The 110,790-nt window shown below is 70.3% G+C and carries 100 protein-coding genes, 2 tRNA genes, 1 pseudogene and 1 riboswitch (2 of these 104 running past the window's edge); of the genes and pseudogenes, 49 read left to right on the top strand and 54 right to left on the bottom strand.

What is annotated here, in order from left to right; all coding sequences use genetic code 11:
- Together ETP66_RS04685 and pdxT are read left to right on the top strand one after the other, a co-directional pair.
- Positions 1 to 75: the 3' portion of a heavy metal translocating P-type ATPase gene (locus ETP66_RS04685; protein WP_130841095.1), read on the top strand. The gene continues 1,980 nt to the left of window position 1, outside the view; the window shows 75 of its 2,055 coding nt (coding positions 1,981-2,055); the start codon falls outside the window, past its left edge; it ends in the stop codon at positions 73 to 75.
- Positions 76 to 144: 69 nt separating this feature from the next.
- Positions 145 to 711: a pyridoxal 5'-phosphate synthase glutaminase subunit PdxT gene (gene pdxT, locus ETP66_RS04680; protein ID WP_130841093.1), complete on the top strand. Its 567-nt coding sequence runs from the start codon at positions 145 to 147 to the stop codon at positions 709 to 711.
- Positions 712 to 843: 132 nt separating this feature from the next.
- On the opposite strand, the pseudogene ETP66_RS12380 reads toward pdxT, so the two are convergent.
- Positions 844 to 1,218, bottom strand: a pseudogene (locus tag ETP66_RS12380) (DUF418 domain-containing protein); the annotation flags it as partial.
- A 636-nt stretch (positions 1,219 to 1,854) separates the two neighbouring features.
- Positions 1,855 to 3,171 (bottom strand): asparagine--tRNA ligase, encoded by a 1,317-nt coding sequence (gene asnS, locus ETP66_RS04665; protein WP_130841089.1) that lies wholly within the window; start codon positions 3,169 to 3,171, stop codon positions 1,855 to 1,857.
- Between the two features lie 83 nt (positions 3,172 to 3,254).
- Here asnS and ETP66_RS04660 point away from each other — a divergent pair, with 83 nt between their 5' ends.
- From ETP66_RS04660 to ETP66_RS04645, 4 genes are all read left to right on the top strand, one after another.
- Complete coding sequence (locus ETP66_RS04660) at positions 3,255 to 3,887, top strand: hypothetical protein (RefSeq protein WP_130841087.1); 633 nt, start codon at positions 3,255 to 3,257, stop codon at positions 3,885 to 3,887.
- Positions 3,888 to 3,960: 73 nt separating this feature from the next.
- Positions 3,961 to 4,623 carry a response regulator transcription factor gene (locus tag ETP66_RS04655; protein WP_130841085.1) on the top strand — a complete coding sequence of 221 codons (663 nt, stop codon included), beginning with the start codon at positions 3,961 to 3,963 and terminating at the stop codon, positions 4,621 to 4,623.
- The gene (locus tag ETP66_RS04650; RefSeq protein ID WP_130841083.1) at positions 4,601 to 5,818 is read left to right on the top strand and encodes a sensor histidine kinase; all 1,218 of its coding nucleotides are present in this window, start codon (positions 4,601 to 4,603) and stop codon (positions 5,816 to 5,818) included. The genes ETP66_RS04655 and ETP66_RS04650 overlap by 23 nt, the downstream gene beginning before the upstream one ends.
- Positions 5,815 to 6,429, top strand: a complete 615-nt coding sequence (locus tag ETP66_RS04645) for a hypothetical protein (RefSeq protein WP_130841081.1) — start codon at positions 5,815 to 5,817, stop codon at positions 6,427 to 6,429. The genes ETP66_RS04650 and ETP66_RS04645 overlap by 4 nt, the downstream gene beginning before the upstream one ends.
- On the opposite strand, the gene ETP66_RS04640 is transcribed toward ETP66_RS04645, so the two are convergent.
- Genes ETP66_RS04640 through hisS form a run of 4 tightly spaced genes read right to left on the bottom strand, consistent with a single transcriptional unit; the run spans position 6,426 to position 11,138 of the window.
- A complete protein-coding gene (locus ETP66_RS04640) occupies positions 6,426 to 7,229 on the bottom strand; it encodes an HAD family hydrolase (protein ID WP_130841079.1) in 804 nt (267 codons plus the stop codon). The genes ETP66_RS04645 and ETP66_RS04640 overlap by 4 nt on opposite strands.
- On the bottom strand, positions 7,229 to 8,122 hold the full coding sequence (locus ETP66_RS04635; RefSeq protein ID WP_130841077.1) for a PhzF family phenazine biosynthesis protein: 894 nt from the start codon (positions 8,120 to 8,122) through the stop codon (positions 7,229 to 7,231). Before ETP66_RS04635 ends, ETP66_RS04640 begins: the two co-directional genes overlap by 1 nt.
- On the bottom strand, positions 8,115 to 9,860 hold the full coding sequence (gene aspS / locus ETP66_RS04630) for an aspartate--tRNA ligase (RefSeq protein WP_130841075.1): 1,746 nt from the start codon (positions 9,858 to 9,860) through the stop codon (positions 8,115 to 8,117). Before aspS ends, ETP66_RS04635 begins: the two co-directional genes overlap by 8 nt.
- A gap of 3 nt (positions 9,861 to 9,863) precedes the next feature.
- Complete coding sequence (gene hisS, locus ETP66_RS04625) at positions 9,864 to 11,138, bottom strand: histidine--tRNA ligase (RefSeq protein WP_130841073.1); 1,275 nt, start codon at positions 11,136 to 11,138, stop codon at positions 9,864 to 9,866.
- A 31-nt stretch (positions 11,139 to 11,169) separates the two neighbouring features.
- Between hisS and ETP66_RS04620 the strand changes: the two genes are divergently transcribed.
- Positions 11,170 to 11,496: a hypothetical protein gene (locus ETP66_RS04620; RefSeq protein ID WP_130841071.1), complete on the top strand. Its 327-nt coding sequence runs from the start codon at positions 11,170 to 11,172 to the stop codon at positions 11,494 to 11,496.
- 424 nt (positions 11,497 to 11,920) lie between these two features.
- Here the strand turns inward: ETP66_RS04620 and ETP66_RS04615 are convergent, their stop codons facing one another.
- The 5 genes from ETP66_RS04615 to ETP66_RS04595 all read right to left on the bottom strand — a co-directional run bounded on the left by ETP66_RS04615 (position 11,921) and on the right by ETP66_RS04595 (position 15,716).
- Positions 11,921 to 12,964 (bottom strand): ABC transporter ATP-binding protein, encoded by a 1,044-nt coding sequence (locus ETP66_RS04615; RefSeq protein ID WP_130841069.1) that lies wholly within the window; start codon positions 12,962 to 12,964, stop codon positions 11,921 to 11,923.
- Entirely contained in the window at positions 12,934 to 13,611 is a 678-nt protein-coding gene (gene modB / locus ETP66_RS04610; RefSeq protein ID WP_130841067.1) for a molybdate ABC transporter permease subunit, read from the bottom strand. The genes ETP66_RS04615 and modB overlap by 31 nt, the downstream gene beginning before the upstream one ends.
- Entirely contained in the window at positions 13,612 to 14,493 is an 882-nt protein-coding gene (modA, locus tag ETP66_RS04605; protein ID WP_130841065.1) for a molybdate ABC transporter substrate-binding protein, read from the bottom strand.
- A riboswitch (molybdenum cofactor riboswitch) is annotated at positions 14,486 to 14,609 on the bottom strand. It overlaps the preceding gene by 8 nt.
- Positions 14,610 to 14,733: 124 nt before the next feature.
- Positions 14,734 to 15,351 carry a uracil-DNA glycosylase gene (locus tag ETP66_RS04600; RefSeq protein ID WP_130841063.1) on the bottom strand — a complete coding sequence of 206 codons (618 nt, stop codon included), beginning with the start codon at positions 15,349 to 15,351 and terminating at the stop codon, positions 14,734 to 14,736.
- Positions 15,348 to 15,716: a hypothetical protein gene (locus tag ETP66_RS04595; protein WP_014515903.1), complete on the bottom strand. Its 369-nt coding sequence runs from the start codon at positions 15,714 to 15,716 to the stop codon at positions 15,348 to 15,350. The genes ETP66_RS04600 and ETP66_RS04595 overlap by 4 nt, the downstream gene beginning before the upstream one ends.
- Positions 15,717 to 15,797: 81 nt before the next feature.
- Here ETP66_RS04595 and ETP66_RS04590 point away from each other — a divergent pair, with 81 nt between their 5' ends.
- The 9 genes from ETP66_RS04590 to murJ all read left to right on the top strand — a co-directional run bounded on the left by ETP66_RS04590 (position 15,798) and on the right by murJ (position 24,762).
- Entirely contained in the window at positions 15,798 to 16,880 is a 1,083-nt protein-coding gene (locus ETP66_RS04590; protein WP_130841062.1) for a hypothetical protein, read from the top strand.
- A gap of 4 nt (positions 16,881 to 16,884) precedes the next feature.
- A complete protein-coding gene (locus ETP66_RS04585) occupies positions 16,885 to 17,478 on the top strand; it encodes a hypothetical protein (RefSeq protein WP_130841060.1) in 594 nt (197 codons plus the stop codon).
- Positions 17,479 to 17,485: 7 nt separating this feature from the next.
- Entirely contained in the window at positions 17,486 to 18,724 is a 1,239-nt protein-coding gene (gene hisD / locus ETP66_RS04580) for a histidinol dehydrogenase (protein WP_130841058.1), read from the top strand.
- On the top strand, positions 18,721 to 19,518 hold the full coding sequence (locus tag ETP66_RS04575; protein ID WP_130841056.1) for an ABC transporter substrate-binding protein: 798 nt from the start codon (positions 18,721 to 18,723) through the stop codon (positions 19,516 to 19,518). Before hisD ends, ETP66_RS04575 begins: the two co-directional genes overlap by 4 nt.
- A 35-nt stretch (positions 19,519 to 19,553) precedes the next feature.
- On the top strand, positions 19,554 to 20,870 hold the full coding sequence (locus ETP66_RS04570) for a S8 family peptidase (protein WP_130841054.1): 1,317 nt from the start codon (positions 19,554 to 19,556) through the stop codon (positions 20,868 to 20,870).
- Between the two features lie 35 nt (positions 20,871 to 20,905).
- Positions 20,906 to 22,060: an LCP family protein gene (locus tag ETP66_RS04565; RefSeq protein ID WP_130841052.1), complete on the top strand. Its 1,155-nt coding sequence runs from the start codon at positions 20,906 to 20,908 to the stop codon at positions 22,058 to 22,060.
- Positions 22,061 to 22,074: 14 nt separating this feature from the next.
- Positions 22,075 to 22,162, top strand: a tRNA-Leu gene (locus ETP66_RS04560).
- 34 nt (positions 22,163 to 22,196) lie between these two features.
- On the top strand, positions 22,197 to 23,285 hold the full coding sequence (locus ETP66_RS04555; RefSeq protein ID WP_201738469.1) for a hypothetical protein: 1,089 nt from the start codon (positions 22,197 to 22,199) through the stop codon (positions 23,283 to 23,285).
- Positions 23,275 to 24,762, top strand: coding sequence for a murein biosynthesis integral membrane protein MurJ (murJ, locus tag ETP66_RS04550; protein WP_130841051.1), 1,488 nt, complete (start codon positions 23,275 to 23,277; stop codon positions 24,760 to 24,762). Before ETP66_RS04555 ends, murJ begins: the two co-directional genes overlap by 11 nt.
- On the opposite strand, the gene ETP66_RS12375 is transcribed toward murJ, so the two are convergent.
- The 7 genes from ETP66_RS12375 to ETP66_RS04515 all read right to left on the bottom strand — a co-directional run bounded on the left by ETP66_RS12375 (position 24,713) and on the right by ETP66_RS04515 (position 32,704).
- Positions 24,713 to 27,085: a tetratricopeptide repeat protein gene (locus ETP66_RS12375; protein WP_130841049.1), complete on the bottom strand. Its 2,373-nt coding sequence runs from the start codon at positions 27,083 to 27,085 to the stop codon at positions 24,713 to 24,715. The genes murJ and ETP66_RS12375 overlap by 50 nt on opposite strands.
- A gap of 4 nt (positions 27,086 to 27,089) precedes the next feature.
- A complete protein-coding gene (locus ETP66_RS04540) occupies positions 27,090 to 28,985 on the bottom strand; it encodes an AMP-binding protein (RefSeq protein WP_130841047.1) in 1,896 nt (631 codons plus the stop codon).
- A complete protein-coding gene (locus ETP66_RS04535; RefSeq protein WP_430731874.1) occupies positions 28,985 to 29,818 on the bottom strand; it encodes a serine/threonine-protein kinase in 834 nt (277 codons plus the stop codon). The genes ETP66_RS04540 and ETP66_RS04535 overlap by 1 nt, the downstream gene beginning before the upstream one ends.
- A 131-nt stretch (positions 29,819 to 29,949) precedes the next feature.
- Positions 29,950 to 30,621 carry a metal-dependent hydrolase gene (locus ETP66_RS04530; protein WP_130841045.1) on the bottom strand — a complete coding sequence of 224 codons (672 nt, stop codon included), beginning with the start codon at positions 30,619 to 30,621 and terminating at the stop codon, positions 29,950 to 29,952.
- Between the two features lie 21 nt (positions 30,622 to 30,642).
- Positions 30,643 to 31,011 carry a DUF3809 family protein gene (locus ETP66_RS04525; RefSeq protein WP_130841044.1) on the bottom strand — a complete coding sequence of 123 codons (369 nt, stop codon included), beginning with the start codon at positions 31,009 to 31,011 and terminating at the stop codon, positions 30,643 to 30,645.
- Complete coding sequence (locus ETP66_RS04520; RefSeq protein WP_130841043.1) at positions 31,008 to 31,217, bottom strand: DUF3248 domain-containing protein; 210 nt, start codon at positions 31,215 to 31,217, stop codon at positions 31,008 to 31,010. Before ETP66_RS04520 ends, ETP66_RS04525 begins: the two co-directional genes overlap by 4 nt.
- A gap of 341 nt (positions 31,218 to 31,558) precedes the next feature.
- Positions 31,559 to 32,704 carry a 23S rRNA (cytosine(1962)-C(5))-methyltransferase gene (locus tag ETP66_RS04515; RefSeq protein ID WP_130841041.1) on the bottom strand — a complete coding sequence of 382 codons (1,146 nt, stop codon included), beginning with the start codon at positions 32,702 to 32,704 and terminating at the stop codon, positions 31,559 to 31,561.
- Positions 32,705 to 32,806: 102 nt separating this feature from the next.
- Between ETP66_RS04515 and ETP66_RS04510 the strand changes: the two genes are divergently transcribed.
- Genes ETP66_RS04510 through atpD form a run of 9 tightly spaced genes read left to right on the top strand, consistent with a single transcriptional unit; the run spans position 32,807 to position 41,197 of the window.
- Complete coding sequence (locus tag ETP66_RS04510; protein WP_130841039.1) at positions 32,807 to 33,121, top strand: V-type ATPase subunit subunit G family protein; 315 nt, start codon at positions 32,807 to 32,809, stop codon at positions 33,119 to 33,121.
- The gene (locus ETP66_RS04505; RefSeq protein WP_130841037.1) at positions 33,118 to 35,076 is read left to right on the top strand and encodes a V-type ATP synthase subunit I; all 1,959 of its coding nucleotides are present in this window, start codon (positions 33,118 to 33,120) and stop codon (positions 35,074 to 35,076) included. Before ETP66_RS04510 ends, ETP66_RS04505 begins: the two co-directional genes overlap by 4 nt.
- Positions 35,077 to 35,094: 18 nt before the next feature.
- Entirely contained in the window at positions 35,095 to 35,376 is a 282-nt protein-coding gene (locus tag ETP66_RS04500) for an ATP synthase subunit K (RefSeq protein WP_038043633.1), read from the top strand.
- Positions 35,377 to 35,434: 58 nt separating this feature from the next.
- Entirely contained in the window at positions 35,435 to 36,001 is a 567-nt protein-coding gene (locus tag ETP66_RS04495; RefSeq protein ID WP_130841036.1) for a V-type ATP synthase subunit E, read from the top strand.
- Positions 36,002 to 36,004: 3 nt separating this feature from the next.
- On the top strand, positions 36,005 to 36,976 hold the full coding sequence (locus ETP66_RS04490) for a V-type ATPase subunit (RefSeq protein WP_130841034.1): 972 nt from the start codon (positions 36,005 to 36,007) through the stop codon (positions 36,974 to 36,976).
- A 2-nt stretch (positions 36,977 to 36,978) separates the two neighbouring features.
- Positions 36,979 to 37,293 carry a V-type ATP synthase subunit F gene (gene atpF / locus ETP66_RS04485; protein WP_130841126.1) on the top strand — a complete coding sequence of 105 codons (315 nt, stop codon included), beginning with the start codon at positions 36,979 to 36,981 and terminating at the stop codon, positions 37,291 to 37,293.
- 12 nt (positions 37,294 to 37,305) lie between these two features.
- Positions 37,306 to 39,042, top strand: coding sequence for a V-type ATP synthase subunit A (locus tag ETP66_RS04480; protein WP_130841032.1), 1,737 nt, complete (start codon positions 37,306 to 37,308; stop codon positions 39,040 to 39,042).
- Positions 39,043 to 39,051: 9 nt separating this feature from the next.
- A complete protein-coding gene (locus ETP66_RS04475) occupies positions 39,052 to 40,482 on the top strand; it encodes a V-type ATP synthase subunit B (RefSeq protein WP_130841030.1) in 1,431 nt (476 codons plus the stop codon).
- Positions 40,483 to 40,525: 43 nt separating this feature from the next.
- Positions 40,526 to 41,197: a V-type ATP synthase subunit D gene (atpD, locus tag ETP66_RS04470; RefSeq protein WP_130841028.1), complete on the top strand. Its 672-nt coding sequence runs from the start codon at positions 40,526 to 40,528 to the stop codon at positions 41,195 to 41,197.
- Positions 41,198 to 41,262: 65 nt separating this feature from the next.
- On the opposite strand, the gene acnA is transcribed toward atpD, so the two are convergent.
- From acnA to ETP66_RS04405, 13 genes are all read right to left on the bottom strand, one after another.
- Positions 41,263 to 43,968: an aconitate hydratase AcnA gene (acnA, locus tag ETP66_RS04465; RefSeq protein WP_130841026.1), complete on the bottom strand. Its 2,706-nt coding sequence runs from the start codon at positions 43,966 to 43,968 to the stop codon at positions 41,263 to 41,265.
- A 112-nt stretch (positions 43,969 to 44,080) separates the two neighbouring features.
- A complete protein-coding gene (locus tag ETP66_RS04460; RefSeq protein WP_130841024.1) occupies positions 44,081 to 44,836 on the bottom strand; it encodes a formate dehydrogenase accessory sulfurtransferase FdhD in 756 nt (251 codons plus the stop codon).
- Complete coding sequence (locus ETP66_RS04455; RefSeq protein WP_130841022.1) at positions 44,814 to 45,500, bottom strand: formate dehydrogenase accessory protein FdhE domain-containing protein; 687 nt, start codon at positions 45,498 to 45,500, stop codon at positions 44,814 to 44,816. The genes ETP66_RS04460 and ETP66_RS04455 overlap by 23 nt, the downstream gene beginning before the upstream one ends.
- Before the next feature lie 3 nt (positions 45,501 to 45,503).
- Positions 45,504 to 46,349, bottom strand: a complete 846-nt coding sequence (gene nrfD, locus ETP66_RS04450; protein ID WP_130841020.1) for an NrfD/PsrC family molybdoenzyme membrane anchor subunit — start codon at positions 46,347 to 46,349, stop codon at positions 45,504 to 45,506.
- Positions 46,349 to 47,170 (bottom strand): 4Fe-4S dicluster domain-containing protein, encoded by an 822-nt coding sequence (locus ETP66_RS04445; RefSeq protein WP_130841018.1) that lies wholly within the window; start codon positions 47,168 to 47,170, stop codon positions 46,349 to 46,351. Before ETP66_RS04445 ends, nrfD (ETP66_RS04450) begins: the two co-directional genes overlap by 1 nt.
- Positions 47,171 to 47,172: 2 nt before the next feature.
- Positions 47,173 to 50,217, bottom strand: coding sequence for a formate dehydrogenase-N subunit alpha (gene fdnG, locus ETP66_RS04440; protein ID WP_130841017.1), 3,045 nt, complete (start codon positions 50,215 to 50,217; stop codon positions 47,173 to 47,175).
- Between the two features lie 152 nt (positions 50,218 to 50,369).
- The gene (nrfD, locus tag ETP66_RS04435; protein WP_161569065.1) at positions 50,370 to 51,182 is read right to left on the bottom strand and encodes an NrfD/PsrC family molybdoenzyme membrane anchor subunit; all 813 of its coding nucleotides are present in this window, start codon (positions 51,180 to 51,182) and stop codon (positions 50,370 to 50,372) included.
- A gap of 14 nt (positions 51,183 to 51,196) precedes the next feature.
- Positions 51,197 to 51,967 carry an alpha/beta hydrolase gene (locus tag ETP66_RS04430; protein WP_130841013.1) on the bottom strand — a complete coding sequence of 257 codons (771 nt, stop codon included), beginning with the start codon at positions 51,965 to 51,967 and terminating at the stop codon, positions 51,197 to 51,199.
- A 3-nt stretch (positions 51,968 to 51,970) separates the two neighbouring features.
- The gene (locus ETP66_RS04425) at positions 51,971 to 55,282 is read right to left on the bottom strand and encodes an efflux RND transporter permease subunit (RefSeq protein WP_130841012.1); all 3,312 of its coding nucleotides are present in this window, start codon (positions 55,280 to 55,282) and stop codon (positions 51,971 to 51,973) included.
- Entirely contained in the window at positions 55,279 to 56,469 is a 1,191-nt protein-coding gene (locus ETP66_RS04420; protein WP_130841010.1) for an efflux RND transporter periplasmic adaptor subunit, read from the bottom strand. Before ETP66_RS04420 ends, ETP66_RS04425 begins: the two co-directional genes overlap by 4 nt.
- Before the next feature lie 2 nt (positions 56,470 to 56,471).
- The gene (locus tag ETP66_RS04415) at positions 56,472 to 57,437 is read right to left on the bottom strand and encodes a TolC family protein (RefSeq protein WP_130841008.1); all 966 of its coding nucleotides are present in this window, start codon (positions 57,435 to 57,437) and stop codon (positions 56,472 to 56,474) included.
- Positions 57,434 to 58,699 (bottom strand): TolC family protein, encoded by a 1,266-nt coding sequence (locus tag ETP66_RS04410; RefSeq protein WP_130841006.1) that lies wholly within the window; start codon positions 58,697 to 58,699, stop codon positions 57,434 to 57,436. The genes ETP66_RS04415 and ETP66_RS04410 overlap by 4 nt, the downstream gene beginning before the upstream one ends.
- Complete coding sequence (locus ETP66_RS04405) at positions 58,692 to 59,126, bottom strand: MarR family winged helix-turn-helix transcriptional regulator (RefSeq protein WP_130841004.1); 435 nt, start codon at positions 59,124 to 59,126, stop codon at positions 58,692 to 58,694. Before ETP66_RS04405 ends, ETP66_RS04410 begins: the two co-directional genes overlap by 8 nt.
- A gap of 78 nt (positions 59,127 to 59,204) precedes the next feature.
- Here ETP66_RS04405 and ETP66_RS04400 point away from each other — a divergent pair, with 78 nt between their 5' ends.
- Complete coding sequence (locus ETP66_RS04400; protein ID WP_130841003.1) at positions 59,205 to 60,530, top strand: hemolysin family protein; 1,326 nt, start codon at positions 59,205 to 59,207, stop codon at positions 60,528 to 60,530.
- A complete protein-coding gene (cdd, locus tag ETP66_RS04395) occupies positions 60,517 to 60,900 on the top strand; it encodes a cytidine deaminase (protein WP_130841001.1) in 384 nt (127 codons plus the stop codon). The genes ETP66_RS04400 and cdd overlap by 14 nt, the downstream gene beginning before the upstream one ends.
- Here the strand turns inward: cdd and ETP66_RS04390 are convergent.
- The gene (locus ETP66_RS04390; RefSeq protein ID WP_130841000.1) at positions 60,897 to 62,162 is read right to left on the bottom strand and encodes a S41 family peptidase; all 1,266 of its coding nucleotides are present in this window, start codon (positions 62,160 to 62,162) and stop codon (positions 60,897 to 60,899) included. The genes cdd and ETP66_RS04390 overlap by 4 nt on opposite strands.
- Positions 62,163 to 62,419: 257 nt before the next feature.
- Between ETP66_RS04390 and ETP66_RS04385 the strand changes: the two genes are divergently transcribed.
- The 5 genes from ETP66_RS04385 to ETP66_RS12490 are packed head-to-tail and all read left to right on the top strand — an operon-like array spanning position 62,420 to position 71,460.
- The gene (locus tag ETP66_RS04385; RefSeq protein WP_130840998.1) at positions 62,420 to 64,606 is read left to right on the top strand and encodes a sialidase family protein; all 2,187 of its coding nucleotides are present in this window, start codon (positions 62,420 to 62,422) and stop codon (positions 64,604 to 64,606) included.
- Between the two features lie 10 nt (positions 64,607 to 64,616).
- Positions 64,617 to 66,986 carry an ABC transporter substrate-binding protein gene (locus tag ETP66_RS04380; protein ID WP_130840997.1) on the top strand — a complete coding sequence of 790 codons (2,370 nt, stop codon included), beginning with the start codon at positions 64,617 to 64,619 and terminating at the stop codon, positions 66,984 to 66,986.
- A 5-nt stretch (positions 66,987 to 66,991) separates the two neighbouring features.
- Complete coding sequence (locus tag ETP66_RS04375) at positions 66,992 to 68,050, top strand: ABC transporter permease (RefSeq protein WP_130840995.1); 1,059 nt, start codon at positions 66,992 to 66,994, stop codon at positions 68,048 to 68,050.
- Positions 68,043 to 69,428, top strand: coding sequence for an ABC transporter permease (locus ETP66_RS04370; protein ID WP_130840993.1), 1,386 nt, complete (start codon positions 68,043 to 68,045; stop codon positions 69,426 to 69,428). Before ETP66_RS04375 ends, ETP66_RS04370 begins: the two co-directional genes overlap by 8 nt.
- Position 69,429: 1 nt before the next feature.
- On the top strand, positions 69,430 to 71,460 hold the full coding sequence (locus ETP66_RS12490; protein ID WP_130840991.1) for a dipeptide ABC transporter ATP-binding protein: 2,031 nt from the start codon (positions 69,430 to 69,432) through the stop codon (positions 71,458 to 71,460).
- Here ETP66_RS12490 and ETP66_RS04360 read toward each other — a convergent pair.
- Genes ETP66_RS04360 through ETP66_RS04350 form a run of 3 tightly spaced genes read right to left on the bottom strand, consistent with a single transcriptional unit; the run spans position 71,408 to position 74,864 of the window.
- Positions 71,408 to 72,082 carry a hypothetical protein gene (locus ETP66_RS04360; RefSeq protein WP_130840989.1) on the bottom strand — a complete coding sequence of 225 codons (675 nt, stop codon included), beginning with the start codon at positions 72,080 to 72,082 and terminating at the stop codon, positions 71,408 to 71,410. The two genes, ETP66_RS12490 and ETP66_RS04360, sit on opposite strands and share 53 nt — an antisense overlap.
- The gene (locus tag ETP66_RS04355; protein WP_130840987.1) at positions 72,079 to 72,930 is read right to left on the bottom strand and encodes a dihydrodipicolinate synthase family protein; all 852 of its coding nucleotides are present in this window, start codon (positions 72,928 to 72,930) and stop codon (positions 72,079 to 72,081) included. Before ETP66_RS04355 ends, ETP66_RS04360 begins: the two co-directional genes overlap by 4 nt.
- On the bottom strand, positions 72,927 to 74,864 hold the full coding sequence (locus ETP66_RS04350; protein ID WP_130840985.1) for a hypothetical protein: 1,938 nt from the start codon (positions 74,862 to 74,864) through the stop codon (positions 72,927 to 72,929). Before ETP66_RS04350 ends, ETP66_RS04355 begins: the two co-directional genes overlap by 4 nt.
- Before the next feature lie 17 nt (positions 74,865 to 74,881).
- On the opposite strand from ETP66_RS04350, the gene sdaAB reads away from it, so the two are divergent.
- On the top strand, positions 74,882 to 75,544 hold the full coding sequence (gene sdaAB / locus ETP66_RS04345) for an L-serine ammonia-lyase, iron-sulfur-dependent subunit beta (RefSeq protein WP_130840983.1): 663 nt from the start codon (positions 74,882 to 74,884) through the stop codon (positions 75,542 to 75,544).
- Positions 75,545 to 75,603: 59 nt separating this feature from the next.
- On the opposite strand, the gene ETP66_RS04340 is transcribed toward sdaAB, so the two are convergent.
- Both ETP66_RS04340 and lepA read right to left on the bottom strand, forming a co-directional pair.
- Positions 75,604 to 76,587, bottom strand: a complete 984-nt coding sequence (locus tag ETP66_RS04340; protein WP_130840981.1) for a sensor histidine kinase — start codon at positions 76,585 to 76,587, stop codon at positions 75,604 to 75,606.
- On the bottom strand, positions 76,577 to 78,403 hold the full coding sequence (lepA, locus tag ETP66_RS04335) for a translation elongation factor 4 (protein WP_130840979.1): 1,827 nt from the start codon (positions 78,401 to 78,403) through the stop codon (positions 76,577 to 76,579). Before lepA ends, ETP66_RS04340 begins: the two co-directional genes overlap by 11 nt.
- A gap of 68 nt (positions 78,404 to 78,471) precedes the next feature.
- On the opposite strand from lepA, the gene ETP66_RS04330 reads away from it, so the two are divergent.
- The 9 genes from ETP66_RS04330 to coaD all read left to right on the top strand — a co-directional run bounded on the left by ETP66_RS04330 (position 78,472) and on the right by coaD (position 85,936).
- Positions 78,472 to 79,401, top strand: coding sequence for a GGDEF domain-containing protein (locus ETP66_RS04330; protein ID WP_130840978.1), 930 nt, complete (start codon positions 78,472 to 78,474; stop codon positions 79,399 to 79,401).
- A 73-nt stretch (positions 79,402 to 79,474) separates the two neighbouring features.
- Entirely contained in the window at positions 79,475 to 80,575 is a 1,101-nt protein-coding gene (locus ETP66_RS04325) for an acyl-CoA dehydrogenase family protein (RefSeq protein ID WP_130841124.1), read from the top strand.
- A complete protein-coding gene (locus ETP66_RS04320) occupies positions 80,560 to 81,714 on the top strand; it encodes a thiolase family protein (RefSeq protein WP_130840976.1) in 1,155 nt (384 codons plus the stop codon). The genes ETP66_RS04325 and ETP66_RS04320 overlap by 16 nt, the downstream gene beginning before the upstream one ends.
- An 8-nt stretch (positions 81,715 to 81,722) precedes the next feature.
- On the top strand, positions 81,723 to 82,454 hold the full coding sequence (locus ETP66_RS04315) for a 3-hydroxyacyl-CoA dehydrogenase (RefSeq protein ID WP_130840974.1): 732 nt from the start codon (positions 81,723 to 81,725) through the stop codon (positions 82,452 to 82,454).
- Positions 82,426 to 83,259 carry a CoA transferase gene (locus tag ETP66_RS04310; protein WP_130840972.1) on the top strand — a complete coding sequence of 278 codons (834 nt, stop codon included), beginning with the start codon at positions 82,426 to 82,428 and terminating at the stop codon, positions 83,257 to 83,259. The genes ETP66_RS04315 and ETP66_RS04310 overlap by 29 nt, the downstream gene beginning before the upstream one ends.
- Positions 83,260 to 83,328: 69 nt before the next feature.
- Positions 83,329 to 83,405: transfer RNA gene (locus tag ETP66_RS04305), tRNA-Pro, on the top strand.
- 40 nt (positions 83,406 to 83,445) lie between these two features.
- The gene (locus ETP66_RS04300; RefSeq protein ID WP_130840970.1) at positions 83,446 to 84,930 is read left to right on the top strand and encodes a Na/Pi cotransporter family protein; all 1,485 of its coding nucleotides are present in this window, start codon (positions 83,446 to 83,448) and stop codon (positions 84,928 to 84,930) included.
- 10 nt (positions 84,931 to 84,940) lie between these two features.
- Complete coding sequence (locus tag ETP66_RS04295; RefSeq protein WP_130840968.1) at positions 84,941 to 85,456, top strand: RsmD family RNA methyltransferase; 516 nt, start codon at positions 84,941 to 84,943, stop codon at positions 85,454 to 85,456.
- Positions 85,457 to 85,936 (top strand): pantetheine-phosphate adenylyltransferase, encoded by a 480-nt coding sequence (coaD, locus tag ETP66_RS04290; RefSeq protein ID WP_130840967.1) that lies wholly within the window; start codon positions 85,457 to 85,459, stop codon positions 85,934 to 85,936.
- Here coaD and ETP66_RS04285 read toward each other — a convergent pair.
- Positions 85,933 to 86,775: a DMT family transporter gene (locus ETP66_RS04285; protein WP_130840965.1), complete on the bottom strand. Its 843-nt coding sequence runs from the start codon at positions 86,773 to 86,775 to the stop codon at positions 85,933 to 85,935. The genes coaD and ETP66_RS04285 overlap by 4 nt on opposite strands.
- A 40-nt stretch (positions 86,776 to 86,815) precedes the next feature.
- On the opposite strand from ETP66_RS04285, the gene ETP66_RS04280 reads away from it, so the two are divergent.
- Positions 86,816 to 88,423, top strand: a complete 1,608-nt coding sequence (locus ETP66_RS04280; protein ID WP_130840963.1) for an aldehyde dehydrogenase family protein — start codon at positions 86,816 to 86,818, stop codon at positions 88,421 to 88,423.
- An 84-nt stretch (positions 88,424 to 88,507) separates the two neighbouring features.
- On the opposite strand, the gene aroH is transcribed toward ETP66_RS04280, so the two are convergent.
- Together aroH and ETP66_RS04270 are read right to left on the bottom strand one after the other, a co-directional pair.
- A complete protein-coding gene (aroH, locus tag ETP66_RS04275; protein WP_130840962.1) occupies positions 88,508 to 88,876 on the bottom strand; it encodes a chorismate mutase in 369 nt (122 codons plus the stop codon).
- Positions 88,877 to 89,067: 191 nt separating this feature from the next.
- Complete coding sequence (locus tag ETP66_RS04270) at positions 89,068 to 90,411, bottom strand: SLC13 family permease (protein WP_130840960.1); 1,344 nt, start codon at positions 90,409 to 90,411, stop codon at positions 89,068 to 89,070.
- A 44-nt stretch (positions 90,412 to 90,455) separates the two neighbouring features.
- On the opposite strand from ETP66_RS04270, the gene ETP66_RS04265 reads away from it, so the two are divergent.
- A complete protein-coding gene (locus ETP66_RS04265; protein ID WP_130841122.1) occupies positions 90,456 to 91,109 on the top strand; it encodes a PIG-L deacetylase family protein in 654 nt (217 codons plus the stop codon).
- Here the strand turns inward: ETP66_RS04265 and ETP66_RS04260 are convergent.
- The 7 genes from ETP66_RS04260 to ETP66_RS04230 all read right to left on the bottom strand — a co-directional run bounded on the left by ETP66_RS04260 (position 90,997) and on the right by ETP66_RS04230 (position 97,671).
- Positions 90,997 to 92,373 (bottom strand): chloride channel protein, encoded by a 1,377-nt coding sequence (locus ETP66_RS04260; protein ID WP_130840958.1) that lies wholly within the window; start codon positions 92,371 to 92,373, stop codon positions 90,997 to 90,999. The two genes, ETP66_RS04265 and ETP66_RS04260, sit on opposite strands and share 113 nt — an antisense overlap.
- A complete protein-coding gene (locus tag ETP66_RS04255) occupies positions 92,373 to 93,482 on the bottom strand; it encodes an amidohydrolase family protein (RefSeq protein ID WP_130840956.1) in 1,110 nt (369 codons plus the stop codon). Before ETP66_RS04255 ends, ETP66_RS04260 begins: the two co-directional genes overlap by 1 nt.
- A complete protein-coding gene (locus ETP66_RS04250; RefSeq protein WP_130840954.1) occupies positions 93,463 to 94,245 on the bottom strand; it encodes a GNAT family N-acetyltransferase in 783 nt (260 codons plus the stop codon). The genes ETP66_RS04255 and ETP66_RS04250 overlap by 20 nt, the downstream gene beginning before the upstream one ends.
- Positions 94,218 to 95,327 (bottom strand): o-succinylbenzoate synthase, encoded by a 1,110-nt coding sequence (gene menC, locus ETP66_RS04245; protein ID WP_130840952.1) that lies wholly within the window; start codon positions 95,325 to 95,327, stop codon positions 94,218 to 94,220. Before menC ends, ETP66_RS04250 begins: the two co-directional genes overlap by 28 nt.
- Positions 95,318 to 96,586, bottom strand: a complete 1,269-nt coding sequence (gene serS / locus ETP66_RS04240; protein WP_130840950.1) for a serine--tRNA ligase — start codon at positions 96,584 to 96,586, stop codon at positions 95,318 to 95,320. The genes menC and serS overlap by 10 nt, the downstream gene beginning before the upstream one ends.
- Positions 96,587 to 96,588: 2 nt before the next feature.
- Positions 96,589 to 96,858 (bottom strand): Asp-tRNA(Asn)/Glu-tRNA(Gln) amidotransferase subunit GatC, encoded by a 270-nt coding sequence (gene gatC / locus ETP66_RS04235; RefSeq protein WP_201738467.1) that lies wholly within the window; start codon positions 96,856 to 96,858, stop codon positions 96,589 to 96,591.
- A gap of 69 nt (positions 96,859 to 96,927) precedes the next feature.
- Positions 96,928 to 97,671: a DUF554 domain-containing protein gene (locus ETP66_RS04230; RefSeq protein WP_130840946.1), complete on the bottom strand. Its 744-nt coding sequence runs from the start codon at positions 97,669 to 97,671 to the stop codon at positions 96,928 to 96,930.
- Between the two features lie 20 nt (positions 97,672 to 97,691).
- On the opposite strand from ETP66_RS04230, the gene mnmC2 reads away from it, so the two are divergent.
- Positions 97,692 to 98,345 (top strand): tRNA (5-methylaminomethyl-2-thiouridine)(34)-methyltransferase MnmC2, encoded by a 654-nt coding sequence (mnmC2, locus tag ETP66_RS04225; RefSeq protein WP_130840944.1) that lies wholly within the window; start codon positions 97,692 to 97,694, stop codon positions 98,343 to 98,345.
- On the opposite strand, the gene ETP66_RS04220 is transcribed toward mnmC2, so the two are convergent.
- Together ETP66_RS04220 and ETP66_RS04215 are read right to left on the bottom strand one after the other, a co-directional pair.
- The gene (locus tag ETP66_RS04220) at positions 98,254 to 99,435 is read right to left on the bottom strand and encodes a polysaccharide deacetylase family protein (protein WP_130840943.1); all 1,182 of its coding nucleotides are present in this window, start codon (positions 99,433 to 99,435) and stop codon (positions 98,254 to 98,256) included. The two genes, mnmC2 and ETP66_RS04220, sit on opposite strands and share 92 nt — an antisense overlap.
- Positions 99,426 to 100,592, bottom strand: a complete 1,167-nt coding sequence (locus ETP66_RS04215) for an MFS transporter (RefSeq protein WP_130840941.1) — start codon at positions 100,590 to 100,592, stop codon at positions 99,426 to 99,428. The genes ETP66_RS04220 and ETP66_RS04215 overlap by 10 nt, the downstream gene beginning before the upstream one ends.
- Positions 100,593 to 100,606: 14 nt before the next feature.
- Here ETP66_RS04215 and ETP66_RS04210 point away from each other — a divergent pair, with 14 nt between their 5' ends.
- Positions 100,607 to 101,290 carry a glycosyltransferase family 2 protein gene (locus ETP66_RS04210; protein WP_130840939.1) on the top strand — a complete coding sequence of 228 codons (684 nt, stop codon included), beginning with the start codon at positions 100,607 to 100,609 and terminating at the stop codon, positions 101,288 to 101,290.
- Here ETP66_RS04210 and ETP66_RS04205 read toward each other — a convergent pair.
- Genes ETP66_RS04205 through ETP66_RS04185 form a run of 5 tightly spaced genes read right to left on the bottom strand, consistent with a single transcriptional unit; the run spans position 101,229 to position 106,043 of the window.
- Positions 101,229 to 102,440, bottom strand: coding sequence for a glycosyltransferase family 4 protein (locus tag ETP66_RS04205; RefSeq protein WP_130840937.1), 1,212 nt, complete (start codon positions 102,438 to 102,440; stop codon positions 101,229 to 101,231). The two genes, ETP66_RS04210 and ETP66_RS04205, sit on opposite strands and share 62 nt — an antisense overlap.
- A 10-nt stretch (positions 102,441 to 102,450) precedes the next feature.
- Positions 102,451 to 103,320, bottom strand: coding sequence for a glycosyltransferase family 2 protein (locus tag ETP66_RS04200; protein ID WP_130840935.1), 870 nt, complete (start codon positions 103,318 to 103,320; stop codon positions 102,451 to 102,453).
- Entirely contained in the window at positions 103,313 to 104,434 is a 1,122-nt protein-coding gene (gene glf / locus ETP66_RS04195; protein ID WP_130840933.1) for a UDP-galactopyranose mutase, read from the bottom strand. The genes ETP66_RS04200 and glf overlap by 8 nt, the downstream gene beginning before the upstream one ends.
- Complete coding sequence (locus tag ETP66_RS04190) at positions 104,431 to 105,468, bottom strand: glycosyltransferase family 4 protein (RefSeq protein ID WP_130840931.1); 1,038 nt, start codon at positions 105,466 to 105,468, stop codon at positions 104,431 to 104,433. Before ETP66_RS04190 ends, glf begins: the two co-directional genes overlap by 4 nt.
- A complete protein-coding gene (locus tag ETP66_RS04185; RefSeq protein ID WP_130840929.1) occupies positions 105,465 to 106,043 on the bottom strand; it encodes a pyroglutamyl-peptidase I in 579 nt (192 codons plus the stop codon). The genes ETP66_RS04190 and ETP66_RS04185 overlap by 4 nt, the downstream gene beginning before the upstream one ends.
- 62 nt (positions 106,044 to 106,105) lie before the next feature.
- On the opposite strand from ETP66_RS04185, the gene ETP66_RS04180 reads away from it, so the two are divergent.
- The 3 genes in view from ETP66_RS04180 to ETP66_RS04170 are tightly spaced (at most 60 nt apart) and all read left to right on the top strand, a layout consistent with a single transcriptional unit that may run on beyond the window.
- Complete coding sequence (locus ETP66_RS04180) at positions 106,106 to 106,942, top strand: DegV family protein (protein ID WP_130840927.1); 837 nt, start codon at positions 106,106 to 106,108, stop codon at positions 106,940 to 106,942.
- 25 nt (positions 106,943 to 106,967) lie between these two features.
- Complete coding sequence (gene mfd, locus ETP66_RS04175; protein ID WP_130840925.1) at positions 106,968 to 109,904, top strand: transcription-repair coupling factor; 2,937 nt, start codon at positions 106,968 to 106,970, stop codon at positions 109,902 to 109,904.
- Between the two features lie 60 nt (positions 109,905 to 109,964).
- A protein-coding gene (locus tag ETP66_RS04170; protein ID WP_130840923.1) for a 3-hydroxyacyl-CoA dehydrogenase/enoyl-CoA hydratase family protein crosses the window boundary here: on the top strand, positions 109,965 to 110,790 show its 5' end (the start). Its footprint extends 1,466 nt past the window's final position; 826 of the gene's 2,292 nt are visible here — the first part of the coding sequence; its start codon is at positions 109,965 to 109,967; its stop codon lies off the right edge, out of view.

Below are 110,790 nucleotides of genomic sequence, written 5' to 3'. Positions count from 1 at the left end.
GCGGTCCTGGCCGACAACGGGGCCCTGGTCCTGGTGACCCTGAACAGCCTGCGCCTCCTCTGGGCTAGGGTCTGATACCCTGTTCCCTGAACCCTTCCGGGCCTCGCCCTTGACAGGCCCCCCGGCCCATCCCAGGATGAGGGGGTGGTCGGCGTGCTGGCCCTGCAAGGGGATTTTCGCGAGCACAAGGAGGCCCTGAGGCGCCTGGGGGTGGAGGCCAGGGAGGTGCGGAAGAAGGAGCACCTTCAGGGCCTACAGGCCCTCGTTGTGCCCGGGGGGGAGTCCACCACCATCGGCAAGCTGGCGCGGGAGTACGGCATCGAGGAGGAGGTGCGGAAGCGGGTGGCGGAGGGCTCCCTGGCCCTCTTCGGCACCTGCGCCGGGGCCATATGGCTTGCCCGGGAGATCCTGGGCTACCCGGAGCAGCCCCGCCTGGGGGTGCTGGACGCGGCCGTGGAGCGCAACGCCTTCGGCCGCCAGGTGGAGAGCTTCGAGGAGGACCTCGAGGTCCGGGGCCTCGGGCCCTTCCACGGGGTCTTCATCCGCGCCCCCGCCTTCCGCCGCCTGGGGCCGGGGGTGGAGGTCCTGGCGGAGCTGGGGGACCTGCCCGTCCTGGTGCGCCAGGGGAAGGTGCTGGCCAGCGCCTTCCACCCCGAGCTCACCCCCGACACCCGCCTCCACCGCTTCTTCCTGGACCTGGCGGGGCTTTAGCCCCCGTAGGCCAGGCGGCGCCAGAGCCACTCCAGGGGCCCTTGGGGGAAGCGGAGGAGCCAGAGGTGGGCCAGGGCCACCTGCAAGCCCCAAAGCCCCAGGGCCAAAAGGGGCAGCAAGCAGGGCGTAGCCCACCTCCCCGTGGAGCCCGAGGCCGAAGCCGTAGAAGAGGCCCGTGCCCAGGACCGACTGGAGGAGGTAAAGGCTGAGGCTCATCCGCCCCGCCCGGGCCACGGGGCGGAGGGCCTGCCGCAAGGGGGGAAGGCGGAGCCAGAGGAGGGCCAGGAGGGCGGCGTACCCCAGGCTGAGGAAGGGCCCGGCCGCGAGGAGGAGCCCCTGCCCGAAGTAGGCCTCCCCCAGCCTCCCCGCCGCCAGGGCCTCCGCCGTCCGCCAGGCCAGGAGGCCGTGGGCGAGGAGGGCCGAGGGGAGGAGGAAAAGGGCTAGGGGACGCAAAACCCCCTGCAGGCGGGGCAGGGCCCCGGGGAGCCCGGCCCCTACCGCCGCCATCCCCAGGAGGAGGCCCAGGACCATGGGGAAGGCCAGGAGGTTTCCCAAAAGGGCCAGGGTCCACTCCTCCAGGCGCAGGGGCCAGGGGACAGGCCCCGCGGCGTGGGCCTCCCGGAACCCCTGGGCCAGGGCCCGCACCTCCCGCGCCCCCTCCTCCCCCACGGGCAGAGCCACCAGGAGGCCCGCCAGGAGGAGGGCGCCTGCCCCCCACGCCGCCAGGACCCCGGGGGGGCGCCCCAGGAGGAGGAGGCCCATCCCCCCGGCCAGGGCGTAGGGCAGGAGGACATCCCCTGGCCAGAGGAGAAGGCCGTGGAGGAGGCCCATGAGCCCCAGGAGGAAGAGCCGCCTGCGGAGGGCGGGTCTGGGGGAAAGGCCGCAGGCGGTCAGCCTGCGGGCCATGAGGGCGAGCCCCATCCCGAAGAGGAAGGCGAAGAGGGGGTAGAACTTGCCCGTGGCCAGGGCCAGGGTGAGGGCGTAGCCCGCCCGCTCCCGGGGATCGGCCAGGGCCGCGGGGTCCGGGGTGGGGTCCAGGACGTTTAGGGCCCGGAAGAAGAGCAGGTTGGCCCAGAGGATCCCCAAGAGGGCGAAGCCCCGGAGGGTGTCCAGGAAGGGGTCGCGCTCGGCCGGGGGCATGGCCTAGGGGCGCATCCTGGTGTACATCCGCGGGAAGGGGATGGCCTCCCGCACGTGGGCGAGGCCACCGATCCAGGCCACGGTGCGCTCCAGGCCCAGGCCGAAGCCCGCGTGGGGCACGCTGCCATAGCGGCGGAGGTCCAGGTACCACTCGTAGACCTCCTCCGGCAGGCCGAACTCCCGGATTTTCCCTCGCAGGAGCTCCAGGTCGTGGATTCTTTGGCTGCCCCCGATGATCTCCCCGTACCCCTCCGGGGCCAGGAGGTCGTCGTTTAGGACCAGTTCGGGGTCTTCTGGGTCGGGCTCCATGTAGAAGGCCTTGATCCGGGCGGGGTAGCGCTCGATGAAGACGGGGCGGTCGAACCGCCGGCTGAGGGCGGCCTCCTGGGGGGCGCCGAAGTCCTCCCCGTAGGGGAGGGGGGGCACCTCAGGGTCCTCCTGGCTCAGGCGGTTCACCAGGGCCACGGCCTCCTTGTAGGTGAGCCGGGGGTAGCGCCCCTCCGCGGCGGGCTCGAGGGCCCTGGGGTCCCGCCCCAGGAGCTCCAGCTCCTTAGCCCGCCGCTCCAGGACCCGGCCCACCAGGTAGCTCACCAGGGCCTCCTGGAGGGCCATGTTCTCCTCGTGGGTCATGAAGGCCACCTCGGGTTCCACCATCCAGAACTCCAGGAGGTGGCGCCTCGTCTTGCTCCTTTCCGCGCGGAAGGTGGGGCCGAAGGTGTAGACCTTGCCGTAGGCCAAAGCCCCCGCCTCCGCGTAGAGCTGGCCCGACTGGGAGAGGTAGGCCTTTTCCCCGTCGAAGAGGTCGACCTCAAAGAGGTCGGTGGTGCCCTCCACCGCGCTCGGGGTGAGGATGGGGGCGTCGAAGCGGAGGAAGCCCCGGGCAGCGAAGAAGTCGTGGATGGCCCGCTCGATCTCGTCCCGGATGCGCATCACCGCGAAGGGGCGGCGGTGGCGCAGCCACAGGTGGCGGTGGTCCATGAGGAAGTCGATGCCGTGCTCCTTGGGGCCGATGGGGTACTCCCCCTGGGGCAGGCTCACCACCTCCAGGTGCCGCACCGCAAGCTCAAACCCCCCGGGGGCCCGCTCGTCCCGGCGCACCACCCCCCACACCCGCAAGGCGGTCTCCTGGGGCAGGTGGTCCGCCCGGGCGAACACCTCCTCTGGCACCTCCCCCTTGAACACCGTGGCCTGCAGGAAGCCGGTGCCGTCCCGGAGGATGAGGAAGTGGATTTTGCCCTTGGAGCGCCTCCCATAAAGCCAGCCCCGGAGCTCCACCTCCTGGCCCTGGTGCTCGGCGACCTCATCGATAAAGACCCGCATACCCTTCTATCCTAAAGGGGGCCTGAAGCATTAACCCCTTGTTTACCGCGGTTGCCTACCCTGGCCCTGGGAGGTGATTGGGTATGGTCAAGCGGATCGGCGCGTGGATTTTAGGGGTTGTTCTCGGCGTTGGGGCCCTGGCTCAGGGTGGGGACCAGGCCTGGGTGCAGGTGTACGCCGAGGGCCAGCTGGTGGCCCAAGGGGGTTTGCACCAGATCCTTCCCCCTCGGCCGCTGGGCCAGGCGGAGGCCAGGCTTTGGCTGGAGGGGGAGGTCTACACCTTCGCCCTGGCCCAGGCGGGGAAGACCTTGGGGGAAACCCGGGTCTGGCTCAACGGCAGGACCGAGGCCTTGGCCAAGGTGGCGGCGGAAATCTGGGCCGCCCTACGGGGAGAGAAGGACCTGGCGGTCTTCTGGGCGGGCCAGCGGGTGGTGGGCTTGGTGGAGGTTAACCCCCAGGCCCGGGTCCACGCTACCGGGGCCACCCACGTCACTTTGATCCTAGGAGGCCAGGAGCGCACCCTGGAGGTCCACCACGCCGGAGCGGTCTTGGTGGAGGTGGCCGTAAAGGTGGACGGCCGGGTGCGGAGCCTGGTGGAGGTGGCCCTGGCCGCCTCGAGCTCCCAGGCTGGGGCCGGTGACCAGACGGGGGGCGCCGGAGAGGTTCGCGGCAGGGGTGGCGTGAGCATCGGGATCGGCCTCGGCCTCGGAAGGTAGGCGCTTCCTCCTTCGGCCCGGCTCCTTGGACCCTTGGGGGAGCCGGGCCTTGGGATGGGAGAATGGAAAGGCCATGCGCATCTTGGTGGTGGAGGACGAGCCCGACATCGCCGAGCCCCTGCTGCTTCTTTTGCGGCGAGAGGGGTACGAGGCTGTCTGGGCCGGTAGCCTGGAGTCGGCCTGGGAGGTTTTTCTGGAGGGCGAGCCGCTTCTGGTGGTCCTGGATGTCATGCTCCCCGAGGGGGAGGAGGCGGGCTTTGCCTTTGCCCGCCAGCTGCGCGAGGGCGGCTACGAAGGGGCCATCCTCTTCCTCACCGCCCGGGATGCCTTGGACGACCGGGTGGCCGGGCTGAACCTGGGGGGGGACGACTACCTGGTGAAGCCCTTCGCCTTGGAGGAGTTTTTGGCCCGGGTGAGGGCCCTTCTCCGCCGGGGGGCCCATTACAAGGGCACGCGCTTCCTCAAGGGGGAACTGGAGGTGGACCTGGTGGGACGCAGGGCCTACTGGAAGGGGGAAGCGGTTGCCCTTTCCCCCAGGGAGTTCGCCCTGTTGGAGCTTCTGTGCCGCTACCCCGAGCGCCTTTTCCCTCCGGAGGAGTTGGCGGACCGCCTGTTTCCTGGCCGCGAGTCCGGGGTGAGGATGGCCCGGGTGTACATCCACCGCCTGCGGCGGAAGCTGGCTCCGGAGGTGGTGCGGACGGGGGCTGGGGGGTATGGCCTTGGGCTTTCGCAGTAGGCTGCTCCTGGGGGTGGGGCTGGTGGTGGCCCTTTCCGCCTTGGCCCAGCTGGGTCTGGGGTACCTGGCCTTGCTGAGGGCCTCGGAGACCGTGGCCCGGAGGGAGCTCCTCCTCTTCGCCCAGACCCTTTACCAAGCCTTGGAGTTCAACGGTCCCCTGCCTACCCTTCATCCCGAGCGGTCCGCCCCCCTTTTGGCCTTCGTAGGGGGAAGGGCCCGGCTTTCCCGGGAAGGGAGGGCTTACCTCCACTACGGAGGGCCTTTCCCCGAGGGCGGGGGTTGGATCCGGGCGGCCTGGGCCTTGCCCCAAGGGTATGCCCTCGAGGTGGCTCTGCCTGCCCCAAGCCTGGGGTATGCCCTCACCGCCAGCTTCCTGGCCCTGCCCCTGGCCCTGGGCCTGGCCCTGGGGATAACTTTTCTCCTCCTGCAAGGCCTCCTCCGCCCCCTCAGGGACCTGGCCCGGGCGGCAGAAGCCCTTTCTCAGGAACGCTTTCCCGAGCCCGTTCCCATCCCCTTGGGCAGGGATGAGCTTTCCAGCTTGGCCGTGAGCTTTAACCGCATGGTGCGGGCGGTGCAGGGTTTCCTGGAGCGGGAGCGGGCCTTCACCCGTCATGCCGCCCACGAGCTCAGGACCCCGGTGGCCGCCTTGCGCAGCCAGGTGGAGGCCCTGGAGCAGGGCCTCTTGCCGCCGAAGCAGGTTCTACCACGCCTAAAGGCCCAGATCGGGCGCTTGGAAGCCTTGCTGGAGGGGCTCTTGGCCTTAGCCCGGGGGGAGTTGGTGCGGGAGCGGGTGGATCTTAAGGCCCACCTCCTGGAGCTGGCCCGCCAGTGGCCGGGGGTCCTCTTGCGGCTGGAGGGTGAGGGGAAGGTGTGGGGAGCTGCCGAGCTCCTGCGCCGGGTCCTGTTTAACCTGTTGGAGAACGCCTTCCGCCACGGGCGCCCTCCGGTGGAGGTGCGCCTCTGGGAAGAGGGGCCCTGGGTGGCCCTCTCGGTGCGGGACCACGGGGCTGGGGTGCCCGAGGACCTGGAGGCGGAGCTGGGTACGCCCTTCCGTAAGGGGGCTTCCTCTTCAGGCTCGGGCCTGGGGCTGGCCCTGGTGCGGCGTTCGGTGGAGCGGATGGGGGGGACGGTAGAGTGGGGCAACGCCCAGCCCGGCTGGCGGGTAGTGTTGCGGTTGCCCAAGGAGGTTCCGTGAGGTTTTGGGCCCTTCTGCCCTTCCTCCTGTCGGCGGCCTGGGCTTTGGACCTGCCCCCCCTGCCCCTCCCCCCTTTGCCCCTTCCCAAGCCTCCTCCGGCCGAGGGCCAGCCCCCGCCTCCGCCCGAAGAGGCTCGAGATCTGGAGCGCTTCTACGGGGCCGTGACGCTGAACGACGGCCGCACCCTGCTCGTTGGGGGTGTGCCCTTGTTGGGCGCCTCCCCCTGGACTGGGGTTCTGGCTCCGGGAATGGTGGTGGAAGCCGAGGGGAACTGGGCGGCGGGAGGGTTCAGGGCAGAGCGGCTCCAGGTGCTTTCCCCAAACCGTTTTGCCTACTACCGGGGTCCGGGGGCAGCGGTGGGGCAGGGAGGGTATGCCGGGGTGGAGCTCTGGACGGTGGAGGGAGGGGGGAGGGTGCAGACCTTCGCCCTGAGGGCCGCTCCTGGGGGCGCTGAGGTGCGGCTGGTGGCCTACTGGGACGGGCGGCGCTTCCTGGCCCTGCCCCCAGGCCTGCGGCCTCCCCCTCCCGGTCTGCCCCCAGGCTGGGTGGAGGGGGTAGGGGTCTACCGGGAGGGCCGGATCGCCTGGGGCCGTTTCCGCCCCTTTCCCTAGGCTTCCAAAAGGGTGCGCAGGGCCTCGGCCAGGCCGCAGGCCTCCACCGGGGCCACCACCCGCCGGGCGGCCCGCTTCACCCTTGGGGGGGCGTTCCCCATGGCGATGCCCAGGCCTACCGCCTGGAGGAGCTCCAGGTCGTTCTCCCCGTCCCCCACCATGGCGCAGGCCTCGAGGGGGAGGCCGTAGGCCTCCGCCACGCGGCGGGCCGCGGAGAGCTTGCTCACCCCCCGCCGGGTGAGGGAGACGAAGCGCACCCCGGGCATCTTGGGGCTTTCGGCCACGTGGGCCTCCAGCTCCGGGGGCAGGGTCTCTAGGAAGGCCCCCAGGGGGGCCTCAGGCTCGGCCAGGACCTGCAGGCGTACGAGGGGACTCTGGTCCAGGAGGTCCGCCACCTCCGCCTCCATGCCCAGAAGGGCCTGGTGGGCCCGGAAGAGGGGGCTATCCCCCTCCACGTAGAACCCCCCTTCCGCGGTGTAGCCCTCCAGGGGGAGCCCGAGCTGCCTGGCCCGGCGCACCGCCTCCGCCGCGGCCCCCTCGGGCAGGGCCTCCACCAGGAAGGGCCTGGGGGGCTCTTGGGATAGGTCCAGGACCACCGCCCCCGACTCGAAGGTGTGGAGGCCCCCGGGCTGGAGCTTTCCCGCGAGGGACAGGGCCTCCCCCCGGCCGGGGCGGCCGGTGACCAGGGCCAGGCGCATCCCCTGCGCCCGCAGGGCCTGGGCCGCTGGCCAGACGCAGGGGGGTACCCCCTCCCGGCCCACCAGGGTGCCGTCCACGTCCACGAAGACCAAGCCCACCATCAGAGCTCCCCGGTCTTAAGGATAGCGGCCTCGCCGCCGATCTGCACCGCGTAGGGCACGCCCGTGGGGCTGTAGTCCACCACCACCTCCACCACCCCCGGGTTCCCCAGGCGGTGGCCCTGATAGACGGTGAGGGCCACCCGGCCCTCCCGCCGGGGCACCACCCCCGCCCGGGCCAGGAGGGCCCCTAAGGCGGCGTTGGCCGAGCCGGTCACCGGGTCCTCGGGGATGCCCAGGAGGGGGGCGAAGTCCCGGGCGTAGAAGCTCCTCGGGCCCATGGGGGCGTAGGCGTGCACCGTGGCCACCTCCAGCCTGCGGGAAAGCTCCGCCAGGAGGGGCATCTCCGGCTCCAGGGCGTCCACCACCCCCGGGGCGATGAGGGGGACGAAGAGGCTCCAGAGCCCGGTGTAGGCGATGCCGTAGGGGAGGCCCCGGTGGAGGTAGCGCTCGTCGCCCCCCAGGGCCTCCAGGACCTCCTTCAGGGCCCGGTAGGGGGGGAGGTCGCGGAAGCGGGGGGCGGGCCCCCGCACCCAAGCCTTCTTGGGTTCCCCTTCCCCGTACTCCACCTCCACCGGCAGGGCCTCGGTGGGGGTGTGGAGGAAGAGGCGGGTGGCGCCCTCGGGGGCCAGGCCCAGGCGCACCAGGGCCAGGCCCAGGGCCACCGCCGCGTGCCCGGAGAACTCCACCTCGCCCATGGGGGTGAAAAAGCGCACGGCGAAGATGTTCTCCCGCCCTTCGGTGACGAAGGCCGTTTCGGGCTCAGCGAGCCGCTGGGCCACCCTTTGCATTTCCTCTAGGGTCATCCCCCGGGCGTCCAGGACCAGGGCTACCCGGTTGCCCGCCCCGGGGGTGGGGGCGAAGGCGTCCACGATCACGTAGGGGATCCTAGCCATCCCGGACCACCTGGAGGCCGAGCTCCCTTAGCTGCTCCTCCCCTACGGGGCTCGGGGCCCCGGTGAGGGGGTCCTTGCCCTCCTTGTTCTTGGGGAAGGCGATGACCTCGCGGATGGAGGGGCTTCCCGTCAAAAGGGCCAGGAGCCGGTCCAGGCCCCAGGCGATGCCCCCGTGGGGGGGGGCCCCGTAGGCGAGGGCCTCGAGGAAGAAGCCAAACTTTTCCCGCTGCTCCTCCTCGCCGATCCCCAGCACCCGGAACATCCGGGCCTGAAGCCCCGGGTCGTGGATGCGGATGGACCCGCCTCCCACCTCCACCCCGTTCAGCACCAGGTCGTAGGCCAGGGCCCGCACCCTCCCGGGGTCCGTGTCCAGGAGGGGCAGGTCCTGGGGGTGGGGGCTGGTGAAGGGGTGGTGCATGTAGGTCCATCCCTGCCGCCCTTCGTCCCACTCCAGGAGGGGAAAGTCCACCACCCAGAGGAAACGGAAGCCCTCCCGGGGCAGGGCGAGGAGGTCGGCCAGCCGGAGGCGCACCTGGCCCAGGGCCTCCGCCGCCGCCTTAGGGGTTCCGGCCACGAAGAGGAGGGTGTCCCCTGGCCTGGCCCCCGTGGCCTTCAGAAGGGCCTCCCCCACGGGCTCCAGGAACCTGCCCACCCCGCCGGAGAAGCCCGCCTCCTCCACCCGGGCCCAGGCCAGGCCCCCTGCCCCGTGGCGCTTGGCGAGCTCCTCCAGCTCGGCAAGCTCCTTGCGGCTAAGGGCCTTGGGCGCCGCCAGGGCCTTCACCCTTTCCGCCTGGCGGAAGACCCCGAACCCGCTTTCCCGGAACAGAGGCCCCACCTCCACGAGCTCCAGGCCGAAGCGGAGGTCGGGCTTGTCGGAGCCGTACCGCTCCAGGGCCTCGGCGTAGGGGAGGCGGGGGAAGGGGAGGGGAAGCTCCACCCCCAGGGCTTCCCGAAACACGTGGGCCATGAGCCTTTCGTTGAGGGCGAGGACGTCCTCCACCTCCACGAAGCTCATCTCCAGGTCCAGCTGGGTGAACTCGGGCTGCCGGTCGGCCCGTAGGTCCTCGTCCCGCAGGCAGCGGGCGATCTGGAAGTAGCGGTCCAGGCCTGCCACCATGAGCATCTGCTTGAAGAGCTGCGGGGACTGGGGCAGGGCGTAGAAGAGGCCCGGGGCCTGGCGGTAGGGCACCAGGAAGTCCCGGGCCCCTTCCGGGGTGCTCTTGGTGAGGAAGGGGGTCTCCACCTGGACGAAGCCCTCCCGGTCCAGGAAGTCCCAGATGGCCTTGACCACCCGGTGGCGCAGGCGCAGGTTTTCCTGCATCCGCCGCCGCCTCAGGTCCAGGTAGCGGTACCGGAGGCGGAGCTCCTCGGAGACCTCCTTTTCCTCCTCCCCCCGCCAGCCCGCGTCCACGGGGAAGGGGGGGGTCTTGGCCTCGGCGAGGACCTCCAGGGCAGAGAGCTCCACCTCCACCCCCCCGGTGGCCAGGCGGGGGTTGGGCTCCGGGCGGGGGCGGACCAGGCCCCGGGCCCGCACCACCCACTCCGGGCGCACCCGCTCCGCCTCCCGGTAGGCGGGGCTATGGGGGTGGGCCACCAGCTGCACCAGCCCCTCCCGGTCCCTTAGGTCCAGGAAGATGAGCCCCCCCAGGTCCCGCCTGCGGTTCACCCAGCCCTCGAGGACCACCTCCTCGCCCACATGCCCTTCCCTGAGGCTGCCCGCGTAGTGGGTGCGGCGCATGGTCTAAAGCTTAACGGATTCCCGCCCCAAGGCGGAGAGGAGGAAGCCCAAGGCTTTGGCCCGGGAAAGGCGCACCTGCTCCCCCGTGGCCAGGCGCTTCAGGGTGACCTCCCCCGCCCTAAGCTCCTCCTCCCCCAAAAGGCCCACGAAGGAGGCCCCCCGCTTCAGGGCCTCCTCCACCCCTTTGCCCGGCCTTTTGGGGCCGAGGGCGTACTCCACCCGGAGCCGGGGCCTCAGGGCCTCCGCCAGGTAGAAGGCCTCCGCCACCGCCTCCTCCGCGAGGGGCACCAGGTAGAGGTCGGGGCCCCCCGCCTCGGGGAGGGCGAAGCCCTCGGCCTCCAGGGCCAGGGCTACCCGCTCCACCCCGAAGGCGAAGCCCACCCCCGGCACCCTAGGCCCCCCCAGGAGCTCGGAAAGCCCGTCGTACCGCCCCCCGCCCCCGAGGGCCGACTGGGCCCCGATCTCCGGGTGGTGTACCTCGAAGGCGGTGCGCACGTAGTAGTCCAGGCCTCGCACCAGGGAGGGCTCCAGCTCGTAGGGAATGGAAAGCCGCTCCAGGTGGCGCTCCACCGCCCTCAGGTGGGCCCGGGCCGCCTCCCCCAGGAAGTCCAGCATGGGCCTCACCCCGAGCTCCTTTAGGAGGGCCTGGTCCTTTTCGCTCTTGGAGTCCAGGATGCGCAAGGGGTTGACCTCCAGCCGCTCCTGGGAATCCTCGGAGAACGCCTCCCGGTGAGGGGAGAGGGTTGCCCGCAGGTAGGCGTTGTAGCGGGCCCGGTCCTCAGGGTCCCCTACGGAGGACAGCTTCAGGGAAAGCCGCTTGAGGCCCAGCTCCCTCAGGCTCCGGTAGAGGAGGGCGATGGCCTCTGCGTCCAGGAGGGGGTTCTCCGAACCCAGGGCCTCGTAGTTCACCTGGTGGAACTGGCGGTAGCGCCCCTTCTGGGGGCGCTCGGCGCGGAACATGGGTCCCGCCATCCAAAGCCGCACCGGCTGGGGCCAGACCTTCATCCCGTGCTCCAGGTAGGCCCGCACCATGGCCGCGGTGCCCTCGGGGCGCAGGGTGAGGGAGCGCCCCCCCCGGTCCTGGAAGGTGAACATCTCCTTGCGGACGATGTCCGTGGAAGCCCCCACCCCCCTTTCGAAGACCTGGGTTTCCTCGAAGATGGGGGTGAGGAGCTCCAAAGCCCCCGCCCCCTCCAGGACCCGGCGGGCGGTGGCCACGATGTGCTGGTGGAGCCTGAGCTCCTCCCCGAAGAGGTCTTTGGCGCCGCGGACGGCCATACCCCACCACTTTACCCTGTATACTCGGGGTATGACCCGCAGGGGTGCGGGGAGGCTGGTCCCCCTCTTCCTGTACCTCCTCCTTACCCTCACCGCCTCCACCGGGGTGGCCCTGCAGCTTTACCTCATGCAGGCGCAAAACCCGGGGCTCCGCCTGGACGTGTGCCAAAACGGGGAGAGGGAGGTGGGGCACTCCCTCCTCTGCGGCCTGCAGGTGGCCCCGGGCCTGCCGGTGGTGGAGGAACCGGCGGCCCCCACCCCGCTTCCGGCCTTCGGGGGGCGCCCCGCCTCCCGGCCGGGCCACCCCGCCCCCACCCCCTCCACCACGGCTCCCAGAGCCCCTCCTTTCGCCGCCTAGACCGGTTGGGCTTCGGCGTTGCGGCGCAAGGAGGTGGAGGATGCAGGCGGTGATCCTGACGCAGGACTTGGAGCTTTACGCCCTGGTGGCCAGGGCGCTTGGCAAAAACGGCTGGACGGTTCACTGGCGGGAGGGCAGGGGCCTGGTCCTGGCGGACCTGGCCCATCTGGAGGCCGGGCAGGTCCTCCTCTGGCGCACCCCCTGGGGCCTCAGGGCCTACGACCCCGTGCGCCAGGCCTTCCTCACCCGGCGGGACGACCCCAAGACCCTGGCGGAGGGGCTTGGAGGACGGCTCGGCTTGGGCCTCTCCCCGGGGGAGGCTGAGGCCCTCCGGGCCCTCGGCCTGGCCGCCTCCGGGAGGGCCGGGGCCCTGGCCGGGGTCTTAGGCCTCTCTCCGGCCCAGGCCCGCTTTCTCCTCCGGAGGCTAAGGAACAAGTTTGGGCTTCCCCTCGAGGTCCTCCTTCGCCTCGCCCGGCATCAGGTGCAGGTAGCGGGGCTTGAGGACCACCCGCACCCGCTGCCCCGGCAGGAGGCGGAGCCTTTCTTGCACGTGCCGGGGGAGGAGCAGGTTAAGGGGTATGGGCCCCGCAAGCCGGCCCCGGTAGGCAAGCCCCTCGGGGTGCAGGCCCTCTAGCACCCCCTCCAGGAGGTTTTCCCGGGGCAGGGGGCGGTCCTCCCGCACCACCAAAACCTCCTCCGCCCGCACCCCCAGCCAGGCCGCCTCCCCCGGTCGGGCCCAGGGGGGCAGGGGGAGGCGGAGGAACACCCCCTGCACCTCCACCCCTCCCTCCCGCAGGCGGACGGGGAAGAGGTTCTCGTAGCCCAGAAGCCGGGCCACCTCCACCTCCTTGGGGGCGGCCAGCACCTCCTCGGGGGGACCTTCCTGCAGGATCCTCCCCCGCCCCATCACCAGGAGCCAGTCGGCCATGCGGGCCAGGTCGGGGTCGTGGCTCACCGCCAGGGCGGGCACCCCTTCCCGGCGGATGAGCTCGACGAGCTCCCCCAGAACCCGGCCCTTGGTCAGGGGGTCCAGGGAGCTGGTGGGCTCGTCCAGGAGGAGGAGCTCCGGCTCCCGGGCCAGGGCCCGCGCCAGGGCCACCCGCTGTTTCTGCCCTCCGGAGAGCTGGGCCGGGCGCTTCCCCGCGTGCTCCCGTAGGCCCACCCGCTCCAGGAGGGCCAGGGCCCGCTCCTGGCGGTCCGGCCCCGCGAGGGGGAAGGCCACGTTCTCCCAGGCGGTCATGTGGGGGAAAAGGGCCAGGTCCTGGGGCAGGTAGCCCACAGGGCGCCTTTCTGGGGGAAGCCCCGCAAAAGGGCGGCCCTCCGCGGGGATCAGGCCTGCCAGGGCCTTGAGGAGGGTGGTCTTGCCCACCCCGCTTTCCCCCAGGAGGGCGGTGAAGCCCCGCACCTGGAAGCGGGCCTCCAGGAGGATGGGCCGCCTTATCCGGTAGTGGACTTCCACGCCCGCCACCTCCCCTCCAGGACCCGCACCACCACCAGGATGGCCAGGCTGAGGAAGAGGAGCACCAAAGCCGCCCGGGCCGCGTCCTGGAACCTTAGGGCCTGCACCAGGTCGTAGAGGTAGATGCTCACCATCTGGGTCTTACCGGGGATGGACCCCCCCACCATGAGCACCACCCCGAACTCTCCCAGGGTGTGGGCGAAGGCCAGGAGGGTGCCGGAGAGGAGCCCCGGCCAGACCAGGGGGAAGATCACCTTGAGCCACACCTTCCACCAGGGGGCCCCCAGGGTGCGGGCCACCTCCAGGAGGTTGCGGTCCAGGGAGAGGAAGGCCTCCCGGTAGGCGGTGAGGGCGAAGGGCAGGCTGAAGAGGACGCTGGCGAAGACCAGGCCTTCGAAGCGGAAGGCCCAGGAAAGGCCCGTGAGGCGGAGCCAGGGCCCGTCGGGTCCCAGGAAGAGGAGGACGTAAAACCCCAGGACCGTGGGGGGAAGGACCAGGGGCAGGAGGAAAACCGCCTCCACCACGGGTTTCCCAGGGAAGCGCTTGAAGGCCAGGGTCCAGCCCAGGGGCAGGCCCAGGAGGACCAGGAGGAAGGAGGTGACCAGGGCCACCCGCAAGGAGAGCTCCAGGGCTACCCAGAAGGCTTCCTCGGGCATCTACTCCCCCGGCAGGATGAAGCCGTAGCGGCGCAGGATGCCCCTCCCCTCCGCCGACTGGACGAAGCGGTGGAGGGCCACCACCTCCGGGCGGGCCCGGCCCCTTAGGATCACGAAGCTCTGCTCCAGGCGCAGATGGCTCTCCAGGGGAGCTACCCAGTAGACCCCGGGACGGGAGAGGCTTTCGTGGACCACCAGGGGCAGGGCCAGGATGCCCGCTTGGGTGGTGGTGAGGGCCATTTGGGCGGCCTGGGAGATGTTCTCCCCGTAGACGAACTCGAAGCGGGGCTTGCCCTGGCGCAAGGGTCCCAGGTCCCAGTAGGCCTCCACTCCGCGGGTGAGGCTTTCCCAGGGGATCTCCTCCCAGGCCAGTTCGGGGAAGGGCCGGGGCAGGCCGGAAAGGGGCGGGTTGGGGAGGCGGCGGAGGAGGCCGTGGTGTTCCAGAAGGGTGAGGCCTGCCCGGCCGTAGGGGGCGTGCACCGGGTTGGCGATGGCCAGCCGGGTGATCCGGGGGTCCCTTAGGGCTTCCGGCCCAGGGCGCAGGCCCAGCCTGCGGTCCAGCCAGATGGCCATGCGGCCGATGGCGTAAAGGGCCCGGGTCCCCGGCTCGGTCAGGCCCCTTTCCTCCAGGAGCCGGGGGTAGATGTCCTCCGCGGAGAAGAAGAGGTCCGCCTCGAGGCCCTGGGTGAGCTGGGTGTAGAACTTGCCCGAGGAGCCGAAGGAGAGCACCACCCGCACGCCTGGGTTCCTGGCCTCGAAGGCCTGGGCCAGCTCGGCCAGGGCATACTGCAGGTCGGCGGCGGCCACCACCCGTACCTGGCTTTGCGCCAGGGCCGTTCCCAGGCTTAGGGCGAGGACTAGGCTCCAGCAAACGCGTACCACGCTTCACCTCCTTTGCGACCGCGGCAGGCGGCGGGGTTGCCCCCGTCACCCCGGGGCCCATCGGCCCGGCCCGGAAGGCCCTGGGGGTCTTTCCGGGCTCGGAGGCAAGGGCATTTTATACCCCCGGTCCCCCTGCCGGAAGCCCTTGCCCGTTGGGCCCTTCGCCTGCCTTTTCCACCCGGGGCTTTGCCCGCCCGTTCCCCGGGGCCCCTGCGCGGGCGGGGTCCGCGTGGGGGGGTCTTAGAAGAGGGGCTCCTGGCTCACCGCCCGCACCTGGCGGCGCTCCTTGGGGGGCAGGCTGTCCAGGGCCCGCTTCACCTCCTGGATGTCCAGCCAGGTGAGGTGCTTGGGGCTTCCCGGGGCGCGGCTCGGGTTCCTCAGGAGGTAGGCGGGGTGGAACATGGGGAAGACCCGGATCCCGTGCCACTCGTGCCACCTTCCCCGCACCTTGGTGATGGGGGCTTTTTCCCCCAGGAAGAACTCCGCCGCCACCCCCCCCAGGGGGACGATGATCTGAGGGGCGACCAGCTCGATCTGCTTGCGGAGCCACCTGTCCGTGCAGACCCTGGCCTCGTCGGGCAGGGGGGCGCGGTTGCCCGGGGGGCGGCACTTCACGATGTTGGCGATGTAGACCGAGGCCCGGGGGATGCCGGCGGCTTCCAGGATGCGGTCCAGAAGCTGCCCCGCCTTGCCCACGAAGGGGCGGCCCGTGCGGTCTTCCTCCTCCCCCGGTCCCTCCCCCACGAACATGAGGCGGGCGTCCGGGTCCCCCTCTCCAAAGACCACCCGGGTTCTGCCCTCCGCCAAGCGGCAGGCGGTGCAGGCCTGGGCCTGGGCTTGCAGGAGCTCCAGGGTCATTGCAGGGGCTTCCTCGCCTTCCTGGCCTCCCGCCGGGTCTTGGGGTCCAGGCCGATCATGAGGAAGAAGTTCTCCAGGGCGTTCTCCTGGCCCTTGATCTCCGGGTGCTGGTCCTCCGGGGTGCCGGTGACGAAGGGCAGGGATTTGTAAAGCTCCAGGGCGTACTGCACCACGGCCTCCGGGCCTTCAGCCTCCGCCACCTCCGCCAGCTTGGCGTAGACCTCGCGCCGGGCCTCCGCATGGCGGCGGAAGACCTCCGGGTTGGGCGTCTCCGGCGCCCGGAGGACGTCCTGCTTGGCGATGCGGCGGTAGTGCTTGAGGCCGCGAACGATCTCCTCCGTGGTCAGGGTGATCTTGAACTCCATCCCCGCTCCTTTCCGGCCCATGGGCCCTTACCTTTGGCAGATTATAAGCCTCCTCACGGGGGGCTGCGTATACTTGGAGGGATGGAGGTTCTGGGCAACTATTGGCTGCGTCGCGTGCTCGCCCGAATGCCCGGCCTTGCCGTATACGAGGGGCAGGACACCCGCACAGGTATGCCCGTCATGGTCTTGAAGGGGGCTAAGGGCGTGCCCCTGGAGGGGGAGGGCCTTCTGCCCCTTCTGGAACGGACCCCGGAGGCCTGGGTGCTGGAGTGGCCCCTGGGGGCGGTCCCCTTAAGCCACTACCTGGGGGTGGCGGACCCGGAGCGCCTCGGGCAATGGGTCCGGGAGCTGGCCGCCTCCCTCCTGGCCCTGCGGGCGCAGGGGGTGCGGTACGCCCCCCGGGCGGAGCTCTGCCTGGTGAAGGGCAAGCGCCTGTGGCTGGCCGGGGCGGGCCTGGCGGCCCTGGAAGGGGAGGCCGAGGAGGCCCTGGCGGCCCTGGCCCGGGCCCTGGCGGGGGAGGGGTGGGGAGGGTTTCCCCTGCGGGAGGCCCTGGAGGCCCTCGAGGCCGGGGAGGCCTCCCTGGAGAGCCTCCTGGCCGGCCCTGCGCCCCCCCCTCCCCCCGCCCAGGAGGCGCCCGCCCCCGAGCCTCCCCCTCCCCAGGGGCTCGAGGCCCTCCCCTCCCCTGGGGAGGGGCGGAAGGCCCTGCCGGTGGAGCCTGTCCCCGAGGCGGAAGGGCCGCGGGAGCCCCCCTCCGAGGGCCAGCCCAGCCGCCCCCGGGTGATCCGCATCGAGGAGCGGGAGGACCCCCCTTTCCCGGTGGTGGAGCCCAGGAGGAGGACACCCGGGCGCAGGGCCCTTCTGGCCCTGTTTCTAGGGGCCCTCTTCTTGGGGGCGGCCCTCCTTCTGCGCCCCTCCCCCGAGCCCGCGCAGGGGTATGTGATGGAGTTCCGCACCGACCCCCCCACGGAGCAGGCGGAGGTGATCCTCCTGGAGGTGCCGGAGGGCTCGGCCATGGTCCCCGGGCAGGTGCTCCTCACCGCCCCGGGGCGGGCGGAGTTCGACCGCCAGGGGGTCTATCGCCTGCGCATCCGGGTGGCGGGGCGGGAGCCCGTGGACTACCTCCTGGAGGTCCCCGGCCCCCCCCTCACCATCCGGGTACGCTGAGGGCATGGAGAGCCCCGTCCTCTACCTCTACCGCTACCGCTTCGCGGGGGAGCCCGCGGGGGAGGGGCGGCTGGAGGTGCGTCCCCAGACCGGAGGGGTGAAGGCCATCCTCACCGCCGAGGTGGGCCTTTCCCTGGTCAGAATCCGCCAACGCTGGCAGACGGAAACCGACCCCGAAGGGTACTCCCGCTACTTCGCCGAGCGGGTGGAGGGGCGGGAGGCCCGGGTCTTCACCGTGGAGAGGCTGGAGGAGGAGGGCGTGGTCCTGGTGACCCAGGGGAAGGAGAGCCTGGCCCTGCCCGACCTCGCCCCCTACCACGACCCCCTTTCCCTCCTCCTGGCCCTGCCCCGGCTGGGGCTCCTGCCCGGGGAGGTGGCCCGCTTCCCCATGCCCGGAGGACGGGTCTACGTAGAGCGGTTTTCCGACGTGGCGGTGGAGGGACGGGTGCGGCAGCAGTTTCGCCTCCGGCCCGGCCTGACCCTGGTCCAGCTGGAAGAGGGGCTTCCCGTGCGCCTGGCCCAGCAGGTGGGGGACCACGTCTTCGAGGCCCACCTGGAGGGGGTGGAGGGGGTGAGGAGGCGCCGCCGCTGGGTATAGTGGGGGCATGATCTACCTTGCGGCGGAGGTGAGGGAGCGCTTCGCCCGCCGGGGCCTGGCCCTCGACCCGGAGGTGGAAGAGAGGGTGCGGGCCATCCTCCAGGCGGTGCGGGAGGAGGGGGATGCCGCTTTGGACCGGCTCAGCCTGGAGCTGGACGGCCACCCGGTGGAGGAGATCCCCAAAAGGGCCTGGCGGGAGGCCTACGAGGACCTGGACGAGGGGTTCAGGGACGCCCTGGAGACGGCCAAGGAGCGCATAGAGGCCTTTTATCGGGAAGAGGCCAAAGGGGGTTTCTTGAAGGCGGACGAAAGCGGCCTCCTGGGCCAGCTGGTCCGCCCCCTCGCCCGGGTGGGGGTGTACGTCCCCGGGGGCAGCGCCCCCCTCCTCTCCAGCCTCCTCATGACCGTGGTCCCCGCCAAGGTGGCCGGGGTGGGGGAGGTGATCGTGGCCAGCCCCCCCAGGGTCCACCCCGGGGTCCTGGCCGCGGCCTGGGTGGCGGGGGCGGACCGGCTTTTCGCCATGGGCGGGGCCCAGGCCATCGCCGCCCTGGCCTACGGGACGGGGCGGGTGCCCCGGGTGGACAAGATCGTGGGCCCGGGCAACGCCTACGTGGTGGCGGCCAAGCGCCAGGTGTATGGCGCCGTGGGGATCGACGGTCTGGCGGGGCCCACGGAGACCCTGATCGTGGCCGACGGCTCCGCCTCCCCAAAGCTCCTCGCCGCCGACCTCCTGGCCCAGGCGGAGCACGGCCCCGACTCCGAGCCCTGGCTCCTCTCCCCCGACCGGGCCCTCCTGGAGCGGGTGGAGGCGGAGCTCGCCCGGCAGCTTCAGGACCTTCCCCGGGCCCCCGTCGCCCGCCGGGCCCTGGAGCGGGGGGGGCTGGTCCTCACGGAGGACCTCGAGGAGGCCTTGGAGCTGGCCAACCTCTACGCCCCCGAGCACCTCTGCCTGGCCCTGGCGGACCCCCTGCCCTGGCTGGGGAGGGTGCAGAACGCTGGGGGGGTCTTCCTGGGGGAGGGGAGCCCCGAGGCCCTGGGGGACTACATCGCCGGGCCCAGCCACGTGATGCCCACCTCGGGCACTGCCCGCTTCCAGGGGGGGCTTTCGGTGCGGGACTTCCTCAAGGTCATTCCGGTGATGGGCCTGAGCGAGGGCGCGGTGAAGGTGTTGGCCCAGAAGGGGGCCCTCCTGGCCCGGGCGGAGGGCCTCGAGGGCCACGCCCGCTCCTTGGACCTAAGGCAATGAAAATCTTCCACGAGCTTCTCGGCCCCCTAGACCTCCCCGACCGCTTCGGGCGCATCGTGAGCCTGGCCCCCAACCTGACGGACGCCCTTTTCGCCCTGGGGGTGGGGGATAGGCTGGTGGGCCGGAGCGCCTTCTGCCACCGCCCGGCGGAGGTGCTTTCCCTGCCGGTCCTGGCCTCCTACACCAAGACCCGCACCGACCTCCTCCGGAGCCTGAAGCCCGATTTGGTCCTCCTCTCCACCGGGGTGCAGCGGGAGCAGGCCCTCAGGCTCAAGGAGGAGGGCTTTCCCGCCTACGCGGTGCCCTTGCCCACGAGCCCCTACGGCATCCTGGAAAACCTCTCCACCCTGGGCCACCTTCTGGACCTGGAGGAGCGGGCCGCGGAGCTGGCCCACGGGCTGGCCGAGCGCTACGGCCGCCTCAAGGGGCGGTTTGACCTGAAGGTCTACTTTGAAATGGACCTGGGCGGGCCCATCACCGTGGGCCGGGGGAGCTACATCGCCCAGGCCCTCCTCCACCTGGGCCTTAAGCCCATCTTCCTGGACCTGCCCCAGGCCTACTTCCCCCCGGACCTGGAGGAGGTCAAGCGCCGCAGGCCCGACCTCTTCCTCTACGAGCCCAAACCCTGGGGCAAGAACCCCCTGGCGAAGGCGAGGGCCCTGGCGGAGGAGCGGGGGTGGGACTTTCCCGTGGCCGCCACCGATGGGGACGAGCTGGCCCACTACGGGCCCATGTTCTTCGCCTTCCTGGAGAAGCTGGCGGACCGGGTGGCGGAAACCTTAGGCCAGGCTTAAGGTCCCACCGGCCGCCTGGCCGTATAGTGGGACCCATGAGGCATCTGGCCTTCGCTGTCCTGCTCGCCGGCCTCGCCCTCCTCCTCGCCGCCTGCCCCCAGACGCCCCCGCCTCCCGTAAACCCTGCCGACTGCCCCGTGGGCCCCTTGGGGGCGCAGGGCGCGGAGGAGCCCCTCCGCCTCCAAGGCTTGGGCCGCTTTGCCGGGGAATACGTGCCCGGGGAGCTCCTGGTGCTTCCCCAGCCGGGGCTTTCCCTCCAGGCCCTGCGGGCTGAGGGAGTGGAGCCCCAGGAGGCCCTTTCCCAAGGCCTCTTGCGGGTGAAGGTGCCCAAAGGGCAGGAGGAGGCCAAGGCCCGGGCCCTCCTCCGGGCGGGGGCGCAGTACGTGCAGCCCAACTATCTCTACCGCCCCCTGCGGACGCCCAACGACCCCTTCTATGCCACCCACCAGAGGGCATACCTCGACGGCCTGGTGGGGTTGGAGGCGGCCTGGAACCAGAGCACGGGCCGGGGGTGCCCGCCCCTCATCGCGGTGCTGGACACAGGCATCCTGGACCATGAGGACTTTCAGACCAGCAAGTACCTCCCCGCAGGCGTCAACCTGGATGTGGCCGATGGGGACGCCGACCCCACCGACCGGAGCGCCGACCGGGGCCACGGCCTCGCCGTGGCCAGCGTCCTGGGGGCGGACACCCAAAATGGCCGGGGCATGGCCGGGGTGACCTGGGGGGGCTACATCGTGCCCATCAAGGTGTTCCCTGACGGAGGCAGGGGCACCACCGCCACCCTCCTGGAGGGAGTGCGGCTCGCCCGAAGCCTGGGGGTGCGGGTCGCCAACATCTCTCTGGGCGCCAATGTGTACGACCCCCCATTGGATGAGGAGCTGACCCGAGCTCGAGCCCAGGGGATGGTGATCGTGGCGGCGGCGGGGAATTATGAGAGCCCGTACCCAGGGTACTCTTCGGGAGGTCCGGTCCTGTTCCCCGCCAGCAGCCCCAGCACCCTGGCCGTGGGGGCGGTGGACCAGGACCGAAGGCGGGCCTCCTTCTCCGCCCTTGGCCCGGAGCTGGACCTGGTGGCCCCCGGGGTGGGGGTTTTGGTGGCCGCCCCTTCCGGAGGGTACGCCAGGTCTAGCGGCACCTCCTTCGCCAGCCCCATTGTGGCTGGGGTGGCGGCCCTTTATATGAGCCGGTACGCCAGCGAGCGCAAGGAATGGCCCACGCCGGACCAGGTGTACACCTGCTTGACCCAGACCGCCGAGGACCTGGGCCCCGCGGGGAAGGACGACGAGTACGGCTTCGGCCTGGTGCGGGCCGACCGGGTGCTGACCGACACCACCTACTGCTTCCCCTAATCCCCCTCACCCAAGGGGGTGTAGACTGGGCCCCCGTGCGGCGGCTTCCCCTCCTCGCCTCCATGGTGCTTCTGGGGGCTTTGGCCCTTTGGGCCTACCCCCTTCTGGGGCCTCTGCTGCGCCACGGGGCCTTCCCCAGTCCCTGGGGCCTGCGGGAGCCCTTCACCCTCCTGGTCTACGGCTCGAGCCCCGAGTACCTGGGTCCCCGCCAGCGGGCCCCGGAGCGCTTCCGCGGTCTGGCGGACGCCATCTTGCTGGTGCGGCTGGACCCGGGGGCAGGCCGGGCGGTGGTTCTCTCCATCCCCCGGGACACCTGGGTCCGCCTCCCGGGCTACGGGGTGCGCCGGGTGAACGCGGCGAGCCCCTTGGGGGGGCCGGAACTCATGAAGGAGGCGGTGGCCCAGATCACGGGGGTGCGGGCGGACCGTTACGTGGTGGTGAGCACGGAGGCCCTCCGCCGGGGGGTGGACGCTTTAGGGGGGGTTAGGGTCTGCGTGGAGCGGCCCATGCGCTACCGGGACACCGCCGCGGGCCTGGACATCGATCTGCAGCCAGGGTGCCAGGTGCTAAATGGCGAACAGGCGGAGGGCTACCTGCGCTTCCGCAAGGACGCCCTGGGGGATATCGGCCGGGTGCAGCGGCAGCAGGCCTTCCTCCACGCCCTGAAGGAGCAGCTCCTCTCCCCCTCGGGGCTTTTCCGCCTGCCCCAGGCGGTGGCGGCGGTGGAGCCCCACCTGCGGACCGACCTCATCCGGCGGGAGAAGGGGGCCCTTTTGGGCTTCGCCCTGAGGCGGCCCGAGCTGGTGAGCCTCCTCCTGCCGGGGCGCTTCAGCGGGGGAGGCTGGAGCGTGGACGAGGGGGCTCTTCGGGAGCTGGTGGGCCTCTACTTCCAGGGGGAGGGCACCGCGGAGGAGGCGGCGCTTTCCGGGAGGCGGGTGGCCCTGGTCTACGGCCCAGGGCAAGAGTCCCAGGCGGAGCGGGCCAGGGAGCGGCTGCAGGCCCTGGGCCTAGGGGTGGTCCTCCATCCGGTGGACCTGGCCCCGGGCCGCACCGAGGCGCTGGAAAACGGCCCCGGCCTCCTGGCCCGGGCCTTGGGGGAGGCCCTAGGGGTCCCTTACCGCGTGTCGGGGGAGGCGGTTTTGGGGGCGGACCTCACCTTGCGCCTTGGCGGGGACTTTCCCCTTTGGTAGCATGGAAGGCGCCCGCCGGGGTGGCGGAACGGTAGACGCTGCGGACTTAAAATCCGCTGGGGGGATGCCCCCGTACGGGTTCGAGTCCCGTCCCCGGCACCAGGAGGCCCCGGGGTTTTCCGGGGCCCTTCTTGTTATGCTTAGGCCCGTGGGCGTCCTCACCCGCTACCTGGAAAGGACCATGGCCCAGGCCCGCTACGACCTCCTGGGGCCGGGGCGCTTCGCCGCGGAGCTTCCCGAGCTGGGCCTAAAGGTGGAGGCAGAACACCTGGAGGCCGCCCGCCAGGCCCTTAGGGAGGCCCTCGAGGCCTGGCTCCTGGAGGCCTTGCGGGCGGGCCTCACCCCCCCTGGGCTGGACGGGGAGGCCGACCCGGTGCGGGCCCGCTTCCTCGCCCTGGCGGGGGAGATGTGGCGGCTTCTGCGGGAGGCCCCCCTCCCGGGGCTCGAGGCCCGGCCGCCCTTACCCGAGCCCGCCAAGGCCCCGGAGGTCCCGAGGCCCAAAAGGGTTCCCTCCCTGGAGGCGTGGCTTAAGGGGCTGGGCCTCCAGGTGGCCAAAAGGCCCCAGGAAGAGGAGGAGAAGGAGAAGGTCCTCACCCGCCTGGCCCTCTTCCTGGGGGACCGCTACCCCAGTCTGGAAAGGCTCTACGAGCGCCTGAAGCAGAGCCTCTCCACCAAGCGCCAGTTCGAGCTTTCCCTTTCCGAGGCCTCCCAGGAGGAGATCGCCAACTCCACCCAGTTCTGCACCCTCCTCAAGCAGTACGCCCTCCTCACCTCCTACCACTACAAGAGCGAGGAAAGGCGTCTACGGGCCAAGGCCAGCACCGAGGGCTGGGTGCAGAACTTCCTCACCGGGGGGTGGCTAGAGCGGTACGTGGCCGAAAGGGTGCGCAAGCTCCTCCGCTCCAAGAACCTGCCCCACGAGGTGGCGGTGGGCTACCAGGTGACCCTCCCCGGCGGGGAGGCCGCGGAGCTGGACGTCCTGGTGCGGGTGGGGGAGCGGGTCTACTGGTTCGAGGCCAAGACCGGAGAGTTCCAGGCCCACATCGCCAAGTACGCGGGGCTCAGGAAGGTCCTGGGCCTTTCCCCAAAGGAGAGCTTCCTGGTCCTCTTGGGGGTGGACCGGACCCGGGCCAAGGAGCTCTCCGCCCTCTACGGCCTCACGGTGGTGGGGCAGGCGGGCTTCCTCGAGGCCTTCCAGGAGGCGTTGGAGGGGAATGCTCCCTAAGGTCCTCCTGGTCATGGGGGGGACCCTGGCCTCGAGGGTCCTGGGCCTCCTGCGCCAGGCGGTCTTCAACGCCCTTTTCCCCGACTCCCTCAAGGACGCCTTCAACGTGGCCTACCGGGTGCCCAACCTCCTGCGGGAGCTTTTGGCCGAGGGGGCGGTGCAAAACGCCCTCATCCCCCTCCTCAAAAACCTCCCCGAGGCCGAGGCCCGGGCCTTCGCCCGGCGCTTCGCCGCCTTCCTCCTGGGGGTGAACCTCCTGGTCCTGGGCCTGGGCTACCTCCTGGCCCCCTTCGTGGCGGCCCTTCTGGTGGCCCCGGGAAGCCACCTCCGGGAGGAGGAGGCCTTCGCCCAGGTGGTCTACCTCACCCGCCTCCTCCTCCCCTTTCTCCTGGGCATCTCCCTGGCCGCCCTCCTCTCCGCCCTCCTGCAGGCGGAGGAACGCTTCCTGCCCTACGCCCTGGGCCCCATCGCCTTCAACCTGGCGGCCATCGGCCTCATGGCCCTTTTCCCCGGGGACCCCACCGCCCTGGGGCTTTCCGTGGCCCTGGGGGGGCTTTTGCAGGCCCTGGTGCAGCTCCCCTTTCTCCGGGGCTTCCGCCTGGAGTGGCGCTGGCACCGGGCGTTTCTCCCCGCCCTGGGCCGCATGGGGCCCTTCGCCTTCACCACCTCCTTGCGCCAGTTTCTGAACCTGCTCCTGACCAACCTCCTCACCCGCTACCCCCCGGCGGCGGTCACCGGCTTCTACAACGCGGAGGTGGTCTTCCAGATGGTCCTGGGCCTTTTCGCCACCTCCCCGGCCATCGCCCTCTTTCCCCGGATGAGCGCCCTGAAGGGGGGAGAGCTGGCCCGCTTCCTCCGCGGGCCTCTTTGGCGCCTCTCCCTGGTCCTGGCCCTTTCGGGGGGGCTCCTTTTGGGGGCGAGTCCCTTCCTGGTCCTCTTCCTCTTCGGCCTCTTCGGCCCCCTCACCCCTGAGAACCGCACCTACAGCGCCTTGGCCCTGGCCGCCCTGGCCCTGGCGGTGCTGCCCTGGGGGGTGAACACCCTGCTCCTGCGGGGGCTTTACGCCCTGGGCCGGGTGCGCGAGGCGGTCTTCGCCAGCGCCCAGGTCTTCCTCCTCAACGCCCTGGGCTACTGGCTCCTGAGGGAGGCGGGGCTTTTCCTCCTCAACCTGGCCACCGCCCTTGCGGGGTGGCTGGGCCTTTTCCTCTACCTGCGCCTCCTCCTGCGGGAGGGGGTGGCCTTCCCCGGCCTCTTGAGCCTCCTCCTTCGGGCCTACCTGGCGGGGCTTCTGGCGGCAGTGCCCGGGCTGCTCCTCCAGGGGCAGGTGGGGCCGGAGACCTCCTGGGAGGGGCTTTTGCCCCTCCTCCTCGCCGGGGCTCTGGGGACGGGGCTTTTCCTCCTGGGGGGCTGGGCCCTGCGCCTGCCCCTCAGGGTCCTCCTCCCCAGAGCCTCTGCAGGCGGAAGTAGAGGGGCTTGAGCCGGAGGGCGAAGGGGGGCTCCTCCCAGGGGCTCCAGGTGAAGCGGAGGGGAGGAGCCCCTTCCAGGAGGAGGCCGATGCCCCCGATGGGGACCGGTTCGGGGGCGTACCAGGCGAGGCGGCTGCTGGGGTCGGCCACCAGGAGCAGGCCCCAGGGGAGCCTTAGCTCCAAAAGCCCCCCCTCCCCGAGGGCGTAGTCCGCGGTGGGGTCCCGGGCCCCCGGAGGGTCCTGCCCCTCCCGCAGCCTCCCCAGCTCGTAGACCGCCCGGGGGTAGTCGGTCCCGTCCCTTCCCGTGCGGCGGCGGTTGGGCTCCAGGAAGAAGGGGACGAAGGGGCCCTCCCCCGGCCGGCTGGGCCCGCGGAAGACCAGGTGCTCCGTCCCCGGCAGGCCGTGGTCCAGCTCCCGGAAGGGGTAGTAGCCCGCCTCGATGAGGAGCCTTCCCCCCTCGGGGCCGACCTCCAGGTAGAACTCTGCCCCGAAGCCCTCCGCCACCGGTACCCCCCCGGGGACGGTGTCCAGGTGGAGGCGCAAGGGGAGGGGCCCCCGGTAGAGGAGCCAGAGGTACTCGGGGTCGGCGTGGGTCTTGAGGAAGCGCCCCTCCTCCCGGAGGAGGAAGGGCACCCCCTCCCACTCCTCCGCCTTCCCGTCCAGCCGGAAGGCTCCCCTGGCGGTGGCCGCCAGGAGGCCGTAGTTCTCCTCGGGGTCCAGGAGGTTGTGCCAGAAGGGGTTCCGTTCCCCCGCCTCAAAAGGGGCGAAGAGCCAGTTCTTCTTGAACCACTCGTCCAAAAGGGCGAAGACCACGCCCCCTGCCAGGTCCAGCTCGGAGATGTCCTGCCAAAGGGCGATGACCCTTTCTGCCTGGGCCTCCTCCGAGTGGCCCCCGTGGTGGAGGCCCTCGGGGTGGAAGTGGGCGATGCCGCGGCTCGTGGGCAGGCCGAACTCGGCGATGAGGAGGGGCATGGGGTGGTGGTGGGCCTCGAGGCGTTCCAGGTAGCGGCGGTAGCGGTCTGGGGCCAGGCCAGGCTCGTTCACCAGAAAGTCGGGGTAGTAAGGGTAGACGTGGTAGGCGGCGAAGAGGGTAAGGGGGCTTCCCGGGGTGGGCCTCAGGTGGGTTGGGTCCAGGGAGACGGTGTCCTCCTCGTGCAGGGGCCCAGCCCGGGGCGGTTCTACCCTCTCCCCGCGGGCACGGCGGAGGAGGTACTCCTCCTGGAAGCTGGCCTCGCTTTCCCAGCGCAAGGGGTCCAGGGTGGGCCAGTTCACGAAGCCCATGGGCCTAAAGGTGCCGTAGGCCTCCCACTCGTACCCGGCCAGGCGGTCCAGGACCTCGGCCAGGTAGGCGGCGAAGGGGCTGGCCTCCGGGGCGGCCTCGAGGAACCTGCCCCGGTAGGTGCGCCCCGGGTGGCGCCCGTCGTAGGCCTCCACGGAGTAGGGCTCAAACTCCCGCCCCACCAGGAGGCCCAGGGTCCAGGGGGAGACGTCCGCGGTGTAGTTCCCGTGGGCGTGCCCCGGGCGGGGAGGGCGGCGGAGGTTGCCGTGGAGGGCGTCCAGGACCTCCCGCCCCTCCAGGAGGAACTTCTCCAGGAAGGGGCCTTCCCAATCGGGGTACCCCTCGTCCTCGGGAAGCTCCGTCCAGACTCCCTGGAAGAGGTAGAGGGGCCGGTCCTTGTGCAAGAGGTTGTGGTGGAGGAGGGCCCGGTAAAAGGCGGGGGGCAGGAGGGTGTAGGTGCGCACGCTGTTGGCCCCCATGGCCCTTAGGAGCTCCAGCCAGGCCCGGTAGAGGGCCTCCTCCTCGGGGAACTCCGCGGGGAAGCGGCCCGGGAGGGCCACCCCCAGGTTCACCCCCCGCACCGGGAAGGGCTTCCCCTCCACCCAGAAGCGCCCCTCCCGGGCGGCGAAGGGGGGTGGGGTTTTTCGGGTCTTGGGGGCGGGGGGTGGGGGAGGGGGGAGGGTTTTGAGAACCGCCTCCGCCTCCCGGTACCCCTCCCGCAGGGCCCAGCCCAGGGCGCTCCGGGCCCCTTCCGGGTCCCCCAGGGCCCTAAGGGTGAGGCCGAAGCCGTAGAGGGCCTCCGGACCCCCCTTCAGGGTGCCCACCAAGCGGCTGAAGAGGTCCAGGGCCTGGGGAAACTGGCCCAGCCGGTAATGGGCAAAGCCTGCCAGGAGCAGGGCCTCCTCCGGGGGGTCGTACCCCTGGAGGAGAGGGGTGAGCGCCCTCAGGACGGCCTCCATCCGCCCTGCCCCGTAGTGCCCGCGGGCTTCCTCGAGGGGCTCCAGGGGGGTAGCCAGGGCCAGCCCCAGGGCCAGAAACGCCCCCAGAAAGCGCACGGGTTCAGCCCTCCGCCGCCTGGCGGATGGCCTCCACCGCCTCGGGGTTTTCCAGGGCGGAGAGGTCCCCCGGGTCCTGGCCCAGGAAGGCCGCCCGCACCACCCGGCGCATGACCTTGGCGTTGCGGGTCTTGGGCAGGTCGGGCACGAAGAGGACCCGCTCCGGCCTCAGGGGCTTACCCAGCGCCTCGGCCACCCTTTCCGCCACCTCCTCGGCGAGGGCCAAAGAGGGGGCGAAGCCCGGCTTGGGCACCGCGAAGAGGACGATGGCCTCCCCCTTCACCGGGTGGGGTACCCCGATGGCGGCGCACTCCTTGAGGGCGGGGTGGGAGATGGCTGCGGTCTCCACTTCCGCCGGGCCCACGCGCTTGCCCGCCACCTTCAGGGTGTCGTCGGAGCGGCCCAGGATGAAGTAGTGGCCTTCCTCGTCCAAAAGGGCGAAGTCCCCGTGGACCCAGACCCCAGGGATCTTGGCAAAGTAAGCGTCCAGGTAGCGGGCCTCGTCCCCAAAGAAGCCCTTGGTCATCCCCGGCCAAGGCTTGAGCACCGCCAGCTCCCCCACCTGGCCCACCACGGGCCTTCCCGCTTCGTCCAGGACCGCCGCCGCCATCCCGGGGACGGCGGTGTTGAAGCCCATGGGCTTGATGGGCCTGAGGAGGACGTTCCCCAGGATGCCCCCGGAGATCTCCGTCCCCCCGGAGTAGTTCACGATGGGCCGCCTTTCCTCCCCCACCACCCGGAAGAACCAGAGGTAGGGTTCCAGGTTCCAGGGCTCCCCGGTGGAGCCCAAGACCCTCAGGGAGGAGAGGTCATGGGCCCGGACGGGCTCTTCCCCAAAGGGGATGAGGGCCCGCACCAGGGTGGGGGAGAGCCCCAGGTGGGTGATCCGGTGGGCCTCCACCATGCGCCAGAGCCGCTCGGGGCCGGGGTGGTCCGGGGCCCCGTCGTAGAGGAAGACCGTCCCCCCCAGGAGGAGCCCCCCCAGGATGGCCCAGGGGCCCATCATCCAGCCCAGGTCGGTGAACCAGAAGAGGCGGTCCTCCTCCCGGAGGTCGAAGAGGAGGGCCAGGTCAAGGGCGGCCTTCAGGGGGAAGCCCGCGTGGTAGTGGACCGTGCCCTTGGGGCGGCCCGTGGTGCCCGAGGTGTAGATGAGCATGAAGGGGTCCATGCTCTCCATCTCCTCCGGGGGGAAGGCCTCCCCTGCGAGGGCCCCGTAGTCCTCCTCCCCCGCCTCCAGGGGCAGCCCCAGGCGGCGCACCGCCAGGAGAGCAGGGGTGCCCGAGAGGGCCAGGGCCCTCCGGGCCTCGGGGAGGAGCTCCACCCGTCGGCCCCGCCTCAGGAAGCCGTCTTGCACCGCAAGGAGCCTGGCCCCGGCGTCCTTGAGGCGCACGCTGGCGGCCTCCGCGGCGTAGCCGGAGAAGATGGGGATGGCGATGGCCCCAAGCCAAGCCGTGGCCAGGAGGAGAACGGCGGCCTCGAGGCCCATGGGGAGCCAAAGCCCCACCCGGTCGCCCCGCCCTACCCCCAGGGCCCTTAGCCCCGCGGCCACCCGGGCCACCTCGGCCCGGAGCTCCCCGTAGCTCAGGGTCCGCACCTGGCCGTCCTCGGTCTCGTGGAGGAGGGCCAAGCGGGTGGGTTCGTGGAGGAGGGCGGCCTCCACCAGGTTGAGCCGCCCGCCTGTGAAGAAGCGGGGGAAGGGGAAATCCCCTTCCACCAGCCTTTCGTAGGGCTTCCGCCAAGGAAGGCCCAGGTGGCCGAAGAACTGGCGGTAGAAGTCCTCGGCCTTCTCCACGCTGTAGCGGTAGAAGGTCTCGTAATCCTCAAAGCCCAGGGCCTCCATGAAGCGGAAAAGCCAGGTGGCCCGGGCCTCCTCCGGGTTTGGGTACCAAATGGGCTCCATCATTTCCTCCAAAAACCGAGGCGCCGCGGCCTGGGCTTGGGGGTTGTCCCCGGGGCGGGGGGGGCCTCGGGGCGCTGCAAGACCTCCAGGAAGGCCTTCAGGTCCAGGCGTTCCCCAGGGTTCCTGCTCAGGAGGCGCCGCAGGGCCTTATCCAGCCGGATGGGCAGCCCTGTGGGGGGAGGGGGAAGGAAGAGGTGGGCGTTCCGCAGTTCCTCCAGGGTTTCTCCCCGGAAGGGGCGCCGCCCCGTGAGGAGCTCGTAGGCCATGATGCCGAAGGCATAGGTTTCGCTCTGGGGGCTCGGCAGGGCTCCCAGGAAGAGCTCCGGGGCCAGGTAGTGGGGGCTGCCCGCGTACTCGGCCGTCCGGTCCCCCAGGGGGCGGGCCGTGCCCAGATCCCCCAGCTTATAGACCCCTTCTCCCACGAAGACGTTGGAGGGTTTCACGTCCTGGTGGATAAATCCCTTGTCGTGAAGGAAAAGGAGGGCCTCGCCCACCTGGAGGAGGGCCTTGACCGCCTCCTCCCGGGGGAGGGGACCGCGGAGAAGCCTTTCCTCCAGAGGGCCGCCCTCCATGTACTCCAGGGCCAAGAAGGCTTCCTCGCCAAAGGGAACCCCGGCCAGACCCCGGACCAGGTAGGGGTGGTGGAGGGAAAGGGAGAGGGACACCTCCCGGGCAAACCGCTCGGCCAGCCCAGGGTTCTGGCGCACCTCCTTGCGGGGCAGCTTCAGGGCCACCTTCTGCCCGGAAGGGGCCTCGGCCAGGTAGACCTGGGCGGTCTGCCCTAGCCCCAGGAGCATGAGCAGGCGAAAGTCCTTGCGCTTAAGCCTTTGCAATCCCACCTGGGCCTCCTGGGGTCCTAGGGCCTGTCCACCTTTGGCCTCAAGAGCCTGTCCATGCCCCTATCCTGCGGGGTGCGCGCCCTCAAGGCCAGCGGCACCCCTAGAGGGTTTGGGCCGGCCCCTTCTCAAAGGACCAGCGCCTCCCCCGGCTTCAGAACCCGGCCCTCTACCCCCATCTCCCCGGCCCTTTGCGCGAAGGCCTCCCCGTCTTGCTGGATGGGGGGGAAGGTGTTGTAGTGGATGGGCACCACCCTCTTGGGCCTGAGGAGCTCCAGGGCCTTCAAGGCGTCTTCCGGACCCATGGTGAAGTGGTCGCCGATGGGCAAAAGGGCCAGGTCCAGCCCCAGTTCCCCGATGAGGCGCATGTCGGCGAAGAGGGCGGTATCCCCGGCGTGGTAGATGCGCTTGCCCCCGAGCTCCACCACCACCCCCATGGGCATGCCACCGTAGGTGCCGTCGGGGAAGCTGGAGGAGTGCCAGGCGGGGAACCACTTGAGCCACCCCCCTGGGAAGCGGTAGGTGCCCCCGAGGTTCATGGGCACGCTCTTGGCCCCATGCCGCTCCGCGTAGGTGGCGATCTCGAAGGTGGAGACCACCACCCCGCCCTTTTTGGAGAGGGCCACGCTGTCGCCGAAGTGGTCCCCGTGGGCATGGGTGACCAGGATCAGGTCCGCCTGCACCTCCCCCACCCCTAGGGGGGCCAGGGGATTGCCCGTGAGAAAGGGGTCGATGACCAGCCGGGTCTTACCGTCGGAGAGCCATACCGCCGAGTGGCCCAGGTACCGGACTTCCGGCATACCCGCCTCCTTTGAGGAGCACTATACCGGAGAACGGCTGCGGTGGGAAAGGGCCTCGAGGGCCCTGAGGAGCAGGGCCTCCAGGATGCGGCCGAAGGCCCGCTCCCCCCAGCTTTGCCCCGGGGGTAGCACCAGGGCCACTTCCAGCTCCAGCTCCAGCCCCTCCCGGGTGGGGCGGGCCCACCCCTCCACCCACAGGCAGGGCGGAGGGAGGGGAAGGGCCACCAGCCTCTCTCCCTCCAGGCGGGCCCGGAAAGGCAGGCGCACCTCCCCCAAGGCGGGGCTTTCCTGCCGCAGGAGGCCCCGGACCTCCGGACCCTCCAGGCGGACCTCCAGGGGCAGGCCTTGGGGGGCGTGGCCGTTTAGGGTGAGGCGCAGGCGGGCCTTCATCCTTCCACCCACTCCACCCGGATGCGCCCCTCCTCCGCCAGACGGGCCACCTCGGCGTCGGGGATGTTCAGAAGCCGGGGCAGCTCCCGGAAGCGCGGGGTGGCCGAGGCTAGGCCCACACGCACCACCAGGACCTCCTCCTCCTCCGCCCGGCCGATGCGCCAGACCAGGTGCTGGCCCAGGGCTTCCAAAAGGTCCTTCTCCACCCTTCCAGTCTACCCGGGGCGGGGGAGAATGGGAGCTATGCCCCCAGGGGAGGTGGCCTTTTCCCACCCTGCGCCCCTGGTCTTCTGGGCGGGGGCAGGGCTTCTGGGCCTGGGGCTCGCTTCCGGAGGTGTCCTGGGCAGCCTCCCTCTTCCTCTTTCCCTGGTGGTGGCTGGGGCGGGGATTCCGGCTTGCCCTCTTCCCGGCCGAGTGCAGGAGTTGGAGGTGGCCTTCTGGCCTGCGGGGCCCTTTTTCCGGGGGCGGCGTGCCCTACTCCTTGGCCTGCGAAAGGGCAAGCGCTTGCCGCTTCCCGTGCCTGGACGGGAGGCCTGGCGGGACCGGATCAAAGGACTTCCAGCAGGGCGAACTTCAGGTAATGGGTCTCCGGATGGTTGAGGAGGACGGGGTGGTCCCATCCCTGGCCCCGTTTTTCCACCACCCTCAGGGCCCGGTGGGCGTCCGCCGCGGCCTCGGCCAGCATTTGGTAGAAAAGGGGCTCCGTGAGGTGGTGGCTGCAGCTGGCCGTAGCCAGGATGCCGCCTTCCTTGAGGAGCTTGAGGGCCCGGAGGTTCACCTCCTTGTAGGCCCTATAGGCTCGCTCCAAGTCCTTCTTGCCCTTGGCGAAGGCCGGAGGGTCCAGAACGATGAGATCAAAGCGTTCCCCCGCCTTTTCCAAGGAGCGCAGAAAGTCAAAGGCATTGGCCTCTACGGTTCTCAGGGGGAGGCCGTTGAGCCTGGCGTTCTCCTCCGCGCGCCCTAAGGCCTCGGCGGAGGAGTCCACGGCGATCACCTCCCGGAAGCCCAGGGCCAGGTGCAAGGCAAAGCCCCCGGCGTAGCTGAAGGCGTCCAGGGCCCTCTCCCCGGAGAAACGCTCCATGAGGAGGCGGTTGTCCCGCTGGTCCAGGTAGGCCCCTGTCTTCTGGCCTCCCCGGAGGTCCACCAGGTAGCGGATCCGGCCTTCCCGCACCGTCACCCGCTCGGGCACCTCGCCCCAAAGGGGACGCACGTAGAGGGACAGGCCCTCCAGCCCCCGCACCTTGGCGTCGTTCTTGGCCAGGACGCTCGCCGCGTAGGGCTTGAGCCTTTCCGCCACCCGGGGGAGAAGGTCCTCCCAGGCGTGGGCGGTGGCCTGGACCACCGCGTGGCCCGCGTAGTAGTCCACCACCAGTCCCGGAAGCAGGTCCCCCTCGGCGTGGGCCAGGCGGAAGCCCCCCTGGGGCTCGCGCTCCAGGGCCTCCCTGCGGCGGAGGAGGGCCCGGTCCAGGTTTTCCAGGAGGGCTTCTGCCGGGTCGGCGGCGGGATGGAAGCGGAAGGCCCGCACGCTGAGGTCGCTTTGGGGGTTGTAAAGGGCTAGGGCCAAAAAGCGCCTGCCCCAGTAGACGGGAAAGAGGCCTGGGGTTTCCGGCCCGGAAAGGACATCCCGGCGGAACACCCAGAGGTGTCGGGCAAGGAGCCTTTGGGCGCCGCGTTCGTTGACGAGGATGCGCATCGCCTAAGTATACTTAGGCGGGGTTGGTTGACGCCGGCCCCAGGGGCCGGTAATATGGCCGGCGGGCGCGTTTTGCACATCTTTTCACGAAATGGAGGGGCAATGGGAGGCCTGGGACTTATAAAGAGTCTAGCGGAGAAGGAGCAGGAGCTCCTGGCCCGCCTGGAGGCCACCAGAAAGGAAGCGGAGGACCTGGTGCGCCGGGCGGAGGAGGAGGCCCAAGCCCTCCTGCGGGAGGCCGAGGCCAAGGCCGAGGCCCTGGAGGCCGAGTACCGAAAGAGGGAGGCTCGGGAGACCGAGGCCATCCTGGCCCGCTATCGGGCCCAAGCCGAGGCCGAAGCCCAGGCCCTGCGGGAACGGGCGGCCTCCCGGCTGGAGGAGGCTGTGGCCCTGGTGCTCAAGGAGGTCCTGCCGTGATCGCCCCCATGGAGAAGCTGGTTCTCGCCGGCCCCAAGGGCCGGGCTAGGGAGCTTCTCCAAAGCCTCCAGGGGGCGGGGGTGGTCCACCTGGAGACCCTCCGGGTAAGGGAGCTCGCCGAGTACCGCCTCTCTCCCGAGGAGCGGGAGGAGTTAAGGCGGTGGGAAGGGGTGGCGGCGGGGGCTGAGCACACCCTGACCCTCCTGGGCCTGGAGCCTGAGGCTACCAGGCCTTTCCCCGAGGACCTCGAGGCCGCCGAGCGGGCCCTTAAGCCCATCCAAGCCCAGGCGGAGGGCCTGCAGCGCCAGAAGCAGGAGCTGGAGGAAGAGCTTTCCCTAGCCCAGGCCTACCTGGAGCCACTGGAGAAGCTGGCCGCCTTGGCCCAGGGGCTGGACCGGAGCCCCTTTTTCCGGGTGGTGCCCTTCGTGCTCACGGCCAAGGAGCTGCCCTTGGTGGAGGGGCTTCTCCAGAAGACCTTGGAGGACCGCTTCCTCCTGGCCGCTGAGGCCTACGCCAAGGGGCTGGTCGCCTTGCTGGTGGTCCACCGCGGCGACCTGGAGGGGGCCAAGGCTGCCCTTTCCCGGGCAGGGGTGGCGGAGCTGCGCCTACCCGGCCCCTTGGGGGAGGTTCCCCTTTCGGAGGCGGTCAGGAGGTTGAGGAAGCGGGCGGAGGCCGCCCCTAAGGAGCTTTCCGAGGTGCGCCAGGCCCTCTTCCGTCTAGCGGGGGACGTTGCCTCCACCTTGAGGAGCCTCTGGACCCGGGCCAAGGACGAGGTGGTCCGCCTCAGGGCTCTGGAAGAGCTGGCCTCGGGGCGCTTTGGCTTCGCCCTCTTGGGGTACGTGCCGGTGAGGGCCAAATCCAGAGTGGAAGAGGCCCTCGCCCGGCATAAGGACACCGTGGTCTACGCCTTCGAGCCCGTGGACGAGCACCATGAGGCGGACCACGTCCCCGTGGTCCTGGACAACCCCCCCTGGGCCAAGCCCTACGAGTTCCTGGTGGCGGCCCTCAACCTCCCCAAGTACGGTACCCTGGACCCCACCCCTTTCGTGGCCGTCCTCTTTCCCTTCTGGTTCGGTTTCATCATGGGGGACATCGGCCACGCCCTCCTCTTCGCCCTCCTGGGCCTTTGGCTTGGGGGGTATGTGCGCCGGGGGGAGACCCTGCGTATCGATCTCTTTGCCCTGCGCCTTCCCCCCAAGGCGCTCGCTGGCCTTTTGCAGATCCTCTGGTTCATGGTCTTCTGGAGCTTGGTCTTCGGTTTCGTCTACGGCAAGTTCTTCGGCACCTTGGGCAAGCACCTCCACCTCTTCGGCACCAAGGACAAACCGGGGCTCTTGCCCTTCCCCCTGGTGGACCGTACGGATATCGCCAATACCTTCGCCCTCCTCTTGGGCTTCACCTTGGTCATGGGGGGGGCCTTGGTCCTTTGGGGCTTCGTGGTGCGTATGCGGCTGGCCCTTCGCCACCGCCACCTCGGACACTTCTGGGAGGCTTTGGGCTACGCCGGAGGGGTGGTGGCCCTGCTGGTCCTCCTGTGGAACATCCTCTTCGGGGTTTCCGTGGCCGGGCTTATGCCCTTGGTGTACGCTGGCTTGGGCCTCTTCCTGGCGGGGATGGTTTTAAGCCGCCAGGTTTTGATGCTCCCCGAGCTTCCCACCCAGGCGGGGCACGTGGTTTCCTTTGCCCGTCTTTACGCGGTGGGGGTGGCCAAGGCCATCATGGTGGGACTGTTCACTGACGTGGGCTGGAACCTGGGCCAGGGGGGGGTTTTCTGGGCCCTTTTGGGCTTCCTGGTGGCCGCGCTTTTGCATCTCTTCATCCTCCTCCTGACCACCTTGGGCCACATGCTCCAGGCTTTGCGTCTTCTTTGGGTGGAGTACTTCACCAAGTTCGGCTTCTACGAGGAGAACGGCAGGCCTTACCGGCCGTTCAAAAGCGTCCGCGAGGCGCAGTAGACTGAAGGAGGTATGGAGATGAAGAAGCTTCTCGTGGTGTTGGTTCTGGCTTTCGGCGCGTTGGCCTTCGCCCAGGACGGCTCCGGGGATCGGGGCCTGATCGCCGTAGGGGCAGGGTTGGCCATCGGCCTAGCCGCCCTGGGTACGGGGCTGGCCCAGGCCCGCATTGGTGCCGCGGGCCTGGGAGCTATCGCCGAGGACCGGGCCAACTTCGGTCCCGCCCTCATCTTCTTGCTCCTGCCGGAGACCCTGGTAATCTTTGGCTTGCTCATCGCTTTCCTCCTCAACGCCAAGGTCTAGCCCTTTCCGAGGCCCCGTCCCCGCCAAGGGGGACGGGGCCTTTCACCAAGGAGGGAAGATGTCCAAGCTGGAAGCCATTTTGAGCCGGGAGGTGGAGTCGGAAATCCAGGCCCTCCTAGAAGAGGCCCGGGCTAAGGCGGAAGCCCTTCGTCAAGAGGCGGAAACCAAAGCCGAATCCCTGGTTAGCGGCAAGCAGCGGGTTTTGGAGGCCCAGCTTCAGGCGGCTTTGCGCCGTGCCGAGAGCGCGGGGGAGCTTCTCCTGTCCACGTCCCGGGCGGAGGCCAAGGGCCAGGTGCTCTCCCGGGTGAAGGCCAGGGTCTGGGAAGCCTTGGAGGCCCTCCCCTCGCGGGCTGAATGGCCTGAGGTGGTGCGCAAGCTGGCCGAGGAAGCCCTGATGGCCCTTCCGGAGCCTGTGGCCTTGGCCAGCCACGCCGACAACCTGCCTCACCTGGAGCCGCTGGCCCGGGAGCGGGGCCTGGAGCTCCGGCCTGACCCCGCCCTGCGCCTGGGGATCAGGGCCATCGGCAGAGGGGGCAAGACCCAGGTGGAAAATGCCCTGGAAAGCCGCCTGGAACGGGCGTGGGATGCCCTTTCCTCCCGGGTGGCCCAGGTGCTTTGGGGCTAGGCCATGGTGGAGGATTTCGCCTACCTGAACGCCCGGGTGCAGGCCCGCAGAGGCACCCTCCTCAAGGAGGCCTTTTTCCAGGAGGCCCTGGACCTTTCCTTCCCGGACTTTCTCCGCCTCCTTTCCGAGAGCGTGTACGGCGGGGAGCTTTCTGGCCAAGGCCTGCCCGAGGTGGACCGCGCCATAGGGCGCACCCAGGCCCGTCTGGTAGGGGATCTGCCCCGGCTGGTGGCTGGAGGGGTACGAGAGGCGGTGAGCTTTCTCCTCTTGCGCAACGACCTCTACAACCTGCAGGCTATCCTGCGGGCTAAGGCCACGGGGCGTTCCTTTGAGGAGGTGCTCCTGCTTCCCGGCACCTTAAAGGAGGCCCTGTGGCCTCAGGTATTTGCCGCTGCGGACGCCGCGGGGATGGCCCAGGTGTTGGCGGTGGCTGGCCACCCCTTGGCCCGGGTGCTTCGCAGCGTCCTCCGGGAGACCCAGGACCTGGCCCGGGTGGAGGCCCTCTTGGCCAAGCGCTTCTTTGAGGAGGTGGCCAAGGCCGCCCGCTCTTTGGAGGAGCCGGTTTTGCGGAACCACCTGGCCCTCGAGGTGGATGCAGAGAACCTGCGCACCGCTTTTAAGCTCCAGGGCGAGGACGCGTCTGTGGAAAGCGTTTTCATTCGGGGGGGGCGCTTCGTGGATCGGGTGCGTTTCGCCAGGCTCCTGGAAGGGGATTACGCCGTTTTGGATGAGCTGGCGGGTACCCCCTTTGCTCCCCTCTCCGGGGTGCGGGAGCTTAGGGCCTTGGAGAAGCGTTTGCGGTGCGTGCTCCTGGCGGAGGCCCGCAAGGGGGCCGTGGATCCCCAGGGGGCGGGTCCGGTACTGGCCTATGTTAAGGAGAGGGAGTGGGAGGCCATGCGCCTGAGGCTTTTGGTGAGGCGGGCTTACTTTGGGCTACCCCGCGCCCAGGTGGAGGAGGAGGTGAGGTGCCCGTGAGGATGGCGGTCATCGCCGATCCGGACGCCGCCCAGGGGTTCCGTCTGGCGGGCCTCGAGGCCTACCCCGCCGCCAGCCCCGAGGAGGCCAGGGCCCGGCTGGAGGAGCTGGTGCAGGCGGGAGGCTACGCCCTGGTGGCCGTGGACGGAGGGCTTTTGCCCGAGCCGGAGCGGGCGGTGGAAAGGCTCATGCGGGGCCGGGACCTGCCCGTTCTCCTCACCATCCCCGGTCTCAAGGAGGCCTTCCAGAGGCCCGATGTGGAGGGTTACATGCGGGAGCTGGTGCGGCGCACCATCGGCTTCGACATCAAGCTGTAAAATGGAGGGACGATGATCCAGGGCGTCATCCAGAAGATCGCGGGCCCGGCGGTGATCGCCAAGGGCATGACCGGGGCCCGGATGTACGACATCTGCAAGGTGGGCCAGGAGGGCCTGGTGGGGGAGATCATCCGCCTGGACGGGGACACGGCCTTCGTCCAGGTCTACGAGGACACCTCGGGCCTCAAGGTGGGGGAGCCCGTGGTCTCCACCGGCCTCCCCCTGGCGGTGGAGCTGGGCCCGGGGATGCTCAACGGCATCTACGATGGCATCCAGCGCCCTCTGGAACGCATTCAAGAGAGCACCGGCATCTACATCACCCGGGGCGTGGTGGTCCACGCCCTGGACCGGGAGAAGAAGTGGGCCTGGACCCCCAGGGTGAAGCCGGGGGACGAGGTGAGAGGGGGCATGGTCCTCGGCACCGTGCCCGAGTTCAACTTCACCCACAAGATCCTGGTGCCCCCGGACGTGAGGGGCCGGGTCAAGGAAGTGAAGCCCGCCGGGGAGTACACGGTGGAGGAGCCGGTGGTGGTCCTGGAGGACGGCACCCCCCTCAAGATGTACCACACCTGGCCCGTGCGCCGCGCCAGGCCCGTAGGGCGGAAGCTCGACCCCAACACCCCCTTCCTCACGGGCATGCGCATCCTGGACGTCCTCTTCCCCGTGGCCATGGGAGGGACCGCCGCCATCCCGGGGCCCTTTGGCAGCGGCAAGACCGTGACCCAGCAGTCCCTGGCCAAGTGGTCCAACGCCGACGTGGTGGTCTACGTGGGTTGCGGGGAGCGGGGCAACGAGATGACCGACGTCTTGGTGGAGTTCCCCGAGCTCACCGACCCCAAGACCGGGGGGCCCCTCATGCACCGCACCGTGCTCATCGCCAACACCTCCAACATGCCCGTGGCCGCCCGGGAGGCCAGCATCTACGTGGGGGTGACCATCGCCGAGTACTTCCGCGACCAGGGCTTCGCCGTGGCCCTCATGGCCGACTCCACCAGCCGCTGGGCCGAGGCCTTGCGGGAGATCTCTAGCCGCCTGGAGGAGATGCCCGCGGAGGAGGGCTACCCCCCTTACCTGGCCGCCCGGCTGGCCGCCTTCTACGAGCGCTCGGGCAAGGTGGTCACCCTGGGGGGCGAGGAGGGGGCGGTGACCATCGTGGGCGCGGTTTCCCCTCCCGGCGGGGACATGTCCGAGCCCGTGACCCAGTCCACCCTGCGCATCGTGGGGGCCTTCTGGCGGCTCGATGCCTCCCTGGCCTTCCGCCGCCACTTCCCGGCTATCAACTGGAACGGCTCCTACTCCCTCTTCACCGGGGCCCTGGACCCCTGGTACCGGGAGCACGTGGCCCCCGATTACCCGGAGCTCCGAGACGCCATCTCCGAGCTCCTGCAACGGGAGGCGGGCCTGCAGGAGATCGTGCAGCTCGTGGGCCCCGATGCCCTGCAGGACGCGGAGCGCCTGGTCATCGAGGTGGGGCGCATCATCCGCGAGGACTTCCTGCAGCAAAACGCCTACCACGAGGTGGACGCCTACTGCTCCATGGGCAAGGCCTACGGCATCATGAAGATGATCCTCACCTTCTACAAGGAGGCGGAGGCCGCCATCCGGCGGGGGGTGACCATCGACGAGATCCTCGGCCTGCCCGTCACGGAGCGCATGGCCCGGGCCCGTTACGTGAGCGAGGAGGAGTTCCCCCGCTACCTCCAGGAGGCCATGGGGGAGATCGAGGGGGCCTTCAAGGCCCTGGCCTAAGGAGGGAAGATGGACCTTCTGAAGAAGGAGTACACGGGCATCACCTACATCTCGGGGCCTCTCCTCTTCGTGGAAAACGCCAAGGACCTGGCCTACGGGGCCATCGTGGACATCAAGGACGGCACCGGCCGGGTTCGCGGCGGCCAGGTGATCGAGGTCTCCGAGGAGTACGCGGTCATCCAGGTGTTCGAGGAGACCACGGGGCTGGACCTGGCCACCACCAGCGTGAGCCTGGTGGAGGACGTGGCCCGGCTGGGGGTTTCCAAGGAGATGCTGGGCCGGCGCTTCAACGGCATCGGCAAGCCCATCGACGGCCTGCCCCCCATCACCCCGGAGAAGCGCCTCCCCATCGTGGGCCTGCCCCTGAACCCCGTGGCCCGCAGGAAGCCGGAGGAGTTCATCCAGACCGGCATTTCCACCATCGACGTGATGAACACCCTGGTCAGGGGGCAGAAGCTCCCCATCTTTTCCGGCTCGGGCCTCCCCGCCAACGAGATCGCCGCCCAGATCGCCCGCCAGGCCACGGTGCGCCCCGACCTCTCCGGGGAGGGGGAGAAGGAGGAGCCCTTCGCCGTGGTCTTCGCCGCCATGGGGATCACCCAGCGGGAGCTCTCCTACTTCATCCAGGAGTTCGAGCGCACCGGGGCCCTGAGCCGCTCCGTCCTCTTCCTGAACAAGGCGGACGACCCCACCATCGAGCGCATCCTCACCCCCCGCATGGCCCTCACCGTGGCGGAGTACCTGGCCTTTGAGCACGACTACCACGTGCTCGTGATCCTCACGGACATGACCAACTACTGCGAGGCCCTGCGGGAGATCGGGGCGAGCCGCGAGGAGATCCCCGGGCGCCGCGGATACCCCGGCTACATGTACACGGACCTGGCCACCATCTACGAGCGGGCCGGGGTGGTGGTGGGCAAGAAGGGGTCCGTGACCCAGATTCCCATCCTCTCCATGCCCGACGACGACCGCACCCACCCCATCCCTGACCTCACGGGCTACATCACCGAGGGGCAGATCCAGCTCTCCCGGGAGCTCCACCGCAAGGGCATCTACCCGCCCATCGACCCCCTGCCTTCCCTCTCCCGGCTCATGAACAACGGGGTGGGGAAGGGCAAGACCCGGGAGGACCACAAGCAGGTTTCCGACCAGCTCTACTCCGCCTACGCCAACGGGGTGGACATCCGCAAGCTGGTGGCCATCATCGGCGAGGACGCCCTCACGGAGAACGACCGCCGCTACCTGCAGTTCGCCGAGGCCTTCGAGCGCCACTTCGTCAACCAGGGGCAGGGGAACCGCTCCATCGAGGAGAGCCTGCAGATCGCCTGGAGCCTGCTCTCCATGCTGCCCCAGGGGGAGCTCAAGCGTATCTCCCGGGACCACATCGGCAAGTACTACGGGCAGAAGCTGGAGGAGGTCTGGGGTACCCAGGCCCTATGAGCCTCTCCCGGCCCCGGATGGGGGCCCCTAAGGAGGAAAGGGCATGAGCCAGGTGAGCCCAACCCGGATGAACCTCCTGCAGCGGCGTGGGCAGCTTCGCCTCGCCCAGAAGGGGGTGGACCTCCTCAAGAAGAAGCGGGATGCTCTGGTGGCGGAGTTCTTCGGCCTGGTGCGGGAGGCCATGGCCGCCAGGCAGGCCCTGAACCGGGCCGCGGAGGAGGCCTACGGTACCCTGCTCCTGGCCCAGGCCTTCGACGGACCGGAAGGGGTGGCCGCCGCCACCCTGGGGGTGTCCCCCCTGGAGGGGGTGGGGGCCGAGGTGGAGAACGTCTGGGGCAGCAAGGTGCCGAGGCTCCGGGTGGCCTTCCCCAACGGGGCCTTCCTTTCCCCTGTGGGTACCCCTACCTATACCCTCGAGGCCCAGCGGGCCTTCCGTCGCTACGCCGAGGCCCTGGTCCAGGTGGCCAACACGGAAACCCGTCTCAAGAAGATCGGGGAGGAGATCCGGAAGACCACCCGCCGGGTGAACGCCCTGGAGCAGGTGGTGATCCCCGGGATCCGGGGGCAGATCCGCTTCATCCAGCAGGTGCTGGAGCAGAGGGAAAGGGAGGACACCTTCCGCCTGAAGCGCATCAAGGGCAAGATGGAAGCCCGGGAGGCGGAGGCGGAAGGGGCACGGCCAAACTCCCAGCTGGAGATTGGAGCTGGGCTTTAGGGGCCTTGGTGGTGGGTGGCTGAAAGGCCCCGGACCGAAGGGTCCGGGGCCTCGAGCCCTTGGCCCTATTCGGGCTTGGCCTCCTTCAGCATGTTGAGGAGCACGGTCTGCAGGATGCCCCCGTTCTTGTAGTAGTCCACCTCCACCTCCGTGTCCAGGCGGGCGATGGCCTTAAAGCGCACCTCGGTGCCGTCCTCCCTCCTCGCCACCACCTCCACCTCCTTGCGGGGGGAGAGGTCGGCAAGGCCCAGGAGGTCGTAGACCTCGTAGCCGGTGAGGCCTAAGGTTTCCCGGTTCTCCCCGGGGAGGAACTCCAGGGGCAGGACCCCCATGCCCACCAGGTTGGAGCGGTGGATGCGCTCGAAGCTCTCCGCTAGGACCGCCTTCACCCCCAGGAGGTAGGTGCCCTTGGCGGCCCAGTCGCGGCTACTGCCGGTGCCGTACTCCTTGCCGGCGATGACCAAAAGGGGCGTGCCCTCGGCCTTGTAGCGCATGGCCACGTGGTAGACGAAGTCCACCTCCCCCTCCGGAAGCTTCTTGGCGAAACCTCCTTCCACCCCATCCAGCATCAGGTTCTTGATGCGGATGTTGGCGAAGGTGCCCCGCATCATCACCTCGTGGTTGCCCCGGCGGGAGCCGTAGGAGTTGAACTCCTCCGGCTTGACTCCACGGGCGATCAGGTACTGGCCCGCGGGGCTCTTCACGGGGATGGCCCCGGCGGGGGAGATGTGGTCCGTGGTCACGGAGTCCCCCAGGACCAAAAGCGCCCTGGCCCCCCGGATATCCCCCACCTGGCGCCGGCCCAGCGCCTCGAAGAAGGGGGGGTTCTGGATGTAGGTGCTCCCGGGGTCCCAGCCGTAAAGCTCCCCGGTGGGGGCAGGCAGGGCCTGCCAGCGCTCGTCCCCCTCGAAGACCTTGCTGTACTCCTTCCGGAAGAGCTCGGGGTCCAGGGTCCGCCCGATGGCCTCCCGGATCTCCTCCATGGAGGGCCAGATGTCCTTGAGGTAGACGGGCCTGCCGTTGGGGTCATGGCCCAGGGGCTCGGTGGCGAAGTCGATGTCCATGCGCCCCGCCAGGGCGTAGGCCACCACCAGCATGGGGCTCGCCAGGTAGTTGGCCTTCACGTGGGGGTTGATGCGCCCTTCAAAGTTGCGGTTGCCGGAGAGGACCGCCGCCACCACCAGGTCCCCCTGCTCCACCGCACGGGCGATCTCCTCGGGCAGGGGGCCGGAGTTGCCGATGCAGGTGGTGCAGCCGTAGCCCACCACATGGAAGCGGAGGGCTTCCAGGAAGGGGAGGAGGCCGCTGTTCTCCAGGTAGTCCGTCACCACCTTGGAGCCCGGGGCCAGGGAGCTCTTCACCCAGGGCTTGGTGGTGAGCCCCGCCTCCACCGCCTTCTTGGCCAAAAGCCCCGCCCCCAGCATCACCGTGGGGTTGGAGGTGTTGGTGCAGCTGGTGATGGCGGCGATGACCACCGAGCCGTGCCCAAGCTCAAACTCCTCGTCCTGGCGCTTCACCAGCACCTTTTTGTCCAGCTGGTCCGGGGTAAGCCCGAAGCCCCTTTCCTTCACCGGCTTGGTGAGGTGCGCCAGGAAGCTCCCCTTCACCTCCTTGAGGGGCACCCGGTCCTGGGGCCGCTTGGGGCCGGCCAGGGAGGGCTCCACCGTGGAGAGGTCCAGCTCCAGGTGCTCGGAGTAGCGCACCCTTTCCTCGGCCTCCGGGGTACGGAAGAGGCCTGCCGCCTTGGTGTAGGCCTCCACCAGGGCGATGAGCTCCTCCGGGCGGCCCGTGAGCCTCAAATAGTTCAGGGTTTCCTCGTCCACGGGGAAGAAGCCCATGGTGGCCCCGTACTCGGGGGCCATGTTGGCGATGGTGGCCCGGTCGGCCAGGGAGAGCTTGGCCACCCCGGGGCCGTAGAACTCCACGAACTTGCCCACGACCCCGTGTTTACGGAGCATCTCGGTGATGGTGAGGACGAGGTCGGTGGCGGTGGCCCCTTCGGGAAGCTCCCCAAAGAGCTTGAAGCCCACCACCTTGGGGGCCAGCATGTAGTAGGGCTGGCCCAGCATGACCGCCTCCGCCTCGATGCCCCCCACCCCCCAGCCCAGGACCCCGAGGCCATTGACCATGGTGGTGTGGCTGTCCGTGCCCACCAGGCTGTCGGGGAAGGCCAGGGTGAGGCCGTCCCGCCTTTCGGTCATCACCACCTGGGCCAGGTACTCCAGGTTCACCTGGTGGACGATGCCCGTTCCCGGGGGCACCACGCGGAAGTTCTCCAGGGCGTTTTGCGCCCACTTGAGGAGGAGGTAGCGCTCCCGGTTCCGCTCGTACTCCTTCTCCACGTTGTAGAAGAAGGCGTAAGCGGTGCCGAAGGCGTCCACCTGCACCGAGTGGTCGATGACCAGGTCGGCGGGCACCACGGGGTTGATGCGCTTAGGGTCACCCCCTTGCCGGGCGATGGCCTCCCGCATGGCCGCCAGGTCCACCACCGCGGGTACGCCGGTGAAGTCCTGGAGGATGACCCGGGCCAGCTTCAGGGGCACGTTGATCTCCCCGGGCTCCGGTTGCCAGCGGGCCAGGGCCTCGATGTCCTCCCGGGTCACCTGGTAGCCGTCCTCGTTCCTGAGGAGGCTTTCCAGCATGACCCGAACGGCGAAGGGGAGGCGGCTCACCTCCGTCAGGCCGCGCCTCTCCAGCTCCGTGGGGTCGAAGTACGCGTAGGTGCCGCTAGGCGTTTCCAGGGTCTTTAGGGTCTTGAAGCTGTCCTTCATGCCCGCTCCTTTCCCTTCCCCCGAGGGGTCGAGGGCCGCACCAGCCAGTGGGTTTTGGGGGGAAGTTTCCCGAGGGGGGGCGCCCGCCCCGGCACCCCCCTAGCATAGCACGCTAGGGCAGGACCAGGGGAGCCGCTCCAACGAGCCGCTCGGGGGCGGCGTAGAGGCGGTAGCCGGTTTGGCGCACGTAGCAGGCCAGGGTGAGGCGGTAGTGCCGGGCCAGGGCCACCGCCCGGTCCATGGCCCCGGTGCGGCTTGCCAGGAGAGGGGCCTTCAGGGCCACGGCCTTGGCCGCCATCTCCTCCGAGACCCGCCCGGTGATGGCGATGAGGCAGGGCTCCCCCATCCGCCCTTCTAGGAGGAGCCAGCCCGCGAGCCGGTCCACGGCGTTGTGGCGGCCGATGTCCTCGGCCACGTGAAGGAGGCGGCCCTGCAGGTCGAAGAGGGCCGCCCCGTGGATGCCCCGGGTCCGCCGGTAGCCCGAGGCCGCCTCCTGGAGCTGGGCCACCATGCGCAGGGGCAGCTCGGGGTCCAGGGCCTCCCCCGGGGGTAGGGGTTGGAGGGGGCGGGAACCGTAGTGGCCGATCCCGGCGGCGCAGCCCGCGTAGCGGTGGGGCCTCAGGGGGGGCGGGGGGTAGGGGAGGTCCACGTGGAGGCGCCGGGCCTCGAGGTCTAGCCGGTAGCGCACCTCCTCCAGCGCCCCAAACACCCCGGAAAGCCAGAGGTGCCCCAGGCCCAAGGCCACTTCCCCCCCGGGACTGCAGGCCAGGGAGAGGTAGGGGGCCCCATTCAGGTGGATCTCCAGCTGCCCCTCCTGGGGCAGCTCGAAGCTTCCCGGCAGGAACTCACCCCGGCGGTACTCGTACATCCTCACGTGCCTCCAGGAGGGGCACCTGGGCCCTGAGCCAGGGCAGGTCCAGTCCCTCGGCGATGGCCACCTGCTGGGCTAGGAGGCGGTGGCCGCAGGCGTGGCAGCGGTAGAGGCGAAGGCCCCTTTCCCCGGGCAGGTAGTCCAGACGGTAGGGGTCGGTGTTGCCGCAGGCGGGGCACCCCACCCGGAGGTACAGCCAGCGGGTGTCGCAGCGGCTGCACACCAGGTAGCGGTGCCCGTCCCCTTCCAGGTAGGCCACGTCGGCCTCCCCCCCGCAAATGGGGCAGCGCCGGGGATAGGGGTAGGTGGGGGGCACCCGGGCTTCCTCCACCGCTTCCCGGGGCAGCCGGCCTTTTCCCAGGGGAACCAGGTGGCGCCGCAGGGCGTGGTGAAGACAAAGGGCCAGCAGGGCTTCCTCCTCGGGGGAAAGGCCTGGGGGAGGCTCGATCCCTCCCTGGGCCAAAGCCTCTTCCAACCAGGCTTCCACTCGGGCTGGGTCCAGGCCTTGCAGCCTGCGCGCCGCCCCCTCTAGGGCGGGCAGGTGGCGCCGCACCGCTGCCAGTACCTCCAGGAAGACCCGATGCCCCTTGGGGAAGCGTCCCTTTTGTGGGGGAGGGGCCTCGAGGCTTTCCAGTTCTCGTAACAGGTTCTCCAGGCTCACGGTTCAAATCTGACCGCTCATGAGGACCACGTGCCGCAGGAGGAGGCCGCCGGCCAGCACCAGGCCCGGAGCGAGGGCCAGCCGGCCGCGCCTGCGCAGCAAGGCCATGGGCAAGGCCAGACCCAGGAGGACGAAGCCCCAGAAGGCCCAGGCCAGGCTTCCCATCAGGGCCGCGTTCACAGAGGCTCGGGCCACGGGATAGACCCAAAGCAGGTGGAGGCCCAGGAGAAGCAGGGTGAGGAGGCTGAAGCGGAGCGCCAGGGCCGTAAGGGACTCCCGCCGGACCCCCAGCAGGTAAAGGGCCGCCGCCCCGGTGGCGAAGACCGAGGCCAGGAAGATGAAGGGCATGAGGGGGGTGGCGCTCCAGAAGGGCTTGTTCATGCTGCCGTAAAGGAGCACCCCAGGGTAGAGGCCAAGCAGGAGCAAAAGGACCGCCAGGAGGCCGTAAAAGCGCCGTAGGAACGCCAGCCGCCAAAGCCCCAGGAGGAGGAGGGGCACGGCCAGGAGGAGAAGGACCGCCCCCACCCAGGTGACCGAGCTCAGGCCCGTGGCTAGGTTGTGGGTCGTTCCCCCCAGGAACATGTTGGCGAAGCGCAAGGGCTGGCCCAGGTCGATGGTGAGGATGGCCCCGCCCAAGGCCAGGACGGCGAAGGCCAGGAGGGCCGGCTTGCGCAGGCTTTCTGGGGCCAGGAGGCCCCGCCTGACCATCATGGCCGCCAGCACAAAGGCCCCCACGCCTGCCCCGGCCAGCCAGAAGTACAGGGTGATCCAGAAGGGCCAGTCTGCGTGGACCCCGAGGGGGTTGGGGTAGTAGATCCCGATCTGGAGGGTGAGGAGAGAGGGGGGCATCACGCTTCCTCCTCCTTGTCCTTCTGCAGAGCCTCCCGCCGTTCGCTGAGCCAGCGGAAGCCCAGGAGGGAAAGGGCAGCCGCCGCCAGGGCACCGAAGCTCCACTTCTCCACGGTCTTGGCCCGCTGGCCCTTGACCGCCGTGGGTAGGCCGTAGGCCGAGGGGTGCTCCCGCAGGACGTACATTACGTGGGTGCCCCCGGCCTGATCCCCGTAGAGGTTGGCCCGGGGGTAACCCCTGGCCTTGAGCTCCTCCACCCGGCGCTCGGCATGGGCCCGCATCTCCTGGTAGCTGCCAAAGAGCAGGGCGTCCGTGGGGCAGGACTGGACGCAGGCGGGCTCCAGGCCGTTGTTGACCCGGTCGTAGCACAGGGTACATTTCTTGACCACCCCGGTCTTCTTGTCCATGTGCACCGCGTCCCAGGGGCAGGCCTGGACGCAGGCCCGGCAACCGATGCACTGCCGGTCGTCGATGAGCACCACCCCTCCGGGCCTAGGGGCGATGGCCCCGGTGGGGCAGGAGCCCACGCAGGGGGCGGAGGTGCAGTGCATGCAGGAGTTGCGGGTGAAGTGCCAGAAGATCTCCTCCCCCTGGGTGCCTTCGGTGAAGTGCATCTTGAGCCAGGTGTCGGCGGTGAGGAAAAGGGGGTTCTCGTAGGTGCCCCTGTTGGTGGTCTCCTCTCCGGGAAGGTCGTTCCACTGCTTGCAGGCCACCTGGCAGGCCTTGCAGCCGATGCAGCGGGCGGCGTCGAAGAGCATGGCGAAGTCCTGGCCCTTGGGGGCGGCCGCGTGGACCGGCAAAGGGATCTGAGCGCCAGCCATCTCTAGCCTCCTATCTCCGCGGGGGCGAGGCGCACCAGGGCCGCCTTGGTGCCGGGCATAAAGGTGTTGGGGTCGTGGGAGGAGGAGGTGAGAATGTTGGCGTTGGCCACCCGGCCCTGCAGGGCCTCGGGCAGCTTGCCCTGGTAGCCCCAGTGGATCACCAGGTTCACCTGGTGGGCCACCCTGTCCCCGAGCACCAGGGGGCGCATCCGGGGCGTCACCAAGGCCCGGGCGTAGGTGGCGCCGCGGGCACTTTCCAACCGGACCCACTGGCCGTTCCGGATGCCCAGCTCCCGGGCCAGCTCGGGGCTTATCTCCACGAAGGGGTCCGGCTGGAGCTCGAAGAGCCAGGGGACGTTCCGGGTCATCATGCCCGTGTGGAAGTGCTCCACCAGCCGCTTGGTGGTGAGGACGATGGGGAACTCCTCGGGCCCGCCCCAGGAGGTGACCCCTTCCACCCTCCACAGCTTGGCGATGGGGCTCGTGCCCTGGCCGTTCAGCCGGTTGGTCACCGGGGACTCAGGGGGCTCGTAGTGTTCCGGGAAGGGGCCGTCCACCATCTGGGCAGCGAAGAGCCGGCCCACCCCTTCGGGGAACATGATGAAGGGAAGGGTCCCGGGGGGGGCGGCCCCGTCGGGGACGTCCCCTTCCCAGCGGCCGGCCTCGGGGTTCCAGCGCACCAGCCATTTCCCGGGGTTGCGGGGGTTGCCCTGGAGGTCCACCGAAGCGCGGTTGTAGAGGATGCGTCGGTTGAGGGGCCAGGCAAAGCCCCAGTTATGGTAAAGGCCCAGGCCCAGGGGGTGGGTGTCCCTGGGGTCCCGCCGGGCCATCATGTTGCCTTCCTCGGTGAAGCAGCCCGTGTAGAGCCAGTTGCCGCAGGCGGTGGTGCCATCGTCCCTGAGTTCGGTGAAGGAGCTGAGCTGGCGGCCGGTACGCAGGTCCTTGCCGTTGATCTCCTTGGCGATCTCCTCCGTGACCTTGGGGGAGTAGTCCCACCAGGAGAGGCGCAGCAGGGGCTCGGGGAAGGCCCCGCCTTCCTCCCGGTAGAGCTGCCTCAGGCGCCTTAGGAGCTCGGTGAGGAACCAGATCTCATCCCGGGCCTGCCCGGGAGGATCCACCAGCTTGCTGGACCACTGGACCCAGCGCCCGGTATTGGTCATGCTCCCTTCCTTCTCCGCCCAGACCGCCGAGGGCAGGAGGAAGACCTCGGTGCGGTTTTGCGCTGGGTCGAAGCCCGGGCGCTTCCAGAAGGCGGCGGTTTCCGTTTCCATGGGGTCCAGGACCACCAGCCACTCCAGGCTCTCCAGGCCGCGCCAGATGGCCTTGGAATCCCCTCCGGAGACCGCGGGGTTCTGGCCGAAGGTGAAAAGCCCTTTGACCGCCCCCTTGAGGGCCCCGTAGAAGATGGCGTGGTGGGTATAGTCGGAGTCCTTGGCGGGGATGCCCCCCTTGTGGGGTCCCAGCTTGGGGAGGTAGCTGTAGGCTTCCTCGGGGTGAACCTCGGGCCACCAGGCCCGGAGCAGGCTGATGAAGTAGCGGGGGTAGTGCTGCCACCAGTTGACCGCTCCCGGGAGGACCGCCCGGGGCGTGCGGGTCCGGAGCCAGTCCTCCAGGGTGGGGTACTCCCGGGTAGGGATGCCCAGGTAGCCGGGCAGGTCGTGGTAGAGGAAGGCCATGTCCGTGGTGCCCTGGATGTTGCTGTGGCCGCGCATGGCGTTCACTCCGCCTCCGGGGATGCCGATGTTGCCCAAAAGGAGCTGGACGATGGCGTAGCCCCGGATGTGCTGGGCCCCGTAGGTGTGCTGGGTGGCCCCCATGGCATAGGTGATGACCCCGGCCCGGTCCGGCCGGCCGGTGGAGGCGTAAAGCTCGTAGGCAGCCAGAATCTTCTCCTTGGGCGCCCCCGTGACCGCAGCCACCGTGTCCAGGTCGTAGCGGCTGTACTGGCGCTTGAGGAGCTGGAACACCGTCTGGGGGTCCTCGAGGGTGGGGTCCCGCCGGACCATCCCGTTCTCGTCCAGCTGATAGCTCCAGGTGGAGCGGTCGTAGGCCCCGCGGTAGAAGGGGTTGTCCTCCAGGGGGACGAAGCCGCTGAAGACCCCGTCCAGGTCCGTGGCGGTCCGGAAGTCGGGGTGGACCAGGAAGGAGGCGTTGGTGTACTCCCGCACGTAGTACTCGTCGTAGAGCCCGTTGTCAAGGATGTACTTGATGAGGCCTCCCAGGAAGGCGATGTCCGTGCCCGTGCGGATGGGTACGTAGAGGTCAGCCACGGAGGCGGAGCGGTTGAAGGTAGGGTCCACCACGATGATCTTCGCTCCCCGTTCCTTGGCCTCCACGATCCAGCGGAAGGCCAGGGGGTGGTTTTCCGCCGGGTTGCCCCCTTGGATCAGGACTACGTCGGCGTTTTTGAAGTCGATGGAGTGGTTGGTCATGGCCCCGCGGCCGAAGCTGTTGCCCAGGGCGGGAACCGTGGTGGAGTGGCAGATGCGGGCCTGGTGCTCCAGGTACATACACCCCAGGGCCCGGAAGAACTTGGTGAGGGCGTAGGCCACCTCGCTGTGCAAGGTGGCGCAGCCCAGACCGGCGATGGCCTCGGTGCGGTTAACGGTGAAGCCGTCGTCGTCCTTTGCGATCCAGTGGCGATCGCGGGTGTCCTTGACGAGGCGGGCGATCCGGTCCAGGGCGAACTCCCAGTCCCGCTCCTCCCAGTCCTTAGCCCCGGGGGCGCGGTAGAGGACTTTGGTGTTGCGGAAGGGGCTTTGCAAAAAGCCCCGCATGCTGGTGCCCTTGGGGCAGAGGGCCCCTTGGTTGATGGGGCCGTTGGGGTTTCCCTCGATGTTCACCACCTTGCCCTCCTGGACGGCACCGATGGCGCTACACCCCACGGCGCAGTAGGGGCAGATGATGGGGATTTCCCCTACGGGCTTGTGCAGGACGGGCAAGGCCGAGGGGGAGAGGGCGGCCCTTGCGGAAAACCAAAAGGAGCCGGCAGCTACCCCCCCTCCGATCTTCAGGAACTTGCGGCGGCTTAGGGTTTCCTGGCCCATACACACCTCCTTGGGGGAATTCCAAGGGTTGCTCTAGGCTAGGAGGGGAATTCCTTAAGGCTGTATACCCCCCTTAGGGTTGTTGCGGGGAGTATAAAGGTCCCTACCCGGAGGGTCAAGCAGCAAGCTCACCTTTGCGGGACCCGGCCCCTTCACCAACGGGCGTCCGGGTCCCGCCACCCCTCCCCCAGGGAGGGGTCTTTGGCCTGCCCCGCCTGGGCCAGGAAATGGGCGTAGGCCAGGAGGCCTGCCAGGAAGGCAAGGGCGCTCATCCCCTTCAGCCAGGGGGCCAGGAGGCCCAAAAGGGGGAGCCCCGCTCCCAGCCGTAGAGCGAGGCGCTCCCCCCGTGCCAGGGCTTCCACGAACCCCGGACCCTGCCGGCCGATCTCCAGCAGGACGAGGCCCAGGTGGGCCAGAGCAGCGGTCGGCAAGAGCCAGGCCGGGAGCGTGGCGGGGTGGAGGAGGAGCAGGGTGGCCGCGCCCAGGGCCACGGCCTGGACCCCCAGGCTGAGGGGCAGCAAGGGGCTCAGCCACAAGGAGGTGGAGCCTACCTGGCGGAAAAGGTAGGCGGTGTAGGCCGCGTTCATGAGGGCCAGGGGCAGGCCGAGCCCTGCCAGGAGGGGGTAAAGCCCCGTCCAGTCCAGCAGGCTGACCAGGAGGTGCAGGCCCAGGAGCCCTCCGAAGGCGGTGAGCAGGTAGGCTCCCCGGGTGAGCCAGCTCTGGGGCCGTCCCAGGAGTACCTTGTAGAAGCGCTCGGGATGCCCTAGCTCGGAGACCAGCAGCCCGGCGGTGAGGACCAGGAAAAAGAGGGCCAAGAGGGGGATTTGCCAGCGCCAGAGGGGGTGGTCGGGGCCCAGATCCCCCAGGAGCAGAAGGGCACCGCCCACCAGGTAAAGGCCGCTGGCCAGCCCCTTGGTCCAGGTGTAGAGGCTCAGGCGGACATCCCAGGGTCTTTTCCGGGCCATGCTTCCATCTTCCATTATGGGGCGGCCGGGGCGGACCGCCGGGACTGGGGCAAGGGGGGCGCCTCCAGGCCCAGGCTCTCCAGAAAGAGGAGGACCTCCTCGGCGATCCCCCGCCAGAGCTCTTCCCGGGGCCGGGTGGCGGGCCGGTCTCCCCGCTGCGCCCCGTAGGCCCCGAAGCCCGCGTGGTTCAGGCCTTCCAGGAAGACCACCCGGGCGCCCCGGGGCAGGCGCCGGGCCTTTTCCCGGGCCTCCTCAGGGGGCAGGAGGCCGTCCTCCGTGCCGTAAAGGGCCAGGGTGGGGAAGCGCTCCCCCGAGAGGTCGGCCTCGGGGTAGCTGGCGAAGAGGACCAGAGGGAGGCCCTCCCGGGCGGCCACCTCCGCCGCGGCCACCCCGCCCAGGCTGTGCCCCCCTACCACCAGGGGAAGGCCGGGGTGGGCCCTCCCAGCCTCCAGGGCCCTTTCCCGGGCCAGGAGGGCGATGCCCGAGGGGACCTCCAGGAGGGCCACCAGGTACCCGGCCTCGGCCACGGGGGCCAGGACGGGGGCGTAGGCCAAAGGCTCCACCCGGGCCCCGGGGTAGAAGGCCAGGAGGGCCTTGGGGGCCCGGGGGATGAGCTCCAGACCGTACGGGGCCTCCCGCGCCTCCAGGCCGGGGCGGAGGAGGGCCTCCCGGGCCAGGCCCTCCGCCCTGAGGGGCCTGAGGAAGTGGTAGGACACCCCCACCACCCCCGCCGCCAGGAGGGTGGCGGCCAGGAGGAAGAGGAGGAGGAGCTTCCGGGCGTCCACGGCTCACCTCAGGGCAGGGGCTTCCTCCCTGGGCCTCTTTGCCCGCCGCCTCCCCTCGAAGGCGTAGAAGGCCGCGGGGACCACGAAGAGGGTGAGGAGGGCGGAGGTGGAAACCCCCCCTAGGATGATGGCCCCCAGGGGCCTGCGGTACTCCGTCCCCTCCCCTAGGGAAAGGAGGATGGGCAGGCTGATGACCAGGAGGGTCAGGGTGGTCATGAGGATGGGCCGGAAGCGGAGGCGGGCGGCCTCCAGCAGGGCCGTGCGCAGGTCGGTGGCCTCCAGCCGGCGCACGGTGAAGTCCAGGAGGAGGATGGCGTTTTTGGTGACCAGGCCGATGAGGATCACCAGGCCCAGGACGCTGATCACGTCCAGGCCCAGCCCCAGGAGGTAGACCCCCCAAAGGGCTCCCGCCACCGCCAGGGGGACGGGCAGGAAGAGGTAAAGGGGGAAGCGCCAGGCGTTGAACTGGCTGGCGATCACCAGGTAGTTCAGCACCAGGGCCAGGGCGAAGGCGAAGGGGGCCAGTTCCGCCAGGTCCTGGGTGAGGCTGGCGATCCCCGTGGGCACCAGGCTGAGGCCCGCCAGCAGCCCCTCCCCCTCCAGAAGCTCCCGGATCTCCGCCTGCACCTGGAACTGCCCCGGGGCCTCCGGCCGCAGGAAGAGGTTCACCCCCGCGCTCCACCCCCCGTTCAGGCGGCTTAGGGTGGTGGGGGCGGGCTCGCTGGTGAACCTCCCCACCTGGGAGAGGGGAAGGGCCGCCTGACGGGCGGGGGAGAAGATGGGGAGGGCGAGGAGGTCCCCCTCGCTTCTCACCCGCAAGGGGTCCGCCTGGACCAGGATGGGGTATTCCCGCTCCCCACCGCGGGCGGTGGCCGCCTCCACCCCCGCCAGGTAGGCCCGTAAGGTGAGGGCCACCTCCTGGGGGGTGAGGCCGGCCTGGGCCAGGCGGGCGGGGTCGGGGCGGAAGACCCGTTCGAAGCCCGCCCCGTCCAGGGTGCTCCGGGCCTCCTCCACGTAGGGCAGGGTTTGGATGGCCTCGAGGATCCGCGGCACCCGCTCCTCCAGGAGGGCCCGGCTGGGGGCGGTGAGGGTGAGCTGCAGGTCCGCGTCCCCGGCCTCGGGCCCGGTCTGGGCGAAGACCCGCAGGCTCGCCCCGGGGAAGTCCCTCAGGGCCTCCTCCCCCAGGGCCTGGAGCCGGGCCTCCACCGCCCGGATGGGGTCCCGCTCCCGCTTGGGCCTGAGGGTGACCTGCAGCTCCCCCCGGGCGGGGTTGGCCGCCCCCAGCCCCCCGATGGTCCGGGCCCCGGTGGTGGCCAGGACGCTCTTCACCGCGGGGTCGGCCAGGAAGAGGGCCTCCAGGCGCCGCACCGCGCCGTCTGCGACCAGGAGAGGGGTGCCTTCGGGGAGGCGGAGGGTGACGGTGAGGCGGCCGGTGTCGCTGGCCGCCACGAAGCTGAAGGGGATGCGGGGCAGGAGGAGGAGCCCCGAGGCGAAGAAGAGGAGGCCGAGCCCCAAGGGGAGCCAGGGGCGCCCCAGGGTCCAGTCCAGGAGGCCCACATAGCCCGAGGCCACCCGGTCCGTCCCCCGTTGCACCCCCTGCCAAAGGGCCCGCACCAGGGCCCCCAGCAGGTCCAGGAAGAGCCTCCCCCCGTAGCGCAGGAGGCCCGCCAGGAGGGGGGTGAGGAGGGCCAGGAGGGCCAGGGGGGGCTGGAGCCGGTAAAGGAGGGCGGCCAGGCCCAGGGCCAGGGCCCAGAAGAGGGGGCTTCTGGGGGCCTCCCGGAACCCGAAGCGCAGGTCCTGGGGCAGGAGGCGCAGGGCCCGGAGGGCCTCCTTGAGGGGCGGGGGCTCGGGGTCGGGCAGGTAGGCCAGGCGCACGGTGAGGAAGAGGAAGGCCTCCAGGTAGCTCACGGCGATGGCCGCCGCCACCCCCAGGGCGAACTGGCGGAAGATGTCCCCGATGAGCCCGGGGAGGAAGCTGATGGGGAGGAAGACCGCCAGGAGGCTGAGGGTGGCCGCCCCCACGGCGGCGCTCACCTCGCTGGCCCCCCGGATCACCGCCTCCTTGGGAGGGAGGCCCATCTTGCGGTAGCGGTCGATGTTCTCCGTGACCACGATGGAGTCGTCCACCACGATGCCCACCGCCACGATCAGGGCCAAGAGGGTGAGGAGGTTGAAGGTGAAGCCCAGGACCCCGAAGAGGAGGAGGGCCCCCGAGAGGGTGATGGGGATGGCCAGCAGGACGGAGAACACCGAGTTGAGCTGGCCCAGGAAGAGGAGGACGGTGAGGGCCACGGCCAGGGAGGCCAGGAGGACCTCCCGCCCCGTGTCCCGCACGGCGTTGCGGATGGCCTCCGTGGTGTCGAAGGCGGGGAGGATCCGGTACCCCTCAGGCAGGGGGATCTCCGCCAGCTGCCGCAGCACCCCGTCCGCCACCGCCACGGCGTTGCCCTCGGGGGTCTTGACCACGGCCAGCTGGACCACGGGGCGGCCGTTGAAGCGGCTCAGGGTCTCCGCCCCTTCCGCCTCCAGGCTGACCCGCCCCAGGTCCCGCACCCGCAGGCCCCGCACGGGGTCCACCAGGACCTCCGCCACCTCCTCCGGGGTCCTGGGGGTGCTGCGCAGGGTGAGGATCTGCCGCCGCCCGTCCTCCAGGCTCCCCAGGGGCAGGGAGACCGCGGCCTGGCCGATGGCCTGGCTCACCTGGAGGGGGCTCACGCCGAAAAGGCGCAGCCGGTCAGGGTCCAGGTAGACCCGGATGGCCTCCCTGGGGGCTCCCGCCAGGCGCACCTCCGCCACCCCGGGCACCTGCTGCAGCCTGGGCTTGACCCCTTCCTCCGCCAGCCGTCCCAGCTCCGCCAGGCTGGCCCCCGGCCCCTCCAGGGCCAGGAAGAGGATGGGGAAGGCGGTGGGGTCGAACTTCTGCACCACGGGGGCGGAGGCGTCCCGGGGGAGGCGGTCGCGGACGGCGGCCACCTTCTGGGAGACCTCCACCAAGGCCTGGTCCACGTTCACCCCCTGCTGGAACTGGACGAAGATCAGGGCGAACCCCTCCCCGGCGTTGGCCCCGATCTGGTCCACCCCTGCCAGGGTGGCCAGGGCGTCCTCCAGGGGGCGCACCACCTCCTCCACCACCTCCTCCGGGCCCGCCCCCGGGTAGCTGGCGGTCACCGCCACCACCGGGAAGGTGAAGCGGGGCAGGAGCTCCACCCCCAGGCGGCTTCCCAGGAGCAGGCCCACCAGGACCACCCCCAGGAAGAGGGCGGTGGCGAAGACGAAGCGCTCCACGAAGAAGCTCACCAGGCGGTTCTCCCTCACCGCACCACCTCCACCCTATCCCCGTCCCTGAGCCCTTCGGGCACGGGAAAGACCAGCAGGCTCCCCGGAGGGAGGCCCGCCACCGCTGCCAGCTCCCCCTCCTGGGCCAGGAGGCGCACGGGGGTGCTACGGGCCTCCCCCTCCACCACCCGGAAGACCTGGGCCTCCCCGCCCCGGACCACCAGGGCCCCCGCGGGGACCAAGACGCCCTCCGCCAGGGGCAGGGGGAAGCGGACCTCCGCCGCCCCCGGCAGGAGGCCGCTCCCCTCGGCGGGCTGCAGGACCACCTCCACCAGCTGGGCCTGCCCGGGAAGGTCCGTGCGCCGCAGGAGCCGGGCCTCCGCCTCCACCCCTCCCTGGACCAGGCGGAAGGGGGTTCCCGGCCCCAGGCGGGCCGCCTCCTCCGGGGGCAGGAGGGCCTTGGCCAGGAGGCTTTGGGGCGTGGCCAGGCGGAAGGCGGGGCTTCCCGTGCCCAAAAACTCCCCCTCCCGCACCAGGACCTCCACCACCTCCCCGGCGAAGGGGGCCCGGACCACGCTTTCCCGCAGGGCCCGCTCCGCCTGGGCCACCTGGAGGCGGGCCGCCTCCACCTGGAGCTCCAGGAGCCTGAGGTCCTCGGCCCGTTCCAGCCGCTCCAGGGCCTCCTTGGCGTTTTCGTAGGCGCCCTCCGCCTGGCGGAGCTGGGCCTCCAGGCCCTGGAGGTCCAGGGGGGCCAGGGCCCCGGCCTGGAGGAGGGCCTGCCCTTCGACGTAGCGCCTCCTCGCCGCCTCCAGCTGCACCTCCGCCGCCCGGAGCTGGGCCAGGAGGGCAGCCCGGCTCCCCAAGAGCTGGTTCCGGGTCCGCTCCAGGTTGGCCTCGGCCTGCCTCAGGGCCAGCCGGGCCCCTTCCAGGGCCTCCCGGAAGGGGGCGGGGTCCAGGAAGACCACCCCTTCCCCCGCCCCCACCCGGGTGCCCGCGGGAAGGGCCCGCACCACCCGGCCCGAGGCCCCGGCGGCCACCAGGCTCTCCCGCTCGGGCCGCAGGGTGGCCGAGGCCCGGGCCTCCCGTTCCAGGAGGCCCGGCCGGGCCTCCACCACCCGCACCTGGGCCGCCAGGGCCGGGGGGGAGGGGGCCTCCTGGGGGGGCTCGGCCCGCCGGGGGGCGCAGGCGGCGAGGACCAGAAGGAGGAGCAGCAGGTAGGGCCGCATCTTCACCTCGAGGCCAGGAGGCCGTAGTAGGCCTTCAGGTAGCCGTGCTTGGCCTGGGCGAAGGCGAGCTCCGCCTGCAGCAGGGCGAGCTCCTGCTGCAGGAGGGCCAGGCGGCTCGCGAGCCCCGCCTGGAAGCGGGCCTGTTCCGCCTCGAGCCGCTCGCGGGCCGCCCTCAGGGCCTCCTCCGCCGCCCGGATCCCCTGGAGGAGGGGCGGGAGCTGGTCGTAGCGGGCCTGGAGGCCCACCCGGAGGGAGCGCTCCAGGGCCTGCAGGTTTTCCTCCAGGAGGCGGGCCTGGTCCTCCAGGGCCTCGATCTCCCGCCTGGGGACGAAGCTCTCGTCCAGAAGCCCCCGCTGGAAGCGCACCAGCTCCAGGGACTGCCGCAGGGAGAGGAGGTCGGCGTGCGCCCGCAGGAGCCCTTCCACCACCTCGGGCTCCGGTAGCGGGGGGACCTCCCCCACCCCTTCCGGGGTCCAGGGGCCCACCAGGTTGGCCAGGGCCGCCAGGGCGGCTTCCCGGCCGCTTCGGGCCAGCTCCAGGTTCTTGCGGGCCTCGAGGGCGCGGTTTTGCGCCTCCAGGACCTCCAGGGCCGTGGCCCCGCCTCCCTGGGCGCGGATCTCCGCGGCCCGCAGGGCCAGCTCCGCCACCTCCAGGGCCTTCTCCGCCAGGGCCACCTGGAGGAGGGCCTCCTGGGCCTGGGCGTAGGCGGAGGCGATCTCGCTTTGGGCCTGGGCCAGGGCCCTTTTCAGCCGGGCTCGGGCCAGGGCCTCCGCCTGGCGGGCCTGGAGCTCCGCCAGAAGGGTGCGCAGGGGGTCCTGCAAGGTGCGCTCCAGGTCCCGGGCCCGGGCCTCGCGCTCCAGGCGGGCGGTCACCACCCCAGGGGTCTCGGGGGCCTTTTGCAGGGCCTCGGCCAGGGGCTGGGCCAGGGCGGGGCCCAGCAGGGCGGCCAGGAAGAGGGCGCTTCTCACCGGGTCACCTCCGGAAGGATCTCCCCGTAGAACTGGTAAAGCTCCATGATGCGGTTTCTCCTTTCGTTTTCGGCGCGGAGCCGGTTGAGCTCCGCCTGCATGCGGGCAAGCTCGGCCTGCAGGAGGCCCAGGGGGCTTTCCAGGCCGAGCTCCAGGCGCCTGCGGGCCTCCTCCAGGCTCCGCTCCTCGGCCTCCAGGCGGGCCCGGGCCTGGGCCAAGGCCCGCTCGGCGCCCGCCAGGGCGGCCTGGAGGCTCGCCTCCTGCAGGCGGGCCTGCGCCTCCGCGGCCCTCAGGGCCTCCCGGGCCCCCTGCGCCTGGGCCTCCGCCGCCTCCAGGGCGGCGAAGAGGGCGGGGGAGAGGGTGAGGGAGAGGGAGAGGCGGAGCTCCTCCCGCACCCGGTAGCTGCCCCCGGGCACCGCCGTGGGGGGGCGGGGGGGGTCCTGGCGGGTGTAGCTCAGGGTGGGCTGGAGGGTGCGGCTGGAGAGGGTGAGGGCCAGGGTGTCCTGGCCGCTGGGGTAGAGGAGGTAGCTCCCCTGGAGGGTGGGCAGGAGGCCCCTGCCGGCGCTCCTCAGGGCCGTCTCCGCCTCCAGGAGGGCGAGCCGCGCCTCCTCCAGGGCCAGGGGAGTCGTCCCCTGGGGCGGGGGGATCTCGGGAAGGGGGGCCTCCAGGTCCACCAGCCCCTCCGCTGCCCGCCGGGCGAGCTCCAGGCCCCTTCGGGCCTCCTCCAGGCGGCTTTGGGCCTCCAGGAGGGCAAGCTCCGCCTCCCGCACCTCCCGGGGGTTGGCCCCCCGGGTGCGGGCGGCCTCCAGGGCCTTCTGGGCCAGCTCCACCCCCCCTTCCGCCAGGCGCAGGCCCAGGCGGGCTTCCTGGTAGCGGCCGTGGGCCGCTACCGCCTGGGCCTGGAGCCCCGTCAGGACGCGGCGGTAGGCCAGCTCCGCCCGCCGCACCCCGAGCCTGCCCCGCGCCACCCCGTCCGCCACCTCCCCGAAGGGGAAGGGGGTGAGGACCAGGGCCAGGGTGAGGGCCCGGGCCTCCCCGGGGAGGCCCGGGCAGAGGGCGGGGGGGGTGCACTCGTAGCCGAGGCGGGCGTAGTTGCCCTGGAGGTTCAGGGCCAGGGGTGTGGTCTGGGCCTCCAGGCCCTTTTGCGCCGCCAGGAGGAGGGCTTCCGCCTGGCGCCGGAGGGGGTGGTCCGCGAGGGGGGCGAAGGCCCCCTGGGCCAGGGCGGGCAGGAGGAGGAGGGCCAGGGATAGGAGCCTAGCCACGCTCCCCCTCCGTGAGCTTCTTGAGGAGGTCGCGGAAGAGGAGGAGCTCCGAGGGTTCCAGGCGGCCCAACTGCTGGCCGAAGACCAGGAGCCAGGCCTCCCGCAGGCGGCGCTCCACCTCCTCCCCCTTGGGGGTGAGCTGCAGGTGGACCCGCCTGCGGTCCAGGGAGTCGGGCTGGCGTTGGAGGAGCTCGCCTTCCTCCAGGGAGGCCAGGAGGTGGGAGACCTGGGAGGGCAGGACCTCCAGGTGCTCGGCGAGCCGGGAAGGGAGCCGCACCCCTTCCCGCACCAGGCGGAGCACCTCGGCCTGCTGCAGGGAAAGCCCCTCCCGGGCGAAGGCTTCTTTGGCCCGGGCCAGAAGGAGGCGCATGAGGGCGTAGCCCAGCCGGGAAAGCTCCTCCACCAGGGGGGCGGGAGGACCGTTCATACTCCTCAACTATATGCCCCCGTCAATGAAAGAGATGAGGCCCGACCACCCTCCATGGTGTACAATGGCGGGAGGTATATGGACCGGCCTCCCAGTCGGTGGCTCTTCCTCCTGCCCTTCGGTTCCCTGGCCCTGGCTCAATCCCAGACCCCAAGCCCCTTGGACCTCGCCCTCCTCCTCTTCCTCCTTGGCCTTTCCGCCTTCTTCTCCGCCAGCGAGACCGCCTTCACCACCCTTTACCCCTGGAAGGCCAAGGAGCTCTCCGAGACCCAGGGGGGGCCCTTCCGCCTCCTGGCGGGGGACATCACCCGCTTCCTCACCACCATCCTGGTGGGCAACAACCTGGTGAACATCGCCGCCACCGCCCTGGTCACCGACCTGGCCATCCGGGCCTTCGGCTCGGTGGGGGTGGGCCTGGCCACCGGGGTCATGACCTTCCTCATCCTCTTCTTTGGGGAGATCACCCCTAAGTCCATCGCCGTGCACCACGCGGTGGGGCTGGCCCGCCTGGCGGTCTGGCCCGTCTACCTCCTCTCCGTGGTCCTCTACCCCCTGGGCCGCCTCTTCGGCCTGGTCTCCGGGGGCCTCCTGCGGCTTTTGCGCCTGGAGCCCAGGAACACCCCCCTTGTCTCCGAGCAGGAGCTCAGGCTCATCCTGGCGGGGGCCGAGGCCTCGGGGGCCATCGAGGCCCAGGAGGAGGAGATGATCCACTCCATCCTGGAGCTGGAGGAGACCCCGGTGCGGGAGATCATGACCCCCCGGGTGGAGATGGTGGCCCTCGAGGCCGGGGCCACCCTGGAGGACTTTCTCCACCTCTTCCGCGAGCACCGCTACAGCCGGGTGCCCGTCTACCGGGAGAGCGTGGACCACATCGTGGGGGTAGCCTACGCCAAGGACCTCCTGGACTTTCACTGCGAGGAGGACCTCAAGGGACGCACCGTGGCCTCCATCGCCCACCCCCCTTACTTCGTGCCCGAAAACATGGATGCCTGGACCCTCCTGCGGGAACTCCGCCGCAGGAAGGTGCACCTGGCCATCGTGGTGGACGAGTTCGGGGGCACGGCGGGGCTGGTGACCCTGGAGGACGTGATGGAGGAGATCGTGGGGGAGATCTACGACGAAACCGACGAGCCCGAGGACCTGCCCATCAGGCGGCTTCCCGACGGGGCCTTTTCCATCCAGGCCCAGACCCCCGTGGACGAGGTCTCCGAGGCCCTGGGGGTGGAGCTCCCCGAGGGGGAGTACGACACCCTCTCGGGCTTCCTCTACGAGCGCTTCGGCCGCATCCCCGGGGTGGGGGAGAGCGTGGAGTGGCAGGGCTTCCGCTTCGTGGTGGAGAGCGCCGACCAAAGGCGCATCGAGCGGGTCCGCGTGGAGAGGCTCGTGGAGCATGGAGAAGGTTAGGGAGATCCTCCTGGCCCACCTGGAGCGGGCCTACGCCCCTTACTCGGGGTTTCCCGTGGTGGCCCTGGTGGAGGCGGAAGGGGAGATGTTTTTGGGGGTCAACGTGGAGAACGCCTCCTTCCCCCTCTCCCAGTGCGCGGAGCGCAACGCGGTGGCGGCCATGGTCCTGGCGGGGAAGAGGCGCATTGACCGCGTCCACGTCTATAGTCCCCGGGGCCCCATCCCCCCCTGCGGGGGGTGCCGCCAGGTCCTCTTCGAGTTCGGGGGGGCCGGGGCCGAAGTGGTCCTCCACGGCCCCGAGGGGTACCGGGTCCACCGCCTGGGGGAGCTTTTGCCTTGGGGGTTCCGCCTGGGCCAGAAGGACCCTTAGCGGCCGGGGGGCGGGGTGTGGCCCAAGAGCTCCAGAGCCTTCAGGAGGTGAGGGTCTTGGGACAGGGAAAAGCTCAACCAGTCCGCTTCCACCACAGCGTCCGGCTTGAGGCCCCGGCCCTCAAGGGGCGTGCCGTCGGGCAGGGCGTACCCGAAGACCCTAAGGACCAGGATCGAGTTGTCGGGAAAGTCTAGGACTTCCACCCCTTGGGTCTGTCCTGGGGTGGGGCTGCCCACCACCTTGGCCTCCCGGTGGGCCTGCAGGTAGGCGGCCAGCACCTCGGCGGCCCCCCAGGTTTCCCCGTCCACCAAGACCGCCAGGGGGAGGCCCTGAAGGGACGGAAAGAGCCGTCCGGGCCGGACCTCCAAGGTCACGGTCTCCGTGCGGCTGTAAAGGGCGCCCAGGCGGCCGCTGGCGAATTGGCCCAGGACCCCAAACAGGGCGCCAGGGGTTCCTCCCCCCAGGCCCCTAAGGTCCAGGATCAGCCCTTGAAGGGGCGGGCCCTGAAGGAGGCGGGCCAGCTCTAGCTCCACCTGGGCCGGGACCCCCTGAGGGTCCTCGAGGGAGAGAAGCCGCAGATAGCCATAGGCGGGGGCGAAGGGAAGCCGCTGGGCCTCAGGCAGGATCAGGGGGGTGATCCGTTCCCGGACGAGAACCATCTCCCGTGACCCTTCCCCGGGGGAGGCTACCCGGAGGCGCACCTCGGTGCCCACGGCCCCGCGGATCTTTTCCACCGTGGGGCAGGGATCGCCGTCTACTGCCAGGATGCGGTCCCGGGCCTTGAGTCCGGCTCGGGCCGCGGGCCCCTGCTGGAAGACGTACACTACCTTTAGGCCAGCTCCTTCCCTTTCTGCCCAGGAACGGTCCAAAAGGGCTCCGATGCCGCCGTAGGCTGGATCCTGCAACACCGCCTGTTCCACCACTAAGGGGCCGATAAAGCGGGTGGCGGGATCCTGGAGGCTGGCCACCATTTCCTCCAGAAGGGCGTAGACCTCCCAGGCGTTGACCGTGCCCAGGACCCGCGGTTCGTAGTCCTGCCGGATCTTTAGCCAGTCGGTCCCCCGGTAGTCGGGGAAGAGGTAAAAGTTCCGGACCGCTTCCCAGACGGCTTCGAAGAGGGCCCGCCGGAACTCCTCTGGCATGGCCAGGGGAGCTTCCGGACGGGGCGGGACAGGGGGTTCTGGGGTAGGGCAGGGCCGCTCCTCCTGGGCCAAGGCCAGGGCGAACAGCACGCCTAAAAGGCACGTCCAGACCCTTTTCATGAGCTCTCGCTTGCATTGTAGCAGGCCGCCTCCCGGAGAAAAGGTGTTCCCTCTCCCGCGCTCCCTTGCCGGGGCCAGGTAATAATGGGGGAGAACACCGCACCTCGCCCTTTCGCCGTGCGCGCACGAGCCCGCAGCGCTAGCGCGGACCTCGGCTGCTCCCTAGGGGGTTTCGGACTGGGTTCGGGTGAGAGCCGTTGCTTCCATGAAGGGCGGTTTAGCCCCGGAAGGGGAAGGATCGTTGAGGAGGGAGAGGCATGGGAAGGATAGGACGGCGGGTTTTCCTACCCCTGGCGTTGGCGGTGCTGGCGGGGTTGGTTCTGGCGCAAAGCGGCCGTTTAAGGCCCCAGGTGTTTCCAGACCTGCAGCCCAGGCACAACCTCCTGGCTCCCATCAAGGACCTCCTTTCCGGGCGGGCCTGGCTGGTCCTGGAGGGGATTGATCCTGCTCTGCAGCGCCGCCCCGGTTGGGACCTTCTCACCCGCCTGGACTGGCCCAGCCTGGGCGGGGCGATGATCACCCCCAGCGGGGCCCCGGCCCTGCAGGCGGCGGCCGTAGGAGCCCTGGTGCCTTTCCGGGAGCCCTCGCCGGCCCTGAGCCGCAACCTTCTCATCACCCGCGACTTCAGCTTCACCCCCTTCCAGACGGAACCCCACCTGGCGGTGAACCCCCTGGACCCCGACCACCTGGTGGTGGCGGTGATCGACTACAACTTCCCTTCCCTGGTAACCTACGTGAGCTACGACGGGGGGGAGACCTGGCAGGGCCCCTTCTTGGCCCCCTACCCCCACGAGGACCGCTCCAGCGCCGGGGACCCGGTTCTGGCCTTTGACCGCCAGGGCCGCCTCTTCCTGGCGGGGATCTCCCTGGCCGTAGAGGAGTTCAGCCTGGGGCCCATCGGGGTGGTGGCCCTGGTCTCCCGGATCACCGTCTCCGGCTCGGCGGACGGGGGGGAGACCTGGCCCAGGGTGGTTCCCGCTGCCTCCAGCCGGGTGGACACCCGGGGGGTATCCCTGGACCGCTTCGGCCGCCTCCGGGGCCAGGTGGTGGCAGGGTTTTTGGACAAACCCTGGCTGGCCTCGGGGCCGGACCCCGAGAACCCGGATCGGGACAACCTCTACGTGGTTTATACAGAGTTCAAGCAGGTGGACGAGATCTTCTACCTCGGCGAGGTGCCCGCCCTGGTGCCCCAGGAGGTGCAGACCACCATCCAGCTGGTGCGCTCCATCGATGGGGGGCGCACTTGGAGCGCCCCCGTCAACGTGAGCCCCACGGTGCGGCGGGGCTTTGGCCACCTCGCTCCTCCCGGCCAGCCCTCTGTCCAGCAGCCCACAGAGCACGCGGTGGCTGGGACCAAGCGGGTGGTCCAGGGGGCCCAGGTGGCCGTGGCCCCGGACGGCACGGTTTACGTAGCCTGGCTGGACACCACCGATGACGACAGCTTCAAGGGCCAGGCGGAGATCCACGTGGCCCGCTCGGAGGATGGGGGGAAGACCTTCGTCCACCTGGGTCCGGCAGCTACCTTCCGCGAACTTCCCTTCCGCCCCCGCACCGCCTTCTTCCGCTATTGGGGTTCCAACTTCCCCCAACTGGCCGTGGGACCGGAGGGCGAGGTCTACCTGGTCTACGGCGCCCTGCCCCCCGACGATCCCCGGGACGATGGGGACATTTACTTCGTCCGCTCCCTGGACCGGGGAGCCACCTGGAGCGCCCCCCTCCGCCTGGGGGGGGACGACCGGGGCGGGACCCAGTTCTTCCCGGCCATCGCCGTGGACCCCAAGGGGGGCATCCACGTGATGTGGGGGGATACCCGCCATGACCCCGCTGGGCTCCGCTACCACATCTACTACACCCGCTCCTTGGACCGGGGGGAGACCTGGGGGTTCGCCATGGAGGTCCAGGGGCAAAGGCTGGAAGCCCCCGACACCCGGGTGACCGACTTCGCCTCCAACCCCAACCGGGCCTTTCCCTTTGGCCTCTTCATCGGGGACTATTTCTCTATCCGGGCCACGGAGGAAGACGTCTACCTGGTCTGGCCCGATGCCCGCCTGGGGGAGTTCGGCCCCCCTAACCAGAAGATCGGCTTCGCCCGCCTCAGGCCCATCCCCTCGCCGCAGGTGGCGGTGTTCCCTCCCGCGGGCCCGGGCGGCCAGCTGGTGACCGTCCAGGGCTTCAACTTCCAGCCCGAAACCCATCTGCTCATCCAGCTGGGGGACGCTATCATCGCCTCGGCCCGGAGCAATCTGGAGGGCCGCTTCACCGCCCAGATCTACATGCCCCTCACCGCGGAGGGCCCCCAGAACCTCAGGGTCTACGACGCTTCGGGGAACTTCGCCCAGGCTTCCTTCTTCACCGAGTTCGGCTTCAACAACGTGCAGACCTTTTACCAGGAGGTCTTGCGGCAGCTGGAGGAGTTGAACCGGAATCTCAAGAATGCCCCCTAGGAGGTGGCGGATGCGCCTGCTGATGGTGTGGTTGATGGCAGTGGGCTTTGGGGCCTTCGCCCAGGAAACCTACCGCCCTCCCCATAACCGGCCGGGGCCTGCGGTGGAGCGCCTCCTCTTCCGGGCCTTTGCCCAGGAGCGGGCTCCCTTGGACCTCCGGGCTGGGAGCATGGACCTTTACCTGTTTGGCCTACGGACCGACGCTGCCTTGGAGATGCGCCGCACCCCCGGTTTTCGCCTTTACGAGGCCCCGGCCACCACCCTCTCTCTCCTTCTGAACCCTGCTCCTGCCCCTCCTGGTCGGCTCAACCCCTTTGCCCTTAAAGAGGTCCGCCAGGCCATGCAGTACCTGGTGGACCGGGAGTTCATCGCCAGGAACCTCTTCCGGGGCCAGGCCCTGCCCATGGTGAGCCCGGCAAGTCCCTTGGACTACGACTTCCTCACCGTCTACGACCTGGTCCGCGGTGCCGGGTTCCGCCACGATGCCGAAAGAGCCCGGGGCCTTATCGCCCAGGCCATGCGCCAAGCGGGAGCGGAGCTGGTAGGGGGGCGGTGGCGCTACCGGGGGGAGCCCGTCCGCCTCCGCCTCATCGCCCGGGTGGAGGACGAGCGGCGGGCCATCGGGGACCTGGTGCGGGCCCAGCTGGAGGCGGCAGGGTTTGAGGTGACCATGGTCTACCAGACCTTTGCCCCGGCGGTTCTCACCGTCTACGCCAGCGATCCCCGGGCCTTGGAGTGGCACGTGTACACCGAGGGCTGGAGCCGGGGTGGGGTGCAGCTTTACGACTTTGCCACCATCAACCAGATGTACGCCCCTTGGGCGGGCAACATGCCGGGCTGGCGGCAGCCGGGGTTCTGGCAGTACGAGCACCCTGAGCTGGACCGTCTGGGTCTGGGGCTCTTCCGGGGGGAGTTCGCCAGCCTGGAGGAACGCAACCGGCTCTACCGCCGGATGACCGAGCTGGGCCTGGAGGAGTCGGTGAGGGTCTGGCTGGTCACCGCTTTGAACGCCTTCCCCGTGCGCGAGGCGGTTCAGGGCCTGGTCTCCGACCTGGCCGCGGGCCTCCGCTCCCCCTTGAGCCTCAGGGAGGCCTACTTGCCGGGGCGGGACCAGCTGGTGGTGGGCAACCTCTGGGTCTGGACGGAGCGCAGCACCTGGAACCCGGTGGGGGGCCTGGGGGACCTCTACAGCGCTGACGTCTGGCGGCACCTCCACGACCCCCCCTTGCTCACCCACCCCTACGCCGGCCTGCCTATGCCCTTCCGGGCGGAGTTTCGGGTGGAGACCGCGGGGCCTCAGGGGAAGCTTCCTGTGCCCCCGGAGGCCGTGCTCTGGGATGCCCAAAGGGACCAGTGGCGGCCCGTGGGGCCTGGGGTGCGGGCCACCAGTCGGGTTACCTTCGACTACGCCCGCTACTACCGCTCCCGCTGGCACCACGGCGAGCCCATCCGCCCCGCCGACCTCCTCTACGCTATCGCCCAGGCCTACGAGCTGGCCTACGATCCCGACAAGGCCCGCATAGAACCGGCCTTGGCCGTCACCAGCCGGCCTATCCTGGAGACCTTCCGGGGGTACAGGCTCTTGGAGGACGGTCGCCTCGAGGTCTACGTGGACTTCTGGCACTTCGAGCCCCGGTACATCGCCGCCTACGCCAGCCCCGCGGGCTTCGCCATGCCCTGGGAGCTCCTCTTTGCCATGGACGACCTGGTCTTCGCCCAGCGCCGGGCGGCCTACTCGGACACGGCGGCAGCCCGCTTCGGGGTTCCCTGGCTCTCCTTGGTCTTGGAGCGGGACGCCAGGTTGGTGGAGCGGACCTTGAGGCAGCTCCTGGCCCAAGGCGCCCTCCCCCGGGGGGTGTTCCAGGTGGGCGGGCGGACCCTGGTTTCCCCAGAGGAGGCCAGGAGCCGGTACCAGGCAGCCTTGCGCTGGTTCCAGGAGCGTCGGCACCTGGTGGTCAGCAACGGCCCCTTCCTCCTGGCCCGCTACGACCCCGCTGCCCAGTTCGCCGAGCTTTGGGCCTTCCGCGACCCCGGTTACCCCTTCCGGCCGGGGGAGCTGCAGCCGGGTTCCCCCCCGGAGTTGGCCATCGTCCGGGTGGAGGTCCCCCGGGTGGCTCCGGGCCGCCCCGCTAGCCTACGCCTGGGCCTCAGGGGGCCGGGGCAGCTGGAGGTCCGCTACCTCCTGGTGGAGCCGGTCGGTGGCCGGATGGTGGCCTCGGGCCGGATCCAAGGAAGGGAAGGCGAGGTGGTCTTGGCTCTGGACGCCGCCACCACCGCCCGCCTGAGCCCCGGGGTCCACCACCTGTACCTGGCCCTGGCCAGTGAGGCCCTGGCCCGGGTCAGCGAGCGGCGGGTGGATCTGGAGGTGGTGTCCCCATAAGGCCCATGGTCCCTTCCCTGCTTCGTCCCCTCCTTTCCCGCCTCCTTAGCCTCCTGGCCGTCCTACTCCTGGTCCTGGTCCTTTTGGTGACCCTCCTCGGGGCCACAGGCTTCTCGGAGCGGATGCTCCAGGCGGCCATCGGGGAGGAGCTCCGGACCCTAAGAGGCCAGTTGGCCGAGGGCATCCGCGACCCCTTGGAGCTGGAGCGGGCCCTGGAAACCCGGCGCCAGGAGCTGGAGCGGGCTTACGGCCTGGATCGCCCATGGTACCATCGCCTCCCGGGCTTAGCTCTCCGCGTCCTGCGGCTGGACCTGGGGGACGCCCGGGTCCTCCGCAGCACCGCGGGCAGCAGCCGGGTGAGGGACATCCTCCTGGAGAGGCTGCCCAACACCCTAATCCTCCTCACCACCGCCCTAGTCCTGAGCGCTTTCCTGGGGATCGCCCTGGGGGTTTGGCTTTCCGCCCGGGCGGGGAGTTCCTGGGACCGCTTCGTGGCGTACCTGGCCGCGGTGAGCGGAGGCCTGCCCACCTGGTGGGTGGGGATCCTTCTCATCCTGCTCTTCTCCTTTACCCTGCGCCTCTTCCCTTCCGGGGGGATGTACTCCCTGCCCCCCCCTGAGGGAGGCCTGGCCCGGCTTTTGGACCTGGCCTGGCACGCCACCCTGCCCGTCCTGACCCTGGTCCTGGTGAGCGTAGGGCCCTACGCTTATTCGGTGCGAAGCCTCCTCCTCTCCGTGGCCCAAGGGGACCATGTCCTCCTGGCCCGGGCCAAGGGGTTGCCGGAGCGGCTGGTCCTCTACCGCCACGTCCTGCGGGTGGCTGCCCCGCCCATCCTCACCGGGCTGATCCTGGGACTGGCGGGCTCCTTGGGGGGTTCCATCCTGGTGGAAACGGTCTTCGGTTGGCAAGGCATGGGGCGGCTCTATTACGAGGCCACGGTGGGTACCCCGGACGAGGGGGTGATCCTGGCCCTTACCTACTTCTACGCCCTGCTTTACGTGGGGGTGCGCATGGTCCTGGAAGTCCTCTACGTCCTGCTGGATCCCAGGGTGCGGTATGACTAGGGGGATCCTCCCTGCCCTCTGGCAAACCCCCCCAGGGCGGGCGGGTCTTCTCCTCCTGGCCCCTTTGGTCCTGGGGGCCCTGCTTGCCTGGCTGGCCTACCCCCGGGACTTCGGCCCCCGCCTGTGGCACAACCCCGCGGCCTGGGCCGACTTCCCCAAAGCGGTCCCGCCCGCTTGGACCGCACCCTTCACCGGCCGCGTTCCTCACCGGGTTCTGGAGGCTCGGGAGCCCTCGCGGGAGGTTTTCGACCCCGTTTTCCGCCTGGGTTTTTCCCTCCGGGGCCCTTCCCCCGTCTACCTGGTCCTGGCCCTGGGAGAGGTGGTCTACTGGGAGGCTCCGCCCCTGGTGGAGGTGGTCCTGGTGCGGCCCGATGGGGAGGTGCTCCTCCACCGGGAGGTGCTCCCCGGACCCCTGCCCGGGGAGACCCCTCCCTTCAGGCGCCACTTCCAGGAGCCCTGGCGGCGCTTCCTGGGGGAAGGGCTGGAGGTGGCCGAGGCCCTGGAGAGCTTCTTTAGGGCCCGGTACGGGTTCGGCCACCTCCCCTTGGACCTCCCGGGGGCGCTTTTCGCCCGGCCGGGACCCGGGGGGATCCTCCTCCCCCTGGAGGGGGAGTACCAGGTGGTGGTCCGCCTCCGGGGGGCCCACCCCGAGGACTGGGTGGGCTGGGTGCGCCTGGTCTTAGGCGGGGAGGCCTACGGGCTTATGGGCACGGACACCCTGGGCCGGGACCTGATCCACGGCCTCCTGTATGGCCTGCCCCTCGCCTTGGCCATCGGGCTGAGCGTGGCCCTATGGAGCACCGCCTTGGGGGCTTTCCTCGGGCTTTGGAGCGGGTACGCGGGCGGGGCCACCGACACCCTGATCCAGCGGCTGGCCGATGTGCTGAACAACCTGCCTCTCCTGCCCCTTCTCATCTTTCTGGTCTTCGTCCTGGGGGCTAACCTCTGGATCACCCTCCTGGTCCTGGTGGCCTTTAGCTGGCCCGGGCTCGCCATCCTGGTCCGTTCGGCGGTCCTCCAGCTTAGGGCCGGCTTGGAGGTGGAGGCGGCCCGGGCCCTGGGGGCGGGGCCTTTCCACATCCTCCGGCGCCACGTCCTGCCCCACCTGGTTCCCTACCTGCTTCTGCAAGGGGTCTTCGCTGTGCCCGGGGCCATCCTGGCTGAGGCCGGCCTCAGCTTCCTGGGCCTTGGGGACCCCTCCTTACCCACCTGGGGCCAGATGCTGGAGGCGGGTTTCCGCACGGGGGCGGTCTTCCTGGGCTACTGGTGGTGGGTGGTGCCCCCCGGCCTCCTGCTGGCCCTTACCGCCTTGGCCTTCATGCTCCTGGCCATGGGCCTCGAGGCCCTGGTGGACCCCCGGCTCCGCCGAGGAGGGTGAGGTGCCCTTTCTGGAGGTGCAAGGCCTCACCCTCCGCTATGCCAGCCCCCGCGGGCCGGTGCGGGCGGTGGAGGGGGTTTCTCTGGTCTTGGAGCGGGGGGAAACCCTGGGGGTGGTGGGGGAGTCGGGGAGCGGCAAGTCCAGCCTGGCCCTGGCCCTCATGCGCCTTCTTCCCCGGAATGTGGCCCTCTTCCGGGGAAGGGTCCACCTGGAGGGTCGGGACCTCACCGCTCTTCCCGAGGAGGTCTTCCGCAAGGAGGTGCGCTGGCGCCGGATGGCCCTGGTGCTCCAGGGAGGACGGGGTCTGAACCCGGTCCTGCGGGTGGGGGACCAGGTGGTGGAGCGCCTCCTCCTGGAGGGGGTTTCCCGCAAGGAGGCTTGGGCGCGGGCGGAGGTCCTCCTCGGGCGGGTGGGCCTGGAGGGGGAGGTCCTCGGGCGCTACCCCTTTGAGCTTTCCGGAGGGATGCGGCAGCGGGTCCTTCTGGCCATGGCCCTGGCCCTCACGCCCCCCCTTCTCCTCCTGGACGAGCCCACCAGCGCCCTGGACGTTTCCGTCCAGGCCCAGGTGGTGAACCTCCTGAAGGCCCTGCAGGGGGAGCTCGGTTTGGCCCTGTTCTTCATCACCCACGACCTGGCCCTGGCCTCGGAGGTGGCGGACCGTCTGGCGGTGCTCTACGCGGGTCAGGTGGTGGAGCTGGGGGAGCTGGAGGCAGTCCTCACCGCCCCCGCTCACCCGTACACCCAGGCCCTTCTGGCCAGCCTTCCCCGACTGCGGGGGGCCTCCTGGCCCCGGGCCCTGGAGGGGGTTCCCCCGGATCCCGCCGCCCTGCCCCCGGGTTGTGCCTTTGCCTCCCGTTGCCCCTGGGCTTTTGCTCGCTGCCACCGGGAGGTGCCCCCCGGCTTCCCTGGCCCCCGGGGGCAGATGGTCCGCTGCTGGCTCTTCGGCCCCGAGCCGGTCAGGGTGCCTTCCCTGTCCGTCCTTGTCCCCGCTCCGCCCCCGGCCTTGGGGCCTCCGGGAGAGCCCCTGCTGTGCCTGGAGGGGGTGCGGGTCCACTTCCGGGCCCGCAGGGGGCTTCTCGGGGGGGTGTGGGTGCGGGCGGTGGAGGGGGTGAGCCTCACCCTGCACCGGGGAGAGACCCTGGCCTTGGTGGGGGAGTCTGGGAGCGGGAAGACCACCTTGGGCCGGGCCTCCTTGCGCCTTCTGCCCCTGGTGGGGGGCCGGGTGGTCTTCGCGGGGGAGGACGTGACCCGTCTCCCCGAGCCCCGGCTCAAGGCTTTCCGCCGCCGGGCCCAGGCGGTCTTTCAGGACCCCTATGCCGCCCTGAGCCCCTACATGCGGGTCCTAGAGGTGGTGGAGGAACCCCTCCTGGTCCACGGCTTCCCCCCAAGGGAGCGCAAGGAGCGGGCGCTAGCGGCCCTGGAACAGGTGGGGCTCTCCCCGGCCCAAGCCTTTGCCGAGCGCTTCCCCCACACCCTTTCCGGGGGGCAGCGGCAGCGGGTGGCCCTGGCCCGGGCTCTGGTCCTGGAACCGGAGTACCTGGTGGCCGATGAACCGGTTTCTATGGTGGACGCCAGCGGCCGGGCGGCCCTTTTGTACCTCCTCCGCCGTCTGCAGGAGGCGAGGGGCCTGGCCCTCCTCTACATCACCCACGACCTGGCCACCGCCCGCTTGCTGGCCCACCGGACGGCGGTCATGTACCTGGGCCGGGTGGTGGAGCTGGCGCCCACCGCCCGCCTCCTAGAAACCCCCCTCCATCCCTATACCCAAGCCCTGTTGGAGGCGGTCCCCGAGCCCGATCCCCAAAACCGCCTTCGTCTGCGGCCCGTCCTTTCCGGGGAGCCGCCGAGCCCCAGCCATCCCCCTTCCGGCTGCCCCTTCCATCCCCGTTGCCCCCAGGTCCTTCCTGGCCTATGCCGGGAGGTACTGCCCCCTTTGCTAGAGGTGGCCCCCGGCCACCTGGTGGCCTGCCACCTCTACCCTACAGGGGAAGGGCCATCGCCATCCGCAGAAAACCCGGGACCTCGAGGGTGAGCTCCAACCGGCCCGTGCCCCGCTCCAGGCCCGGACGAAACCCCACCACCTGAAGCCTTCCTTCCCCCCGGGCGGGGAGGTCGGCCTGCACCCGGAAGCTCTGGCCCGTGAGGACCAGGCGGCCTTCCACCCGCAAGGGGAAGGGATTGGGGTTTTCCAGGAAGAAGTTCACCCCGGCCCGCCGCACCCTGGGGGGCTCCACCGGGAAGGCCACCCGGGTGCGGAAGAAGGTGAGGTTCTGCCCCAGGGTGCGCCCCTCCAGAGCCACCTCCACCCCTTCCCGGGAGAGCAGGGCCCGGGCGGTGGTCAGGGCCTCCCCGGGGGTGAGGCGCACCAGGAGGGTCTCCTCCTTGCGCCCAGGGGGCAGGGTGAGGTCCAAAGGCACCCCCACCTCCCCCACCCGGAGCCGGGTGCCGAAGGTGGCGAGGGGCAGGGGGAAGGGGTTGGGGTTTTGGAACTCCACCCGGAGGCCCAGGAGGAGGGCGGGGGTCGGGGCCAGCTCCAGCCCCCGGATCTCCGCTCCTAAAAACCGGGCCTCCGGGGTGAGGGCCCGGGGGGCGCAGGCGGAGAGGAAGGCTAGGAGGCCGATCAAGAGCACCGTCTTACCTTGGGTCGTTCTCATGGGGTCCCTCCCAATTCCCGCAAGTTTTCCAGGACCGGCAGAAACTCCCGCCAAAGGGGGCTTTCCCCCGGGTAGGGAGGCCTGGGGTAGCCCGCGGGCAGGCCCAGGTGCCTTAGGGCCTGCTTGAGGAGGGGCACCCCGCCCCTGGCGAGGAGGTCCCCCAAGGGGAAGAGCCGCTTCTGCAGGGCCTGGGCTTCCTCGAGGCGGCCAGCCCGGAAGGCCTCCAGCAGGGCCCGGTAGGCCCGGGGGGCCAGGTTGGCGGCGGCCAGGATCCCCCCTTCCGCTCCCAGGGCCAAGGCCGCCAGGAAGGTGGGGGCGTGGCCGGTATAGACCCGGAAGTCCCTGAGGTGGGCCTGGTAGAAGGCCAGGCGGGCCATATCCCCGCCGGAGTCCTTGATGCCCAGGACCTGCGGGTGTTGGGCCAGGGCTTCCACCGCGGCGAGGGGCAGGTCCACCTTGGTGTTCTGGGGCACGTGGTAGAGGAAAAGGGGTATCTTCTCCGCCAGGGCACGGTAGTAGGCCAGAAGGCCTTCCCCAAGGCTTCCGTGGTAGTAGCGGGGCGGGGTGGCCAAGACGGCCAGGGCCCCCGCCTCCTTAGCCTCCTGGAGGGCCCTTTCCGCCTGGGGCAGGCTTTCCTCCATGAGGCCTACCAGGAAGGGCTTCCTGGGGCTTAAGGCCCTTAGGCCCCGGGCCCGCTCCTCCGGGGTGAGGTGGACACCCTCCCCGTTGGAGCCGTAAATGAGCAGCCCATCCACTAAGGGTTCCAGGGCCTCGGCCAGTTCGCGGAAGGCCGCGGTGTCCAGGCGGCCTTGCCGATCAAAGGGGGTGGGGATGGGGGGCAGGATCATGCCGGTTTCCTCAGGTTCCAGACTACCCCGAAGAGGTGCAGGGCGTAGGCCAGGAGGAGGACCCAGGGCCCCTGGCCTTCCAGAAGGGTCAGGAGGCCATAGGCGGCGAGGAGGAGGAGGAGGAGGCCCACCCCCGCCGAGAAGGCTGGGCTTCCCGGCACCAGGAGGCGGACCAGAAGGACCCAGGTGGGGGAAAGGGAGGCCGGCCTGCGGGGCAGCAGGAACCCCAGGAGGTGGTAGAGGGTGAGGAAGACCAGGGCCAGGAAGACCCAGGGCCGCGCCCCCTCGGGCAGGGGGGTGGGCAGGCGGAGGAAGCCCCGCAAGGGGTCTTCCAGAAACCGCCCTAGCTCTACCCGGAGGAGGGCGAGGTAAAGGGCGCGCGCACTGGGCCCGGGCTCCCTTAGGCCCCAGGGGTCCTGGCCCAGGCCCAAGGCCCCCCGGACCGGCCCCTCCCAGGGGGCCCGGCGGTAGGCCTCGGCCAGGGAGGCCTCGTCCCCTTTAAGGGCCAGGGCAAAGGGCCAGGTGGCCTCCTCCAGAAGGCCCCGGGCTTCCCGGGGGGCTTGGGGCAGCAGGGCGTAGCCCAGGAGGGCCCGGGTCTCCGGGGTTTCGGGGAGGGTCCGGAGCCAGTCCTGGGCCGCCTGGGTTCGCAGGGTACCCCGGTCCAGGGGCGGGGCGAGGAGGGTCTCCCGCACCCGGGCGTCCAGGCCTTGAAGGAGGAGGCCCGCCCCGAGGGCCAGGAGGAGCAGGAAGGCCAAGACCCTTTCCCCCAGGCTGGCGTAGGCCAGGTGGAGGTGTCTCAGGCGCAGGAGGGGGTGGCGGAAGAAACCCAGGAGGTACCCCCCGATGGCCCGGAGGTCCCTGAGCTGGCCGGGAAGGTAGAAGAGGAAGAGGTAGAGCATGAGGCCCAGGTAGGCCAGGCCCAGGGTCCAGAGGGCGGGGATGAGGGGGGAAAGCTCCGGGGGCAGCCAGGTGCGCAAGGCCTTTTCCGCCTCCCGGAAGCGCAAGGCCCGGGCAGGCTGGCCCTGGGCCTCCAGGAACTCGGCGGTTTCCCGGAAGAAGGCCAGGGAGTCCGGGAAGAGGGGGGTGTGGCGCAAGAGGGTTTCCGCAAGCCTCAAGGCGCTTTCCCCGTCGGTTGCCCGCAGGGCCCGGGAGGCCTCCGCCATGCGGGTCACCCCGGGCAGGCCGAAGAGGAGCTCAGGGCGGTGGTGCCGGGCCCTCAGGTCCTGGCCGTAGGCCTCCAGGTCTTGGGGGGTTAGGGCGGCGGGGTCTTGGGTCCAGTAGGCGAAGTAGGGCCAGGGCTTGGGGGGTGCCAGGGCCTTCAGGAGCCTGCCCAGGGCCTCCAGGTCCTCCGCCTCACCTTCGAAGGGCAGGGGAGGGAAGGGGATGGGCAGGGTCCAGTCCCCCTGCAGGAGGGCCTCCGGCCCGGGGCGCAGGGCCAGGACCGGGGCGGGGGCGAAGTGGAACCCCACCCCCTCCTGGCCCAGGTGGGCCTCCAGCACCAAAAGCCCCTGGGCCACGTAGACCCTTTCCCCCTGGACCAGGGGCCCGGCCCAGGGGCCCTCGGGCAGGGGCAGGAGGCCCCAGGGCAGCCGGAGCCCCTCGGGGGTAAGCTCGGGGGCCGCGGGACCCAGGGCCAGGAAGCGCCCCTCCAGGACCCCTGAGGGCAGGGAGAGGCGGAGGCGGTGTTCCCCGGGCACCCGGGGCGCGTACTCCAGGCGGAAGCTGCCCTCCCGGGTCTCCACCTCCAAGGTTTCCACGCCGTCAGGGGCTTCCAGCCGCAGGGGAAAGCGGCCTTGGGGCAGGTCGCGGCCCTCCAGGACCAGGGTTTCCCCCACCTGGGCCCGCTCCGGCAGGGAAAGGCTCTGCCCCAAGGCCCAAAGACCCGTGAGGAAAAGGCCCAAGCCCAAGGAGGCCCGAGCCAGGAAGGCGCCCATGGCGCTATTCTACAGGCATGGACCTTTTGGACATGATCGGGCCGGTGATGGTGGGGCCCTCCTCCAGCCACACCGCCGGGGCCTGCCGCCTGGCCCTTTTGGCCCGCCATCTGCTCGGGGAGAAGCCCAAGCGGGTGCAGTTCGGCCTGCACGGCTCCTTCGCCAAGACCGGCAAGGGCCACGGCACCCACCTGGCCCTGGCGGCGGGGGTCTTGGGTTTGCGGCCTGACGACGAGCGGCTCAAAAGGAGCCTGGAGCTGGCGGAGGAGGAAGGGGTGGAGGTGGTTTTCCAGGAGGTGGAGCTGGGGGACGTCCACCCCAACACCGTGCGCATAGCCCTGGAGGGGGAGAAGGAGCGTTTGCTGATCACGGGAAGCTCCCTGGGCGGGGGGCTGGTGCGGGTCTTTGACCTGGACGGGTTTGAGGTGCGCATCACCGGGGCCATGCCCACCCTGGTGGTGCGCAACGTGGACACCCCGGGGGTGGTGGCCCGGGTGGCCCGCATCCTGGCGGACGACGAGGTGAACATCGCCTACCTCACCGTAAGCCGCAAGCGGCGGGGTGGGGAGGCCATGATGAGCCTCGAGGTGGACCGCCCCCTTTCCGAGGTTCCCCTGAGGTACCTGGAGCACCTCTCCTACATCCTCTGGGTGCGGCAGATCCCCGCGGTGATGGACTGAGCGCCCTGGCACCGACTTGTGCCACCCCACCTTGGCGGAGCCGAGGTGGGGATCCCGGCTTAGAGCTGGCTGGCTTTGGGGAGCTCCAGGCGCAGGCAGGCTCCCCCCAAGCCCCCTCGGCAGGGGCTGAGTCTCCCCCCGTGGGCCTCCGCCACCCGCCTGGCGGTGTAGAGGCCAAGCCCCGCGCTCCCCCGGTTTCCCCCCCCTTGGCGAAAGGGCTGGGCCAGGGCCTCCAGAGGCAGGGAAAGCCCGGGGCCGTCGTCTTCCACCGCCAAGGCCCCTTCCTCCACCCGCACCCGCACCCGGGCTCGGGCGTGGCGGAGGGCATTGTCCAGGAGGTTTGCCAGGGCCCGCTCCACCAGGAGCCTTTCCCCCCGGGCCAGGCCCCCTCCCTCCGCGGAGAGGGCGATGCCCCGCCTTGCCGCCTCCTCCCGGTAGCGCAGGAGGAGGTCTTCCGCCAAGGCCCTGAGGTTCAGGGTCTCCCCCTGGGGGGTGCGGGCCTCGAGGCGGGAGAGGGCCAGGAGGTTTTCCACCAGGCGGTAGGCCCTACTGAGCTCCTCCCGGAGCTGGCCCAAAAGCTCCACCCGCCTTTCCCTGCCCAGGCCGTCCGCCTTCTCCAGGTACTCCAGGGCGCGGATGGCGGATAGGAGAGGGGTCTTGAGGTCGTGGGCAAGGGCGCCGTAAAAGGCCTCCCGGGCCTCTGCGAGGCTCCTTAGCCGCTCCAGAAGCTCTCCGAAGCGGGCCCGGAGGAGGGCCACCTCTCCGGGCGGGGGCTCCTTGGGGGCGGGAAGCCGGAGCTCGCTCACCGGCCCCTCCTTGAGGGAGAGGTAGGCCACGGCCCGGGCAAGCTCCTCCAGGGGCTTGAGGAGGCCCTTGGCCAGGAAAAAGCCCACCAGGGCGGAAACCAGGGCCAGAAGGAGGAGCCAGAGGAGGAGGGGAAGCCAGGGGCCTTCCCCCATGAGCCCCAGGGTAAGGGCCAGGACCAGATTGGGCAAAAAGGCCAGAAGGGCGATGACCAGGGCGAGCCTTGCTCTAAGACTCATCCCGTCCCGCCGAGAGCACCGCCAGGAAGGCCTCCTGGGGCACCTCCACCTTGCCGATGGCCTTGAGCCTTTTCTTGCCCTCTTTCTGCTTTTCCAGGAGCTTCTTCTTCCGGGTCACGTCCCCGCCGTAGCACTTGGCCAGGACATCCTTCCTCAGGGCCTTCACCGTGGCCCGGGCGATGATCTTACCCCCGATGGCCGCCTGGATGGGCACCTCGAAAAGCTGCCTGGGGATGACCTCGGCCAACTTGTCCACGATGGCCCGGGCCATGGCGTAGGCCTTCTCCCGGTGGGCGATGAAGGCGAGGGCGTCCACGGGCTCCCCGTGCACCAGCACGTTGACCTTGACCAGATCCCCGGGCCCGTACCCGATCTGCTCGTAGTCCATGGAGGCGTAGCCCCGGGAGAGGCTCTTGAGGCGGTCGTGGAAGTCGTAGAGGATCTCGGCAAAGGGAGCCTCGTAGACCAGCTCTACCCGCTTCTGGGCCCCAGGGAGGTAGGTCATGTTCACCAGGCGGCCCCGCTTCTCCTGCACCAGTCCCATGATGGCCCCCACGTACTCCTCCGGGGTGAAGAGGGTGAGCTTCACGTAGGGTTCGAGGATCTCCTCCATCTTCGCCGGGTCGGGGAGGTCGGCGGGGTTGTGCACCTCCAGCTCCTCCCCGCCCTTCAGGCGCACCCGGTAGACCACGCTGGGGGCGGTGGCGATGAGCTCCAGGCCGAACTCCCGCTCCAAGCGTTCCTGGACGATCTCCGCATGGAGGAGCCCCAGGAAGCCGCAGCGGAAGCCGAAGCCCAAGGCGGTGGAGGTCTCCGGCTCGAAGGTGAGGGCGGCGTCGTTGAGCTTGAGCTTTTCCAGGGCGTCCCGGAGCTTGCCGTAGTCCCCGGACTCCACCGGGTAGAGCCCGGCGAAGACCACGGGCTTGGCGGGGCGGAAGCCGGGGTAGGGGGCGTCGGTGGGGCGGAGGGCCAGGGTGATGGTGTCCCCCACCTGCACGTCGTGGATGTCGCGGATGGCGGCCACGAGCCAGCCCACCTCCCCTGCGGTGAGCTCCTCGGTGGGCACGAGGCCTTGCGGGGTGAAGACCCCCACCTTGTCCACGGTGAACTCCTTTCCCGTGGACCAGACGCGGATGCGGTCCCCGGGGCGCACCCTTCCTTCGAAGAGGCGCAGGTAGGGGATGACCCCCTGGTAGGCGTCGTAAAGGGAGTCGAAGATGAGGGCCTTCAGGGGGGCTTCCGGGTCCCCCTTGGGGGGCGGGATGCGCTGGACGATGGCCTCGAGGATCGCCTCCACCCCTTCCCCCGTCTTCCCCGAGGCGAAGATGGCCTCGTCCGCGGGGAGGCCCAGGACCTCCTCCACCTCGAGGGCCACCTCCAGGGGGCGGGCGTTGGGCAGGTCGATCTTGTTGATGACCGGGATCATCGCGTGGCCGTGCTCCAGGGCCATGTAGAACTTGGCCAGGGTCTCCGCCTCCACCCCCTGGCTGGCGTCCACCACCAGCAAGACCCCCTCCACCGCCGCCAGGGCCCGGGAGACCTCGTAGGTGAAGTCCACGTGCCCCGGGGTATCGATGAGGTGGAAGACGTAGATTTCCCCGTCCCTGGCGCGGTAGTTCACCCGCACGGCGCTGGCCTTGATGGTGATGCCCCGCTCGCGTTCCAGCTCCAGGGAGTCCAAAAACTGCTCCCGCATCTCCCGCTCGCTCACCGCGTGGGTGAGCTGCAGGATGCGGTCGGCCAGGGTGGACTTCCCATGGTCCACGTGGGCGATGATGGAGAAGTTGCGGATGCGGTGGCTCTCCATCCTTTCCATCGTCCGGGGTGGAAGGGGTAAAGTCAAGCTGTCCGCTTCTGGATGGGAGGACCCGCTAGACTGGACCCATGGCCCAAGACCCAGAGATATGGCCGGCCCTGGGCCGTCTGTACTGGCGCCTGGCCTTGCTCCCGGCGGTCTGGTTCCCCGTGGTGGTCCTCTACGGGGGACCGGTGATGCTGGGGGCTACCCTCCTCTACTGGGCAAGCCTACCGGTTACCTATGGCTTGGCCAGGCTCACCGGGAGGGAACGCCTGGCGGTGTCCCTGCACCTGGGGGTGGCCGTGTTCACCGCCCTCTGGAGCCTGGTGAGCCCTCCTGAGGGGGTGGTCCAGGGCCTTTCCGGGGACGGATGGCGGCTTGGGGTTATGGCCTTCTACACTGTGGGCGCTTTTGCCCTTGCCGCTTTTGCTGGCTGGCCGGGGCTGGTTCTGGGTCTGGTCTACGCCCTTTTCGCTCCCTGGCCCCAGGGGGAAACCCGCTTTCTCGTGGCCGCGGGCACCGTGCTGGCTGGGGTGGGGGGCCTCAGCGTGGGGGCTATGGCGAGCCGCCTCGAGGCCCTGCAGCGCCTGATCCGGACCGAGGCCCTTACCGATTCCCTCACGGGTTTGGCCAACCGCCGCTCCCTGGAGCGGGACTTCCCCCGCTTTCAGGCCCTGGCGGCGCGGGAGGGGCTTTCGCTCCTCCTTTCCCTTTGGGACTTGGATAACCTCAAGGGCATTAATGACCGGGAGGGGCACAGGGCAGGGGACGCCCACCTGGTCCGCTTTGCCCAGGTCTTGCGAGAGGAGGTCCGGGAGGGAGATGCCCTGTACCGTATCGGGGGGGACGAGTTCGTGGGCTTGCACCTGGGCTTGGAGGACGGGGCCTCCCTGGAGGAGCGGGTCCACGCCCGCTTTCCCTCGGTTTCCGTGGGGTTTTGCCCTGCGGGCACCCAGGGGTTGCCTCAGGCCCTGGCGGCGGCGGACGAGCAGATGTACGGCAAGAAGGGAAGGTGAGGCGCAGCCTTGCTCCTTCGCTTGGCGCTGGGTAGACTGCCTCGCGGAGGTTTCCTTGGCTTCGGATCGCTTCATAGAGCAACTGGCCCGGCGCTTCGCCCGGGAGCGGGTGCTCCCGCAGGCGGCGGAGCTGGACCGGGAAGCCCGCTTCCCCCGGGCCCTTTTCCGGGAGGCCGGGGAGCTGGGTTTCCCCACCCTGGTGGTGCCGGAGGCCTGGGGTGGAGCGGGCCTGGGCCCCGAGGCCCTGGTCCTGGTGGCCGAGGAGCTGGCCTACGCCTGTACGGGGGTGGCGGCGGCCCTCCTCCTCAACAACCTGGTGGCGGACGCCCTCCTCCTCTCGGGAAGCCCTTACGCCCAGGGATTTCTCCCTAGGCTCAGGGAGGAGGTGGCCTCCTACGCCCTCACCGAGCCCCACGCGGGCTCGGACGTGGCCAACTTGCGCACCCGGGCGGAGAGGGTGGCTGGGGGGTACCGCCTCTACGGGCGGAAGACCTGGATCAGCCACGCCCCGGAGGCGGCTTTTTTCGTGGTCTTCGCCCGGGTGGCGGAAGGGCGGGAGGGGATCGCCGCCTTCCTGGTGGAGCGGGGGGCAGGGGTGGAGGTGGGGCCTCCTTTGCCCAAGCTGGGGCAGAAGGCCTCCCCAGCGGCGGAGGTGGCCCTGGAGGGGGCTTTTGTGCCCGAGGAGGGCCTCATCGCCCGGGAGGGCTTTAGGCTCGCCATGCGGGTCTTCAACCGCTCGAGGCCCATGGTGGCCGCCTTGGCCGTGGGGCTTTTGCAAAGGGCTTTGGACGAGGCCCTGGCCTACGCCGCCATGCGGGAAGCCTTTGGCAGGCCCCTCTTGGAGCACGAGGGGGTGGGGTTTAAGCTTTCGGAGATCCACATGGACCTGGAGGCCGCTCGTCTCCTCACCCTCAAGGCCGCCGACCTGGCGGAACGGGGCGAGGAGAACGCCTTGGAGGCGGCCACGGCCAAGGCCTTCGCCGCCGACGCCGCGGTGCGGGGGGTTTCGGAGGCCCTCCAGGTCTTTGGCGGTAACGGCTACAGCGAGGAGTATCCCTTGGCCAAGCTGTACCGGGACGCCAAGGTGCTCCAGATCTACGAGGGCACCTCGGAGATCCAGAGGCTCATCATCCTGCGGGAGCTGGCAAGGAGGCGGACATGGGAGAGCCGGTGATCCTCGAGGCGGTGCGCACCCCCATCGGCAAGCGGAACGGGGCCCTAAGGGCGTGGCGGCCCGATGCCCTCTACGCCCGGGTCTTGGACGCCCTCCTGGAGCGGACGGGCATCGACCCCCGCCTCATCGGGGACGTGGTCACGGGCTGCGTCACCCAGGCGGGGGAGCAGGGGGCCAACGTGGGCAGGCTCGCCGTCTTCCTTTCCCGGCTCCCCAAGGAGGTGCCCGCGGTGACCCTGAACCGCATGTGCGGTTCTTCACAGCAAGCGGTCCACTTCGCCGCAAGCGCCATCGCCGCTGGCGACCTGGACTTCGCCATGGCCGGGGGGGTGGAGAGCATGACCCGGGCCCCCATGTTCTCGGACATCGGGGGCGGCTTCCACACCTTAAACCCCGCCCTCTTCCAGAAGTACGAGCTCGTCCACCAGGGGGAAAGCGCCGAGCGCATCGCCGAGCGCTACGGGCTTTGCCGGGAGGAGCTGGACGAATGGGGCTACCTCTCCCACCGGCGGGCGGCCCAGGCCACCAAGGAGGGCCGCTTCCGGGCCCAGATGGTGCCCTTAACGGGCCTGGACCCCGAGGGGAAGCCCTTCCTCCTGGACTTCGACGAGGGGGTGCGCCCGGATGTGGACTACGAGCGCATGCTGGCCCTCAAGCCCGTTTTCCGGGAGGACGGGGTGGTGACCGCGGGGAACGCCAGCCAGATCTCCGACGGGGCCGCGGCCCTTCTCCTCGGGGATCGGGAGAAGGCCCTGGCCCTGGGCCTCTGCCCCCGGGCCCGTTTCCTCGCCCGGGTGGCGGTGGCGGGGGACCCCACCCTTCAGCTTCTGGAGGTGATCCCCGCCACCAAAAAGGCCCTGGAGAAGGCGGGGCTTTCCCTTAAGGACCTAGACGTGATCGAGATCAACGAGGCCTTCGCCAGCGTGGTCCTGGCCTTCCTGCGGGAGCTTGGCCCGGATCCGGAGCGGGTGAACCCCAATGGCGGGGCCATCGCCCACGGCCACCCCCTGGGGGCCACGGGGGCGGTGCTTATGACCAAGCTCCTCCACGAGCTGGAGCGCACCGGGGGGGAGTTCGGCTTGCAGGTGATGTGCATCGGTCACGGCCAGGCCACGGCCACCATCGTTCAGAGGATCTAGGAGGGGGTATGGAGCGGAGCGCCTTGGTGACGGGAGGAGCCTCGGGGCTGGGAAGGGCTACGGCCCTGGCCCTAAAGGCGAGGGGGTACCGGGTGGTGGTCCTGGACCTGAAGCGGGGAGAGGAGGAGGGCCTCCGCTACCTGGAGGGGGACGTGACCCGGGAGGAGGACGTCAGGGAGGCGGTGGCCCTCGCCGTTTCCCAAGCCTCCCTCTTCGCCGTGGTGAACGCGGCGGGGATCGGGATCGCAAGGAAGGTCCTGGGCCGTGAGGGCCCCCACGACCTGGAGGGCTTCCGCCGGGTGGTGGAGGTGAACCTGGTGGGCACCTTCAATGTGCTCCGCTTGGCCGCCTGGGCCATGCGGGAAAACCCCCCTGACCTCGAGGGGCAGCGGGGGGTGATCGTGAACACCGCCAGCGTGGCCGCCTTTGAGGGGCAGATCGGCCAGGCGGCCTACGCCGCCAGCAAGGGGGGCGTGGTGGCCCTCACCCTTCCCGCCGCCCGGGAGCTTGCGGAGTGGGGGATCCGGGTGGTGACCGTGGCCCCGGGCCTCTTCGACACCCCCCTCCTCCAAGGGCTTCCGGAAAAGGCCAAGGCCTCCTTGGCGGAACAGGTGCCCTTCCCCAAGCGCCTGGGCCGCCCAGAGGAGTACGCCCTTTTGGTCCTGAACATCCTGGAAAACCCCATGCTGAACGGGGAGGTGATCCGCCTGGATGGCGCCTTACGCATGGCCCCCCGGTAGGGTTCTGGACCTCACCCGGCTTCTGCCTGGGCCCCTGGCGGGGAAGCTCCTCGCCGACCTGGGTTTCCCGGTGCTCAAGGTGGAGCCCCCGGGCGGGGACCTTTTGGCAGCCTGGGCCCCGGAGGCCTACCGCTTCCTGAACGGCAGGAAGGAGGTCCTCACCCTGAACCTGAAGGAGGAAGAGGGCCGGGCCAGGCTCCTCGCCCTGGCGAAGGAGGCCGCCGTCCTCCTCGAGGCCAACCGCCCCGGGGTCATGGAGCGGCTCCGCCTGGGGCCGGAGGTGCTCTTGGAGGCCAACCCCCGTCTGGTCTACGCCCGGCTCCGGGGCTACCCCGAGGGCGCCGACCCCGGGCACGACCTCACCTACCTGGCGGAGGCGGGTCTCCTGGGACGCTTCCCCTGGCGGGCCTTCCAGTTCGCCGACCTGGCCGGGGCCTATGCCCTGGCCCTCGCCGCCTTGAAGGGCCTCCTCCTGGGGGGCGGGGTCTACGAGGTGGCCCTCTCCGAGGCGGTGAAGGCCATCGCCTACCCCCCGGTTCCCTTCCTGGATGGCTCCGTCCTCTGCTACGGGGTCTACCCCGCCCAGGAGGGGGAGGTGGCCCTGGCGGCCCTGGAGCCCCATCTCTGGGCCCGCTTTTGCCAGCGGGCGGGCCTGCCTGAACTCCTCCCCCTGGCCTTCACCCCGGCGCGTCCGGAGAACCCCGCCTACGGGAAGCTCCTGGCCTTTTTCGCAGGCCAGGGGGCCGGGGCCTGGGAGGCCTGGGCCAAGAGGGAGAGCCTCCCCTTGCGGGCGGTGCGGGGTTAGGCCCTCCCCACGGTTCGCCCGTGGCCCCTTTGACCTTTTCCCCCTCCTCCCCTATACTGGTTTCCGCTACGGGGAGTAGCGCAGCCCGGTAGCGCACCTCGTTCGGGACGAGGGGGTCGCTGGTTCAAATCCAGTCTCCCCGACCAGGAGGCCGGCCCGCGGGCCGGCCTTGCGTATACTCCGGAGGTGGGCTTCCTGGCGGGCCTGGCCCTCTTCCTCCTGGGCCTCGAGCTGGCCTACCAGGGCTTCGCCCGCTTCCGTGGGCGCCGGCACCTCCTGGCCCGGGCCCTGGGGCGTCCGGGGCGGACCCTGGTTTTCGGCTTTCTCCTGGGCCTCTTCTCCGGCAGCGGTTCCGGCCTGAGCCTTCTTTCCCTGGCCCTCTTGGAGAGCCGCATCCTCTCCTTTGCCCTGGCGGGCCTGCTCTCCTTGGCCGCCACCGCCGGGGCCGCCCTTTGGGTGGGGGTGGTGGCCCTGGGCCCCCGGGGGGCGGCGGAGGCCCTCCTGGCCTTGGGCATGTGCCTCTTCCTGCCTCCCAGGACCCGGCCTTGGGGGCAGGTGTCCCTGGGGCTCGGCCTCCTCCTCCTGGGCTTCGGGTACATGGGGGAAGGGGCCCAAGGGGTGGTGGGTCTGGGCCTGGGGGGGCTTTCCCCGGGGGGCTACTACCTCCTGGGCCTGGCCCTGGCCTTCCTCCTGGGCTCGGCCAACGGCGTGGCCGCCTTAGCCCTGGCCCTGGCCCCCAGCCTGCCTCCGGCCGCCCCCCTAGCCCTGGTCCTGGGGGGCGGGGTGGGGACCACCGGCACCCTCTTCCTCGCCGGCCTCCTGGGCCGGCGGGAGGCCCTGGCCCTGGGGGCGGCCCTGGGGGTCCACCGCCTCCTCCTCTCCCTTCTCCTCTTCCTCCTGCTGCCCGGCCTCGGGGGAATGGGGGTGTTGGGGGTGCACCTCCTCTCCCATCTCCTCTACGCCCTGGCCTTCCTCCCCTTGCGGGAGGGGTATGCCCGGCTGGCGGAAGGGCTTTTCCCCGGGCCCCGGGTGGCCCCCAAGTACCTCTCCCTCGAGGCCTTGGAGACCCCCCTTCTGGCCCAGGCCCTGGTGCTGCGGGAGCTGGGCCGGGTGGCGGACGCGGTGCGGGAGATGCTGGCCAAGGCGGTGCGCATCCTGAGCCAGGAGGAGGGAGGGGAGGCGGAGCTTTCGGCCCTGGAGGAGAAGGTGGACCGCCTTACCCGGGAGGTGGTCCTGTACACCGCGGAGCTTTCCACCCGCACGGGGGACGAGCGGGCGGTGAGGCTTTTTGTGGCCGCCAGCGAGCTGGAGCACCTGGGGGATCTGGTGCGGCGGGCGGTTCGGCAGGCGGAAAAGCTCTGGGCCCAGGGGCTCACCTTCAGCCCGGAGGGCAAGGAGGACCTCCTGGAGGCCGCCCGGCGGGTCCTGCGGCGCCTGGAGGCCATGGCCGCCGCCCTCACCACCGGCGAGAAACGCCTGGCCCAGGAGGTGCTCCGCGAGGGGCCGGAGGCGGCCTTTTGGGACCGCCTGCGCCGGGCCCACCTCCTGCGGCTGGAGGGAGGGCGGCAGGAGAGCCGCGCCACCACCCTGGCCCACCTGGACCTCCTCATCACCCTGGAGGAGTTTTCCGCCGGGGTGGAAAGGCTTTGCCGCCTGGTGCTGGAGCTTTAAGCTAAAGGGCGTGGTGAGGATCCTGGGCGGCAAAGCCCGGGGCGTGCCCTTGAAGGTCCCCTCCTCGGCTCGGCCTTCCCCGGTGCGCCTGCGCAAGGCCCTCTTCGACTACCTGCGCCTGCGCTACCCCGGGCGGGGCCGCTTCCTGGACCTCTACGCGGGCAGCGGGGCGGTGGGCCTGGAGGCCGCCAGCGAGGGCTTCGAGGCCACCTTGGTGGAGAAGGACCGTGAGGCCATCGCCCTTCTCCGGGAAAACCTCCGGCGCACCGGCCTTCCGGCCCGCATCGTCCCCCTGCCGGTGGAGGTCTTCCTGCCCGAGGCCAGGGCCAGGGGGGAACGCTACACCGTGGCCTTCATGGCCCCCCCCTACGCCTTGGACCTGGCGGAGGCCTTCCGGGCCCTCCTGGAAAGCGGTTTGGTGGAGGAAGGGGGGCTTTGCGTCCTCCAGCACCCCAAGGAGCTCTACCTCCCCTTCGGGGAGCGCCGGGTCTACGGGGAAAACGCCCTCACCCTGGTGGAGGTATGAATGCACGTGGTCTATCCGGGAAGCTTTGACCCCCTGACCAACGGCCACCTGGACGTGATCCAGCGGGCGAGCCGCCTCTTCGCCAGGGTTACCGTGGCCGTGCTGGAGAACCCCAGCAAACGGAACCAGTACCTTTTCACCGCCGAGGAGCGCCTGGGCATCATCCGCGAGGCCACCGCCCACCTGCAAAACGTGGAGGCCCATACCTTCTCCGGCCTCCTGGTGGACTTCGTGCGGCGGGTGGGGGCCCAGGCCATCGTCAAGGGCCTCCGGGCGGTTTCCGACTACGAGTACGAGCTCCAGATGGCCCACCTCAACCGGCAGCTTTTGCCGGGGCTGGAGACCCTTTTCATCCTGGCGGCCACCCGCTACGCCTTTGTGTCCAGCACCATGGTCAAGGAGATCGCCCGCTACGGCGGGGACGTGTCCAAGCTGGTCCCCCCCGCCACCTTGAGGGCCCTCAAGGCCAAGTTCGGCTAGCCCCGCTGCGACCAGTAGACCCCCAGGGCGATGAGGAGGAGGCCGGGGAGCTGGGCTGCCCTCGGGGTTTCCCCCAGGAGGAGGGCGGCGAACAGGAGGGCCAGGGCGGGGGTCAGGTTGAGGAAGGGGGCCACCCGGCTCGCGGGGTGGCGCTGCAGCACCAGGCCCCAGAGGGTGAAGGCCAGAAAGGCCCCTCCGAGGGCGGTGTAGAGGAGGGCCAGCCAGGCGGTGGGGCCCGCCTCGGGGAAAGGGTGGGGGAGGGCCAGGGGCAGGAGGAGGAGGCTTCCCAGGAGCATGCTGGCGGCGGTGACCTCCAGGGGGCTCCTTCGCCGCACCGCTAGGGCCACCCCCACGCTGTAGGCCCCCCACAGGGTGGCGGCCAGGACCAGGAGGAGGATGCCCAAAAGCCTCCCGTGGCCGCCTTCCGCCCCCCCTTGGGCCAGGGCCAGCCAGACCACCCCGCTCCCCGAGAGGAGGAGGCCCAGGAGGAGGGGCCGGGAAAGGGGTCGGCGGAAGTAGAGGCTGTAGGCCAGGGCGGTGGAAAGGGGGTAGACCGCTCCTACCGCCGCCGCGTCCGAGGCCGGGGCCAGGCGTATCCCGTGGAAGAAGACCAGGCTGAAAAGGGCCACGCCCCCCAGGGCCAGGAAGAGGCTTTGCCCCAGGGGCCGCACCTGGGGCAGGCGGCCGAGGAGGAGGATAAAGCAGGGCAGGGCCAGGGCGAAGCGCAAAAAGGAACCCCACTCGGGGCGGATCTCCCCCATGGCGGCCCTGGAGGCCACCACGTTGAGGGCCCAAAGGAGGGGGGGCAGGTACACGAGGGGGTCGCGGTGGGGCGGCATGCCCCAAGCCTACCGGGTAAAATCCCTCCTGGAGGTCGGCATGAAGGCGTTTCCCAGCAAGTACGGCCACGCCCTGGAGTTTGGCCACCTCATCGGGGGTGAGGAAGTCCACGAGGGAGAGGTCCGGGAAAGGCGCAACCCCGCGGACCGGGAGGACCTGGTGGCCCGCTTCCCCGAGGGCACCAAGGAGACCCTAAGGAAGGCGGCTCTCAAGGCGCGGGAGGCTTTTAGGGAGTGGAGCCAGACCCCGGCCCCCGTGCGGGGCCAGATGCTTTTCAACCTGGCCAAAATCCTGGAGCGGGAGAAGCCCACCCTGACCCGGCTCATGGTGCGGGAGGTGGGGAAGACCTTCAAGGAGGCGGGCGGGGACGTGCAGGAGGCCATCGACACCGCCCTCTTCTTCGCCTCCGAGGGGCGGAGGCTCTACGGCCAAACCGTGCCCAGCGAGATGCGGGACAAGGAGCTCTTCACCTTCCGCAGGCCCTTGGGGGTGGTGGGGATGATCACCGCCGGGAACTTCCCCATCGCCGTGCCCAGCTGGAAGCTGATCCCCGCCGTGCTCACCGGGAACGCGGTGGTCTGGAAGCCCTCGGATGACTCCCCGACCCTTTCCTACATCTTCGTGAGGCTCTTCGAGGAGGCGGGCCTGCCTCCTGGGGTCATCAACGTGGTCTTCGGCGGGGGGAAGGACTCCACCGGCCAGTGGCTGGTGGAGCTCATGGACGAGGGCCTCCTCAACAAGTTCGCCTTCACGGGGAGCACCCAGGTGGGGCGCCTCATCGGGGAGGTGGCGGGCCGGAACCTGATAAGGCCCACCCTGGAGCTCGGGGGCAAGAACCCCCTGGTGGTCATGCGGGACGCCGATCTGGACCTGGCGGTGGAGGGGGCCTGGTGGAGCGCCTTTGCCACCGGGGGACAGCGGTGCACCTCCGCGGGGAACATCATCGTGGACGCCCCCATCTACGAGGAGTTCAAGCGGCGCTTCCTGGAAAGGACCGAGGCCACGGTGGTGGGGAATCCCCTTCTCCACCCCGAGGTCACCTATGGCCCCTTTATCAACGACCGCCTGTTCCAGCGTTGGCGGGAACACTACGTTTGGGGAGAGGAGGACGGGGCTACCTTGCTCTTCGGCCAGGGCCGGATTACCCGGGAAAACCCCTACCCGCGTTTCCTGGGGGACCCGGAGGCGGGGCTATTCGGCTGGCCCACGGTCTGGGAGGCCCGTCCCGGCATGCGCCAGTTTGAGGAGGAGATCTTCGGCCCCACGGTCAACCTGGTGAAGGTGGACGGGATCGAGGAGGCCCTCGAGGTGGCCAACAGCACCCCCTATGGCCTCTCCAGCGCCATCTACACCCACCACCGCCACTGGGCCTACCGCTTCAAGGTGGGCATCCGGGCGGGGATGACCAGCGTCAACAACACCACCGTGGGCGCCGAGGCCCACCTGCCCTTCGGCGGGGTGAAGGCCAGCGGCAACGGGGCGCGGGAGTCGGGGATCTGGGTCCTGGAGGAGTACACCTACTGGCAGGCGGTGAACGAGGAGTACTCGGGGCGGCTGCAACTCGCCCAGATGGACACCGGCTACGCAAGCCCCAAGCCCGCCGCGCCCTGGGCCGAGGTTTTGGGCTTCGATACCCCTTCCCGCTGAGCCCTTCGCCCCACTGCCCCAGGCGGGAACCTCCCCCGCCCCTTTGCCGGGGCCTCGAGGGGACGCGGTCCCCACGGGGTGGCATTACTGGGCGCTTTCCAGGTCAGGCCTCAGGCGCACCGCCTCCCGCAGGTAGACGTGCCGCACCCGATCCTGGGGGGTGTCGGTGTTCCAGAGGGCGAGAACCCGGATGACCCGGGGCAGGCTCCCCGGCACCGGCACCTCCCGGGCGGAGAGGAGGGGCACCCGGTGCATGCCGATCTGGCGGGCGGCCTCCGCGGGGAAGGCGGAGGAGAGGTCCTCGGTGACGGTGAAGATAACCGCGGCCAGCTCCTCGTGGCTTTGGATGCCGTTGGCCTCCAGCATCTTAAGGAGAAGTTCCCTTGTGGCCCGATGGATGGCCTCGGGGGTATCCTCCTCCACGGTGATGGCGCCGCGGATGCCCCGCACCATGTTGGGCCCATCCTAGCGGCTTGGGCCCCCGGGGGCAAGACGCGCCCGGCCCCTCCCGGGGGCCGCGGCGGGCGTCCGTGCCCCCTTCCGCCACCTTTTTCCGGGGAACCTTGTGCTTCCTTCCCCATGCAAAGGCCGCGCGCACCCCTTCGCTGGATCCCCCACGCGGACTCTGTCCGCCTGGAGTGGCCTCAGGTTCCGAGGCCCAGGAGGAGGAAGAGGGGCAGGACCAGGGCCCCGAGGAGCTGGAGGGGAAGCCCGGCCCGCACCATCTCCCAGGTCCCCACCCCCTGGGCGCTGGCCAGGGCGTTGGCGGGGGTGGAGATGGGGAGGAGGAAGGCCAGGGAGCTCCCCAGGGCCACCGCCGCCAAGGCGGGGAAGGCGTCCAGGCCGAGCCCGGGGGCGGCCGCCGCCACCAGGGGGATGAGGGCGGCGGCGGTGGCGGTGTTGGAGAGGAAGGCGGAAAGGCCGCCGGAGAGGAGGACCAGCAGGGCCAGGACCCCGTAGGGGGGCACCTCCCCTTGGGGCAGGCCCTGGAGGAGGAGTTCCGGCAGCCCTCCGGCCTCGAGGGCCTTCCCCAGGGCCAGGCCGCCCCCCACCAGGAGGAGGACCTCCCAGGGGATCCCCCGGGCCTCGGGCCAGGGCAGGGGTCTGGCCCGAGGCAGGGGCAGGAAGAAGAGGCTCGCCGCCAGGAGGGCCACCCCGGCGTCGCTCAAGGGGAGGCCCAGGGGGCCCCGGAGGAGGAAGCCCAGGAGGGCCAGCCCCAGGATGGCCCCCGCCCAGACCTCCTCCGGCCGCCAGGGGCCTGGGGTCTGGGGGAGGGCCCCTAGCCTCGCTCCCTTAGGAGGGGGAAACAGCCAGAGGAGCCACCCCCAGGCCAGGAGGAGGAGGGCCAGGCTGGCGGGCAGGGCCAGAGCCATCCAGGAGGCCATCTCCAGGGGCCGGCCCAGGGTCTCCCGCAGGTAGCCTGCCAGGAGGGCGTTGGGGGGCGTGCCCACCAGGGTGGCCATCCCGCCGATGGAGCTGGCGAAAGCCACCCCCAGGACCAGGCCGGTGCGGAACCGAGGGGCGGTCTCGGCCAGGAGGGGCTTGGCCGCCGCCAGCATCAGGGCGGTGGCGGCGGTGTTGGAGATCCACATGGAAAACAGGCCGGTGAGGCCCATGAGGGCCAGAAGCAGCCTTCCCGGATGGCCCCCCAAGCCCGCGAGGAGCCAGAGGGCTAGCCTCTGGGGTAGCCCGCTCCGCTCCAGCCCTAGGCCCAGGAGGAGCGCCCCCAGGAGGAGGAAGACCACCGGCTGCCCGTAAGCCCCCGCCACCTCACCCTCGGCCAGGGTCCTGGAGGCGGGGAGCACCAGGAGGGGCAGGAGGGCGGGGAGGGCCAGGGGCAGCCCCCCGAAGCTCCACCAGGCCACCATCCAAAGGAGGAGCCCCAGGCCCACCCTACCCTGCGGAGGGAGCTCCCCGGGCCCGAGGAGGGTCAGGAGGAAGAGGAGGGGCCCGGGGAGGAGGCGCAGGAGGGGAAGCGCGCGGCCCACCGGGGCATGATACCCCTTGGGCTAGACTTATGGGGATGAACCTGATGGCCGTCTTCGCCCACCCCGACGACGAGATCGGTGCTGCCGGGACCCTGGCCCTCCACGCCCGGCGGGGGGACCGGGTGCTTTTGGTCTGGATGACCCGGGGGGAGCTGGCGAGCCAGTTTGGGGAAGCCCCTCCCGAGGAGGTGGCCCGCGTCCGGGAGGACCACGGGGCCCACGTGGCGGGGCTTTTGGGGGCCGAGCCCCGCTTCCTCCCCTTTGCCGACACCTTTCTCACGGGTGGCCGGGAGGAGGCCTTGGCCCTGGCCCGGCTGATGGCCGAGTTCCAGCCCGACGCCGTCATCACCTGGGACCCCCTGGACGTCCACCCCGACCACCGGGCCACCCACCAGGCGGTGCTTTCCGCCCTGAAGCTCTGCCGCATTCCCAAGCTGGTGAAGGAGGCCTACCGGAAGCCGGTGCGGCTCTACCACTACCCCCGGCGGGACCTCCCCCGCCCCTGGGTCTACGTGGACACCACCGCCACCCAGGAGGTGGCCGAGGCGGTGTTCAGCTTCTACCGCGACTTCTACCGCTGGCCCTTCACCTTGGAGGAGTTTCGCGCTCGCCGGAGGCTCCTGGGTCTGGAGGCTGGGGTTCCCTTTGCGGAGGCCTTTCAGACGGAGCGTCCCCCGGCCCACGGGGCCCTTCCCTAGGCCCCTCCTCGGGGTCGGGGGCGGGGGTGAGGGCGTAGGCCAGGACCACCGCGGGCAGGACCAGGGGCAAGGTGGCGTAACCGCCCCACTCCAGGGCCAGCACCGTGGCGGCGAAGGGGGCCCGGGCCACCGCCGCCAGGACCGCGGCCCCCCCTGCCAAGGCCAGGCCCTCGAGGGGCACTGCCAGGGGCTCCAGAAACCGGGCCACCAGGATCCCCAACAGCCCTCCCAGGGCCAGGGCCGGGGTGAAGGCCCCCCCGTAGGCCCGGACGCCCGTGGCCAGGATGAGGAGGAGGGCTTTGGCCAGGAGGAGGTAGCCCACGGCCGCGGGGGAGAGGAGGGGCGTGGCGGCCACCGCCACCCAGCCCAGGCCCGTCCCCAGGGCCTCCGGCAGGAGGAGGAGGAGGAGGGCCAGGGCCAGCCCCAAAAGGCCGTGCCGCAGGGGGAAGGGGAGGTGCCGCAGCCCCCGCTCCAGGAGGCGGCCACCCCCCAGCCACAAGGCCGCAAGCGCCGCTGCCAGAAGCCCCACCAGGGCCCCGAAGGGCACCGCCCGCAGGTCCACCTCCGCCCGGAAGGGTAGGAGGGGGCTGTAGCCGAAGAAGGCGCCGTACAGGGCGAAACCGGAGAGGGCCCCGATGAGGGCCGGGGTGAGGGCCTTGGCTTCCAGGAGGAGGCTCCGGTAGAGGATTTCCGTGGCCAGGAGGGCCCCGGCCACCGGGGCGTGCAGCCCGGCGCCCAGTCCCGCCGCCAGGCCGGCGAAGGCCAGCCCTCCCCCCAGGCGGGGAAACCGCCGGTCCAAGGCGGTGCCCAGCCAAAGCCCCAGCACCCCCAAAGGCCCCTCCCGGCCCAGGGGGGAGTAGAGGGATAGCTGCAGGATGCCCCCCAGAACCCCCCGGGGATGGGCCAGGCGGGGGGTGGGCAGGCCTTCCCGGGCCTGGCGCAAAAAGGCCGCCAGGCCCTGGCCCGTGCCCAGGAAGCTGGTGAGGGCAAAAAGCGGGGGTAGGAGGAAGGCCAGGGGCCAGGGCCCGGGTCCGGTGAAGGCCTGGGCCAGGCCGCCCTCTCCCGGGGCGGCAGGGGGCAGGTAGCCGAAAAGGGTGCCGAAGCCCAGCCCCAGGCCCCGCAGGAGGGCGGTGGCCCCGGCGGCCAGGAGCCCAGCCAAGGCCCCCGTGAAGGCGCTGTAGAGGATGAGGGGGCCGGTGTGGCGCACCTCCCCTTCCCAGAGGGGAAACCCCGCTTGCCGCTGCCCGAAGCCCGGCGGCCGCATTAGAGGGAGTGTACCAAAGCCGATGGGGTGCCCCGGGCGAGCCGTGGGCTGGGGAGGCCCAACGCCCGGTACCCGCCCCGGGTGAGGGCCCGCACCAGGAGGCGGGGGTCAGCCCTCTCCCACAGGAACAGGACCTCGTTTTTCACGTCCAGGTCCGGACTAGAGGCCAGGGAGTCGGTGCCCAGGGCGAGCTCCACCCCGTGGCGGGCATAGAGGGCGAGGGGGGCTTCCCCCACCCCTAGCCCCGCGTTGGAGCGGGGGCAGAGGATCACCTTGGTCCCGGTCTCCGCGAGGAGCCGCACCTCCTCCTCGTCCACCTGCACCCCGTGGACCAAGGCGGTGTGGGGTCCCAGGACCCCCAGGGCGTGGAGGTGGCGGATGGGGGTGAGGCCTGGGGGGGCCCAGGGGGTCTGGCTGAAGCGGCGGTGGACCTCGGCCAGGGGGCCTTCCCTCCTCAGGAGAAAGGCCACCTCCTCGAGGCTTTCCCCCGCGTGGACCATGAGGGGGAGGCCCTCAGCCCTGGCGTACTGGGCGAGCCGCCGCAACAGGGGGGCGCTCACCGAGTAGGGGGCATGGGGGGAAAGCCCCACCCGCACCCGTCCCTCCAGGCGTCGCCAGGCCCTGATCTTGGCCTGGACCTGCTGGAACACTTCCTCGGCGTCCTCGGGGTCCGGGGCGAAGACCTCGTAGAAGGCCACCCCGGGAAGGGGGCTTTCCCGGAGCAGGAACTCCATGACCTCGTCCTTGAACACCACGTCGGCAAAAGCCCCCGCTCCGGAGGCCAGAAGCTCCTCCAGGCCCTTCTGCGCCGCCTCCAGCCCCCGCCTTTCCCGATGGGCCACCACGTGGGGGATGAAGCCGGAAAAGGGGCCCCGGTAAAGGGGGTGAAGGGAGAGGTCCAGGTGGGTGTGGGCGTTCACCGGGGGAGGGAAGAGGGCTTTCCCCTTGGGCACCACCTCCGCCTCGGGGAAGCGCCCCTTGAGCTCCTCCAGGGAGCCCTGGCCCACCACGTGCCTTCCCTGGACCGCGATGGCCCCCCGGAGCATGGGGGTGCCGAAGCCGGTGTAGACCACCTCCGCGGTCCAGAGCTCAGTCTTTAGCCAGAACATAGCGGTTGGGGTTTCGGGCGAAATCCACGGCCCGGTAGCCCCGGGCGAAGTAGTGGCCCAGGACCAGGCGGCTGTGTTCCCGCCACGCTAGCGCTAGGGCTGGGTCTTCCCGCAGGATCCTTCCCCAGTCCTCGGGGATCTGGAAGAGGAGGCGGGGGGCTTCCAGGTCCAGGTAGGCCTCCAGGGGCTCCTCTCCCTCCACCCGGTTGGCCTGGGGAAGGCCCGCCACCTCGGGGTCTGGCGGCGGGGCGTAGATGCGGGCGTAGACCCGCTCGGCCAGGAGGTCCCACTCCGCCAGGAGCCGGTCCGAGGGGGCCCCGGCGTTGATGCCTGTCATGGGGCCGTAGTGGTCGGGGAGGTAGGTTCTGGCGGTGGCCCCAAGCTTCCTCAGGTTGAAGTTGGCGTTAGGGCCCCGCAGGGGGTCGAAGGTCCAGACCACCCTCTGGATGCCCCGGGCCAGGCACCAGTCCCGCTGGAAGCGCTTCAGGAGGAGGGCGGCCCCCGTGCCCCGGTAGGGCTCCAGCACCCCCAGCATGTGGGAGTGCTGCAAGGTGGGGTCTTGGGTAGGGAAGCCAAAGACGAAGCCCACCATCCGCCCTTCCACGAAGGCTCCCGCCACCAGGCCCCCTTCATCCTGAACCGCAATGAGAAGGCCCCTTGGTACCAGATCGCTTTCCGCGCGGCCCCAGACCTCCCGCTGGAGCTCCACCACCGCCTCCATCTCCTCGGGGCCCTTTAGCTCGCGGACATGTACCTCTGCCATAGGGTGATCCGCTCTACCGCGGGAAGCTTCAGGTGCACGCCGATACCTGGACCCTCGGGCACGGGCATGAGGCCCTCCTCCGCCTCGAGGGCCTCCTCCACGATGTCCTCCTCCCAGTAGCGGCTGCTGGAGCTCACGTCCCCCGGCTTGGTGAAGGCGGGCAGGGTGGCCAGGTGGAGGTTGTGGGCCCTTCCCACCCCCGCCTCCAGCATCCCCCCCATCCAGAGGGGGATCCCGGCGCTTTGGGCCAGGGCGTGGACCTTGAGGCTTTCCCCGTGGCCCCCAAGCCGCGCCGGCTTGATGTTGAAGACCCGCCCTGAGCCGAGCTCGATGGCTTGCCTGGCCTTCTCCGCCGAGGTGAGGCTCTCGTCCAGGCAGATGGGGGTGGCGAGCTCCCGCCCGAGCTTGGCGTGGTCCAGGAGGTCGTCGTAGCCCAGGGGTTGCTCGATGTAGTCCAAGAAGAGCTCGTCCAAGCGCCTGAGCCGGGGGAAGTCGGCGAGGCGGTAGGCGCTGTTGGCGTCGGCGGTGAGGGTGGCCTCGGGGAAGGCCTGGCGCACCGCTTTCAGCACCTCGTGGTCCCAGCCCGGCTTGATCTTGAGCTTGATGCGCCGGTACCCCTGGGCCAGGTGCTTCTCCACCGCCTTCAGGGTTTCGGCGATGGAGGGCTGGATGCCCAGGGAAACCCCCACCTCCACCCGCTCCCTCACCCCGCCCAAGACCTGCCAAAGGGGCTTTCCCAGGCTCTTGGCAAAGAGGTCCCAGAAGGCCATCTCCAGGACCGCCTTGGCCATGGGGTTGCCCCGGAAAGGGTTAAGGGCCTGGCCCAGGGCCTCGGGGTTGGGCAAATCCCTTCCCAGAATCTGGGGCAGGAAGACCTCCTCCAGGAGGTAGCGGGCGCTGGCCACGGTCTCCTCCCGGTAGAGGGGAAGCCTTTCCGTCACCCCCTCCCCAAGCCCCTCGAGGCCCTCCCCGAAAAGCCTCAGGAGGAGGATGGTCCTTTTGGTTTGCACCCCGAAGCTGGTCTCAAAGCGGAACTTCAGGGGCAGTTCCAGGATGCGCAGCTCGGCCGCCTCTATGCGCACGGTTCCAGCACCTCCTTGCCCAGGTAGGGGACGAGGGCCTCCGGCACCCGCACCCGCCCATCGGGAAGCTGGTGGTTTTCCAACAGCATCACCAGGATCCTGGGGGTGGCCAGGGCGGTGTTGTTCAGGGTGTAGGCGTGGCGCACCTTTCCCTCCCGGTCCCGGTAGCGGAGGTCCGCCCGCCGGGCCTGCCAGTCCAGAAGGGCCGAGCAGGAGTGGGTTTCCCGGTAGCGCCCCTCCGAGGGTACCCAGACCTCCAGGTCCACCTGCCGCCACTTCCCCGGGCCCATGTCCCCGGTGGAGACCTCCAGAAGGCGGTAGGGAAGCTCCAGAAGCCCGAGGATCTCCTCGGCGTTTTGCAGAAGCTCCTCAAAGGCTTGGTCCGAGGCCTCGAGGCTGGCCTCGGTGAGGACGTACTGCTCCACCTTGTGGAACTGGTGCACCCGCATGAGGCCCCGCACGTCCTTGCCGAAGCTCCCCGCCTCCGAGCGGAAGGCGGGGGCGTAGCCCGCGTAGCGCTTGGGAAGCTCTTCCTGCCGCAGGATCTCCCCGCTGTGGAGGGCGTTTAAGACCACCTCGGCGGTGCCCGTGAGGTAGAGGTCCGTGCCGGCGATGGGCCAGACCTGGTCCCTGGCGGCCGGGAAGTGCCCGGTGCCCACGAAGGCGGCCTCCCGGGCGTAGGCGGGGAGGGTGAGGGGGGTGTAGCCCTTTTGCACCATGAAGTCCATGGCAAAGCGGAGGAGGGCCAGCTCATAGAGGGCCAGGTCCCCCCGCAGGGCGTAGGTGCGGCTTCCCGAAACCCGGCTCACCCGGGGTTCCCACCAGCCGTTCCTCTCCAGGAGGGCCACGTGGTCCAGGGGGGGGAAGGGGAACTCCCGTGGTCTCCCCACCCGCTTTATCTCCACGTTGGCCGCGTCGTCGGGGCCCGCCGGGGCCCCCGGCCAGGGGGGGAGGGGGACCTGGAGGAGGAGGTCCAGAAGCCGGACCTCCTTCTCCCGTAGGGCCTCCTCCAGGGCCTTGGCCTCCTCGGCCAGGGCCTTGCCCCGGGCCACCAGGTGGGGCCTCTCCTCCGGCGGGGCCTTGGGCACCCGCTTGGCGATCTGGTTGCGCTCGGTCTGGAGATCCTGGAGCCTCTGCTTCAGCCCCTGCACCTCCCCGTCCAGGGCCAGGAGCGCGTCCAGGTCCAGAGCCACCCCCTTGAGGCGGATGGCCTCCCGATAGACCTCGGGCTCCTGGCGCAGGCGCTTGAGGTCCACCATGGCTACTCCAGCACCCGGGGCACGCGGAAGAAGCCCGCTTCCCTTTCGGGGGCCACGGAGAGGGCCTCCTCCGGGCTCAAGGAGGGCCAAGGCTCGTCCTCCCGCAGGCGGCCCTGGGCTTCGGGCTCCTCCACCTCCTCCACCCGGGGCAGGCTGTCCACGAACTCCAGGATGCGCCTCAGGTCCTCGAGGAGAAGGGCCTCCTCCTCGGAGGAGAGCCGGATCTTGGCCAAGCCCTCCAGCTTGCGCAGCAGTTCGGGGGAGAGCTCCATGCCGGCCATTCTACGGCCTGAGGCCGTGCGGGAGCCATGGGGGCCCCCGCCCAGGCCCGGGCGGGGCACCTACGAAAGGAGGTCCGCCAGCCACCACACCAGGGGGGCGAGGAGGAGGGCGGGCAGGAAGGAGGCCACCCGCACCCGGGTGAGCCCCAGGAGGTTGATCCCCACCCCCAGGACCATGAGCCCCCCCACCCCCGTGGCCAGGAGGACCCGGGGGTCGGCGGCGGGGTCGGGGAGGGCCTGGGCCAGGGTGCCCGCCAGAAGGGCCACACCGCCCTGGTAGGTGAGGATCACCAGCACGCTGAAGCCCACCCCCACCCCGAAGGAGCTGGTGAGGGCGATGGCAGAGAGCCCGTCCAGGGTGGCCTTGAGGAGGAGTAGGCTGGGGTCGCCGGTAAGGCCGTTCTGGATAGAGCCCAGGAGGGTCATGGGGCCCACGCAGAAGAGGAGGCTCGCCGCCACGAAGCCCTCGGTGAAGCTGCCCCCGCCCCTCACCGCCCGCTTGACCCTCTCCCCGATCCCCTCCAGCCCCTCCTCCAGGCGCCACCACTCCCCGAGGAGGCCGCCCAGGACCAGGGCGATGAGCCCCAGGACCACCCCGTCGATGGCCCCGCCCCTGGCCCCGCCCAGGGCAGCGGCCATGGAGAGGCCGAGAAAGAGGGTGGTGAGCCCCACCCCCTGGACCAGGATGCGGGCCATGCCTTCGGGAAGCCTCCCCCTTAGGGCCAGGCCGAGGGCCGTGCCCAGGAGCACCGTAAGGGCGTTGGCCAGGGTTCCCGAGAGCCTGTCCAGGAGGGTGAGCTCCATGGGGGGTATTCTAGCGGAGGATGGACCTCCTCCACACCCAAGACGGCACCCCCACCCTCCTCCACCCCGTCTACGGGGAGGCCTACCACCCCCGGCAGGGGGCCCTCCTGCAGGCCCGGAGGCTCTACCTGGAGCAGACCCGCACCCACCTGCACCCGGCCCCCCGGGTGCTGGAGGTGGGCCTGGGGCTTTTGGTGAACTTCCGCGCCTCCCTGGAGAGCGCCCTCCTGCGGGGGGTGCGCCTCCGGTACCTGGCGGTGGAAAGGGAGCCCCTCCCCGGGGAGCTCCTGGCCCGGGTGCGCCTGCCCCTCCCCCTGGCGGAGGAGGTCTTCCAGGACATCCTCGGGCGATGGCCTGCGGAGCGCTTTGCGGGCCCCTGGGGGGAGCTTCGGGTGCTCTTCGGGGACGTGCGCGAGGTCCAGCTCCCCCGCCTCTGGGCCACGGCGGTCTACCTGGACCCCTTCAGCCCGAGGGCCAACCCCGAGGCCTGGTCCCCCTTCGTCCTCCGGGCCTTGCGCCGGGCCCTTAGGCCGGGGGGGAGGCTCGCCACCTACTCCGCCCAGGGGGCTTTTCGCCGCGCCCTCAAGGAGGCGGGCTTTGCCCTTCACCGGGTACCGGGGGTGGGGAAGCGGGAGTGGACGGTGGGTATAGGGCGAGGAGTTCCTCCCGGCTGAGGTAGGCCATCTGGGTGAGGGGGCGGGTGGGCCGGGGGAGCTCTCCGCGGTAGAGCCAGAGGAACCAGGCGCTGGCCAGGCCGTTGAGCAGCCGCACGGGAAGGGGAAGGGGTGCCGCCTTGAGCCCCAGGGCCTTGCCCCCCCCGGCCAGGTAGCTGTAGCCGTAGACCAGCCGCACCTCCGGGTCCTGGGCCACCAGTTCCGCCACCTTCCCCAGGCTCTGCCGCAGGCGGCGCACCGCCTCGAAGGGGGTGAGCTCCATGAGGCGCTGGCTCTCCAGGTGCAGGGCGAAGGCGGGAACCCCCCGGGGAAGCCCGGGGAGATCGGGGCCGGGGAAGGGCAGCTTCTCCAGGCGGAAGAGGTCGAAGGGGCCCAGGCCCGCCCGCCGCACCCCGTGGCGGCGGTTGTATCGCTCCTCGAACCCCTGGAGGGCGCGGATCAGGGCCAGGCGGAAGGTGAGGGGCCGAGGGGCCAGGGCCTCCAGGGTGACGGGGCGGTAGCCCAGGGCCAGCATCCGGGGCAAGGCCAGCTCCAAAACCCTCAGGGTGCGCCCGGGGCCGTCGTGGAGGAGGACGACGGACCCGGGGCGGAGGTAGTAGAGGAGCCTTTCCGCCAGGGCCTCCGGGGGCAGCTCCAGCCAGTCCTTGGCTTCCAGGTCCCAAAGGGCGATGCGCTTGCCCGACAGGCGGGCGAACAGACGGGTGAAGGGGGTGTGAAGGCCGTGGGGGGGGCGGTAGTAGCGCCCGGGGTTCCGGCTCATCTGCTGCCACTCCCACCAGGGGAGGAGGATTCGCCAGACCCCATGCCACTCCCCGTGGTCCTCCACCTGGTGGCCTTCCCGGCGTAGGGCCTCCACCAGCTCCGGGCGGGTCCTGGCCCGCTCCCCGGTGAGGAAGAAGGTGGCCCTCACCCCGTGCCGCCGCAGGAGGGCCAAGAGGGCCTCGGTGTGCTCCGAGGGGCCGTCGTCGAAGGTGAGGGCCACCAAGGGTTTCCGCCGGGAGCCGTGGGCGTAGGCCCCCAGGCCCAGGAAGCGGAAGAGGAGGTCCGAGGCCCCGTAGAGCAGGAGGATCAGGACCAGGGCTAGCTCCACCGCATCCTCCAGAAGGCTAGGGCATAGAAAAGGGCCAGGCCCAACAGGACCGCGCTCCCAGCAAGAAAGGGGGCGTGGATGCCCAAAAGTTGCCAAAGAATCCCGCCCGCCGCTGGGCCCAAGGCCACCCCGAAGCCCTCCACGGTCATGAGCCCCCCCCAGACCGCGGCCCGGTTCTCCTGGGGCAGGTTCCTCGCCAGGAAACCGTTCCACCCGGGTAGGAAGAGGCTGTAGCCCAGGCCTCCCAGGAGGGCCAGGAGGACCACTTCCTCCAGGCGGGCGGTGAGGCCCAGCCGGAGCATGACCAGGCCCAGGAGGAAAAGCCCTCCCACCAGGGCCAGGCGGTAGCCCCTACGGTCCACCAGCCTTCCCGTAAGGGGTAAAAGGAGGGCCGCCACCCCTCCGCCCAGGAAGAGCAGCCCCCCCAGGTAGAGGGGCTCCAGGCCGAACCGCTCCATGCCGAAGCGCAGGACGAACAGGGAGACCAGGGCCGGGGCGAAGGTCTGGCCAAAGGCCGCGGGCAGGAAGTAGAGGAGGCGCCCCCACGGATAGGCTTCCCGCCGCCTCTGGGGCAAGGGTATGCGCAGGCGGAGGAGGCTGAGGAGGAGGAGCAAGGCTCCTCCCTGGGCCAGGAGGAGGAGGAGGCGGGCCCCTTCCGGGTCCCTTTGCGCCACCTGCCCCACCCCCACCAGGCCCACCCCGATCCAGGGCATCACCAGGGTCAGGGTGAAGGAAAGCGCCCGGGCCTCGCGGCCGGGTACGGCGATGCGGCTGGCCAGGGTCATGAGACCGGGGTAGAGGGTGGAGACGGAGAGGCCCCAAAAAAGGGCCAGGGCCCAAAGCTGCCAGGGGGCCTGGACGTTGGGCATGAAGAGAAGGACCGCAAGGCCCGCTGAGGCGGCCAGGCTCAGGACCCGCCCCAGCCCGACCCGCTCGGCCAGAAGCCCGCCGAGGCTCTTGGAGAGGTTGTCCGCCAGGTGGTGGAAGGTGAAGGCCAGGGTGAAGGCTGCGGGGCCCAGCCCTAGGTACTCAGGAGCGTAAAAGGGAAGCAGACCGGCGAAAAAACCGCTTCGTACCCCCTCCATGAGGCCTACCGCCACGATCAGGCGCAAAAAAAGGCCCAAGCCCTCCCGGGACCAGGGCAGGTAGCGAAACACGCTAAAGTATACCCGTGCGCATCAGCGTGGTAATCCCCGCCCGCAACGAGGAGGCCCTTCTGCCGCAATGCCTGGAGGCGGTGCTCGGGCAAAGCCTTTCCCCTTTGGAAGTGATCGTGGTGGACAACGCCTCCACCGACCGCACGGGGGAGGTGGCGGCGGCCTTCGGGGTGCGGGTGGTCCACTGCGGGAAGAGGGGGGTGGCCCACGCCCGCCAGGCAGGCCTCCTGGCCGCCCGGGGGGAGTGGGTGGCCATGACCGACGCCGACTCCCGGCCCACCCCCACCTGGCTTCAGGCGCTGGCCCGGAGGGCCGAGGGGGCGGTGGCTCTTTACGGCCCCTTGCGCTTTTACGGGGTTTCCCCCTGGGAAGCCGCCCTTTCCGAGTGGGGCTACCGGGCTTTTTTGAACCTCGTGGCCCTCCTGGGCCGTCCCAACCTGGCGGGAGCCAACATGATGGTCAGGAAGGAAGCGGCTCTAAAGGTGGGCGGCTTCCCCGAGGTGGAGGCCCGGGAGGACGTCCTTTTGGGGTGGAGGCTCAAGGGCTTGGGCCCGGTGCGCTACGTGCCCGAGGCCCGGGTCCTTACCTCGGCCCGCAGGCTCAAGGGGGGCTGGGGGCGGTTCCTCCTGCGTCAGGCTAGAAACCTCCTGGGCGATCCTCGAGGGTACTTCGGGGAAGGCGGGGGAAGGGAAAGATGAGCCGTTTGGGCTCCACGCGCAGGATCTCGCCCGCCTCGTCGTACACCGCCACGATCCTTTCCGCGATGCGCTCCGCCGAGCGCTCCATGGCCCAGGCCCGGGCCTGGAGGCTCATGCGTCTACGCTTCTCCTCGTCCCTTAGGAGTTCCTGTGCCCTTTCCGCCAGGGCCCGGAAGTCCTTAGGGGGCACCAGGTACCCCGTCTTTCCCTCCTCTACCCCCTCCAGCACCCCTTCCGCCCCCACGGCCACCACGGGCACCCCCATGGCCTGGGCCTCCCAGACCACGAGCCCCTGGGTTTCCGTCTCGCTGGCGAAGAGGAAGAGCTCCGCCATGCGGTAGTAGCCCCCGATCCTGCGGTAGGGGACGGGGCCCAGGAAGCGGACCCTATCCCGGACCCCAAGCTCCTGCGCCAGGCGCTGGAGGTTGGGGAGCTCGGGTCCTTCCCCGATGTGCACCAGGAAGGCGTCCTCTTCCCTGGCCAGCTCCGCCACCGCCCTCAGGACCACGTCGAAGGATTTTTCCTTCCCCAGGCGGCCCACGGTGATGAGGCGGCGCCGGCCCTCGGGCCAGGGAGCGGGGGAGGGAAGGGGTGCTTCCTCCAGGAGGCGGTTGTCGATCCCCGTGGGGATCACCCGGATGGGCCTTTCTATGCCGTAGCTCTCCGCCAGGAGCCGCACGGGTTCTGTAGGGGCGATGACCACCTCCACCCGGTTGTAAAAGGCCTTGGCCAGCCGGGGCACGATGCCCGTGTACCTGTCCAGGAAGGCCAGGCCGGGCACGTAGTGGGCGTACTTCTCGTAGTGGGTGTGGAAGGTGGAGACGTGGGGCAAGCCCTTGTTCCGGGCGATCCGGAGGCCGAAGACCCCCAGGGTGAGGGGGGTGTGGGTGTGGATCAGCTCAAACCCCGTGGGCAGGTGGCGGGCGGAGGGCAGGGCGATCTGGTGGCCTTCGTAAAAGGGGTAGGCCAAGGAGGGCACCCGCACCACCCCCTCCTCCCCCTCGGGGGCCTCGGGATGGTGGGGGGCCACCACCCAGGCCTCGTGCCCCATGCGCCTGAGCTCTCTGAGGAGCAGGTACACGCTGGTGGACACCCCGTTGGGGTTGGGGAAGTAGACGTCGGTGAAGAGGCCTACGCGGTAGAGGCGCACCGCGGGTATCTTACCACGGGGTTTGCGCCAGGCCGGCCCTCCAGGCGCTTTGGATTTCCTCCAGGCTCCGGCGGCTCGGGTGGAAGGCCAGGTAGGCCAGGATCCCCAGGAGGAGCTGGGCGAGGAGGAAGGTCTTGCCCAGGGGGCCAAAGGCGGAGCTTCGAAGCACCCAAAGCCGGTTGCGCACCCCGTAGAACACCCGGTTCTCCCCGGTGGTGGCTGAGAGGTAAGGCTTGCTGGCGCTTTTGTGCACCACCTCGCTTTCCCGTACCTGGAGGCCTAGGCCCCTGCGGAGGGCCCTGGCCGTATACTCCAGGTCGTCCTCCCAGATGAAGAAAGCCTTATGGGGAAGGCCATAGGCCGCCACCACCTCCCGGTGCAGGAGGACGGAGGTGAAAAGGGCCCAGCGGATGGGCCGGTAGGCGGGCTGGAGCCTGAGCCAAAGGAGGGGGCGCCGCAGGTCCGTGGGGTTGACGAAGCCCGCGGTGGGATGGGGGCGCCCGTTGGGGAGCAACTGACGGCTCGCCAGCAGCTGGGGCTTGGGGCGCAGGGGGAGGCGGCTTGCCTGAAGCAGGGCCTCGAGGGCCCGGGCCCGGGGCAGGGTGTCGTCGTCCATGAGCCAAAGCCAGTCGTACCCCGCCTCGTAAGCCCGCCGCATCCCCTCGTGAAACCCCCCCGCCCCCCCTTGGTTTTCAGGGAGGCGCAGGACCTCCACCTGCGGGAACTCCTCCCGCAACATCTCCGGCGTCCCGTCCGTGGAGGCGTTGTCCACCACCAGCACATGCTCCGGAGGGCGGGTCTGGGAGAGAACCGCCTGCAGGCATTCCCTGAGAAGCGCCTTTCGGTTGTGGGTCACGATCACCGCGCACACCCTATCCACGGGCCACCTCCTCAAAAAGCTTCAGGGCCCTCGCCACCGCCTGGTCCATGTTGTAGTAGCGGTAGTCCCCCAGCCTCCCGGCAAAGAGAACCGCCTTGAGCTTCTCCGCCTCCTTCAGGTAGAGCCTGTACCGCTCCTCGTTCTCCTCCCTGGGCACCGGGTAGTAGGGCTCGTTCCGCCCCGGCTCGTAGGCCTCCGGGTACTCGTAGGCCACCGTGGTGTGGGGCAGGTAGCCCTGCCCCGTGAGGTGCTTGAACTCCGTGACCCGGGTGAAGGGGTGTTCGCTCGGGTAGTTCACCGTGCCCACCTCCTGGGCCCAGGGGACGGGATGGGTTTCCAGTTGGAAGCGCAGGGAGCGGTAGGGCAGGGGGCCGTGGAGGTGGCCGAAGAACTCGTCGATGGGCCCGGTGAAAAGGAGGCGGTCAAAGCGCACCTCCCCCTCCACCTCCTTCCAGTCCGCCCCCAGGAGCACCCGGATGTTGGGGTGGGAGAGCATCCGCCGGAAGAGGGCCGTGTACCCCTCTTTAGGCATGGCCTGGTAGGTGTCCTGGAAGTAGCGCTCGTCGTAGCTCACCAGGACCGGCACCCGGGCGGTGACCGAGGGGGAGAGCTCCTCCGGGCGCACCCCCCACTGCTTCAGGGTGTAGCCCTCGAACACGTTCCGGTAGACGTACTCCGCCAGGAAGCGGAGGTCGGGATCCTCCGCCTCCTTGAGCCTCAGGATGGGCACCCGGGCCCCGTAGCCGAAGTGGGCCAGGAGCTTCTCCTCCAGCCGGTCGGCCAGCTGCTCGGAGAAGAGCTTGCGCAAGGAGGCCAGGCTGAAGGGGAGGGGGATCTCCTTCCCCTCCACCACCGCCCGCACCCGGTGGAAGTAGGGGCGCCACTCGGTGAAGCGGGAGAGGTAGTCCCACACCCTTTTGCTGTTGGTGTGGAAGATGTGGGGGCCGTAGCGGTGGACCAGGACCCCGTGGGCATCGTGCTCGTCGTAGGCGTTCCCCCCGATGTGGTCCCGGCGGTCCACCACCAGGACCTTTTTGCCCAGCTGGCTGGCGATCCGCTCCGCCAGGGTGGCCCCGGTGAAGCCCGCGCCTACGATGAGGTAATCCGCTTTCATATGCCCTCCAATATAGCCTTAAGCTGCCGGGCGCTGGCCTCCAGGGTGTGCCGGGCGAGGACGTGGGCCCGGGCCGCCTGGCCCAGGCCCGGGGGAAGGTTTTCCAGGGCCGTGGCCAGCCGCTTGGGGTCGGGGCGGACGAGCCTTCCCGTCCGGCCGTCTTCCACCAGCTCCCGCTGGGCGGGGATGGGGGTGGTGACCACGGGGAGGCCGGAGGCCATGGCCTCCAGGGTGGCCAGGCTCTGGTTCTCCCCCAGGGTGGGGAGGAGGACCGCGTCCGCGGCCCGGTAGAGCTCGGGCATGTCCTGGCGCCGCCCCAAAAAGCGCACGTTCCCCAGACGCAAAAGCCTCGCCGCCCTCTGCCATAACCCCAAGAGTTCTCCTGTCCCCACCAGCAGGAAATCCGCTTGCGGCAGGAGCCTCGCCGTGCGCAGCACCGCCAGGTGGTTTTTCTCCGGGCTCATCCGGGCCGGGACCAAGACGGTGAACCGGGTGAACCCGTACCGCACCCGCAAGGCCTCCCGCTCCCCTGGAAGGGGTGGGCGGAAGCGCTCCGGGTCCACCCCGTTGGGCACGGCGTGCACCCGCCCGATCCCATGGACTTTCTCCAACCAGTGGGCGGCCCAGCGGGACACGGTGATCACCCCTTCCGCCCGCCTCAGATGGGGCACCTGGAGGAGGCGGTAGCCCTGGCGGTAGGCCTGGCGCAGGCCCAGCGGGTAGAAGATCTCGATCTGGTCGTGCACCAGGAGGGTGAGCCGGAGGTAGCGCCGGAAGAAGGCCCGGTAGCTCCCCGGGTACCAGGCGGAGGCCACCACCCGGTCGTAGCCGGAGGGAAGCTCGGCCAAGGAGGCGTAGGCGTGCACGGGGACGCCCCCCGCCGCCAGAGCCTCCCGGACGGGGGCGTTGCCCGGGGCCCGGGGCAGGGCGGCCTCGGCCTCCAGGCCCAGGGCGCGGAGCCGGGGGAGGACCTCCTTGAGGTAGACCTCGCTGCCCCCCACGGTCCTGGCGTCGGTCAGGAAGAGCACCCTCACAGCAGTTCCAGGAGGAGGCGCACCCCCCGGGCCTGCTCGTCCAGGGGGACGTAGGCCCCCCCCCGCTCCAGGGCCAGGGTTTCGTCGGGGGGGAGGTGCACGAAGAGCACGGGGACGCGCTCCGGAAGTCGGTGCAGGGAGAGGTAGTAGGCCTGGTTGCAGAGGTAGCTCCCGGCGGAGAGGCTCTGCCTGGCGGGAATCCCGGCTTCCTGCAGGCGGCGGAGGGCTCTCTTCACGGGGAAGCGGGCCGGTAGGGCCAAAGGCCCCCCGGGCACCACCGGGCGGTCCTCCACGATCTCCCCCCGGTTGTCGGGGCGGTCGAAGTCCAGGAGGTTCACCGCCAGCCGTTCCAGGGTAAGGAGGGGCCGCCCTTCCGCCAGGCCCAGGTGAAAGACGGCCGCAGGCCCCAGGCCGTGGAGGGCCTGGAGGGCTTCGGGAAGCGCCTTGGCGTCCACGGGTAGGACCGCCTTGTGAAGGGGCCCGCCCCCCACCTCCTCGGGGAGGAGGGAGAGGAGGGCGGCGGAGGGGTTGTGCTTGAGGCCGGAGAAGGGCTCGAAACCGGTGACCAGGATCATGGGCCTAACCCGCCCGCCATTATAGCCCTTGGACTGCTTTAACCCGGTATAGGATGGGGGGCGTGGAGCTAGGCCTCGTGACCGATACCGCCGCGGACCTCTCCCCCAAGGTGCTCCAGGAGGAGGCGGTGGGCCTGGTGCCCATCTACGTGCACCTCAGGGGGCGCAAGTACAAGGACTGGCAGGAGCTCACCCCCGACGCCCTCTACGGGGCCATGCGGGCGGGGGCGGAGCCGGTGACCGAGCCCCCGGGGGTGGAGGACTTCGCCGAGGTCTACGAGCGGCACCTCCAGGTCTACGACCGCCTCCTATCCCTCCACGTGTCCGGGGAGCTTTCCAAGACCGTGGAAAGGGCACGGGAGGCGGCCCTGAAGGTGGCCCCCACCCGCATCCGGGTGGTGGACTCCGGGATGGTGTCCGCCGGGCTTGGGGCCATGGTCCTCCGGGCGGTGGAGATGCTGAGGCGGGGAGCGGAGGAGGCGGAGCTCCTGCGGGAGATGGAAAGGATGCGGCGCTCCAGCCTCTTCTTCAGCGTGGCCGACCTCTCCCACCTGGCCCGAAACGGCCGCCTCCCCCGCTTTGGGGAGGTGGTGGGAAACCTCTTGGGCCTGCGGCCCATCCTGCGCATCGAGAAGGGGCACATCCGCTTCCTCAAGGTGGCCCGGGAGGGTGTGGTGCCCGAGGCCCTGGCCCGGCTGGTGCTGGAGGAGTTCCGGGGACGCGCGGCCCGCATCACCATCGCCCACACGGATGCCAGGGGCGAGTGGCTGGAGGGGCTCAAGAGGAGCCTGGAAAGCGCTCTCCGCCTGGAGCGGGGCCGCATCACCCGCTCGGGGGCCACCATCGCCGCCAACGTGGGCCTGGGGGCTTTGGCGGTGCACGCCTACGCGGTAGAATAGCCCTTGGCCTTCTGGCCGCCAGCGCATGGAAACTGCCCTGGAAAGGTTTTACGGCCACCGCCTGGCCCTGCCGCAGGTGGTGGCGGCAAGGCTTTTTGCCCAGGAGCGGCCTCCCGCGGTCCTCCTGGCCCCGGAGGAGCGCAAGGGGCGTTACCGGGACCTTTCCGCCTTCGGGGTGCCGGTGTACGCGAGCCCGGGCCTCGAGGCCCTGGAGGAACGGGCCCTCTTCGTCCTCTCCTACGAGGAGGCCTTAGCCCCCTTCCCCGAGGACCCCGGGGCCTGGCGCCTGGTCCTGGAGGTGGGGCGGAGCTACCCTCGAGGGGAGCTCTTAGACCGCCTCCTCCGCCTGGGCTACGCCCGGGACGAGGACTACCGGGTGCTGGGGGAGGTGCTGGAGCTTTCCGAGGTGCGCCTGGAGTTCTATGGGGAGGAGCTGGAAAGGCTTTTGGTGGGGGGCGAGGCGAGGCGGCGCCACGTCCTCCTGCCCAAGCCGGGGAAGGCCGAAGGCTTCACCTCCAGGAAAATCCTGCACTTCCCCGGGCCTGTCTACCTGGACACCCCGGCCCTGGCCCCCAAGGAGCTCTGGCCCCTCCTCGAGGGCCGCCCTTGGGTGGCCCTGGGGGCCGGGGTGGAGCTTCCCCCCGTGGACCTGGGGCTTAAGCCCCTTCCCCCCTACCGGGGGAGCCTCAAGGCCCTGGAGAGGGACCTCGGGCGCTGGCTTTCCGAAAGGAAGCGGGTCCACCTCTTCGTGGCCCATGCCCGGACTCTGGAGTACCTGAAGGGGCGCCTCGCCCCCTTCTCCCCCCTGGTCCTTGAGCGCTACCCCGCGCCCCAAGGGCGCCTCGCCCTCCTGCCCGGAGGCTTTGAAGGGGGCGCGGAGTGGGGGGAGGAGGTCTTCCTCACCGAGGCCCTGGTCTTCGCCACCGGGGCGGTGCGGGGGCGGCTTAGGGTAGGGGAGGGGCTCACCGACCCCGGGGCCCTTAGCCCAGGGGACTTCCTCATCCACCCCGACCACGGCATCGGGCAGTACCTGGGCCTGGAGACCCGGGAGGTCCTGGGGGCCAGGCGGGACTACCTGGTCCTCCGCTACCGGGGGGAGGGGCGGCTCTACCTGCCCGTGGAGCAGTTGCCCCTCTTGAGGCGCCACCCCGGTACCACCGACGACCCGCCGGAGCTCTCCTCCTTGGGAAAGAACGAGTGGCAAAAGGCCAAGGAGCGGGCCCGGAAGGACGTGGAGGAGCTCGCCGGAAGGCTTCTCGTCCTGCAGGCCAAGCGCCAGGCCACCCCGGGCCGGGCCTTTCCCCCCCTGCCCGAGTGGGACCCCCTGGTGGAGGGGGGTTTCCCCTACGAGCTCACCCCCGACCAGAAGCGGGCCCTGGAGGAGGTTTTGCGGGACCTCGAGGCCCCCCACCCCATGGACCGCCTGGTTTCGGGGGACGTGGGCTTCGGCAAGACCGAGGTGGCCCTGCGCGCCGCCCACCGGGTGGTGGGCCACGGGGCCCAGGTGGCCTTTTTGGTGCCCACCACCCTCCTGGCGGAGCAGCACGGGAAGACCTTCCGCGAACGCTTCCAGGGCCTTCCCGTGCGGGTGGCGGTGCTCTCCCGCTTTACCCCGCCTAAGGAGGAGGAGGCCATCCTGAAGGGCCTTGTGGAGGGAACGGTGGACATCGTGATCGGCACCCACCGCCTCCTCCAGCCGGACGTGGCCTTCAAGGACCTCGGCCTCCTCATCGTGGACGAGGAGCACCGCTTCGGGGTGGCCCAGAAGGAGCGGATCCGGGAGCTCAAGGCCCAGGTGGACACCCTCTACCTCTCCGCCACCCCTATCCCCCGCACCCTCTACTCCGCCCTGGTGGGCCTTAAGGACCTCTCCAGCATCCAGACCCCGCCCCCGGGGAGGAAGCCCATCCGGACCTTCCTGGCCCCCTATGACCCCCTTCTGGTGCGGGAGGCCATCCTCTTTGAGCTGGAAAGGGGCGGTAAGGCCTTCTACGTCCACGACCGGGTGGCCTCCATCGAGGGCAGGAGGCGCTACCTGGAGGTCCTCGTGCCCGAGACCAGGATCGGCGTGGTCCACGGGCAGATGCCCGAAGGGCTCATCGAAGAGACCATGCTCCTCTTCGCTGAAGGGGCCTACGACCTCCTCCTGGCCACCACCATCATCGAGGCGGGCCTGGACATTCCCGAGGCGGGAACCATCCTCATCGAGCGGGCGGACCGCTTGGGCCTAGCCACCCTGTACCAGCTAAGGGGGCGGGTGGGGCGGCGGGAGCAGGAGGCCTACGCCTACCTCTTCCACCCAGCAAGGCTCACCGAGGCGGCGGAGAAGCGCCTCCACGCCATCGCCGACCTCTCGGACCTGGGAAGCGGCCACCTCCTGGCGGAGAAGGACATGGAGATAAGGGGCGTGGGGAACCTCCTGGGCCCCGAGCAGCACGGGCACATCCGGGCCCTTTCCCTGGAGGTCTACACCGAGCTTCTGGAGGAGGCCATCCGCAAGCTCAAGGGGGAAGCCCGGGAGGAAAGGCCCCACGTGACGGTGGACCTGGCCCTTTCCGCCCGGCTCCCTGCGGAGTACGTGCCGGGCCTCGAGGCCCGAAGCCGCTACTATAGCCGCTTCGCCGAGGCCAGGAGCCTGGCGGAGGTCTCCCGCCTGGTGCGGGAGCTTAAGGAGCGCTACGGGCCGCTTCCCGAGGAGGCGGAGAACTTCGTGAACCTCACCCGGCTCCGCCTGGTGGCCCAGAGGAAGGGGGTGCTCTCCCTCACCGAGGACCTCACCCACCTCATGGCGGTCTTCCCCCGCTGGCCCCTGGACTACGATGCCCGGGCCCTGAAGGCCCTCCCCTTCCGGGTGGAGCTCACCCAGTACCCCCCGGGCTTCCGCTTGGAGAAGAAAGCCTTGAGGCCCCGGGACTACCCTGAGGCCCTCATGCAGGCGCTTTACCTCTTCGCCGACAGCTAGAGGGCTTTGACACCGGGTCCGCCTTTGGAGTAAACTTTGACTCAGTATAAGGAGGTGACCATGATCCAGAAGGTGGGCGTGGTGGGCGCAGGAACCATGGGTAGCGGCATCGCCGCCCTCCTGGCCAGCGCCGGGATCCCCGTGGTCCTCCTGGACATCCCCGGCAAGGAGGACCGGAACGAAGTGGCCAAGCGGGGCCTGGAGCGGGCCCTGAAGGCGAGGCCCGCGGCCTTCATGGACCCGGACCTCGCCCGGTACGTGGAGATCGGCAACACCGAGGACCACCTGGACAAGCTCCGGGACTGCGACTGGGTGGTGGAGGCCATCATCGAGAAGCCCGAGCCCAAGCGGGCCCTTTACGAGCGCCTGGAAGGCCTCCTGAAGCCCACGGCCATCGTCAGCTCCAACACCAGCGGCATCCCCATGCGGGTGCTCCTGGAGGGGCGCTCGGAAGGCTTCCGCAAGCGCTTCCTCGGTACCCACTTCTTCAACCCGCCCCGCTACCTGCACCTCTTGGAGCTGATCCCCACCCCGGAGACCGACCCCGGTGTGCTGAAGGAAATTCAGCGTTTCGGCGAGCGCATCCTCGGCAAAGGCACGGTCCTGGCCAAGGATTCCCCCGGCTTCATCGCCAACCGCCTGGGGGTATTCGGCATGGTGCAGGCGGTGCGGCTTATGGAAAAGCACGGCCTCAGCATCGACGAGGTGGACGCCCTCACGGGGCCCCTCCTGGGCCGCCCCAACTCCGCCACCTTCCGCACCGCCGACCTCACGGGGCTGGACGTGCTCAAGCTGGTGACGGAGGAGCTGGCCCAGGCCACCGGGGAGGACTTCGCCCTGCCCGAGTGGGTCCTGCGCCTGGTGGCGGAAGGCCGGCTTGGGGAAA

The sequence above is a fragment of the Thermus thermamylovorans genome, from assembly GCF_004307015.1.
Taxonomy (GTDB): domain Bacteria; phylum Deinococcota; class Deinococci; order Deinococcales; family Thermaceae; genus Thermus; species Thermus thermamylovorans.
The sequence above is the reverse complement of the archived record's forward strand: the minus strand, read 5'-3'. Positions and strand labels throughout refer to the sequence as shown.

Coding starts and splice junctions, on each gene's coding strand:
- ETP66_RS04500 (WP_038043633.1), top strand. CDS start 35,095: ATGAAGAAGCTTCTCGTGGTGTTGGTTCTGGCTTTCGGCGCGTTGGCC.
- ETP66_RS04350 (WP_130840985.1), bottom strand. CDS start 74,864: ATGGGCGCCTTCCTGGCTCGGGCCTCCTTGGGCTTGGGCCTTTTCCTC.
- ETP66_RS04255 (WP_130840956.1), bottom strand. CDS start 93,482: ATGTTCTGGCTAAAGACTGAGCTCTGGACCGCGGAGGTGGTCTACACC.
- ETP66_RS04330 (WP_130840978.1), top strand. CDS start 78,472: ATGGCCCAAGACCCAGAGATATGGCCGGCCCTGGGCCGTCTGTACTGG.
- ETP66_RS04650 (WP_130841083.1), top strand. CDS start 4,601: ATGGCCTTGGGCTTTCGCAGTAGGCTGCTCCTGGGGGTGGGGCTGGTG.
- ETP66_RS04495 (WP_130841036.1), top strand. CDS start 35,435: ATGTCCAAGCTGGAAGCCATTTTGAGCCGGGAGGTGGAGTCGGAAATC.
- ETP66_RS04635 (WP_130841077.1), bottom strand. CDS start 8,122: ATGGCTAGGATCCCCTACGTGATCGTGGACGCCTTCGCCCCCACCCCC.
- ETP66_RS04315 (WP_130840974.1), top strand. CDS start 81,723: ATGGAGCGGAGCGCCTTGGTGACGGGAGGAGCCTCGGGGCTGGGAAGG.
- ETP66_RS04260 (WP_130840958.1), bottom strand. CDS start 92,373: ATGCGGCCGCCGGGCTTCGGGCAGCGGCAAGCGGGGTTTCCCCTCTGG.
- ETP66_RS04525 (WP_130841044.1), bottom strand. CDS start 31,011: ATGAAGGCCCGCCTGCGCCTCACCCTAAACGGCCACGCCCCCCAAGGC.
- sdaAB (WP_130840983.1), top strand. CDS start 74,882: ATGGACCTTTTGGACATGATCGGGCCGGTGATGGTGGGGCCCTCCTCC.
- serS (WP_130840950.1), bottom strand. CDS start 96,586: ATGGTGGACCTCAAGCGCCTGCGCCAGGAGCCCGAGGTCTATCGGGAG.
- atpF (WP_130841126.1), top strand. CDS start 36,979: ATGGCGGTCATCGCCGATCCGGACGCCGCCCAGGGGTTCCGTCTGGCG.
- ETP66_RS04265 (WP_130841122.1), top strand. CDS start 90,456: ATGGCCGTCTTCGCCCACCCCGACGACGAGATCGGTGCTGCCGGGACC.
- asnS (WP_130841089.1), bottom strand. CDS start 3,171: ATGCGGGTCTTTATCGATGAGGTCGCCGAGCACCAGGGCCAGGAGGTG.
- ETP66_RS04380 (WP_130840997.1), top strand. CDS start 64,617: ATGCGCCTGCTGATGGTGTGGTTGATGGCAGTGGGCTTTGGGGCCTTC.
- ETP66_RS04575 (WP_130841056.1), top strand. CDS start 18,721: ATGAAAATCTTCCACGAGCTTCTCGGCCCCCTAGACCTCCCCGACCGC.
- murJ (WP_130841051.1), top strand. CDS start 23,275: ATGCTCCCTAAGGTCCTCCTGGTCATGGGGGGGACCCTGGCCTCGAGG.
- aroH (WP_130840962.1), bottom strand. CDS start 88,876: ATGGTGCGGGGCATCCGCGGCGCCATCACCGTGGAGGAGGATACCCCC.
- ETP66_RS04375 (WP_130840995.1), top strand. CDS start 66,992: ATGGTCCCTTCCCTGCTTCGTCCCCTCCTTTCCCGCCTCCTTAGCCTC.
- ETP66_RS04385 (WP_130840998.1), top strand. CDS start 62,420: ATGGGAAGGATAGGACGGCGGGTTTTCCTACCCCTGGCGTTGGCGGTG.
- lepA (WP_130840979.1), bottom strand. CDS start 78,403: ATGGAAAGGATGGAGAGCCACCGCATCCGCAACTTCTCCATCATCGCC.
- ETP66_RS04420 (WP_130841010.1), bottom strand. CDS start 56,469: ATGCGGCCCTACCTGCTGCTCCTCCTTCTGGTCCTCGCCGCCTGCGCC.
- ETP66_RS04250 (WP_130840954.1), bottom strand. CDS start 94,245: ATGGCAGAGGTACATGTCCGCGAGCTAAAGGGCCCCGAGGAGATGGAG.
- ETP66_RS04445 (WP_130841018.1), bottom strand. CDS start 47,170: ATGGCTGGCGCTCAGATCCCTTTGCCGGTCCACGCGGCCGCCCCCAAG.
- ETP66_RS04230 (WP_130840946.1), bottom strand. CDS start 97,671: ATGGAGCTCACCCTCCTGGACAGGCTCTCGGGAACCCTGGCCAACGCC.
- ETP66_RS04600 (WP_130841063.1), bottom strand. CDS start 15,351: ATGACCCTGGAGCTCCTGCAAGCCCAGGCCCAGGCCTGCACCGCCTGC.
- ETP66_RS04590 (WP_130841062.1), top strand. CDS start 15,798: ATGGAGGTTCTGGGCAACTATTGGCTGCGTCGCGTGCTCGCCCGAATG.
- mnmC2 (WP_130840944.1), top strand. CDS start 97,692: ATGGACCTCCTCCACACCCAAGACGGCACCCCCACCCTCCTCCACCCC.
- glf (WP_130840933.1), bottom strand. CDS start 104,434: ATGAAAGCGGATTACCTCATCGTAGGCGCGGGCTTCACCGGGGCCACC.
- aspS (WP_130841075.1), bottom strand. CDS start 9,860: ATGCGCCGCACCCACTACGCGGGCAGCCTCAGGGAAGGGCATGTGGGC.
- coaD (WP_130840967.1), top strand. CDS start 85,457: ATGCACGTGGTCTATCCGGGAAGCTTTGACCCCCTGACCAACGGCCAC.
- ETP66_RS04370 (WP_130840993.1), top strand. CDS start 68,043: ATGACTAGGGGGATCCTCCCTGCCCTCTGGCAAACCCCCCCAGGGCGG.
- ETP66_RS04540 (WP_130841047.1), bottom strand. CDS start 28,985: ATGGAGCCCATTTGGTACCCAAACCCGGAGGAGGCCCGGGCCACCTGG.
- acnA (WP_130841026.1), bottom strand. CDS start 43,968: ATGAAGGACAGCTTCAAGACCCTAAAGACCCTGGAAACGCCTAGCGGC.
- ETP66_RS04185 (WP_130840929.1), bottom strand. CDS start 106,043: ATGATCCTGGTCACCGGTTTCGAGCCCTTCTCCGGCCTCAAGCACAAC.
- ETP66_RS04570 (WP_130841054.1), top strand. CDS start 19,554: ATGAGGCATCTGGCCTTCGCTGTCCTGCTCGCCGGCCTCGCCCTCCTC.
- ETP66_RS04480 (WP_130841032.1), top strand. CDS start 37,306: ATGATCCAGGGCGTCATCCAGAAGATCGCGGGCCCGGCGGTGATCGCC.
- hisD (WP_130841058.1), top strand. CDS start 17,486: ATGATCTACCTTGCGGCGGAGGTGAGGGAGCGCTTCGCCCGCCGGGGC.
- atpD (WP_130841028.1), top strand. CDS start 40,526: ATGAGCCAGGTGAGCCCAACCCGGATGAACCTCCTGCAGCGGCGTGGG.
- ETP66_RS04360 (WP_130840989.1), bottom strand. CDS start 72,082: ATGAGAACGACCCAAGGTAAGACGGTGCTCTTGATCGGCCTCCTAGCC.
- ETP66_RS04400 (WP_130841003.1), top strand. CDS start 59,205: ATGGACCGGCCTCCCAGTCGGTGGCTCTTCCTCCTGCCCTTCGGTTCC.
- ETP66_RS04475 (WP_130841030.1), top strand. CDS start 39,052: ATGGACCTTCTGAAGAAGGAGTACACGGGCATCACCTACATCTCGGGG.
- ETP66_RS04490 (WP_130841034.1), top strand. CDS start 36,005: ATGGTGGAGGATTTCGCCTACCTGAACGCCCGGGTGCAGGCCCGCAGA.
- gatC (WP_201738467.1), bottom strand. CDS start 96,858: ATGGAGCTCTCCCCCGAACTGCTGCGCAAGCTGGAGGGCTTGGCCAAG.
- nrfD (WP_161569065.1), bottom strand. CDS start 51,182: ATGGCCCGGAAAAGACCCTGGGATGTCCGCCTGAGCCTCTACACCTGG.
- ETP66_RS04660 (WP_130841087.1), top strand. CDS start 3,255: ATGGTCAAGCGGATCGGCGCGTGGATTTTAGGGGTTGTTCTCGGCGTT.
- hisS (WP_130841073.1), bottom strand. CDS start 11,138: ATGGCCGTCCGCGGCGCCAAAGACCTCTTCGGGGAGGAGCTCAGGCTC.
- ETP66_RS04655 (WP_130841085.1), top strand. CDS start 3,961: ATGCGCATCTTGGTGGTGGAGGACGAGCCCGACATCGCCGAGCCCCTG.
- ETP66_RS04460 (WP_130841024.1), bottom strand. CDS start 44,836: ATGTACGAGTACCGCCGGGGTGAGTTCCTGCCGGGAAGCTTCGAGCTG.
- ETP66_RS04390 (WP_130841000.1), bottom strand. CDS start 62,162: ATGAAAAGGGTCTGGACGTGCCTTTTAGGCGTGCTGTTCGCCCTGGCC.
- ETP66_RS04515 (WP_130841041.1), bottom strand. CDS start 32,704: ATGCGCATCCTCGTCAACGAACGCGGCGCCCAAAGGCTCCTTGCCCGA.
- ETP66_RS04585 (WP_130841060.1), top strand. CDS start 16,885: ATGGAGAGCCCCGTCCTCTACCTCTACCGCTACCGCTTCGCGGGGGAG.
- ETP66_RS04285 (WP_130840965.1), bottom strand. CDS start 86,775: ATGCCGCCCCACCGCGACCCCCTCGTGTACCTGCCCCCCCTCCTTTGG.
- ETP66_RS04355 (WP_130840987.1), bottom strand. CDS start 72,930: ATGATCCTGCCCCCCATCCCCACCCCCTTTGATCGGCAAGGCCGCCTG.
- ETP66_RS04510 (WP_130841039.1), top strand. CDS start 32,807: ATGGGAGGCCTGGGACTTATAAAGAGTCTAGCGGAGAAGGAGCAGGAG.
- mfd (WP_130840925.1), top strand. CDS start 106,968: ATGGAAACTGCCCTGGAAAGGTTTTACGGCCACCGCCTGGCCCTGCCG.
- ETP66_RS04595 (WP_014515903.1), bottom strand. CDS start 15,716: ATGGAGTTCAAGATCACCCTGACCACGGAGGAGATCGTTCGCGGCCTC.
- ETP66_RS04620 (WP_130841071.1), top strand. CDS start 11,170: ATGACCCGCAGGGGTGCGGGGAGGCTGGTCCCCCTCTTCCTGTACCTC.
- ETP66_RS04340 (WP_130840981.1), bottom strand. CDS start 76,587: ATGAGTCTTAGAGCAAGGCTCGCCCTGGTCATCGCCCTTCTGGCCTTT.
- cdd (WP_130841001.1), top strand. CDS start 60,517: ATGGAGAAGGTTAGGGAGATCCTCCTGGCCCACCTGGAGCGGGCCTAC.
- fdnG (WP_130841017.1), bottom strand. CDS start 50,217: ATGGGCCAGGAAACCCTAAGCCGCCGCAAGTTCCTGAAGATCGGAGGG.
- nrfD (WP_130841020.1), bottom strand. CDS start 46,349: ATGCCCCCCTCTCTCCTCACCCTCCAGATCGGGATCTACTACCCCAAC.
- ETP66_RS04405 (WP_130841004.1), bottom strand. CDS start 59,126: ATGAACGGTCCTCCCGCCCCCCTGGTGGAGGAGCTTTCCCGGCTGGGC.
- ETP66_RS04640 (WP_130841079.1), bottom strand. CDS start 7,229: ATGGTGGGCTTGGTCTTCGTGGACGTGGACGGCACCCTGGTGGGCCGG.
- ETP66_RS04310 (WP_130840972.1), top strand. CDS start 82,426: ATGGCGCCTTACGCATGGCCCCCCGGTAGGGTTCTGGACCTCACCCGG.
- ETP66_RS04320 (WP_130840976.1), top strand. CDS start 80,560: ATGGGAGAGCCGGTGATCCTCGAGGCGGTGCGCACCCCCATCGGCAAG.
- ETP66_RS04530 (WP_130841045.1), bottom strand. CDS start 30,621: ATGCCGGAAGTCCGGTACCTGGGCCACTCGGCGGTATGGCTCTCCGAC.
- modB (WP_130841067.1), bottom strand. CDS start 13,611: ATGCCCGAGGAAGCCTTCTGGGTAGCCCTGGAGCTCTCCTTGCGGGTG.
- ETP66_RS04280 (WP_130840963.1), top strand. CDS start 86,816: ATGAAGGCGTTTCCCAGCAAGTACGGCCACGCCCTGGAGTTTGGCCAC.
- ETP66_RS04555 (WP_201738469.1), top strand. CDS start 22,197: ATGCTTAGGCCCGTGGGCGTCCTCACCCGCTACCTGGAAAGGACCATG.